This window comes from Nannocystis exedens (assembly GCF_002343915.1).
In the GTDB taxonomy this organism is placed as follows: Bacteria; Myxococcota_A; Polyangia; order Nannocystales; family Nannocystaceae; genus Nannocystis; species Nannocystis exedens.
Genome location: NZ_NETK01000001.1, coordinates 9298137 through 9413479, shown reverse-complemented (window position 1 = coordinate 9413479; position 115343 = coordinate 9298137). Strand labels below are relative to the sequence as shown.

Sequence of the window (115343 nt, the reverse complement as noted above, 5' to 3'; positions counted from 1 at the left end):
GCCCGCCACGTCCACCTCGACAAGCTGTTCGCGCTCAAGATCATCAGCGCGCGCTACCTCGACGAGCCCGAGATCGGCCGCCGCTTCCTGCTCGAGGCCCAGGCCGCGTCGAAGATCGATCACCCCAACGTGGTCGGGATCACCGACTTCGGGCCGCCCGAGGCCGGCCCGACCTTCTTCGTCATGGAGTACCTCGAGGGCGAAGACCTCGCCCGCACGCTCGCGCGCGAGGGCCCGCTGGCGTGGCCCCGCGCGCTCCACATCGTCACCCAGATCGCCCGCGCCCTCGCGGCGGCGCACCAGCGCGGCGTCGTCCACCGCGACATCAAGCCGCAGAACTGCCTCCGCGTCGGCCGCGACGGCGACCCCGACTTCATCAAGGTCCTCGACTTCGGCCTCGCCAAGATCCTCTCGGGCACCCACAAGAGCACCTGGACCGTCGGCGGCTCGCCGGGCTACATCGCCCCCGAGATCTACCGCGGCGGCCGCACCGATCACCGCGTCGACATCTTCGCCCTCGGCGTCGTGCTCCACACCCTCCTGCTCGGCCGCCTGCCGGCCCAGGCGCCGAGCGACGTCGAGCTGCCGCCGCACGCCCCGGTGCTGCACACCGCCGATCTGCCCGCCCCGCTGCGGGCCGTCATCGACCGCGCCACCGCCGAGGACCCCGAGCGCCGCCACCCCTCGGCCGACGCCCTCCTCGCCGCCCTCGCGGACGCCCGCGCCGCCCTCGAGAGTCCTTCAGTACATGCTCTCGAGGACATGCCCGATCGGCCACGCGCGCGCCCGGCCCGCCGGGGCCTGCTCCTCGCGGCCTCGCTCGGCGGCGCGCTGGCCGTCGCCGCCGCCGTCGTCAGCACCCGTGAAGCCTCCGGCGACGCCGCCGGCCCGACGCTCACCGCGACCGCCGCCGACCCGGCCCCGACGCCGGCCTCTGCCATCGCCCGGTCCGACGACCCGGCGACGACCGCCGCTCCCGCGACCCCCCTCTCGCCCGCTGGCGCCGTCCCGGAAGGCCCCGCCCCCGCGGTCCCCATCGCGCCTGCCTCGGCCGTTGCGCCGGATATCCCCGCTCCGGTCGAGTCCCTCGCACCCGGCCCGGCGGGCGATTCGGCGGCCCCAACGCCCTCCGCGACGCGAGCAGCCGGGCCCGCCGCCGGCGCCCGGGAGAGCGCGCTCACGGCACCAGGCGCAAAGGACATGTTCGAGCAGACATTGCCCAAAGCACCTGTCGCAAGTACCAGCCACCGCCCGCCGCAGCCGCTGGCGCCGTTCGACCCGGCCGCCGCGCGGGCCCAGCTCGAGCGCCGCGCCGCCGACGTCCGCGCCTGCAAGGCCGACTCGAGCTTCCGCACCATGACCGCCACCGTGAGGCTCGCCGGCACCGTCACCGTCTCGCCGCGCGGCAAGGCCACCGTCGCGCTCCCGCCCGGCTACGACGTGAGCCCCTGCCTCGAGCGTCTGGTCGCAGGCACCCGCTTCCGCCCCAGCCTCGACGGCGGCGAGTTCGCCTTCACCTTCCTGCTCTGACCCGACGCGTCCGGGTGACCTGTCCCCCAAGGACGTCCTCGCCAGACCGGACCCGCAACCTCCGGCGCAGCGAGCGAAACCCGGCCATTTATCTGTCCTCGAGGACATCATCTTCCGACTGCGGCTCCGAGCGAAGCCCGCGCCGCAGCCGCAGCCGCGGTGCATCGCCCGCACCTATCCCGGCGCCGGGCCCAGCCCCATCCGCGCGAGCTGGGCGTCGAGGCGCTCCTTCGCCACGCGCAGCCGGCTCTTGGCGGTGTTCTTCGGGATCTCGTACACCGCGGCGATCTCGGCGCTCGTCATCTCCTGCGCGTAGCGGAGCTCGAGCAAGATCTGCAGGTCGAGCGGCAGCTTGCGCAGCGCCGCCGACAGGCGCTCGAGCTTCGCGTGGGCCGAGGCCTGCCGGCTCGGCGACGGCGACAGATCTTCGAGCGACGACAGGCTCGGGTCGAACTGGGCCGCGCGCGCCTTCTTGCGGTAGTGCGCGAACAGGACGAAGCGGGCCGTCCCGTACAGGTAAGCGCGGAACGTCGCCGCGATCGGCTCGCCCGCCACCACCTCCTCGCCGGGCACGACGAAGCGGTCGCGCGCGTGCGTCAGCGCCTCCCACGTCTGCTGCGCCAGGTCGTCGACCTCGAAGTCGCGCACCTTGTCGGCGAAGAAGCGGACCACCTGCGGCCCGTAGTGGCGCACCAGGCCGTCGCCGGCGCGCGCGTCGCCGGCCCGCCAGGCCGCCAGCAGCGCCAGGTCCTCGTCGTTGCGGGCCATCGCCGCCGCGCGCGGGCCCTCGACCTGGTCTTCGGGTCTGGTGGACTTCGACATGCGGGGCGGGTCGCGAGGATCGCACGACCCGCCCCGGCCTCCAAGGGCCTCCTGGCTCAGCCGCCGGCCAGCGCCGCGCTGATCTCGCCCACCGCCGTCACGCTCCCGCTGAGCGCGCCCGAGCCGCTCTGGATGAGCGTGCCCACGGCCTCGAGCTCGGCCAGCGCGCAGGGCAGCCCGAACGAGGCCCGAGGGTCACCGGCGAGGTCTCCGGGCAACGACGCCAGCAGGTCCACCGCTGCGTCGCCCAACCCCGCCCCCGCGCCCAGCACCAGCTCGGCCCGCGCGCTCGCGGCCAGCAGGCCGGCGTAGCGCAGGCGGAAGCCCTCGACCCACGCCTTGAACTTGGCCCGCTCGAGCTCGTCGAAGCCCGCCTTCCACTGCCACAAGATCTCGAGCGACGGCGGCGTGCACTGGGCCTGCATCTTCGCCTCGGCCTCGACGCTCGCCTCGCACTCGGCCTTGGCCTTCGGCGGCACCACCTCGCCGTCGCACGAGCCGTCGCACTGGGCGCTGGCGTCGGCGGCCGCCTGGCACCGAACTTCTGCCCCGGCCTCGCACTGGCCGTCGGGCGCCTCGTACTCGCACGAGCCCTGGCAATTGCCGTCGCAATGCGCCCCGGCCTGGAGCTCGCAGGAGCCCATGCACTTGCCCATGCACTCGCCCGCGCACTGGCCGTCGGCGCCGGTCACCGAGCAGGTCCCGTCGCACTCGCCGTTGCACGTGCCGTTGCACTGCAGGTCGCCCCCGAGCTCGCAGGTGCCGGTGCAGGAGCCGCTGCACTGCAACTCCGGCGCCGTGCCCTTGCACATCACCTTGGCCGAGGCGTCGCAGCTCGCCGAGGCGCTGGCGTCGACCGTGCAGGTCCCCTTGCACTCGACCGACGCCATCCCCGGATCGATCTCCGCGTCGCACTTGGCCGACGCGTCGATCGCCACCTTCGCGTCGACCGTGCAGCGCGGCGGCGCGTACTTCACCTTCAGCCCGCCGTCGATCGCGGTCTCGAACTTGGCCGAGAGCGCCGCCCGGATGTCGGCCGCGCTGGCGCCCGCGTCGAGCGCCAGCGACACCGCGATCGCCCGCAGCTCGGCGTCGACCCCGGCCTTGACCTCGAGCGCCGCCTTGTCGAACCCGACCACGGCGGCGAAGAAGGCGTCCACGCTGGCGATCCCCGAGATCGACGCGTTGCCCTCGGCGAGGCCTTCGAGCGGGCATTCAAGGCCGCAGACATCGTTCTCACAGCCCGGAGTCGCAGCGATGAGGACGCCGAGGCCGAGGCCGAGCGCGAGCGTGGAACCACAGATATTTCGGAACATGTTCATTGTCTCCTGTCTCAAAGGACTCGTTGTCGAGGCGCACCTGCCCTGACCCCGAGGCCAGGCGATGGAGGTCGATCGCCCGGCCTGGGTCGCAGGCGCCGGTCTTGCGCGTTCGGCCCAGAGGTGTCGCGACCCGCCCGGGGGGATCGGATTTTTTTCGCGCCTCCCTCGCGAGCCCCTGCGCGGTTCCGCACACCTCCCAGCAGGCCCCGGGAGGGCCGGCGCGCCTACCTCGGCCGCATCCGCGCGCTCACGGATCGCGCGTCACCGTCGGCCGGAACGTCGGCGCCCGGCGAGCGCGCGTCTTTTGCTCGAACGCGTAGCCCATCGCCAGCAGCTCCGCCTCGCCGCGCGGCTCGCCGAGGAACGCCAGCCCGACCGGCAGCCCGTGGATGTGTCCCATCGGCACCGTCAGGCTCGGCGTCCCCGCCACCGCCGCCGCCCCGTAGCCGCCGCCGCCGCTGCTCCTGTCCCCGAGGACAGGGTCGATCGGCCAGGCCGGGCCCATCGCCGGCGCGACCACGGCGTCGAGGCGGTGCTGCGTCAGCGCCGCGCCGAGCCCCTCGTCCCACGCCAGCCGCCGCGCGGCCGCCCGCGCCGCCGTGTACGCCGGCGTGTCGAGCCCGCCCTTCGCCTGCGCCTGCTCGAGCAGCTCCTGCCCGAACCACGGCATCACCGCCCGGGCGTGCTCGCGGTTCCACGCGATCAGCCCCGCCAGCGACGACACCGGCGCCCCCGACTCGCGCAGGTAGCGGTCGAGCCCGTCCTTGAACTCGTACAGCAGCACCTCGAACTCGTGCTCGCCCCACTCCTGCCAGGTGGCGATCTCGACCGGGTCGACGACCTCCGCCCCGGCCGCGCGCAGCGACGCCAGCGCCTGCTCGGTGAGCGCGTCGAGCCGCGGGTCGCCGCCCATCGCTTGCCGCAGCACCCCGATCCGCTTGCCTCGCAGCGCCGCCGGGTCGAGCCCGGCCGTGTAGTCACCTGTCCCTTCGGTCATCCCGTTCAGCAGCAGCGCCGCGTCGCGCACTGTCCGCGCCATCGGCCCCGCCGTGTCCTGCGTCGCCGAGATCGGGATGATGCCCGCCGCGGGCACGAGGCCGACGGTCGGCTTGAGCCCGACGAGCCCCTGGATCGCCGCCGGGCAGAGGATGCTGCCGTCGGTCTCGGTGCCGACGCCGGCGGCGGCGAGGCTGGCCGCGATCGCAGCGCCGGTGCCGGAGCTCGAGCCGCACGGGTTGCGATCGAGCCCGTACGGGTTCTTCGTCTGCCCGCCGCGGCTGCTCCAGCCCGAGGTCGAGTTGGTCGAGCGGAAGTTGGCCCACTCGCTGAGGTTCGTCTTGCCGAGGATCACCGCCCCGGCCGCGCGCAGGCGCGTCACCAGCGGCGCGTCGGTCCGCGGGCGGTGCTCCGCCAGCGCCAGCGAGCCGGCCGAGTTGACCATCCCGGCGACGTCGATGTTGTCCTTGATCAGCAGCGGAATCCCGTGGAGCGGCCCGCGTACGCGGCCCTGCGCGCGCTCACGATCGAGCGCCTCGGCGTCGGCGCGCGCGTGGGGGTTGACCTCGATGACGGCCGCGAGCGCCGGGCCCGCGTCGTCGATCGCCGCGATCCGCTCGAGGTACGCCGCCGTCAACGCTGCGGACGACAGCACCCCGGTCTGCATCCGTCGCTGCGCCTCCGCGAGCTCGAGCTCAATCACGTCGATCGCCGCGGCCGTCGCGACAGACCGCGTTTTGTCGGGGTGTACACAACTCGAACACAGCAGCGCAACCACGACGGCCAGCGAGCGACGCATCGACCGCAGCTTATCCGCGGCGCGCGTGCTTGACGATGGCGCGGGCGCGGCGGACCCTGCGACGAGGGAGGTGAATCATGGCCGACCGCAAGCCGATCGAACCCCTGGCGATCTTCGACTCGATCGTCGTCATCGATGCCACCCCGCTGCTCGGCGAGCCGCAGACGACGGCCGCCGGGGCGCTCGCGGCGCTGTCCCGCGCCGGCGGGCTCGCCCGTGAGCCCGACCTCCCGCTGCCCCGCGCCGCCCCGCCGGAGCGGCTGTCGCACGCGCACCTGCTCGACATCCTGCGCCGGGTCGACGGCGTCGACATCAAGCGGCTCGACCGCGGCGACGCCCTGCGGGCCAGCGACCTGCGGCTGTCGCCGCGGCGGCCGTACATCGACGGCCGCGGCCACCTCGACTTCTACGGCGCGCGCGTCCTCGGCGGCGACTCCGACCTCGCGCACTTCACCGACGACGACCCCGAGCTGGCGCGGGTCGAGATCTGGCTCAAGGGCCTGGTGCCCGGCGGCTCGTACCTGGCCCAGCTCCGCCTGTCGGGCCCGAGCAGCGGCCGGTTCCGCGTGCGCGGCAGCGACACCGGCGGCGAGATCGAGTTCGCCGCCGGCCCCGGCCTCACCGTCCTCGCCGTCGTGCAGGACGTCCAGCACGAGCTGTCGCTGCTCGCCGTCGAGGCGCTGGAGTGCGCGAGCTGGACCTTCTACGACATCAGCTTCACGCCGCTGTGACTGTTCTTCGGGGCATGTCCCCGCGAACATGTCCTGCCCGCCATCCCGTGGCCTCGCGGCCCCAGACGCGCCGGTCCCGCTGCCGGTGGCGCCCGGGCGCGCGCTCGGCGATACTGCGGCCATGAAGGCCACCATCCGCACTCCCCTCGCGTTCTTGGTCCTCCTGCTCGCCTGCGACTCCGCGGCCGAAGGCAACGGCAAGGTCGAGGCCAAGGCCGACGCCAAGGCCGACATCCAGCTCGACACCAAGGCGGTCGCCGACGCGGCCGCCAAGGCGCGGGCCGACGCCGACGCGAAGGCAGAGCTGGCCGCCGGCGCGGCCGCGCAGGTCACCGTCCCGCCGCTCAAGGCCGTCGCCGACGTCGAGGCCGCGCTCGGCACCAAGGTCGCGCTCAAGCCCGCGGACCTCGACCTCAAGGGCGTCGTCGACCTGCTGGCGAAGGGCGAGCTCAAGACCGCCGCCGAGCTCGAGCTGTTCCTCAACGCGCCGGGCGGGGCGGCCCACCGCGTCGACTTCGACGCCGACGGCAGGCTCGACTACCTGCAGGTCGTCGAGCTCCGCGCCGGCGGCGACGTCAATTTCGAGCTGCGCGCCGTCCCCTCGAGCAAGCTCGACGCCTCGCTCGCCGTCCTGGTCGCCACCATCGGCACCGTGCGCGCCGAGGCCGAGGGCGCGCTCAAGGTCGTGGCCAGCTACTCGGCGGCGGTCGAGGGCGGCGCCGACCTCGAGTTCGAGCGCGACTTCAAGGCCGAGTTCAAGGCCGACGGCGTGGTGCTGGCCGACGCCGGCGCCGGCGCCTTCTTCGGCTGGGCGGTCGACGTCGGCCGGCCCGCGTACGTCAGCGCCCACGTCTCGCCGGTCGACATCCAGCTCGGCGCCGACGGGGCCGCGCAGTTCGCCGGCGACGTCTCGGCCTCGCTGGCCGCCGCCCGCCTCGCGGCCCTGCGCGCCGCGATCAAGGTCGAGGCGCTGGCGCTGGCCGCCGTCGACGTGCCCAAGGTCGACGTCACCCCGCCCAAGGTCGACGTCAAGGGCGCCGCCAAGGCCAAGGGCGGCATCGACATCGACCACTCGGCCAAGGCCGAGAGCTCGGTCAAGGTCGGCTCCGGCGGCGGCGTCAACGTCGGCAGCGGCGGGATCAAGGTCGGCGGCAGCGCGGGCATCTCGGTCGGCGGCAGCGCCGGCGTGTCGGTCGGCGGCGGCGGCAGCGGCAAGGGCAAGGCCGGCGCCGGCTTCAAGATCGGCAAGTGAGCGCGGCGCGGCGCGATCGTCCGGCACCGAGGGGGAGATCGGTGCCCTGGGCTCGACGAGCGGGCCCGGCGCGATGCGCCCGGCGGCAGTCGGCCGACGTCTCGCCTGCCCTTCGAGGCATGTCCCATCGCACATGCTCTTGAGAGCATGCCCCTTTGCACATGATCCGTCGAGCTAGCCCATGATCCGGCGGACCAGCAGGTCGAACAGGATGCTGAGCGCGTCGAGGGCCGACTGGCCCTTGCGGCGCGACCACTCGGTGTAGCGGATCGTCACCGGCACCTCGACGAAGCGCAGGCGCAGGCGGCGGATCTCGTGCAGGATCTCCGACGCGTGCGCCATCCGGTTCTGCGTGATCCGCAGCGCGCGCGCGGCCGCGGCCGTGAACGCGCGCAGGCCGTTGTGCGTGTCGGTGATGTCGAGTCCGGCCGCCACGCGGGTGAACGCGGTCGCCAGGCGCAGCACCAGGCGGCGGCTCTGCGGCATGCCCACCGTGCCGCCGAGGAAGCGCGAGCCGAGCGCGACGTCGGCGCGGCCCTCCGCCAGCGGGGCGACCAGGGCCGCGACGTCCTCGGCGCGGTGCTGGCCGTCGCCGTCGAAGGTGACGACGTAGCGGGCGCCGCGGGCCAGCGCCAGGTCGATGCCGGTCTGCAGCGCCGCGCCCTGGCCGAGGTTGACGGCGTGGCGCACGACCGTCGCGCCGGTGTCGCCCAGGCGCGCGGCGGTGTCGTCGCTCGAGCCGTCGTCGACCGCGATCACGTTCGGCCAGGCGCGCAGCAGCTCGGCCAGCACCTCGCGGATCACCGGCCCCTCGTTGTAGCAGGGCACGACGATCGTCACTTCCGCGGGCGAGGGCGGCGACATCGGCCGGCATTGTCGGGCCCCGGCGACCGCGAAGCAATCGCCGCGGCCTCCGGTGACCGCGGAGCCCGCGAAGCCATCGCCGCAGCGAGGCGGCAGCGGCGGCGGTGAGGGGCCTCGGCCCCGAGGCGTCGGCCGCGGCGACCGCGAACTCATCGCCGCGATGCGAGGCGGCGACGTCGGCTCGCGGCGGCACGGCGAGCACGCTCCGACCGCGGCTCCGCCCGCTGCGAGGGCTACGCCGCGAATTGACTTCCGCGGCGGCGCGGTCGATGCTCCGGCGACCGCGGGCGTCCATGGCGATCCAGTTCGTGCTCATCGGCGGCAGCCTCGTCCTCCTGTTCCACTTCTTCGTGCGAGCGCGGCGGCGGCCGGTGCAGAAGCTGGCGATGACGGTGGTGTTCGCGGCGATCATCTTTTTGGCGATCTTCCCCGACGTCTCGACCTGGTGCGCCCACCGCGTCGGCGTCGGCCGCGGCGTCGACCTCGTCTTCTATCTCAGCTCGCTGGTGCTGCTGTTTTTGTGCTTCAACCTCTACCTCGGGCAGAAGGCGCTCGAGGATCGGCTGACGATCGTCGTCCGCGAGCTCGCGCTGCAGCCTCACCGCCCGCGGCCCGACGCGCCGCCCTCGGGACACGCGGAGCCTTAGCATGGCGCGGCGCGTCCTCGCGGGGTTCGGGCTCGCGGGCCTGTACGCGGCCGTGTTCCTCGCGTTTCACCCCGCGCTCGTCAGCGGCGACGCCTTCCTCGGCTGGGACGCCGTCAACGAGCACTGGGGCGACCTGCTGGTCCCCGTGCACGCCCTGCGGGCCGGCGAGCTGCCGCTGTGGAACCCCTACGAGCGCGGCGGCTACGACTTCCTCGCCGACCCGCAGACGGGAGTGCTCTACCCGTTCAACTGGCTGGTGTGGCTCGGCGCCGCGGTGTTCGGCGAGGGCCCGTGGGTGGTCCTGTTCAAGGCGCTGCTGCACGTCGCCATCGGCGGCCTCGGCACGCACTTGCTGCTCGCGCGGCTCGGTCTCTCGCCATCCGCGAGCGCCTTCGGCGGCTTCGCCTTCGTGCTCTCGGGTCGGGTCGCCAAGGCCAAGGACTCGGCGGGCTTGTGGTCGCCGGTGTGGCTGCCGTGGCTGGTGCTCACCGGGCTCGAGCTGGTGCGTCGGCCCTCTCCGCGCAGCGGCCTGGCCTTTGGGGCAGCCACGGCCATGGCCTTCCTCGCCGGCTATCCGCCCAACTTCTTCCGCGACCTCGTCGGCCTCGCGCCGGTGCTGATCGTCGCGCTCGTGCTGGTGGTCCGCGGCCTCCCGGCCGCGCGGCGGCACCTCGCGCGGGTCGCCGGCGCCGGCGTCCTGGCCGTCGCCGTCGTCCTCGGCCTGGCCCTGCCGAACATCGTCGCCACCCTCGCGTGGCTGCCCGAGACCGTGCGCGAGCAGCTCGAGTTCGCCGAGGTCGTCTACTCGACCGCGCGCCCGCTGCACCTGTTCGACGCCCTCGCCCCCGGCACCTGGCGCGACGGCGCGCCCGTCCACTACCTCGGCGCGCTCGCCCTCCTGCTGGCGGTGTTCGCCGTGCGCCGCGACGCCCTGCGGATCACCTACGCCGCCTGCGCCCTCCTCTTCTTCCTGCTCGCGTGCGGCGACGGCTTCTTCCTCCTGCCCTTCCTCGCCCGCCACGTCCCCGGCTTCGGGCTGTGGCGGATCCCCGCCCAGTACTTCTTCGGCTTCGCCTTCTTCGCCGCCGTCCTCGCCGCCCACGGCTTCGACGACCTCGTGCGCGCCGAACCCGAGCGCCGGCGCGCGCTCGCCCGTCGCCTCGCCCTCGTGTTCGCGCCGGCCTGCCTCGGGCTGCTCGTCGCCCTCGCGTGGAGCCGCGCGCCGACGAGCACGGGCCTCGGCGCGCTGTTCGTCGCGCTCGGCGGCGCCTGCCTCGGCGGCCTCTTGAGCGCGCGCCCGTGGTTGCGCCGCGCGGCTGCGCCCGCGGCGCTCGCCGTGGGCCTGCTCGAGCTCAAGGTGCAGGCGCGACAGATCCACGCCATCGCCCAGCGGCCGCCCGATCTCGCGCGCGACGCCGCCCTCGCGCGCCTCGACGACCGCGTCGGCTGGCGCGTCGCCGACGACGAGCACTACCGCTGGCGCGTCGGCGCGCGCCTCGACGTGCGCGACATCTTCGGCCGCAACAGCACCCTCGTCACGCGCCGCTGGCGGGCCTTCGCCGCGCGCGCGCGCGAGCACGCCGGCCTGCTCGCCGCCGCCAACGTGCGCTGGTACGCCGGCGGGCGTCGGGCCGTCGTCCAGCGCAGCGCCGCCGGGCAGTCGCGCTGGATCCCCGGCCAGCCGGTCGAGCTGCTGCAGGCCGCGCCGCTGGCCTACTGGACCGCGCGGGTCGAGCTCGTCGAGCGCGAGGACGACGCCCTCGCGCGTCTGGCCGCGCTCCCGCCCGGCAGCACGGCCTTGCTCGAGGCCCCGCGGCTCGGGCCCGACGACGCCGCCGCGATCGCCGGGCTCCGGCCCGAGCACGCCCCCGTGCCCGCGCTCCTCGACGCGTTCGCCCGCAACCGCCTGGCGCTCACCGTCGACGCCCCTGCCGCCGGCGTGCTGGTGGTGAACGAGGCCTGGGGCCCCGGCTGGACCGCGCGGGTCGACGGCGACGCCGTCCCTGTCCTGCGCGCCAACTACCTGTTCCGCGGCCTGCGGGTCGGCCCGGGCCGGCACGCGGTCGAGCTCGAGTACCGCCCGCCGCGCCTGCGCGCCGCGCTGGCGGTCTACGCGGTCACGGCCCTGCTCGTGCTAAGCGGCATGGTGTGGCTGCCCCGCCGGACAGGTCCCTGAGCGCATGTCCGAGCGGCCATGCTCCTTGGAGCATGCCCTGCGCGACCTCCGCCCGCGGACGCGCCCCGAGACGCGCCGCAGCTGCGCGAGACCTGCGGTGCCCGCCAGCGAGACCGCAGGAGCGAGGGCGGCCAGGCCCGCGGGCGCGCCGCGGGCCTGACCGCTTCGACATGACCTTCAGGTCATGGAAGGCACCCCGCTCACTCGCCGGCCAGCGTCTCGAGGACCGTGCGGATCTCCGCCAGGTCGGGGTCGCCGGGCAGGGCCGCCTCGGCGATGGCGAGGGCGGCCAGCGCCGGCTCGAGCGTCACGGCCTGAGGGGCCTCGCGGTAGGCCTTGAGGCCCTCGGCGTAGGCGAACACGGCCGCGCCCTTCTTGAGCAGCGGCGACTCGGCGGCCACCGACTCCTGGATCTTCTTGACCACCTCGGTCTCGCGCTCCTCGAACGTGATCGGGTCCTTCCAGCGGACGGCGACCTTGAACTCGGCGGCCTCGTCGACCAGCGCGGGGGCGCAGGTCGAGACGGTCTGGTGGAACACCATCGCGTCGTTGGGCGCGAGGTGCTGCGGCTCGACCTCGGCGGGGTCGGCCGAGTACTCCTCGCCGCTGAACTTGACGATCGAGAAGCCCGGCGGCATGTCGAGGCGCACCCGCACGTCGCGGACGGCCACCGCCATGGTCTGGACGAAGCGCTCGCCGAACATCTTGTGGGCCTCGGCGACCGACGGGATGAACAGCGACGCGCCGCGGCCGACGTCGGTGACCGTGTCCATCAGGTCGTCGTTGTACGTGTCGGGCGTGCCGACGCCGACGCCGACCAGGTAGATGCCGTCCTGGTCCTGGCTGCCGGCGCCGCCGGCGATGATGTCGATGTCGGTCACGCCCGCGTTGGCCCCGCCGTCGCTGATCAGCACCACCCGGTTGATCCGCGCCGCGTCGAACTGCGCGTGGGCCAGCTGGTAGCCGGCCGAGAGCCCGCCGTGGAGGTCGGTGCCGCCGCCGGCCTCGAGCCCGTCGCACAGCGCGACGAGCTCGGGGTCGTTCGCCTTCGTCACCTTGTGCTTCGTCATCTTCACCGCGTTGACGGTGTCCCAGCCGACCGCGGACACGATGTCGCCGGCGCGCAGGCTGCCGGCGATCGTGCGGCACACCTCCTGCTGCAGCTCCATCGGCGTCCCGCTCATCGAGCCCGACTCGTCGAGCACCAGCGTCACGTTCATCAGCGGGCGGTCGGCGTTGCTGATCGTCTCGCTGGCGACGCCGATCTGGACCACGTACTGGTCGTCGGGGTCGTCGGCGAAGCGGGCGATCTCCGGCAGCACCGTGACCATCCCCTTCTCCGCCGCGGCGTAGCCGAACGAGTAGTAGTTGAGGAACTCCCACGTCCGGATCGGCACGTAGCTCAGCGAGCCCCACTCGGACAGCACCGCCTCGCGCACCTGTACCGGCGACGACGTCGAGTTCGAGTCGTCGGGCGACAGGTACAGCACCACCGGGGTCTGATCGTCGCACGCGGGCTCGCCGGTGCTGGTGCTGTCCTCGCCGGTGGTCGACGACGCATCCGAGGTGCTGTCCTCGCCGTCGGGCGGCGGCGCCTCGCCGGTGCCCGTGCTGCCGCCCGGGTCGCCGCCGCTGGCGCCGGTCGTGGGGGCCCAGCCGCCGGTCGTCCCCGGGTCGCCCGAGTCCCAGCCGTCGGTGCCGCCGCCGTCGGTCTCGCCGGGGTTGGCCGAACCCGAGCCCGGGCCGCTGTCGGAGCCGGGGCCGGTGAGGCCGCCCGAGCCGGAGCCGTGCTGTTCGGCGGCGCTGCTACAGGCGCCGGCGAGCGCGGCGAGGAGGGGCAAGGTGAGCGCACCGAGGGTGCGCGGACGTGACGGCTTCGTAGAGTTAGGGGTCGGCATCGGTCCTCGGCGCCGCGTATTGCAAGGACAGGGCAACTCGCAATTTCAACCACTTCCCCGGGGAGCGCGCGCTCCGCTCTGACAGGCGTGTCGCGTTCGCGCCCGGCGCGTCAGCCTCGGACGACCCGGAGGTGACGCCGCAAAATTGTCGCCGCGGCCCGGTGCTGCTCCGCTCGCGCCCAGTCGAGCGCGGTGCGTCCGGCGTGATCGCGGATCGACGGATCGGCGCCGACCTCGAGCAGCACCGCCGCCGTGTCGGCCTGGCCCGACATCGCCGCGCGCATCAGCGGCGTCTGCCCGCACGCGTTCACGGCCTCGACGTCGGCGCCCGCGAGGCACAGCGCGCGCACCACCTCCGGCACCGGCTCGGTCGCCGCCAGCGCCAGCGGTGTGTCGCCGTTCACGTCGCGCAGCTCGGTCGCCGCGTCGGCGGCCAGCAGCACGCGCACGCTCTCGCGGTGGTCCTGCCAGGCCGCCACGTGCAGCGGCGAGTGGCGGTGAAAGTCGAGCGCGTCGACCGGGGCGCCCGCGTAGCACAGCATCGCCGCCACCAGCGCGTGCTCCTGATCGACCGCGAGGTGCAGCGCCGTGCGCCCCTGCACATTGGTCGCGCGCACGTCGGCGCCGCGCGAGAGCAGCTCCTCGACCACCGCGGTGTGGCCGCGGAAGCTCGCCGCCAGCAGGGCCGTCGGCAGCCCCGGCCAGGCCGGGTGGCGCGCGTCGACCCGCACGCCCTCGTCCAGCAGGCGCCGCACCTCGGCGAGCTGACCCTCGAGCGCCGCGCGGTGCAGCGCCCACTCGCCGCGGCGCCGGTCCGCGTTCGGCAGCAGCTCGAGGAACTCCGGCGCGCGGGTCACCTCGGCCAGCGCCTCGGCCATCGCCCGCGCCGGCTCGCTCGTGCCCCCGGCCTCGATCTGCGTCTCGACGTGCCCGAGCCACGCCTCGATCTCCGCCGGATCGCCGACGCGGGCGAGCAGCGCGAAACCTGTCCCGACGGCCATCCCGCTGCCCTCCGCGTCGGCGCCGGCGATCCGCAGCGACAGCGCGCGGGCGATCAGCGCCCGCACCTGCGCCTTCGCCCCCGCGCGCATCGCCATCTCGGCGCCGGCGGAGTGCAGCCAGGCCGCGTTCTTGGTCGAGATCGACATCGCCCGCGGCGGCGGCGTCATCAGCAGCGCCACTCCCTCGGCGTCGCGGCCGAGGCGGTAGAGCGCGCGCAGGTGGTAATCGCGGGCCCACCCGAACTCGAGCGGGTCGGTGGTCTCGGCGGCCAAAAGGTCGCGCTCGAGCGCCTCCGCCAGCGGCAGGGCGTCGGCGGGCGAGCGCTCGAGCGTGGTGGCGAGCGCGAACATGCGGGTCGGGAAGTCGACGGCGGTCATGCCCGCGACATGAGCACGCCGCGTGCCACTCCCCGGGCGGCCCCGGGCCGCCGCTCGCGGCCCCGGAGGTGCATCAAAACGATCGACCAGGGTGACTTGTTTCGAACCATGCGACTCGTTTCGATACACCCCCCATCATCCGCGTCGCCGCGGCTCGTCGCTCCTTCCCGCCTCACGGCCCCGCGCTCGCCGGTCCGACGCATCGAGCCGCCGTCGCCGTTCCGCTGGGGCTGCCGCGAAGCGGCCGAGCGAGCGCGACCCGCCGCCGCCGGAGTCGATCCGCTCCACTCCTGACTCCGCCTCGCTCGAGCTCGCCGCCCCCCTGCGGCCCGGCTCGTTCGCCGCGGCGCCGCCCCGCCCGGCGATCTACACTGCCCGCGTGCCTCGTCGCTCGTCCGCGCTCCTCCTCGCCGCCGCGCTCGCCTGCCGCCCCGATGTGTCCCGAGAGACAGCCTCGCCGTCGGCCCGAGATCCCGCCGCACCGCCGACCGCCGCGTCTGCGCCCGCGCCTGCGCCCGCGTCCGCACCCGGGCCCGCGCCTGCGGCCGACCCCGAGCCGGGCCGGCTGGCCGGCATCACCGCGGCGCACAACCGCCACCGCGCCGAGCTCGGCATCGCCCCGCTGACGTGGTCGCCGGAGCTGGCCCGCTACGCGCAGAAGTGGGCCGACAAGCTGCAGCGCCGGCGCTGCGACCTCCAGCATCGCCCGCGCTCGGGCCCCGACGCCCAGCGCTACGGCGAGAACCTGTTCGCGGCCAGCGGCCAGGCGGCGACCGCCGAGCAGGTCGTCGCGGCCTGGGTCGCCGAGGTCGCGGGCTACGACGCCAGGACCGGCCGTTGCCGCGGCGTCTGCGGCCATTACACGCAGGTCGTGTGGCGCGACAGCCAGCGCGTCGGCTGCGGCGTGGCCACCTGCGGCGACGCCGAGGTCTGGGTCTGCAACTACGACCCCCCGGGCAACTTCCTCGGGCAGAAGCCCTACTGACGGCATCGTCCGCGATCGCGCGGTGCCCATGCCTCGCACACGCGCCGACAGTGGCCGCACCTCGACCTTCGGACGCGCGCGCGGGCGATGGACGGCGTCGCGTGCGCTCGGCGGCCCCACCGCCGCCGGCGGCGACTCGCTACAATCGCCGCTCCGGGGGTTACGCCTTGATGCTGTTCAAACATCGTTCGCTACGCAATTTCGTGGTCGCTGTCGGTTGCCTCGGCGCCGTCGCCGTCTCGCCGACGGCCGACGCCAAGAAGGGTGGAGAGGACGCCGGCAAGCGGCTATCCGACCGCGCCGAGATCACCGACCTCACCTACTGCTACGCCGAGGCCACCGACGCCATCGGCAATGGAGACTTCGCCAAGGGCAAGCAGACCTACAAGGAGTGCTTCACGCCGAACGCCGACATCGGGGCCTACTTCCCCGGCGCCGATCCCAACGGCCCGCCGGGGGTCGGGGCCATCGGTCCCGAGGCGTGGGCCGTCGAGGTGCAGAACGTGTTTAACGACAGCGGTTACGTCGCGACCCATCACCTCGTCAGCAACGTCCGCATCGATCTCGACGGCAACACCGCCACCATGACGTCGTACCTCAGCGCCACGCACGTCATCGATCCGGACGGCGCCATCGAGGTCGCGCACGGCACCTACTTCGACACCGTCGTGCGCACCCCGCAAGGTTGGCGGATCGCCAAGCGCAAGCTCCTCTTGATCGACTTCGTGCGCCTCGAGGCGCCCGCGCCCTGAGCGCGTGAACCGAACCGTAGTTCGCGCCGCGGCGGGCTGGACAACACGTCCAGCCCGCCGTACGGTCTCCCGCCGCGGAATCGGCGATCGCGCCCTTTCGCCCCGCCTCCTCCTCGCATGGCCACCGAAACGCAACGAGCCGCGCTCGACCGCATGACGCGAGCGCTCCACCTCTCGGGCGCCGCCGTCCTCGAGTTCGAGGACCTCGGCGCCGACGACCCGCTCGCCGCCGACGCCCCTGCCTACTACAGCGACCGCGTATGCGAGCTGCTCGGGCGCGAACGCGACGCGCCGCCGGTGGTCGGGACCTGGCTCGCCGCCGTCCACCCCGACGACCGCGACGAGGTCCGGGTCGCGCGGCGCGAGCAGCTGCTGGCCGCCGGCGCCGTCACCCTCGAGTACCGCGTGGTCATCGGCGGCGCCACGCGCTGGTGGCAGGAGCAGAGCGAGGCCACGCCGACGCGACCGGGTCGGGCGTCGGTGGTGGCCGTCGTCCGCGACATCACCGACGAGCGCGCCGAACAGGAGGAGGTGCGGCGCTCGGTCGAGCTGCTGCGCCAGACCCAGGCCGCCGGGGCGGTCGGCGGCTGGGAGGTCGACCTCACCAACCACGCGCTCTACTGGACCGAGGAGACCCACCGCCTGCACGAGGTCCCCCCGGGCTTTGTCCCCGACCTCGCCACCGCGATCAACTTCTACGCCCCCGAGCACGTGCCGATCATCTCGGCCGCCGTCGAGCGGTGCATGCAGGGCGAGCCGTACGACGTCCAGCTCGAGATCGTCACCTTCCTCGGCAACCGCCGCCACGTCCAGGCCGCCGGCGTGCCGTACTACGAGGACGGCAAGCTCACCCGCCTGTACGGCATCTTCCGCGACATCACCGAGCAGCGCCGCCGCGAGGACGAGCTGCGGGCCCAGATCGAGATCATCGCCCGCCAGGACAGCGCGATCCGCCAGCTCTCGACGCCGATCATCCAGCTCTGGGACAACATCCTGACCCTCCCGCTGCTCGGCACCATCGACGCCGCGCGGGCGGCCCACATCATGGAGCGGCTGCTGGCCGAGGTCACCCGCACCCGCGCCCGCTTCGCCATCCTCGACCTCACCGGCGTCGAGGCCCTCGACGAGACCACCGCCGACCACCTGCTCCGCCTCGTCCGCGCCGTCGACCTGCTCGGCGCTCGCGGCGTCCTGTGCGGCCTCCAGCCGGCCGTCGCCGAGTCGCTCACCTCGACCGGCGTCGAGCTGGCGGGCGTCGTCACCTACCGCAACCTGCACGAGGCGCTGCAGCGCTGCCTGCAGGTCATCTCGGCCCGCCGCCCGGCGGCTGCGCGTTCGGACATGCCGTCTCGCACATGACCCGGAGGACATGCCCTGTTGGGCATGTCCTTCGCTTCAGCCGCTCACGGCAGCACGGTGACGCGGTCGAGCGCCGGCGGCGACACCGGCGAGTGGTCGGCGAAGTAGTCCTCCAGCGCCTGCATGTCGGTCACGCCGCCGACGCGGTCGGTGCCGGTCTTGAACACGCTGAAGCCGTCGCCGCCGTCGGCCAGGTAGCTGATCGTGCCGACGCGGTACTCCTGATCGGCCACGATCGCGACCCCGTCGAGCTCGATGCTGGCGAGGTCGACCTTCGACCCGACCGGCGCGCTCGCGCTGTACGCGTACGACAAGCCCGCCGACACCTGCAGGATGTAGTCCTGCTCGCCCTCGACGAACTGCTGCTCGAGCAGCGCGTCGATCTGCGCGCCCGTGAGGGTCATGACCACCAGGTTGTTGCCGAACGGGTTGACCGCGAACGCCTCGCCGTAGGTGACGATGCCGTCGACCGGCTCGTCGCCGGAGGCGGGGTAGAGCAGGTCGGCCCGCACGCCGCCGGGGTTCATGAACGCGAGCTGGGCCCCGCCGAGGAGCGGGTCCTGGGTGGCGTCGAGGATCGCGTCGGCCACCACCAGGCCCATCGTCGACAGCCCGGGCAGGTTGCTCTTCTCGAGCGTGCCGGTGATCGTGCCGATCTGCTTGTTCGCCAGCGGCGCGGCGAGCTGCTTGTACATGGCCACGAACGCCGCGATCACCGGGTCCGCCGTCTCGCGGGTGACGACCACGTTCTCGGCCTTGGCCATGGTGACGTCGCCGGTCTTGGTGCTGATCTCGAGGTCGATGTCGGTCAGCGCGCGGCCGAACGAGGCCGCGCTGGTCACGATCTTGTCGGCGATGACGCAGTTGTAGGCCTGGTGGGTGTGGCCGCTGACGACCACGTCGACCGCGTCGTCGAGGCCCTCGACGATGTCGACGATCGGCCCCGAGATCCCCTGGCACTCGTCGTAGAGGCCGGTCTGCAGCCCGCCCTCGTGGATCAGGACCACGATCGCCTCGACGCCCATCCCGGTCAGCTCCGGCACCAGCGCGTTGACCCGCTCGACCTCGTCCGCGAACGTGAGGCCGACGATCCCGCCCGGCGAGACGATGCTGCCGGTCGCCTCGAGCGTGAGGCCGATGAAGGCGATCTGCACGCCCTCGACCGTGTGCAGCGCGTAGCTCGGGAACAGGGTCTCGACCGGGTCCTGCTGCGTCAGCACGTTGGCGGCCAGGAACTGGAACTCGGCGCCCGGGAACGGGGTGTCGTCGCCGCAGCCGTCGACCGGGTGGCAGCCGCCGTCCTGCATGCGCAGGAGCTCGGTCGCGCCGTCGTCCAGCTCGTGGTTGCCGACCGCGTTGTAGTGCAGCCCGATCGTGTTCATCGCCTCGATCGTCGGCTCGTCGTGGAACAGCGCCGACACCAGCGGCGACGCGCCGATGAGGTCGCCGGCCGAGACCACGATCGTGTTCGGGTTCTGCTCGCGCAGCGCGGCGACGTGATGGGCCAAAAAGGCCGCGCCGCCGGCGTCGACCGTGGTGTTGTCGTCGATCTTGATCTTGCCGCCGCTGCCGGCCGGCGGCTCGAGGTTGCCGTGGAAGTCGTTGAACGCGACGATCTGGACCTTCACGAAGGTCTCCTCGCCGGTCGTCTCGGTCGTCGTGTCGGTCGTCCCGAGCGTGGTCTCGCCGGCGGTCTCGGCGGCCGTGGTGTCGACGCCGGTGCTCGTCACGCCCTCGGTCGTGCTCGTGCTCGTGCTCGTGCTCGTCGTCGTGCCCTCGGTCGGGTCCGGACCGGTGGTCTCGCTCGCCGTCGTGTCCGGCGCCGTCGTGCCGGTGGGCGGCTCCGCGGTCGTCGAGGTGGTCGGCGCGACGTCGGTCGTGCTCGTGCTCGTGTCGTCGGTGGTCGTCGGCAGCGTCGCCGAGTCGCCGCCGTCCGCACCGCACCCGCCTGCCGCCAGCGCGAGCGCCCACACGGGCGCGCGCAGGGATTGCCTCCAATTCATCGCCTGCATAAGTCTTGGCTCTCCGAAGTCGGGCGTGCATACCACGAGCCTGCGCGGCGAATTGTCACGGCCGCGACAAGCTCACGTCGCTGCCGCCATTCACGGGCGCTCCCCCGGCTCGCCGTCCGGCCCGACCCGAGCCGCGCGAACCCGCGATCGATCGACGAAACCGAGGGAGTGTCTCTCGAGCCATTGTCCGATTGCGTCGACAATAGGCGGAACGATTGTGGGCACGAGGACAATCATGACACCGGCGATTCGTCGCGCCGGACTCGCTCACCGCGGGTTTGCGGCGACTCGAACCACAGGTGCCCGGCCCTCGAGTCGAGCTTGCGATCGTCGAGCTCGAGCCGATGCTGACCGTCCCGTCGACGGCCGGCGCCCAAGCCGAGCCCTGCATCGCGACCGGCGGACTGCGCCGCGTCGACCCGAACACCCTGCTCGCCGGCACCCCGCGGGGCCGGCAGGCCGAGACGCTCGGCCGGAGGCGATCGAGCCCCCGCGGAGCGAGTCTTGACCCGCGCGCCGCCGCACGCGCTCGCCGCGAGCGCGCAGATCCGCGTGTCCTGCCACAGATCGTGCGCGAACCCGAGACTTTCGCGCATGCCCCTCGCGCTCCCGACCCCCCGCAACCTCCTTCCCCTGGCCGCGCTCGCGTCCGTGCTCGCCGCCTGCCCCAAACCCGACGATCCCGAGCAGGACGACGGCTCGGGTGCGCCGGGCGACAGCGACACCACGGGCGCCTCCGCTCCGGGCGATAGCGCCGGCGTGCTCCCGACCACCAGCACCGGCAGCGAGCCCACCAGCACCGCCACGAGCGAGAATTCCACCACGGGACAGGGCCCTTCGGACAGCACCGGGGCCGCGGACACCGGCACCGGCGAGCCCGACTTCGGCCACTGCCCCTACGCTCCCGAGGGCGTCGACGTCACGCTCGTGCGCGTCGAGCAGGGGCTCGCCACCGACCTCGGCGCGCGCGAGTGCGGCGCCGCCGAACAATTTGCCGGCCTGCAGGTGATCGCCGCCGAGGTCGATCACCTCGAGGCCTCGGTGTGCGCGGACGCGACCTGCGGCGCCTGCGACCCCGCCGCCACGCTCACCCTCGCGCTCGCGCTGCCCGACGGCCTGGTCGGCCTGCCGCCGCAGCTCGGCGCCGGCGACTGCCTGCAGCTGGGCGTCGAGTGGAGCCGCCCGGGCGCCGATCCCGAGCAGTGCGCCGTCGGCGGGCTGGCCGTGGTCGGCCTCCGCCGCGGCCAGCCCGAGCCTGTCCCGAAGTTCATGTACCGATTCACCGGCGCCGTGCCGCACACCGACCCGGTCGGCCCGTTCGCGCTCACCGGCGCGCCCCACGGCCCGGGCGCGATCACGTGCCCGTGCGCCGGCGACTGCTGCCGCGAGCCGCCCGGCGCCCGCCGGCTGCGCTTCATCGCCGCGCTGTGGAACGCCGAGATCGAGAGCCCGCCCGTCGATCCTGGCGCCACGATCCCGCTGTTCGCGTTCGGCACGCCCGAGGGTGACGACCTCTACGGCGACCTCTCCCTCGCGCGAGCCGACGTCCCGGGCGACTGCGACGCCCCGCGGTACGAGTGGCTCCTGAGCGTCTCGCCCGGCTGAGCCCGCTGGATGCCCGGCCCCGGGTGGTAGCATGCGCGGCCGATGATCGTCACCAGTCCGGCGGACTTCCTGGCCGCCCTCTCCGAGCAGATCGAGGCCCGCGGCGCGTGGGGCAAGCCGACCATGTCGGCCGCCCTGGTCGTCAGCCCGATCGGCTTCCGGATCAGCCCCGAGGCGAGCGACAACCTCTACATGAAGACGGGCGAGATCGACGTCGAACGCGCCTTCGCCCAGCACCACGGCCTCGTGCGGGCCCTCGGCGACTGCGGCCTGCCCGTCCTCGTCGTCCCCGGCCGCGACGGCCTCGACGACGCCGTGTTCGTCAACAACGCCTTCGCCACCATCCCCGACCGCCTGATCGTCGGCTCGATGCGCCACCCGGTCCGCCGCGCCGAGGCCGCCCGCGACGACGTGCGCGACCTCTTCACCTGGACCTTCGGACATGCCCTCACGGACCTGTCGCAGAAGCCAGGCATCTCCGAGCTGACCGGCCCGCTCGTCATCGACCGCCGGCGCGGCCTCGGTCTGTGCGGCCTCAGCCAGCGCGCCGACGAGCTCGGGTGCGCCGCCATGCACACCGCGTTCGGCCTGCGCCTGACCTTCCGCTTCGCCCTGCAGCCGAGCGAGTACCACACCAACGTGGTCCTCGCCGTGCTGGCGGGGCGGGCCTGCCTGCTCCACCCGGGCTCGTTCGCCGACCCCGAGGTCCCGGCCGCGCTCGCCCGCGCCTACCCCGGCCGCACCCTCGAGCTCGACGACGCCGAGAAGCAGGCGTTCGCCGCCAACTGCATCGCCGTCTCGGAGCACGACCTGCTGCTCAGCGCCACCGCCTACCGCGCCCTGCGCCCGGCCTCGCGCGAGGCGCTGGAGCGCTGGGACTTCCGCCTGCGCCCGGTCGAGGTCGACGAATTCGAAAAAGCCGGCGGCAGCCTGCGCTGCCTGATCGCCGAGATCTTCTGAAACATCGCGCCCCCCGCTCCGCTTCGCGCCGGGTGTCCTTTGAGCCATGCGACGCGATTGCGTCTCGCCGGCGGGCCACTCGGGGCCGACGACGCCCGCGGCACCCGCCTGTACTTCGGGTCAGGTGGTCATGGGCCCGGCGACGACATCGGTGAGCGCCGGTCCGCAGCCGCGAAGGTCCGCGCGAGCGCGCGCCGCGATGGGCCCGCGAGCCGCTGATAGACTCGCGGCGCCATGCGGACGCTCTCGATCTCCTTGCTGCTGCTGCTCGCCTGCAACGGCGGCGCCCCCGGCGACACCGACGCCTCGACCGGCACCTCGACGACCTCGACCTCGGAGGCGAACACGAGCACGACGGCCTCGACCGACCCCGTCAGCACCAGCGTCGACGAGCCCGGCACCGGCACGGTCGCGCCCCCGACGTCCACCACCACCACCACGGGCCCCGTCGATCCGACGACCACCGGCACGACCGACGACAGCGCCACCGGCGAGCCCGTCGAGCCCCCCGGCGTCCACTACGTCGGCCGCCACGACGACAGCGATCCGTCCGCGATTCGCATGAGTTGGTCGGGCGTCGGCGCCGTCGTCCGGTTCGCCGGCACCGACCTGCACGTCAGCCTCGACGACGCCGGCCGGTACTTCACCGTCGTCGTCGACGGCGTCGTGCAGCCGCCGCTCGCGACTCAACCCGGCGCGCAGACCTACCCGCTCGCCACCGGCCTCGCGCCCGGCGAGCACACCGTCGAGCTCTACCGCCGCACCGAGGGCTCGTTCGGCGTCACCACCGTCCTCGGCTTCGACATCACCGGCGAGCTGCTGTCGCCCCCGCCGGTGACGCGGCGGATCCAGGTCATCGGCGACTCGATCTCCTGCGGCTACGGCAACGAGGGCGTCTCCCCCTGCGGCTTCTCGGCCGAGACCGAGAATCACTACCTCACCTACGGCGCCGTCGCGGCGCGGGCCGTCGGCGCCGAGCTGCACACGATCGCCTGGTCGGGCAAGGGCATGGTCAACAACTACGGCGACGACGTGTTCGAGCCGATGCCGCAGATCTACGACCGCACGATCGCCGGCGACGGCGGCACCGCCTGGGACCACGCGCGCTGGCAGCCCGACGTCGTCGTCATCAACCTCGGCACCAACGACTTCAGCACCGACAAGGACCCGGCCGAGGACGTGTTCGTCCCCGCCTACGTCGCGTTCCTGACCCACCTGCGCGCCGTCTACCCCGACGCCTTCATCCTCCCGGTCGCGCCGCTCTTGTGGGGCGACGAGGCGATCATGGTCGCCGGTTACCTGCAGAGCGCCGTCGACCAGCGCCACCAGGCGGGCGACATGGACGTCGCGTTCGCCGACATCAACGCCGAGCCGAACGGCTGGGGCTGCGACGGTCACCCGAGCGTCGCCACGCACGAGGCCATGGGCCAGAATTTGGTGAACGCGCTGGGCGAGCACCTCGGCTGGTGAGGCAGCCGGACAGGGCCGCGGAGCTCGCGGGCTCGTCGATCCGCACCGAGCGCTGCTACGACGCCGCCGACAGCCCGCGCGAGCGGATGTCTTCGACCAGCGCCGCCGGCAATTGCTTGGTGCGGGAGAACTCGCGCATGTGGCGGATCGGCAGCTCGCCGAGCTGCGCGATCGTCTGCTCGCCGATCTTCTCGACGTATTTGCGCGGCGCGAACGCGATCAGCTTGTCACCGGCCTCGGGCGCGCGGGCCAGCACCTCGAGCAGCGCGTCGAGCGAGTTCATCTTCATGAACGGGCAGGTCGCGCAGCCGCCCGCGGTCGAGCAGCCCTCGCCGCCGGCCACGCCGGGCACCAGCGGCAGGTGGACGTCGCCGGTCGCGACCACCGCCGCGTCGGCCACCGGGAACACGATCTCGACCTCGACCGGGCGCGGCAGCGACTGCAGCAGCGCCCGGAGCTGGTGGACGATCGCCGTCACCATCCCGGCCTCGGTCCCGAGCACGAATTGCAGGCGCACCGGCGACATGTCCCCGGGGACAGCTCCGACACGCTTCACCTGCGCGGTGATGTAATCGAGGATGTTCGACGTCGAGCCGACCACCCCGTGCCCGGCGCGCTGGGCCTCCAGCGCCAGCGCGAACATCTCGCCCGGCACCTCGAGGTGGGCGGTGATGTGCGCGTCGGCGTAGTGCTCCTGGACGCGGCGCACCACCTCGGCGCCGAACATGTGGTGGACGATGCACGAGCCCTGCTCGAAGTGATGGAAGCGGGGCAGCAGCGCGCGGATGCTGGCCGCGTCGTGGGCCGGGTGGAGCGCGCGCACGGCCGCGTCGTCCATCCCGGCCAGGCTCGTCAGCAGCGCCCGCAGGTTCTCGCCCATGTACGTGTCGGGGCCGAACCACACGTGGCCCTCGGGCACCTGCGCGAACGCCTGCAGGACCGTCTGGATCACGTTCGACGAGGTGCAGGTGATCGTCGGCACCAGCGATTGCGCGTACGCCTTGGTGCGCAGGCTGGTGTTGATATAGACGACGTGCAGCGAATCGGGCGTCTGCGCCGCGCGGCGCAGGTAGGCCGCGTAGGCCGGGGCCTCGGCGGCCGCGGCGAGGGAGCAGCCGATCGGCTCCTGGGCCACCCGGTACACCGGGACATGTTCGAAGCCGGCGGCGTCGAGCACCGCGCGGACGTTCTCGGACATGAAGTCGACCCCGAGCACCACGATCGCCCGCGCGCCCTCGCGGGCCATCTGCAGCGCCCGGTCGGCCATCACCAGCGAATCGGAGATGTGGATGTGCGGCCAGTCGCAGGCGAACAGCACGCCCTGCAATTCCGCGTCCATGTAGAAGTGGGCCACGATCCCCGCGCCGCTGGCCTCCAGCAGCTCGCGCAGCCGCCGCACCGTGGCTGGATCGGGGTCGAGGAACGCCGCCTGGGCCTCCGCGAAGGCCCCCTGGGCGGCCGCGCCGCCGGCGCGGAGCACGAGCGAGGGGAACGGCTGCATCGCGGGCAAAGCGTAGTGCCCGGACCCCCCTGTTTCAACCGCCGCCCGCACGCATGTTTGCGATCGGGACACCTCGGACGTCACGCCACCTCACGCGCATCGGTCCTCGCACGCCCGCGCGACTCGGCTAGCGTCCGGCCATGGAACGCCTCCGCGCCCCCGAGCTGGAGCCCGCCCGCGCCTGGCTCGGCACCACTCGCCCGCTGCGACTCCGCGAGCTCCGCGGTCACGTCGTCGTCCTCGACTTCTGGACCTCCTGCTGCGTGAATTGCATGCACGTGCTGCCGGTCCTGCGGGACCTCGAGCGGCGCTACGCCGGCAAGCCGGTGCTCGTGATCGGCGTCCACTCGGCCAAGTTCCCCGCCGAGGCCGCCCCCGAGCGGGTCGCCGACGCGATCGCTCGCCACGACGTCGCCCACCCGGTGGTCGTCGACGACGGCCTGGCGATCTGGGAGCGCTACGCGATCCGCTCGTGGCCCACCCTCGTGGTCCTGCGCCCCGACGGCACGATCGCCGCCGTCGCCCCCGGCGAGCCCGACCCTGCCGCCCTCGACACCCTCGTCCGCGGGCTTTTGGCCGAGGGCGAGGCCCACGGCACCCTCGCCCGCGAGCCCCTGACGATTCCGCGCGGCGAGCCGCCGCCGCCGCGTCCGCTGGCCTTCCCCGGCAAGGTCGCGGTCGCCGGCGACGGCCGGATCGCCGTCGCCGACGCCGGCCACCACCGCGTCCTCGTCCTCTCGCCCGCCGGAGACGTCCTCGTCAGCATCGGCTCGGGCCGCCGCGGCCACCGCGACGGCCCGTTCGCCGACGCCCGCCTCGACGACCCGCAGGGCCTCGCCTGGGCCGACGACGGGGCGCTGTGGATCTGCGACGCCCGCAACCACACCGTCGCCCGCGCCGATCTCTCCCATGCCCGCTTGGACACGGTCGCCGGGACAGGTTTCATGGGACATGTCCCGATCGCCAGCCCATCCCCGGCCCGCGCCACCGCTCTGCGCTCGCCGTGGGACCTCGTCCTCGTCGAGGACCGCGTCCTGGTGTGCCTGGCCGGCTCGCACCAGCTCGGCGTGCTCGCGCCGGCGGGGGGCGGCGGCTGGACCATCGGGATGCTGGCCGGCGACGGCCGCGAGGCGCTGGTCGACGGCCCGCCGCGGGTGGCCTGCTTCGCCCAGCCGTCCGGGTTCGCGCGGGCCGGCGACCGGGTGTGGATCGCCGACAGCGAGACCTCGGCGATCCGCGAGCTCGACCTCGCGACCGGCGACACCCGCACCCTCGTCGGCGCCGGCCTGTTCGACTGGGGCGCCGAGGACGGCCCGTTCGCCGCCGCGCGGCTGCAGCACCCGCTCGCCGTCGCCGTCACCGCAGATGGCGACCTCGTGGTCGCCGACACCTTCAACGACCGCCTGCGCCGCCTCGACCGCCGCGCCGGCCTCGTCTCGACGCTGTCTCTCGGGACAGATCGAGAATCGCTGCGCGAGCCAGGCGGCCTCGCGGTCCTGCCGGACGGCGACCTGCTCGTCGCCGACACCGGCCACCACCGCCTGGTCCGCCTCGCCGCCGACGGCCGCTTCAAGGCCGAGCTCGAGGTCCGCGGCGCGCCGCCGGTGCCCGCTCCGACCGACGAGCCGCCGCCGCCGCTCGCTGCCGCCCCGGCCACGCGCTGGTTCGACCTCGTGCTCGAGCGGGCCCCCGCGCTCGCCCCCGGGCGCGCGACCGGCCGCCTGCGCCTGGTCGCCCCCGCGGGCTGGAAGTTCAACGACGGCGCCCCGCAGCGGCTCGCGCTCGAGGTCTCGCGTCGCTCCGATCTGGTCACAACCGCCGACCGCATCACGCTTTCGGGACAGGACCGATCCGACATGTTCGTCGAGATCGACCTCGAGGTCGCCGAACTCCCGACATCGGAGGTCCGCAGCGAGCTCCTCGTGCGCGTCGACGCGGTGCTGTGCGGCGGCGACCCGGAGGTGTGCGCCCCCTCGCAGGCCTGGCTGCGGATCCCGCTGCTGCTCACGAACGCCGGCGAGGCGGCGTTCGCCGTCGATCTGGCGCTCGCGAGCCCCGTCTGAGCGATCTCGCATCTCAGGCCCGGCGCGCCGCCCGGTGCGCCCGCCGAATCACGGTGCTATGGCTTTGCGACGATGTCTCGCCGCCTGCTGCTCCTGGCCCTCACGAGCGCCGCCTGCTTCTCCGACGACCCGCCGCAGCTCACCGCGTCCGTCACCGGCGACGACACCAGCACCAGCACCACGGGCACCACCACGGTCGCGCCGACCACCACCACCACCGGCGACGAGACGACGTCCACCACGACCACCGGCACCACCGAGCCGGCCGTGCCGACCACCACCACCGGCGACACCGACACCACCGGCGACACCGAAACCACCGGCGAGCCCGTCGTCGATCCGTGCAAGGACGAGGCGCCGACCTGCCCCGCGGGCCCGAGCGGCGCCCCCGGCAGCGGCCTCGAGCCGCTCGACCGCTGCAACTTCCCGCTCACGCGCGCCCCCGAGTGGGACAACCTCGGCCCGCTCGCCGACGCCCTGGCCGAGGCCCTGCCGACCTGGACGATCGCCGACGTCCTGACCGACCTGAACAACGTCGCCCTGGCCGCGCCGAGCGTGCCGGGCGAGGTCGAGGCGCTCGAGCTGGCGTTCCGCTGGGACGACGAGGACTTCACCAAGAGCTGGTGGGTCCCGCAAGGGCTGACCGGCAGCGCCGACGCCTACGACGACGGGCGGCTCGCGGGCCGCGAGGTCGTCCTGCTCGGCTGGTGGTTCGCCAAGGAGCTCTCGCAGCTCTCGTTCGACAAGGGCGTGCGCGTCAGCCTGGTCGACCTCACCGACGCGCCCGAGATCAGCCTGCGCCACATCCTCCTGGTCGAGCCGGTGCCGGGCGACCCGGTCGACTTCAAGCCGGTCCCGATCCGCGCCGCCAGCATCGCCTGGTACGGCGACAACCTCTACCTCGCCGATCCGACCCAGGGCCTGCGGGTGTTCGACCTGTCGCGCCTGCTCGAGGTCAACCCCGACGTCGACAAGGTCGGCTACGACGCCAAGGTCAACGACTGGTACGGCGGCCTCTACGCCTACGTCGCCGTCCAGGTCGGCGCCTACAAGCACGCCTCCGGCTGCGCCCCGCGCTTCTCCACCCTGGCCCTCGACCGCAGCGTCAGCCCGCCCGAGCTGGTCGTCGGCGAGTACTGCGACGGCCTCGTCGCCTGCACCAGCCCGATCGGCGGCCGCGTCTTCACCTGGCCGATCGACCCGGTCACCGGCCGCTTGCCATCCGTCATCACCTGGGCCAGCTCGGCCGCCTACACCGGCGAGAGCCAGATCCAGGGCGTCACCCGCAGCGACGGCGCGCTCTACCTGTCAAGCAGCTCCCCGCCTGGCGACGCCGGCGCGCTCCACGTCGTCCCGCCCGCCGGCCCCGGCGTAAGCCACGGCTGGATCGACACGCCCAAGGCCGTGATGCTCGACGGCGACCGGATCTGGAGCCTGTCCGAAAAGACAGGCGCGAGGTTCGTCTTCGCCGCCGCCCGCGCCGCCTACGAGTGAGCCCCTCGCCCCGAGCTCACGGGACGCATGGACGCCGCCCATCCGCCCTCACAACGCCACTGTCGGCCGCGGCCCCCGGGAATTGCGACATGTGACAGCCCCGTCGCGCCTTCGCCCCTCCGCGCGCCAAATTGTCGCTGCACCGCCCGGCCCGCGCCCCCTAAAACCGCGATTTCTCGCTGGCATGCCTGCTGCAACCGTACGCCGCAGGTGTCCCCGGTGTTCCAGCGCCTCGTCCGTCCCGTCCTCGACGGCCTCAGCCTGCTCGTCTTCCTGTTCGCCCTCACCTGCGCCGTGCGCCACATGCTCGGCCCCGGCTGCCGCGGTTACGCCTGCCTCGACAGCGCGCGCGACGAGCTGCAACACTCGGCCGCCCTGCTCGGCCAGCAGGCGCATCTCGACCTCGACGGCCTGCAGGCCAGCCTGGCCCACGGCGACCCGCTGACCGAGCTGCGCGTCCCGGGTCGCCGCGGCCGCCTCGAGCCGCTCGACCCCTGGCAGCGCCCCCTCGTGCTCCGCCCCCTCGACGGCGAGTGGCTGCTCGAGCTGCGCTCGCGCGGCCAGGACGGCCGCCTCGACACCGACGACGACCTGTACTTCCGCATGACCCGCGCCGGCGAGGCCGTGTTCGACGCCGAGACCGCCCGTCACATGCCCTGAAGGACAGCTCGCCTCGCGCGCCCGGGCGCCCCGTCCCCGCAATCGCCCATGAATCGAGGCGGAAGATCGGGTCTCGGCCTACGGACCGATCCTCCGTCACATGCCCTGAAGGACAGCTCACCCCGAGCGCCCGGGCGCCCCGTCCCCCCGCCGCAGCGCCGCCGCGATCGCCCGCGGGTCGAGGCGGAAGATCAGGTCCGTCTCGACGTAGGGGCTGATCGCGCAGCCGTCGCCGGCCCGCGGGTGCGGCATCTCGAAGAACGCGCGGGCGAACCCGACCTCGCGCCCGTTGAGGTACTTGGCTGTCCCCGAGGTCAGGTGGCACGGCACCACCCAGCCCTCCGGCATCACCGTGGCGAAGTAGCGCCCGGCGTGGCAGGCCGCGCAGTCGTGGAACCGCGGCGCCCGCCGCAACCTGCGCAAAAAGCCAGGTGACGCCCCGATCGGCAGCCCGCGGGCGCGCAGCCGCTCCAGCCGGTCGGCCACCTCGGCCAGCACCGCCGGCGTCAGGGCCGGGTGCAGCCCGGCCGCGGCGTCGAAGCACTCCTCGTGGGCCGGCTGAAAGTACGCCCACACCCCGAGCGACCCCGCCAGCTCCGCGATCTCCTCGATCCGCGCGACGTTCCACGGCCCCACCACCGTGATCGTCGCCACCGACATCCCCAGCCCGCGCGCCTGCTCGATCGCCGCGATCACCCGCGCGTACGAACCCGGCCGCCGGCGCACCAGATCGTGGACCGGCTCCGGCCCGTCGAGCGACAGCACCACCATGTCGAGGATCCCCGACATGTCCTTCAGGACATTGCCCGTGCGCCAGCCGTTGGTGTTCATCGACGTAAAACACCCGGCCCGCTTGGCGTGGCCGACGATCCGCGGCGCGTCGCGGCGGAGCAGCGCCTCGCCGCCGGAGAAGCTGGCCCGCGCCATCCCGGCCGCCCGCAGCTCGTCGATGGCCGCGCAGAACTCGGCGTCGCTCATCTCGTCGGCGGCGCGCTCGGGGATCTCGCAGTACTCGCAGCGAAAGTTGCACCGGTGCGTGAGGATGAAGGTGACGCTGAACGGCAGCGCCCGCCCGACCGCCCGCGCCGCCCCCAGCCGCACGAGGTCGCGCGCCTTGGCCAGCGCCGTCACGACGCTCCTCCCACGACCGGCGCCCGCGACGGCGCCCCCCGTTCGCCTCGAACCGGGGACGAACCTCCCACCGCCCAGCCACCCGCATGCTCGAAGCCCGGGCTCCCGACGCAGTCCTGCGCGCCCCACGCCCCGACCTTCGCCTCGCTCGCACCGCTCGCGGACCCGTCACCCCGCACCTCCCGGCGACCGCGCGTGGACGGCTCCCCTCGTGACCTGCGCCAGCCCCCGGCGCGACAGTCCTGCGCGCCCCGACCTTCGCCTCGCTCGCACCGCTCGCGGACCCGTCACCCCGCACCTCCCGGCGACAGCGCGTAGACGGCGGCCCCCGTGACCAGCGCCAGCGCCCGGTGGCGCCGCCGCGCCGCCGCCGGATCGGCCTGGCCGATCAGCCATGCCCCGAAGACCAGCCCCGCAGCGCCGCACAGCCCGGCCCACGGCCCCAGCAGCAGCGCCGCGGCGACGGCCCCGCCAGCGCCAGCCATCGCCCGGCCGCGGCCACGCCCGCGCGACCCAGCCACTGCGCCGTCGTGTACGCCCCGGCCCGCCGATCCTCGCCCGCATCGGCCCGCTCGTGGACCAGCTGGTTTTGCAGCAGCAGCGCCGTGAACACCAGCGACATGCCCCAAAAGCCAGGTGTGCGCGGCGTCCCGACCAGCGCCAGCAGCGGCGCGAAGATGGCGACGTTCGCCAGCGTCCCGACCCCCGGCAGCCGCTTGAGCCGCGGCCCGGCGCTGTACAGCGCCCCCGTCGCCAGGCTCACCGCCGCCGCCCCCGGCCCGCCGCTGTGCCCCGCCGCGACCATCGCCGACAGCCCGCACGCCAGCGCCGGCACCATCGCCGCGGCCCCGACCTCGGCCCCGACCAGCGGGTTCTTGCCCGGCACGTCGGTGCCGCGGTCGGCGTGCGCGTTGAGCCCGTACGCGCAGGCCAGGCACAGCGCCCCGGCGAGGATGCCCCATAGGACAGGTTCTATGAGACAAGTCCCCGAGAGCATGTCCCCGAGTGGCGCCCCGGCCAGCGGCAGCGGCACGAAGTGGGCCCACTGCCGCGCCCGCAGCGCCCGCAGCCCGAGCCCGAGCTGGCGCGCGAGCCCTGCCCGCCCCCGCGGCGCCGGACGGCCGGCGCGGTCTTCCCACGGGCGCTCGGAGTACGTCACGCCCGCCGACGATACCCCGCGCCGTCCCCCGGGTCACGCCCGCGCCGTCGCGGCGAGTCCCGCGGACCGCAGCCCACACGCCGGCCGCTCGGCGCCGGGGCGGTCGCGGATTCAGAGGGACCGACCCGTCAGCGCCGGCGTCGGCGCCTCCCGAGCCCCAGCCCGGCGAGCGCGGCCAACCAGGTCCACGCCCCGCCCTCGGCGCCGAGCCGGCAGCCGACCTCCTTCTTCTCCGGCTCCTCGCCGAACGGCGTGCCGTCTTCGTACTCCAGCGGCCCCTTGCACTCCCACGCCTCGATCTCCTCGGCGGTCGGTTCGTCGGTCACCACGCGCGGCTCGCCGGCCTCCTCGCGCGACAGGCACTGCGGCGGGCCGGACGCGGATGTCCCATCGACCAGGTTGGTCACGCCGAGCACCACGCAGTACTCCGCCTGCGCCTCCGCGAACTCGACCGTCCAGTCGATCATGTCGCGCGCGGGGTACTGGAACCGCCCGTCCGGGTCCGGCTCCCCCGCGGCATCGAGGCGCTGGACCCACACCAAAGCGCTGCCCGCCTGCGCCCGCGGCAGCGGCGACGGCACGACGTACACCGCCGGGGCCTTGTCGAACGTCGTATAGTCGCACCGCGTCGTCTCGCCGCAGCTGCTGGTCAGATCCGACTCGCAGCAGATCGTGCCGCCGAATCCGACGGTGACCTCCACCGGATCGACGACCTCGGCGGCCGGCGGTTCGAGCGTCGCCACCGGCTCGGCCTCGACCGTCAGCGGGAACGTCACCTCGTCGCCGTCGAGGTCCGCCACCGTCACCTGATAGACGCCCGCCTGCAGCGGCTCGACCGGGCGCACCACCACCGCCACCGTCCACGCCGGCTCGCCCGCGCTGAGGGTCGGGTTCAACTGCACCACCTCGAGCTCCGTCGCCACCGCCTCGCCGTCCAGCGCCACCGCGACGTCCACCAGCGCCGCCGCCTCCGCGAGCTCCGTGTCGTACAGGACCCCGTACAGCGAGAAGACCCCGCCGGTGGCGGTGTAGAGCCTCTCCGGCGGGTTGTGCAGCTCCCACAGATCGAGCCCCGGCACCGGCTCGGAGGTCGAACACGCCGAGGCGCGGTCGGGCGCCGACGCGACGGCAGCGACCAAGAGACATGTCCCAAACAACCTGTTCTTGAGTATCATCATCGTCCTCCCTCGCGTGTCGCCGCGCGATCTTCATGCGTGCCGTCGCCGTCGGCGTCTCGACGACTTCCGGCACGGGCGCCGTGGGACCGCTGCAACCATCCTCACCAGGATATCACGCCGCCCTTCGCCCCGCCCCGAGGTCGGCCGACCTCGGGCCGCGCCTCCTGCTCGCTAGCACTCCTCGGCCGCGTCGCGCAGGCAGGTCGCGGTGTACGTCGCCCCGCGCACGCGCGGCCCGGCGCGGCGCAGCTTGAACTCGACGTTGGTGTCGGTGTTGTCGCAGGGCACCGACTCCTCGCCGGTCTCGGGGTCCTTGACCGTCGACATGTCGTCGCGCTTGCTCGGCGTGAGGCCGCGCGGGTCGGTGAGGACGATCGTGCACACCGAGCTGCCCTCGGGGACAGCCCAGTCCTCCTCGCCGACCGGCAGGCACGGCGGCAGGTCGACGACCTCGCCGTCGACGCGCTGCTGGATCTTGCAATCGGCGTCGAGCGCCTCGGTGCTGAGGTCGCGGTCGGCCACCATCGTCGTCCCGCACACCGGCCGGAACGCCTGCTCGATCTGCTTGGCGATGCCCTCGAGCGCCGGCGTGTAGTCGTCCTCGCAGATCGAGTAGAGGTTGCGCTCGTCGCCCGCGAACGCCTCCGCGACCGCGCGCTCGCGCACCGGCGGGACCGCCGTGCTGCCGCTGCCGTCGCTGTTGTTGACGCAGCCGGGGGCGATGCCGAAGTTCAGGTCCTGCTCCGAGCCGGCCTCGGCCTCCGCGTACACGATGTCCGCCTCGCCGCGCTCGTAGCCCGCGGGCACGCCGGCGATCAGCGACACCAGCACCTCGCGGCTCGGGTCGATGATCTGCTTGTCGGCGCGGATCTGGGCCAGCAGGTCGACGTAGCGCGAGATCGGCCGCAGCACCGCCTCGGCGTCGGCCGCCCCGGGCTCGCCGTCGATGCTGTAGTTGGCCGGCTCGCACCCGTCATAGACCGGCCCCGGCCCGCTGCACAGCACGCCGGCGTTCCAGCAGGTCGCGCTGGTCGGCGCCAGCCCGTCCGGGTCCTCCCAGAAGGTCTTGTCGCCGATGAAGATGTCCTTGAAGGCAGGCTCGAACGAGCAGTCGGCCTCGTCGGTGACGAGCACCACCGACAGCAACGCGTCGTCGCGCAAGAACCCGTAGTGGTCCTCGCTCGGCGACAGCGCCTTCTTCAGCGCCAGGTACATCGACTCGAGCGGCTGCTCGTGGCCGCAGCCGTTGATGCCCTGCGGCCCGAAGCAGGCGAACGCGTCCGCCACCTCGACCCCGGCCGGCAAGTTGCTGAGGTCGTCGATCTTCTCGATCCACGGCCGCGCCCGCCGCTCCGGGTCGAGGTCGGTGGCGGTCGGCGTGATCGCCAGCGCGTCGCCCGTCAGCCCGCACACGTCGGTGCAGGCGAACGCCGCGTCGATGTCGTTGAACTGGAACGCGCCCTCGCCGAGCCGGTCGAGGCAGCTGCGCAGCACCAGGTCGCCGCCCTCGGGCGTGGTCGCGGCCGCCTCGCAGCGCGGGTTGCCGCTGTCGGTGGTGGTCACGCCGATGCGGTAGTGCGCGCCCATCTCGTCGAGCCGGCGGGCGAACGCCTCGAAGTTGCGCGCCAGCCGGGCCTGCTCCTCGGCCATCGAGCCCGAGTTGTCGATGACGAACAGGATGTCGACGTCGCCGCCCTCGTCCAGCGGGATCGGGATCTCGTTGTTCTCGGTCTTGCAGAGCTCGACCCCGACCACCGGGTGCTCGAGGCACGCGCTGAGGGCCACGGAAACGAGGGGAAACAGGACTGCGCGGGACTTCATGGCGATGGGCTCCGTTGTTGCCGACCTCCGATTGCAAGCCGACGACCGCGTTGATCTCGTTGAGGAAATCGCTGCGGGCGCGCCACGCTCCGGCCAACTCGATTGGCCAACCCGGTTGACGCGCCAACGTCGTTGCCCATCGTGGCCAGGAACCCCCACCTCGCCACCGATGAGGGTGCTGGTCGACTATCGCCTTCCTGGCGGGAATCGAGCGAACTGAATTGCTCACCGCCAACGATGATGGCAGTCTCGGCGCCCGGTCTGCGGCGCAAAAACGAGCCTCTCACGCCGCCTCGTCGACTCTCCGGTTGCGCTCGCGCGGCGACACCGGGCCGGAAGCGTCGGCCACGACCTGCCCCAAGGGACAGCTTCCATCCTCGCCGCGGCCGCTCGGCGTCCCGAGCATCGACGACGCGCTCGCGTCGCCCCTCGGGCGCGCCGGCGTCGGCCACCTCGTCGAGCGCCCTCGATTCATGGCGCCCGACAAGCGGGCCGAGTCGCAGCCACCCAGCGACTTCATCGCAGCGCCACCGGAGCTGCGACTGCTGGCCGATGCGCCGCACAGTCCAGGCAGCCCAGGAAGCCTGCGACTCGCCGCCCGCTCCGTACCTTGCCCCGCCCGGCCGCTTCCCCGCACACGCGCGGCGCTCGGCTCGCTGGGCGAATCGCCGTCGCGAGCCGCGCCGACGCCTCGCCGCGCTCGCCGGCCGCGACCTCCTCCGGCCCGCATCGCGCCTCGCAGCCCACGCCCCCGACGGGGTCCGTCGATCTGATAGCATCGGTGCGATCGTGCGGCTTGCCTACCTCTCGCACTACTTCCCGCCCGAATCCAACGCCCCGGCCGCGCGCGTCCACGAGCTGTCGCGCGCGCTGGTGCGGGCCGGCCACGAGGTCCACGTCGTCACCGGCCAGCCCAACCACCCGCACGGCAAGATCTACCCCGGCTACCGCGCCGCCGAGTACCGGCGCGAGCGCGTCGACGGCATCGAGGTCCACCGCGTACCCACGCTCCCGGCCGCCAGTCGCGGCGTCCTTCGACGTGGCCTCGGGTACATGTCCCTTCCGACATCCCAGATCGCGCTCGGCGCGGCCCGCCTGCCGGCCGTCGATCTGGTGCTGGCGACCTCGCCGCAGATCCTCACCGGCGTCGCCGGCCTCGCGCTGGCCCGCCTGCGCCGCGTCCCGTTCGTGCTCGAGGTGCGCGACCTGTGGCCCGACGGCATCGTCGCCGTCGGCGCGCTGAAGCCCGGGCACCCGATCGTGCGCGCCCTCGAGGTCGTCGAGTCCACCCTCTATCGCGGCGCCGCCGGCGTCGTCTCGGTCACCGACAGCTTCGTCGACCACTTCGTCGCCCGCGGCGTGGCGCGCGAGCGCATCGCCGTGGTCAAGAACGGCATCGACACCGCCCTGTTCGCCGCCGATGCCGACCCGGCGCCGCTGCGGGCGCAGCTCGGGATCCCCGAAGGCGCGCTGCTGCTGCTCTACTGCGGCACGATCGGCATGGCCCAGGACGTCGGCCTGCTGGCGCGAGCCGCCGCGCTCGCCGGTCCCGACGACGACTTCCACGTCGTCGTCGTCGGCCACGGCGTCGGCCTGCCGGCGCTGGTCGACGAGATCGCGGCGCTCGGCGTCGGCCGCCGCGTCCACGTGCTGCCCTCGGTCCCGCGGCGCGACGTCCCGGGCATCATCGCCGCCGCCGACGTCAGCGCCGTCATCCTGCGCGACGAGCCGACCTTCGCCCGCTACCTGCCGTCGAAGATCTTCGAGGCCATGGCGATGCGCCAGCCGATCCTCCTCGGCGTCCGCGGCGAGGCCCAGCGCCTGGTCGAAGGGTCAGGTGCCGGCCTGGCCTTCGCGCCCGGCGACCCCGCCGACGCGCTGGCCAAGCTGCGCGCGTTCGCGGCGCTCGGTCGCGACGGCCGCGCGCGCATGGGCGAGGCCGCCCGCGCCCACGTGCTCGCGCATCACGACCGCGACCGCCAGGCCGAGGACCTCGGCCGCTTCCTCGCGCGGATCGCCAGGAGCCGGAGTTGAACCATCGCCCGCATCGCCCGCGCAGCAGCCTCGGCCGCACGCTCGAGCGGGCCTCGGGCTCCATCACCCACTGGTCGGGCAGCTCGTGGGCGTTCGCGCTGGCGGTCCTGACGATCCTCGTGTGGCTGGTGACGGGCCCGCTGTTCGGCTTCTCCGACACCTGGCAGCTCGTCATCAACACCGGCACCACCGTCGTCACCTTCCTGATGGTGTTCCTGATCCAGCGGGCCCAGAACAAGGAGTCGCTGGCGGTGCAGCTCAAGCTCAACGAGATCGTGGCGGCCCTCGAGGGCGCGTCCAACCGCCTGATCGACATCGAGAACCTGTCCGAGGCCGAGCTCGACGTCATCCACCGCCACTATCACAAGCTCGCCGAGATCGCGAAGCACGAGAGCGACATCCGCCGCTCGCACTCGATCGAGGAGGCGCGCCACCGCAGCCGTGCCGGCCACAAGTCACACCCGCGCGCCAGCCACGGCCCGGCCGAGAATGGCGCGACCTGCGAGCTCCCCCCGCGCTGACGTGCCGCGGTCGCGCGCGCCGCATGTCCCGGAGGACAGCTCCGTCTGCCGCGCACCGACCCGACGTGTCTGTACGACGAACTGCCACCGCCTCGCCACGCTTCACAGGTGCCGCGTCTCCGCAGGCGGGTGCCACCAGTTGTCGTTACGGCCGTCCATGAAGACGATCGGCGCCGCCACGAGGTCGGCGGGCTCGAGGTCGTCGAGGCAGGCGACGTTGACCGAGACGAACTCGCCGTCGTTCCACTCCGCCGCTTCGACGAAGCCGTACGGCGTGACGCCGCAGTGCTTGCAGTGCCCGCCGTGACCGCTCGCGGAGCCCGGCCGGTACTTGCTCAGCTCCTCCTCGCCGCCCAGCGCGCGGAAGTCGCCCGGCCGCACCTTGACGCTCCACCAGCGTCGCTTCCAACAGCTCGTGCAGTTGCACTTGCCCGTACCCTGCGAGAGGTCGATGTCCGCCTCGAAGCGCACCCTGCGGCACACGCAGCTCCCGTGGTAGGTCCGCTTCGAACCGTTGCCCGCTTCCTTGGTCGTGTCGCTCATCGTCCTGCCTTTCTCGCGTCCGAGACGCGCCGCCAGTGATAGCTCGGGTTGAGGACAGGATCGGTCCTCGATTATCCTGGCGTGGTGAAGGCCTCGACGCGCGTGCTGCGGCTCCTCTCCCTGCTCCAGGCCCGGCGCGAGTGGCCCGGGGACGAGCTCGCCGAGCGGCTCGAGGTGGACATCCGCACGATCCGGCGCGACGTCGACCGACTGCGCGAGCTCGGCTACGCGATCGAGGCGTCCTCGGGCCCCGGCGGCGGCTACCGCCTGGGCGCGGGCGCCAGGACGCCGCCGCTGCTGCTGGACGACGACGAGGCGCTGGCGGTGGCCGTCGCGCTCGGGGCCGCCGGCACGGTGGCCAACCTGCAGTCCGTCGCGCTGCGCGTGCTGGCCAAGCTCGACCAGCTCCTGCCGTCGCGTCTGCGCCGCCGCCTCGGCGCGCTGGCGGGAGTGACCGTGTCCTTGCTCGACAGCCGGACCGCGGCCGACCTCGGCGTGTTGACGGCGATCGCCGGTGCGTGCCGCGACGAGGTCGAGCTGCGCTTCGAGTACGGCGACCGGCAGGGCAAGTCGACGACACGCCGGGTCCAGCCGTTGCGCCTCGTGCACACCGGTCGCGTCTGGTACCTGGTCGCGTGGGACCTCGACCGCGAGAGCTTCCGGACGTTCCGCGTCGACCGCGTGGCGCCGAAGCTGACGCGCGGCGCCCGGTTCTCGCCGCGCGAGCTGCCGGAGGACGTCGCGACGTACGTGTCGCGGTCGATCGCCGTGGCGCCGTACCGCCACCAGGCGCGCGTGCTCCTGCACGGGTCTCCGGAGGAGCTCGCCGAGCGCGTCCCTTCTTGGATCGGCCTGCTGGAGTCGTCCGACGCGAGCGGCTCGGTGTTCGTCCTCGGCGCCGACTCGGCCGACGCCTTGGCCGCGCTGATCGTCCTGGCGGGCGTCGAGTTCACGCTGATCGAGCCGGCGGAGCTCGTCATGCCGCTCCAGGCGATCGCGGCCCGACTGCAGCGAGGCGCGACCGTGCAGCGCTCGTGACGCGCCGAGCCGGCGCCGATTCGTCGCTCCGCGCTCCCCGCACGCCGTGGGTGGCTGGCCACCGCTGTCGGCCGGTCGCGCCTCGAGGCCGAGCTCGTCACGATGTGGTTCGTCGCGCGGTCGACCCAACGGCATCGCCCCCGCGGCGCCTCGTTCGGAGCCTCCACGGGGGCGAGCGTCGGCGCGAGCGCCTCAGGCGGCCGACTTCGGCGCGTCCTGGATGTGCTTGATGATCTCGTCGCCGAACTCGCTGCACTTCTTCAGGGTCGCGCCCTCCATCATGCGATGGAAGTCGTAGGTCACGGTCTTCGCCGCGATCGCGCGCTCCATGCCGAGGATGATGAGGTCGGCCGCCTCGTTCCAGCCCATGTAGCGGAACATCATCTCGCCCGAGAGGATGACCGAGCCGGGGTTGACCTTGTCCTGGCCGGCGTACTTCGGCGCGGTGCCGTGGGTCGCCTCGAAGATGGCGTGGCCGCTGACGTAGTTGATGTTGCCGCCCGGCGCGATACCGATGCCGCCGACCTGGGCCGCGAGCGCGTCGGAGATGTAGTCGCCGTTGAGGTTGAGGGTGGCGACCACCGAGTACTCGTCGGGGCGGGTCAGGATCTGCTGCAGGAACGCGTCGGCGATCGCGTCCTTGATCACGAGCTTGTGATCGCCGCGCTGGATCACCTGCCACGGCCCGCCGTCGAGGTCGACCGCGCCGTACTCCTTGCGCGCGAGGGCGTAGCCCCAGTCGCGGAAGCCGCCCTCGGTGAACTTCATGATGTTGCCCTTGTGGACCAGCGTGACGCTCGGCAGCTTGTACTGCAGCGCGTGGTTGATGGCCGCGCGGACGAGGCGCTCGGTGCCCTCGATCGAGACCGGCTTGACGCCGAAGCCGGCCGTGTCGGGGAAGCGGACCTTCTTGTAGAGGGCCGGGAACGCCTCGGAGAACAGCTTCTTGAACTTCGCGTTGTCCTCGGTGCCCTGCTGGAATTCGATGCCCGCGTAGATGTCCTCGGTGTTCTCGCGGAAGATGACCATGTCGGTCGCCTCGGGCCGCTTGACCGGCGAGGGCACGCCGGCGAAGTACCGGACCGGGCGCAGGCAGGTGTAGAGGTCGAGGATCTGCCGCAGCGCGACGTTGAGGCTGCGGATGCCGCCGCCGACCGGGGTGGTCAGCGGGCCCTTGATGCCGACCAGGTAGTCGCGGAACAGGTCGAGGGTCTCCTGCGGCAGCCAGTTGCCGGTCTGCTTGAACGCCTTCTCGCCGGCCAGCACCTCGCGCCAGGCGATGCTGCGCTTGCCGCCGTAGGCCCGCGCGACCGCGGCATCGAACACGCGCACCGAGGCGGCCCAGATGTCGGGACCCGTGCCGTCACCCTCGATGAACGGGATGATCGGTTGGTCGGGGACCTGCAGGCCCTTGTCGTTCATTTTGATCGCTTCAGCCATCGCCCTGTCGCTTTCCGTGAGGTGTCCTGGCCAAAAGGCCGTTCGCGCGGTTCGCCGCGGCCCGGGGGTATACCACAGCGGCCCGCCCGTCCTGTCCGCGTCCGCGTGCGACCGTGCTCACCCGCCGGCGTCCGCCACCGCGGCCGCTGCGGCGTCTCCGGCGGCGATCCGGCCGCTCTCACGCTCGACCTTGAACGCCTTGCCGTCGAAGTGCACGGTGATTCTTTCGTAGCTCACCGGCCTGCCGAGGGTGTGGCCCTGATGTCGGACCTGCAACGACGGCCCCCCGCCGGCCGGCAACTGCACGGCGAACAGCCCGGTGACCCCGGCGTCGGCGACGTCGCCCGCCAGCGGCGCCGACGGGTCGGCGGTGAGCGCGAGGCGCACGCCGAGGTCGTCCCACACGAGGAAGGTCCAGCTCGACGCGCCGGCGAACAGCTGCAGGCGCCCGAGCTCACGGGCCACGCCGGCCTCGGGGATCTTCGCGTCGGGCGCGGCCAGCAGGCGCGCCAGCAGCACGGCCGCGTGCAGGCGGGCGAACCGTCGCGGATCGTCGGCCCCCGGGCGCCCCTCGCCGGCCGCCACTTGCCGCAAGATCCGCAGCGCCTCGTCGACCCGCCCCGCGCCCGCCGCCGCGCGCGCGAGCCGGATCGACGCCGTCGGATCGTCGGGCCGGATCGTCACCAGGTCCTCGTACTGCCGGTAGGCCCGCTCGAACCACCCGTGGCGCAGGAAGATGTCGCCGAGCAGCGCGCGGCTCTGCGGGTTGTCGGGGTCGAACTCGACGATCTCCGAGAAGATCCGCTGGGCCTCGTCGACCTGCTCGTGGGCCACGAACACCTCGCCGATCTGCTGCGCCAGCACCGGCGTCATCAGCCCCTGCTCGCGCAGCGACCGACCGCGGGCCAGCGCCTCCTCGAGCTTGCCCTGCTCGCTCAGCAGCTGGATCAGGCGCCGCTCGCCCTGCGGGTCGCCCGGGCTGCGCTGCAGCGCCGCCTGCACGAGCTGCAGCCTGCGCGTCGGCGCGTCGTCGCCGACCACCAGTTGCAGCTGCCGATCGACGTCGTTCCAGTCGACCCCCGCGCCGAACATCTCCCGCTCGACCGCGCCGATCAGCCCCTGATCGACCAGCCGGCGCAGCAGCCCGCGCGCCAGGTAGTTGCGCGCGTCGGGCTCGCCGGCGAAGTGCCCGAGCAACAGGCCGATGTCGGCCTCGGTCGCCGCCCGCTCGTGCAGCAGCTGCAGGAACACCCGCTGATCCTTCCACCCCCCGATCTCGCAGCTCCCGGCCGCCGCCTCGTAGGCGTTGAGCGCCGAGAACATGTCCGATCGGTCAGCCAGCCGCTTCTGCCACAAGATCCGGCGGTGGGCCAGGCTGCGCGCAGCCGCGTCGGAGCACGGCAGCTTGAGCCCGCGCGGCACCGGCGAGACCGCCGGCGGCGGCGTCTTGGTCGGCGGGCGCGGGGACGCGTCGGCGCCGGGGTCGCGCCGGCCCCCGGACTTCGTCAGGGTCGACATGTCCTTCGAGCCACCTCCCCTGGCCGACGCCTTCTTGGCCGCCGACATGGGCTCGCTCGCGACTTCGTCCGGCGGCGCCTCCTCCATGGGCGCCATCTTCTCGGCCTCGCCCGCGTTGGCGAGCCCGCCCACCACGCCACCCGGGGCCACCGGCGCGGCCGACGGCGGCGGCGCCGGCTCGGGGCTCGGGGTGGCCGGGGCCTGCTGCGCGTCGGCGGGCGCGCTCGCCGGCGCCGGCGCCGACGCCGGCGGGGGCCGCTGGCGACCCGCTCCTCCGCCCGCGACGCCGGGGCGGAGTCGCCGGCGCGGTTGCAGCCGAACGGCGCGGCCGCGGCGGCCGCGATCATGCCGACGATCCGGCTGCTCATCGGTTCCTGTTCCTTGAGCCAGGTCGCGTCGGCGATCAGCTGCAGCCCGCCGAGCTGACGGCGGCGGCGCTGGATGCCCTGCTGGGCGTAGGCCGCCTCGCTGTCGAGCGCGAGGAACGAGGTGAACGGGGTCATGAGCCCGTACTCGAGCCCGAGCGCGAGGATCTTGCCGCGCACCGCCTCGAGCCCGCGGCTGTCGCCGAGCAGGCGCTCGACGTACGCGGCGGCCCACAGCTTGGGCACCATGCGGTCGAGCGAGCCGCCGACGTACGCGAGCGGGTACTCCTTGCTGAACGCCGAGCCGCCGAGCCGGCCCGAGATCGTGACCTTGTCGGGCAGGTCGTGGTGCGTGCGCGCCAGCAGCACCAGCTCTTGGCCGCGCGACAGCTTGCCGCCGGCGCTGATGAACACGTCGTCGAGGCCCTCGCCGAGGCCGAGCTCGAGGTCGGTGATCGTCGGGGTCTTGAGCGCGCCCGACAGCTCGAGCGCGCGCACCACCGCCTGCTCGGGCCCCTCGACTCGCAGCGACTCGCCGCCGCCGACGCGGGCCAGGCGGCCGAGCATCGCCGCGTCGATCTCCGCGCCGACGCCCACGGTGTAGAGCCGCGCGCGCGAGCCGGTCATCGACCGCCGCAGCCGCTCGGCCAGCGCCTCGCCGCTGCGCTCGCCCGAGGTCGCCAGGCCGTCCCCGACATAGACCACCGCCGGTTGCTCGAGCCCGTGCACGCGCGCCAGCGCCTGCTCGAAGATCGCCCCGAGGTCGGTCGCGCCGCCGGCCGCGTGCGCCGCCACCCGCTCGAGCGCCGCGCTGATCGCCTCCGGCGTCGCCTCCGCGAGCCCCTCTTCCGGATAGAGCACCTTCGCCGCGACGTCGGCGCTCATCACCGCGAACTTGTCGCCGGCCGACAGGCTGCGCAGCAGCGCCTCGGCCACCGCGAGCTTGGTCTGCTGCTCGGACGGGTCGCCGGCCGCCGAGGTGTCGACCACCACCACCACGTCACCGCGCGGCGCCGGCAGCGTCGCCATGTCGAGGTCGGGCGCGAAGCGGACCATCACGTAGCTGGCCTGATCGCCGCCCGCGCCGAAGCGATTGGCGCGCAGCGGCACCCGCGTCCGGTCCGGCTTGCGCGTCAGCTCGAGCTCGAAGTCGGCGCGCGGCGTGTAGCCCGAGCGGCGCATCGTCACCTGCCGGCCGTCGGTCGACACCCGCGCCTCGCCGAGCGTCGCCAGCTCGTAGTCTTGCTCGAGCCCGCCGCGCAGCTGCACCTCGAGCGAGAACTCCTCGATGCTGGCCGCCTCGCGCCCGCGCGGGGCCGCCAGCGGGTAGCTGTAGCGGCGCTTGCCCTCGCTCTCGACCATGAGCTGCTGGTAGCGCAGCACCACCCGCCGCTCGCCCGCCGGCGGCACCGGGTAGATGCGCGCCCGCACCGTGCGCGCGTCGATCCACTCGAGCAGCGCCGGATCGTTGTCGCGCCGCACCGCCGCCTCGTAGGTCGCCGCCGCCTGCTTGCGCTCGACGATCTCGCCCTCCACCAGCTGTCCATTGGTCTCGAGGGCGAAGCTGACCAAAAGGGCATCTTCGGGGACCGTGAACCAGTACCAGCCCTCGACCGCCGCGCTCGACGGGTTGAAGAACCGCTGATCGACCAGGGTCTCGGCGATCTCGTCCTCGAGCGCCACCCGCACCGTCTGCCGCTGGATCGACAGCGGCAGCGCCGGCGTCCCCGGCGGCGCCGCGCGATCGACCGCGTACAGCGCCCCCGAGCCCGCGCCCGCGCGGATGCCCCCGCCCGCGCGATCGCCCATGCCGCCGGTCCAGTCGTCCCAGAACGCCACCGGCTCGACCGACGGCGCCCCGCCCTTCACCGTCGCCCGCTCGCCGGCCTCGACCTCGGCGCGACCGCCGGCCGCGCTGACGATCGCCAGCCCCTCGGCGACGTAGACCTGCGCCTCACCTGACTCGAAGGACAGGCTCGCCCCGCCCGCCGACAGCGACACCTCCGCGTCGCCGACGGTGTGGACCACCGCCTTCTGGCCCTCCTCGAGCGGCGGCGCCTCGACCCAGATCTGGCCCGCCTGCAGGGCCACGCCGCCGGCGATCTTCACCTTCGTGCCGTCGCGCAGGAACACCCGCGAGCCGTCGCTCAGGCGGACCAGCGCGCGGGCACCTGGCCCTGTGGACAGCTCGGCCGTCTCCGGCAGCGGCGTGCGCGACAACAGCCGCTCGCTGCCCGACGCGGTGGTCAGCAGCACCTCGCCCGCGGCCAGCTCGAGGTTGGCGCCGAGCCGCTCCGACTGCACCGGCGGCGGCTTCTTCCACGGCTTGACGATCGCGAGCGCGGTCGCCGAACCGACCGCCAGCAGGAGCACTCCGAGACCGAGCCAGCGCTTGTTGCGAGAGGATGCGAAGAAGCCCGCCACGGTGGAGCAGGATGGCACAGCGCCGCCGACCACGTCGACCGACGCCTCGCTTGCGAACAGCGTTCACCTGCCGTCGATTTTCGCGCCTCGCGGCCGGCTCGATTATCGCGCGTCGCGGCGGCTCTGCTCGATCACGCTGCGCAGCTTCGACACCACCAGGTCGAGCGCGACGCGGTTGTCCCCGCCCTCGGGGATGATGAGGTCCGCGCGGCGCTTCGACGGCTCGACGAACTGCAGGTGCATCGGTCGCACGTGGCGGTAGTACTGCTCGCGCACGGCCTCGAAGGTGCGCCCGCGCTGCTCGATGTCGCGGCGGATCCGGCGGAAGATGCGGATGTCGGGGTCGGTGTCGACGAACAGCTTGATGTCGAGCTCCGAGCGCAGGCGCTGGTCGACCAGCACCATGATGCCCTCGACGATCACCACCGGCGTCGACTCGACCCACCGCGGCTCGGGCAGCCGGCGGTGCGTCTTGAAGTCGTACGCCGGCACCGCGACGCGGCGCCCGGCCTTGAGCGCGACGATGTGCTCGACCAGCAGCTCCGTCTCGAGCGACTCGGGGTGGTCGAAGTTGATGTGACAGCGCTCCTCGTACGTGAGGTCGGCGCGGTCGCGGTAATACGCGTCGTGCTCGATGATCGTGACGCCTTCGGGTGGAAGAGAGTCGGCGATCTTGCGCGCCACGGTCGTCTTGCCCGATCCGCTGCCGCCAGCGATCCCGATGATCATCGAGCTCATGCGGCGGACCGTAGCACGCCGCGCGCCTTCGCGCATTTCGCGCGCATGCTGTCGCGCGTGCGGGACCGCCGTGAGCTAGCCTCGCGCCGACGCGTCGCGGGTGACCTTTCGGCGGCGCAGCAAATCGACCACCACGCCCGCGCGGCCGCGTCATCTCGCGGCCGCGACGCCTCGCGCGCGTGCTCGTGATCACCGCGTCGTCGCCGGACCCTGCCGGCCTCGGCCGCGCGACGCAGCGAGGCAGCCGTCGAGATCCCGGCGCGGCCGTCGCCACGAACAAGTGGACGGACACCTGCCCTCTCGAGCCTCGCACGCCAGGTCCGGCCCAGCCCTCGCGGGCTCGTGCGACCGTTCGCCGGGCGCTTGCCGGCCGCATGTCCGAGAGGACATGGCACGACGGACATGCCCGAAGGTGAAGGAAGCTCGCAGCCCTGCTGCGCCGAGGATCATCCGCGCGGCGCGCCGAGCACCGCTAGCTGCCGCGGCGCAGCCCGTACTTCTCCATCCGGTACGACAGCACGTGCCGCGGCACCCGCAGGTAGGCCGCGGCCTGCGTGATGTTGCCGCGCTTTAGCGCCAGCACGCGCTCGATCACCCGCTTCTCGAGATCGACCAGCGACAGCCCGTCCTCTGGCAGCGCCGGCAGCCACTCGTCGCCGCCGGCCGCGACCGCCGGCGCCGCGGCCGTCCGCGGCGGCAGATCCTCGAGCCGCAGCACGTCGCCCGCGCACAGGATCACCGCCCGCTCGCACGCGTTCTCGAGCTCGCGCACGTTCCCGGGCCATGTCCGAGAGGACATATCCGCCAGCACATCCTCCGGGATCTCGACGTCGCGCCCGCCGGCGAAGCGGGCCACGAAGTGCCGCACCAGCTGCGGGATGTCCTCCACGCGCTCGCGCAGCGGCGGCAGCTCGATCTCCACCACCCGCAGGCGGTACAGCAGGTCGCCGCGGAGGTCGCCCGGGTCGCGGTTGGTCGCCGCGATCACGCGCACGTCGACCGGCACCGGCACGTCGCTGCCGACGACGTCGACCACCCGCTCCTGCAGCACGCGCAGCAGCTTGGCCTGCAGCGGCGGCGGCAGCTCGGCCACCTCGTCGAGGAACAGCGTGCCGCCGTCGGCCTGGCGGAACCGGCCGGGGCGGTCGCGCAGGGCCCCGCTGAAGGCCCCGCGCACGTGGCCGAACAGCTCCGACTCGAGCAGCTCGGCCGGGATCGCCGCGCAGTTGACGGCCACGAACGGACCCGCGTGCCGCGGGCTGCGGGCGTGGATCCGGCGGGCGATCAGCTCCTTGCCGGTCCCGCTCTCGCCGGTGACGAGCACCGGCGCGGCGGCCCGGGCCACGCGATCGGCGAGGTCGAGCGCGCGCGCCATCGCCGGCGAGCGGCCGACGATCGGCCGCTCGACCCCGGCGACCTGGCGCTGCAGGTGGAGCAGCTCGGCCCGCATGCGCCCGCGCTCGAGCGCCTTGGCCACCGTCAACAGCAGGTGCTCGCGGTGAAACGGCTTGCCGATGAAGTCGAACGCGCCCGCCTTCATCGCCGCGACCGCCAGGTCGACGTCGCCGTAGGCCGTGATCACCAGCACCGGCGTCTCCGGCGAGCGCGCCCGGATCTCCCGCAGCACCTCGAGCCCGCCGACGTTCGGCATCTTGACGTCGGTGATGACCACCGCGTGCCGCTCGGGGTCGAACCGCCGCAGCCCCTCGGCGCCGTCGCGCGCCCCGTCGACCGCGTAGCCGGCCTTGCGCAGGTTGAACAGCCCGAGCTCGCGACCCGAGTCGTCGTCCTCGATGAAGAGCAGCGCCTCTCCCGCCATGTCGCCCGCAGCCTAGCCGACCGCGCGGAGGCCCGCTCGCCCTCGCGCGGCCGCTCACGCGCCGCGAGGTCCTGGCCCGCTCGCCGGCCGACCGCTGGGCCCGCCTGCTCGCCGTCACCCCGCCGGATATTGACTTCCCCGCCCGGGCCGGGGACACCGGGGAGGCGTGACCGCCCCGTCCACCTCTCGCGCCGCCGGTCGGCCCGCCGGCGCGCGCGAGCCATCGGACATGCCCGATCGGTCCGGTCCTGCAGAACATGTTTTGAGCGACATTCCCGAAGAGCCATCCATGTTCTCGCCGCGCGCCTTCGTCCGCGTATGGCTGCCGATCGCCGCGTTCACCGCCCTGCACTACGGCACCGGCATGGAGCACGACTGGGCCCACGACGTGCTGCGGCGCATGTACTACTTGCCGATCGTGCTGGCCGCCTTCGATCACGGCCTGCGTGGCGGTCTGCTCGCGGCCGCCGTGTCCTCGCTGGTCTACCTGCCGCACGCCTTCTCGCTGTCGCCCGGGCACCACCACGATCCCGGCGGCGGCGTCGACAAGGCGCTCGAGGTGCTGCTCTACAACCTCGTCGGCGCGACCGCCGGCCTCCTCGCCGACCGCGAGCGCAGCCGCCGGCGCGAGCTCCAGCGGGCCCTGGCCGATCAGCAGCGGCTCACCCGCGAGCTCGTGCGCGCCGGTCGTCTCTCGGCCCTCGGCGAGGTCGTCGCCGGCCTCGCCCACGAGATCAAGAACCCGCTGCACGCGCTCGCCGGCACCGCCGAGGTCGTCGGCCCGCTCATCCCGCCCGACGCCGACGAGCGGCGCATGTGGGACATCCACGTCGCCGAGCTCGGCCGGCTGTCGCGCCTCGCCGAGCGCTACCTGTCGTTCGCCCGCCCGAGCCCGAGCGAGCTCGTCGCCCTCGATCTCCGCCGCGTCGCCGAGCAGGTCGCCGAGCTGTGCGTCGCCGAGGCCCGGGGCAAGCGCGTCGAGGTCGAGCTCGACCTGCCCGACACCCCCGTCGACATCCGCGGCGACCGCGACCAACTGGCCAGCCTCGGCCTCCACATCGCCGTCAACGCCCTGCGCGCCATCGCCTCGACCGGACGCCCCGGGCGCCTGCGGATCGCCGCCCGCATCGACGGCGACCACGCGCTCCTCGTCCTCGACAACGACGGCCCGCCGCTGACCGAGACCGAGCGCAAGCAGCTGTTCACGCCCTTCTACAGCGGCGACGCCCAGGGCACCGGCCTCGGCCTGGCGATCGCCGCCCGCGTCGCCGACCAGCACGGCGGCAGCATCGACGCCGAAAACGCCGGCCTCGGCGTGCGCTTCACCTTGCGCCTGCCGCGGCTCGCGTGAGCGCCGGGACAGCGGGGGCTCTGCCTCGCGGCGACGTCCTGGCCGACCGAGACATGGTCCGAACACCATGTCCCTGAATGCTGCAGGCGCCCGCGATCGGGGGCCTGATTTCGCGAACATGGCGCCCGGGACATGCCCCGAGCGCCATGTCCGTTCAGCCAGCGCGACTACATCTTCTTGACGTAGGCGGCGACCGCGTCGATCTCTTCCTTCGACAGCTTGTCCTTGAACGCCTTCATCTTGGTGCCGTCGACGCCGTCGGTGATCGCCTTGACCACCGCGGCCTTGCTGTGCTTGCTCTGCCAGTCCTTCGCGGACATGTCGGGGATGTTGTTCTTCTTCTGCGCCTCGGCGCCCTTGCCGTCGGCCGCGTGGCAGACCTTGCACTTCGCGTCGTAGAGCGCCTTGGCGTCGATCTTCGCCGAGGCGTCCTCGGTCTTCTTCGGCTCGGTCTTCTTCGGCTCGGTCTTCTTCGCATCGGTCGCCGGGGCCTTCGCGTCGCCCTCGGGCGCCTTCGCGTCACCCTCCGGCGCCTTCGCGTCGCCCTCCGGCGCCTTCGCGTCACCCTCGGCCGCCTTCGCGTCCGCCGCCGCCTTCGCGTCCTCGGCCGCCTTCGCGTCCGCCGCCGCCTTCGCGTCCGCTGCCGCCTTCGCGTCCGCCGCCGCCTTCGCGTCCGCCGCCGCCTTCGCGTCGTCGGCCTTGGCCTCGACCTTCTTCTCCTCGACCTTCTTCTCCTCGGTCTTTTGGCCGCTGTCGCAGGCGACCAGCGCCACGGCGGCGCACAGGCCGACGTTGCGGGTGATTCTCAGGACGGTCTTCAGGGTCATGTTCGCTCTCCTTATCGGCCCGCGGAGCTGTCCCGGAGGGGGCCAGGGCCGCGAATCGTACCGAAGCGTGGCCAACGCGACAAGTTGCCGCGCGAGCGCGCGAACGCGCCGCCGCCGCGACACACGAGATTCGCCCTGCGCGTCGCTGCCCTCGGCATCGTGGGCGAAGACCTCGCAGCGAGGTCGAAGCTCGCGTGTCGTCGCGACGGCGACCGTCGGCCGCCGCGTCACCGCCCTGCGACGAGCCGCCTTCCGCGAGCGCCGCGAGCGGCCGCCACCGCGTCATGCTGCTGGGAACGAGCGGCCTTTCCGAGCGCCGCTCGCATCGTCCGCGTCACGACCTGCGACGAGCAGCTTCAACGATCTCACCCGCATCGCGTCCGCAGCGACGACTCGCTTCACCCGCTCGGCCGCACCGTTTGGCTCCGCGAGCCCGAAACGGCGAAGGCCGCCGCGAGCGAGCTCGGGGCGGCCTTCTCCTTCGCGCCGGCCGATAGCCGGCACGCGCGGATCACTGCACGAGGATCGTGAACTCGATGCGGCGGTTCTTGGCGCGACCGGCCGCGGTCTTGTTGGTGTCGACCGGCTCATCCATGCCCGCGCCGCGCGACTCGATGCGGGCGCTGTCGATGCCGTGCTCGACCAGGTAGTCCTTGACGGCCGCGGCGCGCTTGCCCGAGAGCACCTTGTTGTACTCCGGCGAGCCGGTGCTGTCGGTGTGACCCGAGATCTCGATGCGGATCGACGGGAACTCCTTGAGCACCGCGACCGCGCGGTCGAGGACCGGCCGCGACTTCGGCTTGATCGTCGCCTTGTCGAGGTCGAAGTAGATGCCCTTGATCGTGCCGGTGAACTTGGCGAGGGCCGTCGGGATCTCGTCGGGGCAACCGTCCTCGTCCTGGTAACCGTTGCGCGTCTCGGGCTGGGTCGGGCACTTGTCGTCGGGATCGAGGATGCCGTCGCCGTCGGTGTCCGGGATCGGGCAGCCGTCGGGCTCGACGCCCGGATCGTCGGGGCACTTGTCGACGATGTCGAGGAAGCCGTCGCCGTCGCGGTCCTTGAGCGGGCAGCCGTCAGGCGCGACGCCGGGGACATCCGGGCAGGCGTCCTGGCTGTCCATGAAGCCGTCGCCGTCACGGTCGCGCTCGGGGCAGCCGTCGGGCGCGATGCCCGGCTCGAACGGACAGGAGTCGGCGTTGTCGAGGAAGCCGTCGCCGTCGCTGTCCTTCTCGGCCGCCGGCGCCTTCTTCTTGCGGTTCAGCGTCAGCGACAGGCCGAGCAGCACCTCGGGGTAGATGACCGCGCCGTTGTCGACGCGGAGGCGGGCCGCGACGACGTTGCGGACGTCGAGGCGCAGCATCGCGTAATGCGAGATGTAGTACTTGACGCCGCCGCCGTAGTGCGTCGACTCGTCGATGTCGTTGCCGAGCGCGCCGGTGGTCCCGATCGCGCCGCCGCCGACCAGGATGAACGGAGTGATGCGCCAGAACGGGATCTGGCCGATCAGGTGGGCGCGGAAGTTGAACAGGATCGCCCGCGTGTCCGACGAGCTGGTGTTGGTGATGTGGGTCGGCATCACGCCGCCCTCGATCTCACCGCCGAGGAAGCTGAGCGGGTAGTACGCGAAGCGGGCCCCGATCTCGGGCGCGACCTTGCGGTACGGCTTCCAGAACTCCTCGCCGCCCGACTGCAGCGACTGCAGCTGGCGCACCGGGTCGAACAGCTCGTGGGCCGAGCCTCCCGGCATGAAGATACCGCCGAAGATGCCCAGCTCGAACATGTTGCGCTCGGGCCGACAGCGCCTGATCCACTTGACGCTGGTGTCGTTCTGACACTTGTCGCCCGACTTCTTCGCCTTCTTCCCGCTCGACCCGCCGCTCGCCTTCGCATCGGTCTTCACACCCGAGGTGTCGGCCGAGATCGAAGCGCCTGCCGAGGGCCCTTCGGGCGCCGGGGTCGCTGCGGCCGGGGCGGGCTCGGCCGCAGGCGCCGCGGCGTCACCGGCCGGCTGAGCCGCGAGCGCGGGCGTCGCTACGAGCCCAGCGACCAGGGCAGCTCCGAGTCGGATTGAAAAGCGATTCATCTGTCGTCTCTCCTCGAGGGAAAACCGGAACACGCCGCGCGACCCGGGCGCGTGCTCGGAGTGGGGGGACCGCAAGGTGGTGGGTCGAGTGCTGTGCGTCGAGTCGCTCACGCGATGGGGAACTGGGGGGTCGGGCAACTCACCACGAGGGCTTCGCCCTCGGCTCTGTCGTTTATGGCACACCGAGGCCCCGGGTGTGAACCCACCCTGCGGGCGTTGCAACACCCAACCGGGCGGTCAGGTTGTCGCACACAATCGAGGAACACGCGAAAAGGCGGTGAAATCCTGGGCATCGCGACCCCGTCCCGGCCGAGCCTGCACGCCGCTTGCCAGTGGCCGTCTGGGGGCCCCGGGACCCGGGTAGACGCGGTTCCTTCGCGGTTCGCACCAGCTCTGCGCGGCGGAGCGGACGGAGACCAGCGGGGACAATCCCCGACCTGAAACTACCAACCGCGATCCGCGCCAGACCTTTCGGACAGCTCAGAAATCCGCGGCGAAGATCGCCCGAGTCGCGGCGCGCCAACCCACGGATAGCAACCGTAAATTGCCCCGGCCAGCCCGCGGGACAGCGGCCCACGCGAGTGTCCAACCGATGGGCCATGTCCCGAGGGGCATGACCTCAAGTGCTCGCAACTCTTGCGAGCGAGCGCGGCACGAGGACCGCAAGGACGAGCGGCATGGCAAGCCAACGCTCTACCGCAACTCCCCTCGTCGTCCACGAACACCGCGTCACCCTGCAGAAGGCCATCGACAGCATCGTCCAGCGCTTCGGCAAGGGCGCCATCATGGCCCTGGGCGGCGACCCCGGCGACCGTCAGTCCTTCGACGTCGTGTCGACCGGCTCGCTCAACCTCGACCGCGCCCTCGGCGTCGGCGGCCTGCCGCGCGGGCGGATCGTCGAGATCTACGGCCCCGAGTCGTCGGGCAAGACGACCCTCATGCTGCACGCGATCGCCGAGGCCCAGCGGCAGAAGCTCGCGTGCGCCTTCATCGACGCCGAGCACGCGCTCGACGTCAAGTACGCCCAGCGCCTCGGCGTGCGCCTGGAGGACCTGCTCATCTCCCAGCCCGACTGCGGCGAACAGGCGCTCGACATCGTCGACACCCTCGCGCGCACCGGCGGCATGGGCCTCATCGTCATCGACTCGGTCGCCGCTCTGATCCCGCGCGCCGAGCTCGAGGGCGACATGGGCGACCAGCACCTCGGCCTGCAGGCCCGCCTCATGAGCCAGGCGATGAGAAAGATCGCCGGCATCGCTTTCACCACCAACACCCTCGTCGTCTTCATCAACCAGCTGCGCCACAAGATCGGCGTCACCTTCGGCTCGCCCGAGACCACCACCGGCGGCAACGCCCTCAAGTACTTCGCCAGCGTCCGCCTCGACATCCGCCGGATCGCCACCGTGCGCGACGGCGAGGACGCGGTCGCCAACCGCTGCCGCGTCAAGGTCGTCAAGAACAAGTGCGCGCCGCCGTTCACCGAGGCGCAGTTCGAGATCGCCTTCGGCACCGGCATCGACCGCGACGCCGAGATCCTCGACTGGGCGCTGGCCCGCAGCGTCATCACCAAGGCGGGCAGCTGGTTCTCGCTCGGCGACACCCGCGTCGGCCAGGGCCGCGCCGCCGCGCTCGAGTGGCTGCGCACGCACCCCGCCGAGCGCGACAACCTGCTGGCCCGGGCCATGACCGACCTCGCCATGCCCAGCTCGGGCGAGTCGTCCGAGGAGGAGGAAGCCCGCGCGGCCTGAGGCAACGCAACCCGCGGGCGAAGGTCAGCGCCGGGCAGACCTTGGCCCGCGGCGGGCGACCGCGCCGACGCGAGCCCGCTGTCCGGGGCGTCGCCTGCCGAGCAGAGGTCAGCCCCGCTTTCAAAACATGAGCGGGCGGAGCTCTCCGCGACCCGCCCGGGCGGCCGCGCCGACGCGAACGAGCCCGCCGCCTGACGCATCTCCTGAAAAACATGAGCGAGCGGAGCTCTCCGCGACCCGCCCAGGCGGCCGCGTCGACGCGAACGGGCTCCGCCCGACGCATGGCCTGAAACACATGAGCGAGCGGAGCTCTCGCGACCCGCCCAGGCGGCCGCGCCGACGCGAACGAGCTCGCCGCCCCCGAGGCATGGCCTGAAACACATGAGCGGGCGGAGCTCTCGCGACCCGCCCAGGCGGCCGCGCCGACGCGAACGAGCCCGCCGCCCGACGAGTGGCCTGACCGGACCGCGCCGGCGACCGCGCCGACGCGCGAGCCGGCGCCCGGGACATCACCTGCCGAGCGAAGGGCTCCGCTCTCGCGCGCAAAAAACAAGAGCGGGTGGAGGCATCGCCTCCGCCCGCTCACCCTCGCGGCTCATTCACGCCACCTGCAGCTCGCGCTCGAGCAAGAACTTCCACAGCGGCTTGTTGCTCTTGCGCGCGTTGCACGGCCGGCAGCACGGCACCAGGTTGTCCGGCTCGTTGCCCCCGCCGCGCGAGCGCGGGATCACGTGGTCCCGGGTCACGCTGCGCCGGGTCAACCGCGCGTTGCAGTACGCGCAGAAGATCAGCACGTTCCACTCGTAGAAGCGGAACTCTCGCGTGAAGCACGGGTCCAGCCGGCCTCGAATCACGTCGGCGACGGACGCCTTGACGAACTTGCTCATGTCCCGGAACCGGCCCAGACGCCCGTCACCCTTGCGCAGCGCCTTCCGACGGAGATGCCGCGCCAGATAGAAATCGGGGCCCCGCTCCGGGCGGGTACACAAGGTGTCGTAGTGGTTTTTGATCAGCGACTGCATGGCTCTCCTCCCCCTCTCACGGCTCGCGTGTCACCGGCGTGGATCTCAATCGACGTAGGTGAGCGTGCTCCACGTCGGCACGGCCACCGCCCCGCTCGCGCGGAACTCGACCATCGCCTCGACCTCCATGTCCTCGCCCGCGAGGCGGACGCGGTCGCCCGCGCGGATGCACAGCTCGCCGAGCCGATGCACGGTCAAGGGGATCCGGATGCAATGATCCAGAGTCCGGTCGTTCAAGTTGGCCTCGATCGTACGCATACTCTCCTCCTCAGTGGACAAGGCGGGGTTCGAACCCGCGACCTCCGCGCTGCCAGCGCGGCGCTCTCCCGGCTGAGCTACAAGCCCGGAACGAACACAATCTCTCGATGGAGAAGGTCGGACTCGAACCGACGACCTCCTGCGTGCGAAGCAGGCGCTCTCCCAACTGAGCTACGACCCCGTTGTCCGGCGCGTCCCCGCACCGTCGCGCACTCACCGTCGAACGACCGACGCCGACCTACGGTCCGTCGATTCGTGCCGTGCGACGATTCGCCCGATCGCATTGGCGACATGCCCGAACAGACATGTCATGGCAATCGTCGCGTCACCCGAAATCGGGCGACCCGTCGAACGCTTCGAGCATCCCGGCCGCGACGTCGGATCGCGGTCGACACACCGACCGATGCCTCGGGCTCGGGCTACCGCGCAGCGGCGGCGCTTCAGGCCGGATACGCGAGCAAGCGCTGGAAACTACGTCCAGACCATCCCGCGCGATCGGCCAGCCGATCGGCTGCATGACCCGCCGAGAGCTCCACCGCCGGCATCATCGGTTCGGCTGTGGGATTCTGGGGGATCGTGCAGGGAAGGATGTCGTGGACGGGACGCATGGCGCTTACCTCATGAATGCCCGCAACACTACCAGCCGCGCGACGACCCTGTCAAGCACAGTGCAATAAAAAAGTCTGGCGACACATCGCAATCATCACAGCTCCGCGTCGACCCCCGCCGACCTGGCGGCCCGCCGGTTCAATCACCGCAGGTCGGCGCGCGCCCCCGCGCCCGCAGGGCGGGCCTGTCACTCCATGACCCCTCGCCGAAGCACCGCAGCTCCGGCCCAACGCCGCCCATTTCCGGCCCGAGCGATGGAAGGCCCGGCGCCGAGGCACCAGCCTCACCCCCCGCCGCGCGCCGAGCATGACCCCGCTCGCCGAGGTCGAACCGATGACCATGCATGTCGACCTCGTTCGGTTCGCCCATCGTTTCAGGAGGAGCCCAGCCGCCGAGGTACCGGTCTGCCCCTCGCGCCCCGCACCGAGCACGAACCAAGATCGCCGAGGTCGAGACGCGACGCGGTGCATCTCGACCTCGGCCGGTTCCCCCAACGGTTCAAGACCGTGCCGCGGATCGGCGATGACGTGTCGGACTCGACTTCCGCGAGTCCGACGTTCACCCGGCCGACGCCACGGCCTCAGTACCGCCCCGGTGGGTCGCTGGCCGGGAACGACTCGTCGGACTCGAAGTCGACGCGGTCCTGGAACGACGCGCGGCGCTCCTCGTCGACGCGCTGGCGCGACTGGGCGAGCGCGGGCTCCCGCTGCCACTCGCCCGGCGCATCGGCGACACTCTCCTGCTCGCTCGCACGCTCGGTGCGCCACTCGAGGATCTGCTTGAGCCGGGCGAGGTCGCGGCACAGCGCGTGCTGCGGGTCGCGACCGATGAGTCGCGCGACCCAGGCCCCGAGTTCGCCGGCCACGGGCTCCTGATACAGCCGCACCCACACCTCGGTCCCGCCCGAGGACGTCGCGTGGAACTCGACGCAGCCCTCGAACGGCCGGGCCGCCCCCTCGCGTGAGCGCCACGCGACCCGCTGGCGCTCGATGTCCTGCGTCACCTCGACCTCGACCTCGACCGGTCGCCCGAACGGCCCCTCGGCCAGCCAGGTCCAGCCGCCGCGGTCGAGCCGCGACACGCGGATCACGTCGGCCATGAATTGCGGCAGGTTTTGAAAGCGGCGCCAGAACGCGTACACCTCGCCGGCGGGCCGATCGATCGTCACCGCGGCCTCGGCCACTAGGGCGCGGCCGGGATCGACGCCGGGGTACGGCGCGCCGGGGCGCTCGGTGTCGATCTGCATCGCCCTGTAGAACACGCTCTGTCCGGTCACGCCGCGGCGCATCAGCGAGCCTCCGGCCAGCGCGACCACCAGGGAGAGCGGCCACCGGCGCGCCCGCACCAGTCCCCACGCGACCATCCAGGCCCCCGCCAGCAGCGACGCAGCACGCTCGCGCTGACCGACATTCTGCGCGCAGACCGTGTCTGCGCCTCGCATGCATGAGCTCGAATTCTCCATCGCGGGCCTCCGCCGAGTACATGGACGCCATCGCCCCGTCGCGCCAGCGGTCGCGGCGTTTTCCTCGCCCTCGCGCGCCCTCACGGTCGAGCTCGCCCGGCAGCCGCCGAGTCACCCGTCGCCTCGTCGCACGCCTCGCCGCGACCTCGCAGCCAGACGCAGCACCGCCCGCCGCGAGCGCCGTCGCCGGCTGTCCGTCCGGTCAGGTCACGCTCGCGCCCGCACGACCGCCACCGACGAGTCTGCGCCGCGTCGCAGCCGAGCCCCTCGGAACCCTCGCCGGCGCGAGCCTCGCGAGAGCTCCCCCGAGTTCCCCCGCAAGCGCCCCCGCGAGCCGAGACCAGGCGATCGTGCGGCGGCGCGCACCGCTCGTCACCCCGAGCCCTCGAAGCGCGCGCTCGAGCTCGTACCAGTCCCACGCGGACCGAGCCCACGTGTCATTTACCCATATGTCCCTCAGGACATGTCCATAAGACAACCCTCGTGTGACACCCAAAGGCTCGGCCGCATCAGCAGACCTCGGCCGCCCCGCCGCGAGCTCGGGCATGGCCTCAGCGTCGCCTGCGCAACGCAACCTCTCTCGACGGCTGCGCTGGAGCGAACGCCCCGACGGGCCCACGCCGGGACCGCCTCATGCCCCCAGCGCGAGCCCGCGCCCTCGCGGACAAGCCCCCGCGTGACCCGTGCGGAGCGCAGATTGTTCGCATCGGCGCGAGCGCCCAGCGATCGCCGTCGCGGGCGCGCGCGCCACCTCCCGCGTACAATGTGGGCAGTCGGACATGGCGATCACGCTCGACCTCTCGCACGTGCCGCTCGCGCTCACCCGTTTCGACGGCGACCAGAGCCTGGACGAGGTCGAGCAGTACATCGAGCACATGAGCGAGATCCACGCCCGGCGGCAGCCCTACGTGGGCATCGTCTGGATGCGCCGCTACGCCCGCAACACCGCGCACAACGAGCGGATCGGCCGGTGGATCAAAGATACCGAGGAGTCGACTCGCCGGTACTGCCTCGGCGTCGCCATGATCAGCCAGTCGACCGGCTTTCGCTTCGCTCTGGCGGCGATCTTCCTGATCCGGCCGATGCCGTGTCCTTACCTGGTCTGCGGGACATGGTCGGAGGCGATCGCCTACGCGCGGGCGCAGGCCGGCCGGGGCGGCATCCAGCTGCCCGAGCTCGCCAGCCCGTGGCCCGAGCTGGCCTGAGGTCGGGCGAGGCCGCGGGACCTCACTCCGCACGGCGGTGCGCGCGCTGTACCATGCCGAGAATGCGTCGTCCTGCCCTCGCCTTGCCCGCCCTCCTCGCGCTCGCCGCCTGCGGCGACGACACCGGCACCTCCACCGCGGCATCGGCCACCGACACCAGCACCTCGACCGCCGGGCCGACCACCTCTTCGACTGTCTCTTCGGACAGCCAGAGCGACACCGCGGCCCCGCCGACCACCGGCGGCGGCAGCGACAGCGACAGCGCCTCGACGGGCACCACCGCCTCGCCCACCGGCGGCGACACCACCACCGGCGGCGAGGTCACGTGCGACCAGTCGCCGCACTATCGCGTGGGCACGGCGATCCGCGACATCACCGGCCCGTCCGCCGAGCTGGTGATGATGGGCTACTCGATGCCGGAGCAGAAGGCCGAGGGCATCAGCACGCGGCTGTGGGCGCGCGCCTTCGTCGTCGAGCACCCGTGCAGCGGCACCCGGATCGCCTTCGTCAGCGCCGACCTCGGCCAGGTGTTCCAGAGCGTCCACCTCGAGGTCGTCAAGCGGCTCAAGGAGAAGCTCGGCGCCGACCGCTACGACTTCGACAACATCGCCCTCTCGGCCACGCACACTCACTCGGGCCTCGGCGGCTTCTCCCACTACACCATGTTCAACCTGGCCGTCGGCGGCTACGACCCCGACAACTTCGAGGTCATCGTCGCCGGCATCGTCGACGCGATCGTCGCCGCCGACGCCGGCCTCGATCACGGCGTCGTCAAGATCGCCCAGGGCCCGCTGCAGGACGCCAACTGGAACCGCAGCCCGCAGGCCTACGCCGAGAACCCCGACCCCGAGCGGGCCGCCCACGAGGCGGAGATGATGCGCGACACCAACACGGCGATGACCGTGCTGCGATTCGAGCGCACCGGCGAGGGCGAGCTCGACGGCCAGCCGATCGGCATGCTCACCTGGTTCTCGAGCCACGCCACCAGCGTCTCGAACCAGAACCGCCTCGTCAGCGGCGACCACAAGGGCCTCGCCTCCTACCTCATGGAGAAGCACTTCGGCGCCGACTACACCGCGCCGGACCCGTTCGTCGCCGGCTTCGCGCAGAGCGACGCCGGCGACGTCTCGCCGAGCGAGGTCGTCGTCGGCGAGCCGAAGAACACCGTCGTGCGCCCGTGCGACGACGACCCCGACCCCGACTGCGACGACCTCGAGAACGCCGTCGTCCACGGCACCTGGCAGTACGAGCGCGCGCTCGAGCTGTTCGACGAGGCCAGCGAGCACCTGCGCGGACCGGCCGCCGGGCGGCTCGCCTTCGTCGACATGGAGAACGTCACCGTCGGCCCCGAGTTCACCGGCGAGGACGAGCACACCACCTGCCACGCCGCGATCGGCTTCTCGATCGCCGCCGGCGCCGAGGACGGCGTCGCCGTCGCCTTCATCGAGGAGGGCATCGTCTACGGCGACCTGCCCAAGGTCACGCTCGTGCCCGAGGACCAGGCGTGTCACGAGGAGAAGACGATTTTGCTGCCGGTCGGGCGCATGCTCCCGTATCCCTGGTCACCGACGATCTTGCCGGCGCAGGTGCTGCGCCTCGGCGGCCTCGCCATCATCCCGGCCCCGTTCGAGATCACCACGATCTCCGGCCGGCGCCTGCGCAGCTCCGTCCTGGCCGCGCTCGCCGGCACCGGCGTCACGCGGGCCGTGATCGCCGGCCTGTCGAACGGCTACTCCAGCTACGTCACCACCCGCGAGGAGTACGCCATCCAGCACTACGAGGGCGCGTTCACGCAGTTCGGCCCGTGGACCCTCGCCGCCTGGCAGCAGGAGTTCTCCGCGGTCGCCGAGGCGCTGCGCGACGGCGTCGTCGCGCCGCACAAGGCGACCCCGCTCGACCTCAGCGACGACCAGATCGTCAACGTCCCCGGCGTCGTCGCCGACTCGCCGTGCGCCCTCCTCGACGCCGTCCTGTGCCCGTTCGAGAAGTTCGGCGACGTCGTCGCCGCCCCGCCGGCGAGCGCGGGCCCCGGCGAGCTCGTCAAGGTGACCTTCCGCGGCGCGCACCCCCGCAACAACCTCCGCACCGGCACCGGCTACCTCGAGATCCAGCGCGACGACGGCGGCACCTGGACGACCGTCGCGCACGACTGGGACCCCGAGACGCGGTTCCGCTGGCGGCGCACCGGCGGCCCGCTGAGCCCGACCTCCGAGGTCGACGTCGAGTGGAAGATCCCCGAAGACGTCGTCCCCGGCACCTACCGCGTCGTCTACCACGGCGACGCCAAGTCGCTGCTCGGCGCCTTCACGCCGATCTCGGGCACCTCGCCGACCTTCACGGTGCAGTGAGGCGTTTCGGGACATGTCCCTGGCGACATGTCCCGCGCGGCCTTCCCTTCAGGGCATGCCCTTCAAGCCAGGTCGACCGGGTGGAAGTGCGAGAACGGGCGGCCGAGCTCGGGCAGCTCCGCCGGCGCGATCCACTGGCACACGGCCTCGAACTGCTGCCACAGCTGCTTCACCACCGGGTTCTCGTGGGCGCGGCGGACCGCGTCCTCCGAGGCCCACTCGAACACCTCGAGGATCGAGCCGTCGTTTGCCCGCATCACGATCGGCTCGCGGTCGGTGGCGAGGTCCTGGGCGCGCAGCGCGGGCACGTGGCCGCGCACCAGCTCGAGCAGCTCCTCGGCGCGCCCGGGGAGGGGACGGTAGCAGGCGATGACGATGACTCCCATTTCAGAGCCGTAGCGCCCAAGCGGAGCGCGGTCAAGGCCGCGAGGGCGTGAGCCTAACGCGGTGGCGAGCGCGACACGCTGGCCGCGTAGATCGCCGCCAGCGACAGCGCCGTGCCGGCGGCCTCGACCGCGCCGAACGGCTCGGCGAACACGAGCACGCCCCACAGCGTCGCGAGCACCGGCTGCAGGAGAAGCAACAACGAGCCGCTCGCGGCCGGCACGTGCGGCATGCCGCGCGAGATGAGCGCCCACCCGCCCACGTGCGCGCCGATCCCGAGCAGCAGCAGCAGCCCGAAGTCGCCGGCGCTCGCCACCGCCAGCGACTCGCCCGTCGCCAGCGCCGCCAGCACCAGCAGCGCCGCCGCCGTCGCGCTCGACACCAGCAGCGCCGCCGCGACGCCGAGCGGCCGCTCCCCCCGCTGAGCTGTCCGCAAGGACAGGTAATAGCCGGCGTAGAACACCCCGGTCAGCAGGCCCAGCAGCACGCCCTGCAGGTGGACCGGGCTGCGCTCGATGCCCGGCAGCGCCAGCATCACCGTGCCGACCAGGGCCAGCAGCGCGCACACCCCGAGCCGCCGCGTCAGCCGCTCGCCGAGCAGCAGCGCCGAGAACAGCGCGACCCAGAACACCTGCGTGTTGGCCAGCAGCGTCGCCAGACCTGTCCCCGAGTACAGGATGCTCTTGTGCCACACGAACAGGTCGCCGGCGAAGCAGGCGCCCGCCAGGGCCGCCCACGCGACGGCCGAGCCGCGGCGCTTCACCTGCCTGTTCGGACCTGTCCATAAGGCCAGCCCCGCGATCGGCAGCAGGGCGGCCGCCCCCAGCCCGCAGCGGTAGGCGCCGATCGCCGCCGGGCCGAGCGCGATCCACTTGACGAACAGCGCCGTCACGCTGATCACGGCCGCGCCGAGGGCGACCAGCAGCAAAGGCGCGCGCGGGGGGGAGAAGTCGGCCGTCACCGGAGTCAACCGTATCGCCGAGGTCCACCCGCGGCGTCGCGGGCGCAGGGACGGCGCGCGTCCGCGTCGGCGCGGGCGACACTAGCCCGCCGCCCGGATGGGCACAAGGCGGCTAGGCACCGCGGCGAGGGTGGCGTAAGGTCAAAAGCTGCCGATGCTCGTCCTCAGCCCCGCCACCGCCCACGACCTGCCCGCGCTGCAGGAGATCGAGCGCTCGGCGACCGACCTCTATTACGAGGCCGGCTTCTCGCCGGCGGCGATCCTCCCCCGCGGCGACGCCGACATGCGCGCCCTGCTCGGCCAGACCACCACGTTGCTGGCGCGCGACGGCGACGACGCGATCGGCTACGTCAGCTACTACCCGCGCGGCCCCTACATGCACCTCGAGGAGATCGCCGTCCGCCGCGACCGCCAGCGCCGCGGCAGCGGGCGCCTGCTCGCCGACCAGGTGCTCGCGGCCGCCCGCGACGACCCGCAGTGCAGCCACCTGTCGCTGGTGGCGTTCTGCCGCGCCGGCTGGGCCCTCCGCCTGTACGACCGCCTCGGCTTCCGCCCCCTCGCCGCCCTGCCCGGCCCCCTGCCCCACGCCGAGCTGCTGGCCGAGCTGCTGCCGGACCCCGGCGCGGGCGAGCCGCGCCAGGTCATGGTAATGCCGATCGCACCGTGATCCGCCGCGACCTCCACCAGCAGAATCGCCTCGCCTGGGACGCCGCCACCCCCGCGCACAGCAGCCACAAGCGCGACGAGGCCGGCTTCCTCCGCGCCGGCGGCACCACCCTGTTCGACGACGAGGTCCACCTGCTCCTCGGTACAGGTCCTGAGGGGCATGTCCTCGAGGACATTCGCCAGTCGGGCGCCCGCCCGCTCGCCGGCCTGCGCCTGCTGCACGCCCCGTGCAACGCCGGCCAGGACACGCTCTCGCTGGCCCAGCTCGGCGCCGAGGTCACCGGCGTCGACATCAGCCCGACGGCGATCGCCGCCGCCCAGACGCTCGCCGAGGCCGCCGGGATCGCCGCGAGCTTCGCCGTCGCCGACCTCTACGACTGGTTGCCGGCGCAGGAGCCCGGCTTCGACCTGGTGTTCATGTCGTACGGCGCGCTGATCTGGATGTCCGACCTCGACGCGCTGTTCGCCGCGGTCGCGCGGGTGCTGAAGCCCGGCGGCCGCTTCGTCGGCCTCGAGTTCCACCCGCTGGCGCAGATGTACGACGAGCAGGGCCGCCTCGCCTATCCCTACGGCGGCGGCGCCCACGTCGTCGGCGCGACCGGCGTCGGCGACTACGTGGCGGACTCCGGCGCCGCGCTGGCGCCGTCGGGCTTCGTCGAGGGCCGGGTCGGCTTCACCAACCCGCACGCCACCCACGAGTTCTCGTGGGGCGTCGCCGACATCCTCGGCGCCCAGCTGCGGGCCGGCCTCGCGCTCGAGGTGGTGCGCGAGTACACCTACGCCAACGGTTGCAAGATCTGGCCCGACCTGGTCGAACAGCCAGGTCGGCGCTACGCCCCCGCCGGCGGCCCCGTCCCGCCGCTCATGCTCGGCTGGTCGTCGCGCCGGCCCGAGTGACGGCGCGCCGGGCTGCGCGCCGACCCGCCCGCGCGCACCCGTCCTTTCGATCAGGCAGCGACGGCCGCCGACGGCGCAGACGAAGGAGCGCACCTGGCCGAAGGGCCAGGTGCGCTCCTGCGTCCCACGCGCCTCAGTTGAGCAGCGCCTCGGGCTTGGCCGGCGTCGGCGGCGTCTCCGGCTCGGGCGGGTCGAAGCGGAACGCCAGCTTGTCGTCCGCGCCGACGTCGACGGTCACGTGGCCGCCGTGCTCGAGCTTGCCGAACAGCAGCTCGTCGACCAGCTTCGCCTTGATCTCCTCGTCGAGGAGGCGGGCCATCGGCCGCGCGCCGTAGAGCTTGTCGTAGCCCTTGCGCGCGACCCACGCGCGGGCCGCCTCGGCGAAGCTGAACGTGACCTTGCGGTCGGCGAGCTGCAGCTGCAGCTCGCGCAGCATCTTGTCGGCGACCTGCAGGATGACCTCCGGCGGCAGCGACTTGAACACGACGATGCGGTCGAGCCGGTTGCGGAACTCGGGGCTGAAGGTGCGCTCGAGCGCCGCCTTGGGGTCGCCGACCTTGGTGTCCTCGCGCTCGGCGAAGCCGACCTGGCGGGTCGTCATGTCGGTCGCGCCGGCGTTGCTCGTCATGATGAGGATGACGTTGCGGAAGTCGGTCTTGCGGCCGTTGTTGTCGGTCAGCGTCGCGTGGTCCATCACCTGCAGCAGGATGGCGAACAGGTCCGGGTGGGCCTTCTCGATCTCGTCGAGGATCACCACGCTGTGCGGGTTCTTGCTGACCGCGTCGGTGAGCAGCCCGCCCTGGTCGAAGCCGACGTAGCCGGGCGGCGCGCCGATCAGGCGGCTGACGCTGTGCTTCTCCATGTACTCGCTCATGTCGAAGCGCAGCAGCGGGACCGCCAGCTGGGCCGCGAGCTGCTTGGCGAGCTCGGTCTTGCCGACGCCGGTGGGCCCGGCGAACAGGAAGCTGCCGATCGGCTTGTCGACGCGGCCGAGGCCGGCGCGCGAGCGCTTGATCGCGGCGGTGACGGTGGCCACCGCCTCGTCTTGCCCGAAGACCAGGTTGCGCAGGCCGGCCTCGAGCGTCTGCAGCACCTCGCGGTCGGAGGTCGACACCGACTTGGGGGGGATCCGCGCCATCCGGGCGATGACCGCCTCGACGTCGCTGGCGCCGACCGCGATCTTCGGCGGCGACGGGGCGGGGCGGCCCGGGTTGAACGTGACCTGCAGCGCCTTCGCCGACGGCGGCGGCGGCGGCGGCGCGCCGAGGCGCACCGCGGCGCCGGTCTCGTCCATCACGTCGATCGCCGAGTCGGGCAGGTGGCGGTCGCGCAGGTACTTGTGCGCCAGGCGGGCGCACAGGTCGAGCGCCTCGTCGCTGTAGGACACCGCGTGGTGCTCCTCGTACGCCGGGCGGAGGCCCTTGAGGATGTCGATCGTGTCCTCGACGCTCGGCTCCAGGATCTCGACCTTCTGGAACCGCCGCGCCAGCGCCGCGTCGCGCTCGAACGACTGCTTGAAGTCCTTGTAGGTGGTCGCGCCGATGCAGCGCAGCTCGCCCGACGCCAGCGCCGGCTTGAGCATGTTGCTGGCGTCCATCGTCCCGCCGGACGTCGCGCCGGCGCCGACGATCGTGTGGATCTCGTCGATGAAGAGGATCGCGCCGGGGTCCTTCTGCAGGGCGGCAATCACCGCCTTGAGGCGCTCCTCGAACTGGCCGCGGAACTTGGTGCCGGCGAGGACGGCGCCCATGTCGAGCGCGTACAGCTTGGCCCCGAGCAGCGCGGCCGGCACCTTGCCCTCGTGGACGCGCAGCGCCAGGCCCTCGACCACCGCCGTCTTGCCGACGCCGGGCTCGCCGACCAGCACCGGGTTGTTCTTGCGCCGGCGGCACAGCACCTGGACCACGCGCTGGATCTCCTGCGTGCGGCCGATCAGCAGCTCGATCTTCCCCGCCGCCGCCTTGGCGCTGAGGTCGACGCAGTAGGCGCCGAGCGGGTCGCCCGCCACGCGCTCGTCGTCGTCCTCCTCGCCGCCGACCGGGTTCGGCGCCGGGCGGCCCTGCGGGGCGCGCTCGCTGCTGCCCTTGCCGATCCCGTGCGACAGGAACAGGGTCGCGTCGCGGCGGGTGACGCCGTGCTCGCGCAGGACGTAGGCGGCGAAGCTCTCGCTCTCGGCGAAGATGGCGATCAGGAGGTTGGCGCCGGTGACCTCGGTGCGGCCGGAGCCCTGCACATGGAGGATCGCGCGCTGCAGGACGCGGCCGACGCCGATGGTCTGGTGGACCGTCGCCTCGGCCTCGTCGGGCAGGCGCTCGACGTTCTGCTCGATGAAGCCCTCGAGCTCGCCGCGCATCTTGTCGACGTCGGCGCTACAGGCCTGGAGCACCTTGCGGGCGCTGGCGTCGTCGAGCAGCGCGAGCAGCAGGTGCTCGAGCGTGATGTACTCGTGGCGCCGCCGCTGGGTGTCGGCGATCGCGTGGTTTATCGTCTGCTTGAGTTCATTGCTCAGCATCGGGGTCTTCCTCGGGCTCCATCGACGCCATCAAGGGGCACTCTTGCTGGCGCGCGAGCATGTGTACCTGGGCGACCTTCGTCTCGGCGATCTCGTGGGTGTAGACGCCGGCGACGCCGATGCCGTGGTTATGCACGTGCAGCATGATCGCCGTCGCTTCGGCTTCGCCCTTGTGGAACACGGTCTGTAACAGGCGGACGACGAACTCCATGGGGGTGTAGTCGTCGTTGTGGAGCAGGACGCGATACATCCGTGGGCGCTGCGTCTTGCGCTCCGTGCGACTCTTCAGCGCAACACTGCCCTTGGGGCTGGCTTTCTCACGGCTGGACATGCTGCTGGCACTCTAGTGTAGCCCTCGCGGCGGGGCTTTCCACCCCGCCCGCAGGCGGACCTGTGCTAGCGTACACGAGTCACGTGCCGGATCTGACGACCCGCAGCGTCACAAGCCTGGCGAGCGTCGACGCCGCGTCTTGGGACGCGCTCGCTCACGAGGGCTGCCCCTTTCTAAAGCATGGGTTTTTGCGGGCGCTCGAGTTGTCGGGGTCGATCGGCGACGAGGCGGGTTGGCGGCCGGTGTACGTGCTGGTGGAGCAGCGCGGCGCCGGTGGCGCAGGGTCGGCCCCGCGCCTGGTCGGTGCGGCGCCCACGTACGTCAAGCGCCACAGCTACGGCGAGTTCATCTTCGACTGGGCCTGGGCGCGGGCGGCCGTGCAGGGCGGCCTGCGCTACTACCCCAAGCTGGTGATCGCCGCGCCGATGACCCCGGCCACCGGTCCCCGCATGCTGATCGCCCCCGACGTCGCGCGCGACGAGATCGTGCGCCGCCTCGTCGCCGGCGTGCGCGACGTCGCGGAGGCCGAGCGCTGCTGGTCGATCCACTGGCTGTTCACCACGGCCCGCGAGCACGACGAGCTGGCCGCGCACGGCTTCATGCGCCGCGCCAGCTACCAGTATCACTGGCACAACGAGGGCTACGCCGACTTCGACGCCTTCCTCGCCACCTTGACCTCGCGCCGGCGCAAACAGCTCCGCAAGGAGCGCGCCCGGGCCCGCGAGGGCATCGACGACCTGGAGTGGGTCCGCGGCCCCGACCTCGGCCCCGCCGACCTCGCCGACATCGACCGCTACTACCGCAGCACCGTGCGCGCCTACGGCGGCCTCGACTACCTTCAGACAGGTTTTTTCGAGCATGTCCACAAGGCCATGCCGGAGCAGATGCTGTGGGCCCGCGCCCGCCGCGGCGGCCGGACCATCGCCGGCACCCTCTACTTCGAGACCGACGAGGCGCTGTTCGGCCGCTACTGGGGCTGCGACGAGAACGTGCCGTTCCTCCACTTCGAGGCCGCCTACTACGCGGCGATCGAGCGCTGCATCGCCCGCAAGACCGCGCGCTTCGAGGCCGGCGCGCAGGGCGAACACAAGCTGCTGCGGGGCTTCGCGCCGTCCCGCACCTACAGCAACCACTGGTTCCGCCACCCCGGCCTCGCCTCCGCGGTCGACCGCTACCTCGCCGAGGAGACGATCGCCGCCCACGAGCAGATGCGCGAGCTCGAGGACTACCTGCCCTACCGCGAAGGCTCGTCCGACCCCGAGACCGAGTGAGCCGCGCCCCGCGCGTGACGCCTGCGAGCCCCCGCGCGAGCCCGGTCCGCGAGCGCTGCCCGGCGCGCGCGCCGATCGGGTCGGCGCGCGCCCGCTCGACGGTTACGCGCCGCGCGACGACGCGTTCGGGTCGAGGTCCTCGAGGTGGCCGCGCACGAACCGGCGGTACGTCATCCGCGTGCCGCGCCGGTGGTCGACGACGACGTCGCCCTGGACCTGGATCGTCCGGATCTTGTCGCCGCGCATGCCGCTACCGGCCTGAGCCTTGCGCGCGGCGCAGCGGTCCGCCCGCGCCGCCTCGCGCCGCTCGGCCGATAGCCGCGCGCGCAGCAGCTCGAGCGCGGTCTCACGGTTGATGCTCTGGCTGCGACCGCCGTCGACGCGCACGTGGTGGCCGCTCGGCTTGTGGCGCAGGTGCACCGCCGTCGCCGTCTTGTTGCGGTGCTGCCCGCCCTTGCCGCTGCCGCGGCAGAAGTCCTCCTCGAGGTCCTCCGGGCGGATCTCCACCTCCACCGCCGACGCCGGCTCGAGCACCACCACCGTCACCGTGCTCGAGTGGACCCGGCCGCGCTTCTCGGTCGGCGGCACCCGCTGCCAGCGGTGACCGCCCGCCTCGCCGGCGAACCACCGCGGCGCCGCGGCGCCGGTCGCCTTGAAACAGAGGAACCCCGGGCGCGCGTCGATCACTTCCAGGTCAAAGGTGCTCCCGCACCGCCAGCTTCTGGTACACCGCGAACTGCTCGTGCACGAGCAACTTGGCGTCGTCACCGCCCTCGGCGGCTCTGATCTCGATGATGAGCGTGGTCTTCATGGCTGCCTGTCCGGCCGCGCCGTCGCGAACGCAGCGCGCCACCCGGGCCGGCGCGGCCTCGATCGGGTCGACCGTGCGAGGTCGAAGATCGGCTGCACCCGGATGGCGCGAAGGACAGGTGATGTTCAAGCGCGACCGACGAGCACGCCGCCGCGCACCCGGAGGGCGCGGACGGAGCGCGGGCGGACCTGGTCGCGCATGACGGGCAGACCATACTCGCGGGCGGCCGGCGAGGCAAGCCGCGCTAGCCGGGATCGATGGGCGCGCACTTGAACTCGACCTCGATCTCGGCCTCCTTGTCGTTCTGGACCGCGAGGCAGGTCTCGGGGCACAGCACGACCTTGCCGTCGTCGAGGTAGAACGACTTCGGCGCGCACCAGCCGGCGCCTTCGACCTGCTGGAACACCTCCGGCTCGACCGCGTCCATCGGCGTGAACTTGACCAGGATCGAGTCCTCGTCGAGCTCCTTGCCCTCGGGCGGCGGCGGGATGGCGAAGTCGCACGCGATGGTCGCGTCGGCGATCACCCCGCCGGCGAGCGCCTGGAACAGCGCGTCGTAGGAGGTCGTGTCGCACAGCGGGAAGCGCAGCGCACCGGTGGCCACCGACAGGCTCTGGTGGCCGATCCCGCCGTTGACCCCGCTCGGGCACTTGGTGGTCACGATCGGGTCCTCCGCCGCATAGGGCTGGTCGGGCGGGTCGTTGAACGACATCCCGACGATGCTGTAATAGCTGTAGTTGCGGGTCTCGGGCGTCGGTCCGAAGTGCAGCGGCGACAGCTCGCGCAGCTTGGCGTCGAACTTCTCGGCCGCGTTGGCCCCGCCGGCGATCGTGTTGTTGTCGTTGTAGTGATCGTTGCCGTGCGAGCAGACCACCCGGTCGTCCGACACCTCGATCACGATCTTGAACGCCTCCGGGCGCAGCCACGCCTGCCAGCCCTTCGGGGCGAACTTGAACAGGTCTTGCTGCACCCCGTTGAACGTGTCGAGCATGCGGCACCACGAGTCGGTGCTGTCGATCTCCACGCTGTAATGATAGAACTTGCCCGGGTTGTTGATCGGCTGGCTCGGCGGGTTGGTGCAGCCGCCCTTGGGGATGCCGGACAGCGGCGCCTCGATGCACACCTGCGTCGAGGTGTACTTGCCGTAGCGCGAGAGGAGGATGACGCGGTAGTCGAGCCCGCTCTCGCCGATGATCTCGGCGAAGTTCTCGTTGATGTTGTCCTGCACGCCCTTGATCTCGGCCGCCATGCTGCCCGAGTTGTCGATCACGATGATGATGTCGACCGGGCGCGGCACCAGCACCGGCTCCGCCGACTGCGTCCCGCACGCCGACGGCGCGATCTGGCAGGTCTCCGAGCAGCCGCTCTCGGGCCCGTTGAGCCAGCCGAAGTCGCACTCCTCGCCGGGGCCGGGCAGCCCGTCGCCGCACACCTCGAGCACGCAGCCCGCGCCGCAGCCGATCCCGAGCCCGTTGTTGTCGCCCTCGTCGCACGCCTCACCCGGGTCGACGTGACCGTCGCCGCAGAACGGCGCCGCCGACTCCGTCGTGCTCGAGGTTCCGGTCTCGCTTCCGGTCGTGCCGGGCTCGACGGTCTCGCTGTCCGAATCGTCGCCCTCCGACGCCGTCCCGGTCCCGGTCGACTGCGATGATTCCATCCCCGTCGTCGTCGTCGTCGACGCCGGCGGTGATTGGCTCGTCTCGGTCGCGACGCCGAAGCCGCTGTCGCTCGCCGACACCTCGGCGCGGTCGCCGTTGCACGCCGCGAGGAGCGCGACGGTCGTCCCCACTTCGAACATTCTACGCATTCGCATACGAGGCCCCCTCCCGCGGCCGTACGAACATCCCGTTCGTCGGCGCGGCCATTCGCGCGGACAGCCGCGCGATCAGAAGGTGGGTCGAGGTCGGCTCGCGCGCCATCAAGAACCCGTCAGCATCCGCGCCCGCCTCGGCGCGATCGTTCGCCCGCGAACCTCCGCTGTGACGCGAGTGCACCGCGTTCCGCGGCCGAACCCGACGCACCGTCGAGGCGCACGAGCGACCCGCCGCTGTGACGGTCACCACCGGAGATCGGAGCGCAGGCCGGCATCAACGCCGCATTGACGACATTCCCGATCGGACATGCCCGCAAAGACATGCGCCGCGACGGCGACGACTGCGCCGGCGCGGCCCGGGGCGGTCCGGCCGCCGCTGCCCGGCCGCGCAGCTCCGCGCCAGGCGGCGCTGCGACCTCGCCCCGCTGGTGCGCGCCGCGATCGCCCGCATAACCACTTGAGATGTCCGAGCCGACGATCTGGGACCTCCTCGAGCGCGACCACGAAGCCCTCGGCGCGCTGCTCGCCGACATCCAGGCGGCCCCGGAAGCCGCGGCGCGCGGGCTGTTGCCGCGGTTCGTGTGCGAGTTGACCGCCCACGCGCGGGCCAAGGGGTCCGTCCTCTACGGCCACCTCTTGCACGACGAGCGGGCCCGGGCCCAGGTCGTCGAGGGCCTCGAGGAGCTCGAGCGGATCCGGGCCGCGCACGCGGACCTCGAGCTGCTGCCGGCCGGCGACGAGAAGTGGTCCGTCCGGCTCGCCGCGCTGGCCGACGCCGTCCGGACCCACTTCCGGGTCGAGAAGACCGAGCTGCTGGCGCTCGCCCGGCAGGCGCTGAGCGAGGTCCAGGCCACCGAGCTGGGAGCGCGCTACCTCGCCGAGCGCGCGCGGATCAAGGGCGACCTCTCCTGTTTCGCCGACTCGCGCTGATGTTATCGTCGGCGCATGGCCAGGAGCTCCCTGTTCGCCGTCACCGTCGCCCTCCTCGGCGCCTGCACTGACTCCGCATCGGCGCCCGCGCTCCCCGGCGTGCGCGAGACCTGCGACGATCCCCCGCCGGCCACGCGCCGCCAGGACCTCGTCGAGACGATCCACGACACCCCCGTCGCCGACCCGTACCGCTGGCTCGAGGTCGAGGGCGATCCGGAGGTGAAGGCGTGGATGACCGCGCAGGACGACTACGCGCGCGAGCGGCTGCAGGCGCTGCCGCGGCGCGACGCCATCGCCGCGCGGCTCGGCGAGCTGCTCGACATCGACGCCATGTCCGCGCCCTATCACCGCGGCGGCATTTACTTCTACACCCGCCGGCACAAGGGCGTGCAGAAGCCGATCTACTACCTCCGCCGCGGCGAGCACGGCCGCGAGGAGGTGCTGCTCGACCCGAACAAGCTCAGCCCCGACGGCAGCGTCGCGGTCCACGGCATCTTCCCCGACTTCGCCGGGCGCCTGGTCGCCTACAAGCTCAGCCGCAACAACGCCGACGCCTCGACGCTCTACCTGCGCGACCTCGCGAGCGGCCACGACCTGCCCGACGTCATCGAGGGCGCCCGCTACGCCTCGCCGGCGTGGACCCCCGACGGCAGCGGCTTCTACTACGTGTGGCTGCCGACCGACCCGAGCATCCCGCCGTCCGAGCTGCCCGGCCACGCCGAGGTCCGGTTCCACCGCGTCGGCGAACCTGCCGCGAAGGACAGCATCGTCGCGCCCGCCACCGGCGACCCCTCGCGGTTCGTCGGCGTCGGCCTGTCGCGCGACGGGCGGTGGCTGTTCCTCCACCATCAACACGGCTGGACCAGCAGCGACGTCTACCTGCGCGACCTCCACGCCGGCGACACCGCGTGGAAGCCGCTCGTCGTCGGCCGGCGCGCCATCTACGACGTCACCGCCTGGCGCGACCGCTTCTACGTCCACACCAACGACGGCGCCCCGCGCTACCGCGTGTTCGAGGTCGACCCGAGGAACCCCGCGCGCGAGGACTGGAAGCTGCTCGTGCCCGAGACCGACGCCACCCTCGAGGGCCTGCAGGTCGTCGGCGAGCGGCTCGTGCTCGCCTACTTGCGGGACGCTCACAGCGCCGTCGTCGTGCGCGGGCTCGACGGCAGCTTCGTCCGCGAGCTGCCGCTCCCCGGCCTCGGCAGCGCCGGCGGCCTCGTCGGCAACCCCGACGAGGATCGGGCCTACTTCAGCTTCTCGTCCTTCACCGAGCCGAGCCAGATCTTCGAGACCTCGATCGCCACCGGCGCCACGCGGCTGTGGCAGCGCATCGATCTCCCGGTCGACACCAGCCGCTTCGTCGTCGAGCAGGTCCGCTACCCCTCGAAGGACGGCACCCCGATCTCCATGTTCGTCGTGCGGCGTCGCGACCTCCCGCTGTCGGCCGACGCCCCCGCCCTCCTCACCGGCTACGGCGGCTTCTCCGTCAGCATGACCCCCGCGTTCTCGGCTCGCGCCGTCGTCTGGCTCGAGCACGGCGGCGTGTTCGCCGTGCCCAACCTGCGCGGCGGCGGCGAGTACGGCGAGGACTGGCACCGCGCCGGCATGCGCGAGCACAAGCAGAACGTGTTCGACGACTTCGCCGCGGCCGCCCGGGCGCTCGTCGAACGCGGGTACACCCGGCACGAGCGCCTGGCCATCATGGGCGGCAGCAACGGCGGACTCCTCGTCGGCGCCACCATGGTCCAGCACCCCGAGCTGGCGCGTGCGGCCGCCTGCGCGGTGCCCCTGCTCGACATGGTCAGGTACACCCAATTCGGCGCCGGCAAGACGTGGATCCCCGAATACGGCGACCCCGAAGATCCGCGCGATTTCGCCTACATCTATCCGTACTCGCCATATCATCATGTGACGGCGGGAACGCGATACCCCGCGATGCTGATGCTCGCCGCCGACAGCGACGATCGCGTGGACCCCATGCACGCACGCAAGTTCACCGCCCAGATCCAGCACGCCAGCAAGCGCCCGGCGTGGCTGCGCATCGAGTCGAACGCCGGTCACGGCGGCGCCGACCTGCTGCACCAGACCATCGCCCGCGAGGCCGACACGCTGGCCTTCCTCCTGCATCACGTCGCCCCCTGAGATCGCAGACTGCGGGCAATCCCGCGCTCCGCGGCCTCGCGTGGACGAGCGCGAGGCCGCTGACATAACCTGCGATCATGGTCGACTGTCGGATCGCGGGCCTGCTCGCGCTCGTCGCCGGCGCGAGCGCGTGCTTCGTGCCGAACCCGCTGTTCTTGGCCGGCGACAGCGACGACGCGACCTCGGGCGCGAGCCTCGACCCCGCGACCACCGGCGACCACGGCACCAGCACGAGTCCTCCGGCCAGCAGCGGCCCCATCGACACCGGCGGATCGCCGGGCACCACCGACGACGGCCCTGTCTGCGGCAACGGCGAGCAAGAGCTCGGCGAGCAGTGCGACGACGGCAACCAGATCGCCGGCGACGACTGCGAGGCCAACTGCCGCCGGCTGTTCCGGCCGTGGGACAAGCCCGTCGACGGCAGCGAGGGCGCCACCGCGTTCGCCGTCGGCGACCTCGACGGCGACGGCGACGACGACCTCGCGCTCGGCTTCGGGACCTGCTCGATGGGTCCGGCCTGCGTCCGCGTCTGGCACAACCAGGGCGACGCCGAATTCGTCGAGGGCACGCCCCTGCCGATCGCCGAGGCGCCCGCGCGCCTGTTCGTCGCCGACTGGGACCACGACCAGATCCCCGACCTCCTCGCCGCCCACGCCGGCGGCTTCGTCAGCCTCGCGCTGCTCGGCTCGCTCGAGCCGCCGCTCGAGATCCCCCAGCTCGGCGACCTGGCCGCCGCGATCGTCGCGCCCATCGACGGCGACGACCTGCCCGACCTCGTCATCCCCGACGAGGCCAACCAGCGGATCTACTACCTCCTCGCCAACGGCTTCGGCTTCACCCAGCCCAACACGGTCAACCCCGGCTATCCGCCGCGCCACGTCGCCGCCGCCGACGTCGACGCCGACGATGAGGTCGACCTCCTCTACTCGATCAACCTCGGCCCGACGACCGGCTTCTCCGTCAAGCTCGGCTTCGAGGGCGCCGACCTCGGCCCGTTCACCAGCAACGCCAGCCACGCCGGCGCCATCGCCCTCGGCGAGTTCGGCGCCCCGCCCTGGCCCAACGTCGTCTACAGCGACCCGATCGGCAACACCCTGCAGGTGTTCGACAACAAGGGCGGCGGCCAGTTCGAGAAGTCGAGCGACACCATCGACGCCGAGCCCGGCATGCTGCGACTCCTGGGCGCGCGCATCAACACCGACGACGTCGACAACATCGTCGCCCTCGCCCCCGCGGCCCTGCAGATCTTCACCTACAGCGACGGCAAGATCGTCTCCGGCCCCTCGCGCAACTTCGCCGGCACCGGCATCGACGTGCAGGTCGGCCAGCTCGGCGGCGACGGCCGCGTCGACCTCGCCGTCCTGACCACCGCCGGCGTCTACACCCTCATCAATCAAGCCGGCGAGTGAGCGAGCGGCGGCGGCCTCGCCCACGGCGACGGCTCCGACCTCGGCTCCGACGCGCGAGGGAGCCGGTCCGCCGCCCGCGCCGCGATCGGCCCGCGTGACACCGGACATCGCCGACCCCTGTTCCTGAGCCGCTCGAGTCGCGTCGATCACCGCGCCGCGGCCGCGATCCAGAGCGACCGCCATGCCCGCGTCCCTGTTCGCGCTCCGCCGCCGTCTGCTCGTCGCGCTCGGCCTCGGCGCCTCCGCCAGTTGCAGCAGCCCCTCGACCGCGACCGACCTGCCGGATCGCGCGCGCGAGCTCGCGGTCGCCTCCGTCCGCGGGGTCTGCGATCCCTCGTTCACCTTCGACGCCTGCTCGCCCGAGGACCTCGCCAGCCCGCTGAGCGAGCCGCGCTGTCAGGTCGACGCCGACTGCGACGAGGGCGCCTACGGTCGCTGCGTGGCCCACGACACCGGCTTCGGCTCGAGCTGTGCCTGCGACTACAGCTGCCGCACCGACGCCGACTGCCGCAGCGACGAGGCCTGCGTCTGCGACCACGCCTTCGCCGACGACCACTCGCGCTGCGTCCCCGCCCTCTGCCGCGTCGACGCCGACTGCCCCGAAGGCGGCTGCGTGTTCTCCTCGTGGTTCGACGGCTGCAGGCTCGAGTCCTTCCTCGCCTGCCGCAGCCCTGCCGACACCTGCCGGCGCGACGGCGACTGCGACGTCGACCAGACCTGCGCCTACGACCCCGACGTCGGCCACTGGCGCTGCCGCGCCGAGGCCTGCGCCATCGGCCGCCCGCTCGTCGTCGCCGGCGCCGCCCGCACGGCCCCGGCCGTCGCGCGCGCCGACTGGCTGACCGACATCGACCTCCCCGACGACCTCCCCTCCGCCGTGCAAGCCGCGATCGCCGGTCACTGGGCCGCCGTCGCCGCGCTCGAGCACGCCTCGGTCGCCAGCTTCTCCGCCTTCACCCTCGACCTGATGGCGCTCGGCGCCCCGCCCGAGCTGCTCGCCGAGGCCCAGCGCGCCGCGCTCGACGAGATCGAGCACGCCCGGGTCGCCTGGTCGCTCGCCAGCCTTTGGTCCGGCCGTCCGCTCGGCCCCGGCCCGCTCGCGCTCGACGGCTTTCCCTCGGGACATGTCCTCGAGGACATCGTCGAGGCCCTCGTGCGCGACGGCTGCGTCGGCGAGACGCTCGGCGCCGCCGAGGCCCAGCTGTGCGCCGAGCTCGCGGCCCACCCGGTCCTCGCCGCGCGGCTCGCCGACATCGCCGCCGACGAGACCCGCCACGCCGCGTTCGCCTGGCGCACCCTCCGCTGGTTGCTCGCCGGCCACGGCCCCGCCGTCCGCCTCGTCGCCCTCGCCACCGTCGCCGAGCTGCGCGCCGAGCTCGCCGCCGACCTCCCGCCCGATGATGCGCACCCTGCCGCCCCGGGCTGGGGGCTCCTGCGGCCCAGGACCCGCCGCGCGCACCACCGCGAGGCCTTCGCCGCCGTCATCGACCCCGTCCTCCGCACCCTCCTCGGCCCGACCGCCCTCGCCTGAGGGTACCCAGGACATGTCCCCAGGGACATCTCGTGATCAGCCGCGACCGGCCCACCTGACCTGTCCCTGCGGACAGCTCAGGTCTGCCGCCGGCGCCGCCCGGGCGAGCACCAACAGCCCGAGCGGCGCCCCGCCGAGCAGCCCCTCGCCGGGCGCGAGGTCGCAGCGCCCGCAGCCGGCGCGCGACTGCGGCACGACCAGCGCCGGCGTCTGCGGCTCGCCGCTCGACCCGTCGCCCCCCGTAACACACCCGGGTCGAACGTCTCCTCCACGCTGGCGGTCGCCGCCGCGGCCACGCGCACCAGCCCGCCGAATCACCGCTCGCGTCGCCCGACCCACCGCCCACGCGCGGCTCCCCCGGCAGCGCCGGGATGGAGAGCCTCTTCACCTCGAGGTCCGCGCATCGACGCGCTACCCGGCACGAACGCCAGGTCGCGCGCCGCCAGGGCCGCGGCTCGCTTCGTTCGGCGGGCCGCCCCGGCTCGCGCGCCGCGGGTGCTGACCGCAGCTCGGCCCTTCGGAAGGGTGGCAGAGGATGGCACGAGCCTGTGTCGATCCACCCCGCGATCGTCGCCTGCTCTCGCCGTGCAGCGCGAAGAACCCGGGGAAGTTGCCGCGGGTCGCGTCGGCCACCTCGAGGTTGGTCGGGATCGGCACGATGAGATCGTTGGCCGCCTCGTCGCGGGTGTTGCGGGCCAGCACATGGACGATGAGGTCTTGCTCGACCCTGGCGTCGAGCAGCCCCAGCCGCACCGGCAGCGCGAACGGGTCGCTGTCGTGGTGGGACCGCGCCGCTCCCACGCGCGCTCGCGCCCTCACATGTCCCGAAGGCCAGCCGGTGTGCAGCCGCCTGCACCGATCGCAGGCCCCGGTCCGCGCTCGCGAGCGGCGGGGGGTCCGCGACGTGTGAGATTCGCCAGGGGGTCCGTGGACCCGCCCCGCTTGCGGCGGCGCGCCGCGATTTGCCACCATGCGCGCGGAGCTCGGCCAGTCCCCTCATGACAGCATCCCACGGCCCAGTCGGCCCCCACACCACCCCGGGCCGCAAGGTCCTCGTCACCGGCGCCGGCGGACAGGTCGGCCTCGATCTCCTGCAGGCGCTGCGGGCCCGCGGCGACCAGGTGTTCGCCAGCGACCTCGCCCCGCCGAGCGGCGACGCCGGCCTCGGCCTGCCCTGGTCGAGCCTCGACGTCACCAGGGCCACCCAGGTCGACGCGCTGTTCGCCGAGCTGCGCCCCGACGTCGTCTACCACCTGGCCGCGATCCTCAGCGCCACCGGCGAGCGCGACCCGCTGCGCACCTACGCCGTCAACCAGGACGGCACCCTGCACGTCCTCGAGGCCGCGCGCAAGTTCGGCGTGCGCCAGGTGATCTTCACCAGCACGATCGCCGTGTTCGGGCCCGGGCTCCCGCCGCTCGTCGGCGACGACGTCCCGCTGCGCCCGACCACCATGTACGGCGTCACCAAGGTCGCCGGCGAGCTGCTCGGCGAGTACTACAGCCGGCGCCACGGCCTCGACTTCCGCGGCGTCCGCTTCCCCGGCCTGCTGTCGGCGGTGCTGCCGGGCGGCGGCACCAGCGACTACGCCCCGCTGATGTACTACGAGTCGCTGCGCACCGGCGGCTACGAGGCGTTCTGCCGCCCCGACAGCCAGATCCCGCTGATGTACATGCCCGACGCCCTGCGCGCCCTGGTCGAGCTGTCGCTGGCCCCGCGCGAGCGCCTCGGCCGCTGCATCTACAACATCGCCGCCTTCTCGCCGACGGCGCAGGAGATCGCGGACGAGGTCGCTCGCGTCGTCCCCGGCGCCCGGATCACCTTCAAGCCCGACCCGGCGCGCCAGGCGATCCTCGACTCGTGGCCGCGCGCGCTCGACGACACCTGCGCCCGCCGCGACTGGGACTGGCGCCCGGCCTGGGACCTGGCCAGGATGAGCGACGACCTCACCCCGAAGCTCGCCGCGCTGGCCGCCCGCGCCGGCGAGTGAACCCTCTTTCCGCCTGCCCCGAAGGACCTGTCCTCATGTACAGCAAAGCCCGCGACCACTACGCCGCCATCCTCGCCGAGATCGACGCCGCCGGCCTGACGAAGCACGAGCGCGTGATCGCCTCGCCGCAGGGCGCCGAAATCACGGTGAACGGGCGCACGGTCCTCAACTTCTGCGCCAACAACTACCTCGGCCTGTCGAGCCACCCGGCCGTGATCGCCGCCGCCCGCGACGCCCTCGACGAGCGCGGCTACGGCATGTCTTCGGTCCGCTTCATCTGCGGCACCCAGGACCGCCACAAGGAGCTCGAGCGGCGCCTCTCCGAGTTCGTCGGCACCGAGGACGCGATCCTCTACTCCTCGTGCTTCGACGCCAACGGCGGCCTGTTCGAGACCCTGCTCGGGCCCGAGGACGCGATCATCTCCGACGCCCTCAACCACGCCTCGATCATCGACGGCATCCGCCTGTGCAAGGCGCAGCGCCATCGCTACGCCAACGACAACCTCGAGGAGCTCGAGACGATCCTCAAGGACACCCAGTCGGCCCGCCTGCGCATGATCGCCACCGACGGCGTGTTCAGCATGGACGGCAACATCGCCCGCGTGAACCAGATCTGCGACCTCGCCGAGAAGTACGGCGCCATGGTCATGGTCGACGACAGCCACGCCACCGGCTTCGTCGGCCCCACGGGGCGCGGCAGCCACGAGCACAGCGGCGCGTTCGGCCGCGTCGACATCATCACCAGCACCCTCGGCAAGGCCCTCGGCGGCGCCTCGGGCGGGTTCGTCGCGGCCAGCAAGGAGATCGTGGCCCTCCTGCGCAACCGCTCGCGGCCGTACCTGTTCAGCAACTCGCTCGCGCCGTCGATCGTCGCCGCCTCGCTCGCGGTCATGGACCTCTTGACCGGCAGCTCCGAGCTGCGCGACCGCCTCGGCGCCAACACCCGTCGCTTCCGCGCCGGCATGACCGCCGCCGGCTTCGCCATCAAGCCCGGCGTCCACCCGATCGTCCCCGTCATGCTCGGCGACGCCCGCCTGGCCGGCGAATTCGCGGCCCAGATGCTCGAAGAGGGCATCTACGTGATCGGCTTCTCCTACCCGGTCGTGCCCAAGGACCAGGCCCGGATCCGCGTCCAGCTGTCGGCCGGCCACCAGCCGGAGCACGTCGAGCGCGCGATCGCGGCCTTCTCGGCCGTCGGCAAGCGCCTGGGCGTCCTGCCCGCTTGAACATGTCTCGAAGCGCCTGTCCCTAGGGACACTTGAGGACGGGCGCCCCCGCTCGCGGAGCGATCTCCCGCCGCTCGCTGCAAGGTCGCAGTCGGGCCAGCGGGTTCGCGCGTCCTGCGCGGTCCTCAGCGGCTCTTCACGTTGGCGATCATCATCAACACGAGGCACGCGAGGACCGGGATCACATAGGGCACGACCTTGAGCCCCCCGAGCTCGAAGTTCTGCCAGCCGAGCAGGAACTCGCCGCCCGCGATCGATGCGGCCACCAGGAGCGCCCCCAGGCGCTCCGGCCAATCGGTCTCGATCTTCAGCCCGATATAGAAGATGAGCAGCCCGACCGCGCCCGTGATCGCGGGGAAGGCCCACGCCGGCAGCCCGGCGATGGCGTCGATCCCTTGGGTCGCCAGCTCCGGGTTGCTCAGCGCCAGGTTGGCGAGGACAGCCACCAACACCAGTCCAGTGGCGAAGATCAGGTAGGTCCAGATGCGCCCCTTGTGGGCCCGGTGGCTGTGATCGTGCGCGTGACCTGTTGCCATGCTTCCTCCGCCGGCACTGTACCGCGTCCGGCCGGTCACACCCTGACCCCATTGCGACGCGGAACACAGTCAACCAACACGCGCGGTCTCGGTCGCCGGCCGGCGGGCCATCCCTCGCAATTCCGACGTCCCCCCTTGCCGAGTCTGACAGTGTCGGGCACGATGAAATCGTTCGGCTTCGGATCCATCGACGCACTTACTGTTCTTTTTTCGTCACGGTACTCCCATGCAACGCAACGCTCTCCGCTGGCTTCGTAACCTCCCGCTCCTCTCACTGATCGTCACGCCGCTCGTCATCCCCGCGTGTGGCATCTCGAAGCTCGATATCGACGGCTACGAGGACGGCGACGAAAAGGGTGAAGGCGGCGAAGAAGGCGGCCAGGGCGAGGAAGAGGGCGGCCTCCCCGGTGAAGAGGGCGGCGTCGAGGAAGGCGGCCACCACGAAGAGGGCGGCGTCCCCGACCCCGGCACCGGCGGCTGGGAGGAAGGCGGCGAGGGCGGCGAGCAGGGCGAGAGCGGCCCGCCCGACCCCGGCGAGGAGGGCGGCGAGGAAGGCCAGGCCGAGTGGGGCGGCGAGGAAGAGGGCGGCGGCGAAGGCCCCAACCCCGGTGAAGAGGGCGGCGAGGAAGGCCAGGCCGAATGGGGCGGCGAGGAAGGCGGCGAAGGCCCGTTCCCCGGCGAGGAAGGCGGCGAGGAGGGCCAGGCCGAGTGGGGCGGTGAGGAAGGCGGCGAGGGCCCGTTCCCCGGCGAGGAAGGCGGCGAGGAAGGCCAGGCCGAGTGGGGCGGTGAAGAAGGCGGCGGCGAAGGTCCCCTGCCCGGCGAGGAAGGAGGCCAGGAGGGCAACGCCGAATGGGGCGGCGAGGACGGCGGCGGCGAAGGTCCCCTGCCCGGCGAGGAAGGCGGCCAGGAGGGCAACGCCGAATGGGGCGGCGAGGACGGCGGCGGCGAGATCGGCGGCGAGACCGGCGACCTCCCCGGCGAGGAAGGCGGCGAGTGGGGCGGCGAAGGCGGCGACCCCAACCAGGGCGCCCACAAGCCGGCCAGCAAGCCCATCGTGCTGATCGAGAAGCAGTTCAATCAATGCCTCGACTCGGGCAACGCCTACAACCACTGTGTCGGCCAGCTCGACCTCGCGTTGAAGAAGCTCTGAGCCTGCACGCGTCCGCGTGAACGCAGCGCCGAGGTCCCCGCGACCTCGGCGTTTTGCTTGGTTCCTTCGTCACGCGCCCGAACTTGCGCGGACCGCCGATGCGCCGGACACTTCGCGCGGACCGATGCAGATCACCAGCAACTTCGACGGCGGCAACATCCTCGTCCGCGACATCGCCGACCCCGGCGACGCTCACCTCGAGATCCGCCGCGACAACAACTCCGACTTCTACCAGTGGTTCTACTTCCGCGCCTCCGGCGTGCGTGACACCCCGCTCGCGCTGCACATCGACAACGCCGGCAGCAGCAGCTACCCGCCGGGCTGGAAGGACTACCGCGCCGTCGCCTCCTACGATCGCGAGCTCTGGTTCCGCGTGCCGACCGACTACGACGGCAAGCGCCTCACGATCCGCCACACCCCCGAGCACGACAGCGTCTGGTACGCCTACTTCGCGCCTTACTCGCACGAGCGCCACCAGGACCTCGTCGCCGCCTGTCAGACGTCCCCGCGGTGCCGCCACGAGCTGCTCGGCGCCACCCTCGACGGCCGCGACCTCGACCTCCTCGTCATCGGCGAGCCGGCGGCGGACAAGCGCGTGTGCTGGATCGTCGCCCGCCAGCACCCCGGCGAGACCATGGCCGAGTGGCTCATGGAGGGCCTGCTCGAGCGCCTGCTCGACGACGAGGATCCGGTCGCGCGCCAGCTGCTCGCCAGGGCCGTCTTCTACTGCGTCCCCAACATGAACCCCGACGGCGCGTTCCGCGGCAACCTGCGCACCAACGCCGCCGGCGCCAACCTCAACCGCGAGTGGCAGGAGCCCACGCGCGAGCGCAGCCCCGAGGTCTACTACGTCCGCAAGCGGATGGAGCAGACCGGCGTCGACTTCTGCCTCGACGTCCACGGCGACGAGGCCCTGCCCTACAACTTCATCGCCGGCCCCGACGGCGTCGCCTCCGTCACGAGGCGCGTGCTCGACCTGCAGGACGAGTACGAGCGCCTGCTGATGCGCAGCAGCCCCGACTTCCAGCTCGAGCACGGCTACGACGCGGTGGCCCCGGGCGCCGCCAACATGACGATGTGCACCACCTTCGTCGCCGACCGCTTCGGCTGCCTGTCGATGACGCTCGAGCAGCCGTTCAAGGACACCGCCGACTCGCCGCACGAGTTGGTCGGCTGGTCGCCCGAGCGCTGCCGCAAGCTCGGCCGCGCCAACCTCGACGCGCTCTACGGCGTCCTCGACCGCCTGCGCTGACGCCGGGCGCGGGCGCGACGCCCGGGCTGCGATCGCGTCGCCGGCGCCGCCTCCCTGCCCCCTCGCGCCGGCCAGACGCCGGCCGCACCTAGCCCTCGAGACACGCGACCGCGCCCTCGCGATCGCCTGTCCTTTCGAGCAGGCCCGACCTCGCGCCCGCGTCTAGTGCTTGCCTGTCCCTTCAGACATGCGCATCACGAACGCGAACTCGATCTTGCGCCGCTGCACGCTGCTGTCGATCACCTCGACCACCACTCGGTCGCCGACCGTCAGGGTGAAGCCGGTGCGCTGGCCGACCAGCTTGACCCCGGTCGTGTCGAGCTGGAACACCTCGCCGCGGTCGCGCTCGAGGTTGCCGAGGCGCACCAGGCCGTCGACGAACGGCCGGTCGACCTGCACGAACACCCCGGGCGAGCCGATGCCCGAGACCGTGGCCTCGAACCGGTCGCCGACGCGGTCGCGCATGTAGAGCGCCGCGAACAACGACTTGCTGTCGCGCTCGGCGTCGGCGACCGCCCGCTCGCGCAGGCTGCTGCGGGCCGCCTGTTCCGCCGTCTGCTCGCGCTGCGGCATCGCCGGCACCGGCTCCGGCCCGGGCAGCCCGCCGATCTTCGCCAGGTGCGCCTTGAGCACGCGGTGGACGATCAGGTCCGGGTAGCGCCGGATCGGCGACGTGAAGTGCGCGTAGGCGTCGCTGGCGAGCGCGAAGTGGCCCACGTTGTCGACGCTGTACTGCGCCTGGGCCATCGCCCGCAGCATGAACATGTGCAGCGCGGCGCGGCGCGGGTGGTGCTGCGTGCGGCTCAGGAACTTCTGCGCCCCGCGCGGCGTGGTCAGCTTCTCCGGGTCGGCCTTGGCGCCCAGCGCCTCGGCCACCGTCGCCAGCTGCTCGAGCCGCACCGGGTCGGGCGGCGCGTGGATCCGGTAGACCAGCGGCAGCTTGGCCGACACGGCGACGCGCGCGACCGCCTCGTTGGCGGCCAGCATCAGCTCCTCGATCAGGTTGTAGGCTCGCGCCAGCTCGGAGCTGGCGCGCGTCGGCACGATGTCGCGGATCCGCTCCGGATCGTCCTGGTCGAGCAGCACCTTGATCTCGGGCACGCTGAGCTCGATCGCCCCGCGCCGCAGCCGCCGCGCGCGCAGCCGGTCGGCCGCCGCTCGCAGCGCCGCGATCCGCGAGCGGACCTCCGGCGGCTGGGTCGGCTGGCTACCGGTCTCATCGGACAGCACGGCCGCGACCTCCTCGTAGGTCAGGCGCTTGCGGCTGTGGATGACCGCCGCGCGGAGCACCAGCTCGTCGATCTCGCCGTCGGCCTCGAGGCGGAAGCTCGCCACCATCGCCAGGCGGTCCTGCTCCGGCACCAGCGAGCACATGTGCGACGACAGCGCCCGCGGCAGCATCGGGATCGACCTGTTGGGCAGGTAGCACGAGAAGCAGCGCCAGGCCGCCTCGCGATCGATCGCCGTGCCCTCGCGGACGTAGTGCGACACGTCGGCCACGGCCACGTGGACGCGCACCGCCCCGTGCGGCCCCTCGCCGGCGATCTCCTCGACGCACACGGCGTCGTCGAAGTCGCGGGCGTCGACCGGATCGATCGTCATGAACTCGAGCCCGCGCAGGTCGGCGCGGTTCGCCAGGTCCTCCGGCTGCACCGTCTCCGGCACCGCCTCGGCCTCGGCCAGCACGTCCGCCGCGAACTCGGGGTCGATGTTGTACTCGAGCAGGATCTTCGCCTGCTCGGTCGCCAGCGTGTTCGGCGGCCCCAGCAGTCGCTCGATCCGGACCACCCCGCCGTCGCGGGCGTCGTTCGGGTAGCGCGTGATCGCGGCGACCACCACGATGTCCTCGGGGACAGGCGTGTCGTCCTCGACGTCCGGCCGCAGCAGCACGCGCGGATCGTCGCACTCGAGCACGCGGACGCGGCCGATCCGGCGCACCTGCCCGGTCAGACGCGTGCGACCGCGGCGCACGATCCGCACGATCTCTCCCTCGAAGCCCTTCTCGGACGGCCAGCTGTGGACCTCCACCTCGTCGCCGTCCAGCGCGGCGCCCAGGCGGCCGCGGGGAATGAAAACAGTACCTTCACCATCGAGGCGCTCGGCGAAGCCGAAGCCTCCGGGGTTGACGACCAGCTTCGCGGCCGCAGCCCCCTTTTTCTCTTCTTTACTCACGCGCGAGAAGATGCCGACGCCAAACCCCCCGCGCAACCCGCGACGACGCGCGGCAAACGCACGCGCGCGCAAGCACGCCCGAAGAGCGCTTCGCCGCTAACGAAAGGCCCGGAGGTGACCGTCATCGCAGCCGACGACGAGCGTGCCGTCGTCCGTGATCGCGACCGACGAGTCGATGTCGGCGCCGAGCTCGAGCGTCCACAGCACCTTGCCGCGCGGCGACACCGCGTAGAGCCGCTCGTCCTGGCTGCCGAAGAAGATGTTGCCGGCGGCGTCGACCACCGGCGTCGCGTGGATCTTGCCGCCGGTCGGCAGCACCCACTTCACGTCGCCGCCCGGGGACAGCGCGTAAAGGTTGCCGTCGAACGACGTCGCGTAGACCGCCCCGCCCTCGCCGAGGGCGACCGCCGAGCGGATGTCCTTCTGCGCCACGAAGCTCCAGCGCAGGCTGCCGTCGGTGCGCAGCGCGTGCACGCGGCCGTCGTCGGCGCCGACGTAGATCGCCCCGTTTTCGCCGAGCGCCGGCCCGCCGTCGACGTCGGCCCGGATCGAGTACGTCCACTGCATCGCGCCGTCTGCGCTGAGGGACATGAACAATCCGTCCTGTCCTCCGACGTAGATCGTGCCGTCGCCCGCCACCAGCGGGGCCGCGAACACGTGCTTGGCCTGGATCGACGCGTCGGCCGGGTAGTGCCAGCGAATCTGTCCTTCGGGACTGATGCGATAGACCCCGTCGGCGCCGAGGATGAGGTCGCCGTCGGGCGCGATCGTCGGGCCGCCGTCGGCGTCGCAGCGGGCGCCTTCGGGGCCCGGCACGCGCGCGCCGTCGCAGTTGCCGAGCTTGAGGGTCCACGCGATCGCCTGCTTGTCGAGGTCGATCGCGTAGAGCGTGTCGTCGTCGGCGCCGACGAACGCGCGATGACCAGCGACCGCGGCCGTGGCCCACACCATCCCGCCGAGCGTCACGTCGAGCACGATCTCGCCGGCGCGCGGACCGCCGAGCGCCACCCCGACGAAGCGGCCCGCGTGCGTCCCGACCAGCGCCGCGGCCTCACCGCCGACCTTGCCGAGCGCCGGTGAGGCGAACACCACCGCGCCGAGATCGCGGTCCCACAGCTCCTTCGGCTCCTCCGTGGGCCCCTTTCCCTTCGTCGGCCCGGCGTGGCCGGGGCCGCCGCGGGCCCACTTGCCGGTCGCCGGCGCCGGCGCGCGCGACGTTGCAGATACAGCCGCCTCGGGCGGTCTGGGGGCCACGCAGGCCCCTTTTTCGCAGATTCGGTCGCCTTTGCAGTCGGTGTCCTTGGTGCAACCCGCGTCCTGGGTGGCCGGCGCCTCGGTCGCCTCGGTCCACTGGCACCCGGCCGCACCGAGCACTCCGGCGACCGTCAGCGCAAGCCCTAGAACATCGTTACTTCGACTTCTGCGCGACACTCCAGGAGTCCTTTGCCGGGCGCGACCAAGTGAGCGAAAACTCTTGCCTTTGCGGCAATCTACCTTCGGCTCGGCTTTGACATCAACATTTTGGGGTGGTACCTGTATCCCGATATTCGCGGGAAAAAACGCCCCCCAGCGCGACTTCCCGCGCGGGACCGGGCGTCGCCCGCTGCCCCCGGGCAGCCCCTTTTTCCTGCAGGCGCGCCTTCGACGCACCACCCCGAACCCGCCCTGTGTTCCCCTCGATTCACCCTCTGAGCAGCCCCCGAACGACGTTCTGTCGCATTCTGGGTCTGGCTCGGATTTCTGGCCCTCTGGGCCTTCTTTGCGCCTGAGGAGCACGCATGTCCAGCCAGCCAGCCGCCCAGATCTCTTCCGGGACCGACGAGCCGGTCGAAGAGATCTACTACCGCAAGGGCGACATCGACTTCTGTTTCCTGCTGAACCGTCGGCACCACAACCTCCGCGTGTTCGACTACCGCGTCGGCAACTACCAGCAGAAGCGCGACTTCTTCGACCGGATCGCGCGCGCCGAGGGTCTGCGCAAGGTCTTCACGGTGGTCGAGAAGCAAGACTCGAAGAGCTGGCGCAGCGTCGGCTTCTCGCGCGAGGGTGCGATCCCGGGTTATTTCCGCACCGCCGACGCCTATATCATGAGTCGCGTCTACACCGAGGACGGTGAGCCGATTCAGGGCGGGGCGCCGAAGATGGGCGCGCCGCTGGCGTTGCCGGGCAAGGAAGGCAAGGACAAGGACCTCAAGTCCGTGCCCAAGCCGCGCGGCCTCACCGTCGACTTCATCCGCGACCCCGTGCTGCTGCAGGACATCGTCCGCGGCGTCGGCCAGGACGCGCTGTACGCCCCGTTCCGCCGCGGCGTGTTCAACCCCGACCTGGCGATCCACGCCAAGACCGGCAAAAAGGAGTACTGGGTCGGCGCCGAGACCGACAGCTCGTTCGGCCACGCCAAGGTCGACATGCTGACGCCGCCGGTGAAGGACATCGAGCTGCCGGTGCTCGAGTACTGCGTGAAGGCGCTGCTCGACGAGCTGCACAAGCAGGAGACCGCCAGCGTGTTCGCGCTGTGCGCCGCGGACTGGACGCTGAGCAATCAGGTCTACAGCGAGCTCGGCTTCAAGGTCACCGCGCGGCTCACCGATCACATCACGCGCGCCGACGAATTCGTGGGCGCGCAGCTGTGGCACCGCCGCCTGGCCAACGTCGCCGCGCCGAAGCTGAGCAGCCTGATCGGCTGATCGGCGGATCGATCGCCGTCGACGACGCGTCGCGCGTGCGCCCCTCGGCGCGCACGCGCGACGAATCATTGGTTCGACGCCCGCCGCGACCGAGCGCGCCGCCCGAACACCCGCCGCGAACCTCGCCGGCGCCACTTGACGCACCTGGGGGTGGGTTTACCTTCACGCCCGACGCCGCCCGGTGGCGCCCGCGTGCTGAAGTCCGCTGGCGCGCGTGCCGGCGGCCCGCGACAACCCTCCGATTCGTTTTGCCGAAGGTGCCCCGTGACCACTAGCCGCGAAGAGAAGCACGAGTTCAAGGCCGAAGTCAGCGCGCTGCTCCGCCTCGTCACCAACTCGCTGTACACCAACCGCGAGATCTTCCTCCGCGAACTCGTCTCGAACGCCTCCGACGCGCTCGACAAGGCGCGCTTCCAGGGCCTCACCGACACCAACCTGCGCGACCGCCACGAGAAGCCGCAGATCAAGGTCATCGCCGATCATGGCCGCGGCGTCCTCACGATCGAGGACACCGGCGTCGGCATGACACGCGACGAGATCGCGCTGAACCTCGGCACGATCGCGCACTCGGGCACCCTGAAGTTCTTGGAGCAGGCGCGCGCCCAGCAGGAGAGCGGCCAGAAGCCCGACCTCAACCTCATCGGCCAGTTCGGCGTCGGCTTCTACAGCGCCTTCATGGTCGCCGACCGCATCGACGTCACCAGCCTCAGCGCCAGCGAGGGCGCCGAGCCGGTGCACTGGAGCAGCACGGGCGACGGCACCTTCAGCGTCGGCCCGGGCCAGCGGACCACCCGCGGCACCACCATCGAGCTGCACCTCAAGCCCGACGCCAAGGAGTTCCTCGATCGCTGGAAGATCGAGGGCATCATCAAGCGCTACAGCAACTACGTCGTCCACCCGATCCTGCTGAAGGTCGTCGACGACAAGGGCAACACCGAGGTCGACGGCAAGCAGGTCAACGACGCCACCGCGTTCTGGATGCGTCCGGCCCGCGAGCTCACCGACACCGACTACAACGAGTTCTACAAGCACGTCATGGGCGGCTTCGTGCTGCCCGGCGACGAGCCGCTCGGGCACCTGCACCTCCACGCCGACGCGCCGATCCAGTTCGTCGCTCTGCTCTACATCCCGGGCAAGCCGCCGGCCGACCTGTTCCAGGAGGACCGCAAGGCCCTGCAGCTGTACGCCCGCCGCGTCGTCGTGATGGAGAGCTGCGACAAGCTGCTGCCCGGCTACCTCCGCTTCGTCCGCGGCCTCGTCGACTCCGAGGACCTGCCGCTCAACGTCTCGCGCGAGATGCTGCAGGAGCACAGCTCCCTCACCTCGATCCGCCGCCAGCTGACCCGCAAGGTGCTCAAGCTGCTCGAGGGCATCGCCAAGGACAAGCCCGAGACCTACGAGAAGATCTGGGACAACTATGGCGCCGTCCTGAAGGAGGGCATCCACACCGACAGCACGCACCACGACGACCTCGTCGAGCTCCTGCGCTACCGCACCTCGGCCGACGACAAGCTGGTCTCGCTGGCGCAGTACGTCGAGTCGATGCCCGAGGGTCAGCCGGCGATCTACTACATCACCGGCGAGTCGCTGGCCGCGGTGGCCCGCAGCCCGCACCTCGAGGCCTGCCGCGCGCGCGGCTACCAGGTCCTCTACATGGCCGACCCGATCGACGAGTGGGTCGTGCAGGACCTGTCCGAGTACAAGGGCAAGAAGCTCGTCAGCGTCACCCAGGGCGACCTCGACATCCCCGAGGACGAGCAGCACAAGCACGACGCCGGGGCGATCGCCGCGGCCGTGGACAAGTCGAAGCAGCTGCTGACCGACAAGGTCAAGGACGTACGCGTGTCGAAGCGCCTGCGCGAGAGCGCCGCGTGCCTCGTCGACGACAGCGGCGGCCTGTCGCGCAACATGGAGCGGATCCTCAAGATGGCGCGCCAGGACGTGCCGACGCGCCAGCGGATCCTCGAGCTCAACCCCGAGCACCCGTTCGTCCAGGCCGTCGACAAGCTGGCCCGCGAGGCCCCGAGCGACGAGCGCCTCGGCACCTACGTCGAGCTGCTCTACGATCAGGCCGCCCTCGCCGAGGGTCAGGTCCCCGACCCGGCCGGCCTGCTCAAGCGCTTCAACTCGGTGCTCAGCGGCACCATCAAGATCTGAGCCGCCCGCCGGACCTGCAGAGCTCCGCGACGCCCGTCGCGGAGCTCTTCGCGCTTTCTCGGGGCATGTCTGATCGGACATGACCGATGAGACATGACCGATGGGACATATCCTGACGGACTGATCAGGAAAGGTACGGCGCGCGCTCAGCCGAACACGTCGGCGAAGCTCACGTCCGGGCGCACGTCCCCGGGCGTCGCCACCCAGCGCAGGCCGCTCAGCATCAGCGCCTCGTGCACGACCCCGCGCCCGCCGAGGATGGGGTTGGGTGAGAACAACAGCACTCGCCCCTTGCCGAACTGCGACGCCGTGATCGCCGGCGTGCCCGGCATCTCCCCGGGGCCTGTCCCCTTGGACAGGTTGTAGATCTCGCCGACGAACGTCGCCAGCGGCACGTAGGGCGCGAGCCCCTCGACGGCCACCGGCGTGAAGATCGGCCCGTTGGCGTAGAACAGCTTGAATGGCTCGCGCCCCGGGGCCGACACCTCGAGCCCCTCGATCCCGCGCTGCCAGAAGTCCCCGGTGAGGTTGCGGCCCGCGACAATCCGCAGCTTGTGGAACTGGTCCTCGCCCTGCAGCGCCATGTACGCCCCGGCGCACACGCCCACGTAGCCGCCGCCGCGGGCCACGAAGTCCTTCACCTGCTGCTTGCCGACGTCGCCGAGGTTGCGCCCCTGGGCCGTACCGCTGCCGCCCATGAACACGACGACGTCCTCGTCGGCGAGCGACCCGCCGCGGATGTCCCCGGGGACAGTCACGCGCAGGCGAAAGCCCTCGCGCCCCTCGAGCAGCGCTTTGGCCGCGGCGAAGGCCACCGGATGCACCCCGCCGGCCTTGTACAGCGCCACCCGCACCGGCTTTGCGCCCGCGCGCGCCCGCCCCGGCAACATCGCGGCGATCGCCGCCCCGATCGTCGCCCCCAGGAAATCGCGTCGCCGCAGCATTCCTCGAGGGTGCCACAACTCGCCGCGCCGCGCCGCTCCGCGGCCTGGAGACACCGCATGGCGCCCTCGCGTCGAGCTCGAGCGGGTCGCGGGCCGGCCGCTCAGCGCATGTACTTGCCTTTGAGGATCTCGTCGATCTCTTGCAACATCCCGAGCATCTGATCGACGCGCTCCTGCAGGCCGCGCACGTCCTGCAGGTTGCCCGTGGCCGCGCGCACCAGCGGCACCAGCGTCCGCTCGACGATGGCGACCTGCTGAGCGAGCAGTTCCTGCACCCCCGGCGGCGGCTCGTTGTGGACGTCGACCTTGAGCGTGGCCTGGTTGAGGTTCTCGAGCGCGCTGGCGATCCGCGCGACGATCGGCCGGGCCCAGTCGAGTCCTCCGGTCGTCGGCGGCGCCAGGCTCGGCATCGGCAAGGTGCTCAGCTTCTTCTCCGGCTCCGGCGGCTTCTGCTGCGCATGCGCCTGCGCCATCAGCTCGACCAGGCGCGCCTGCTGGGCCAGCTGCGCCTGCTGCAGCTCCTTGCCGTTCGCCGCCTCGCGCTCGGCCACCACCAGCAGCGAGTCCTTGACCTGCTCGACGCGCTCGGCGAGCACCGACAGCTGCCCGGCCACGCGCACGGCCGGGTCGTCGGCCGCGCCGCCGAGGCTGCGCACGCGCTGGAACTCGCGCTTGATCGTCGCCCAGCGCTCGGCTCGCTCGCCGCTCAGGCGGCCGCGCATCTCCGCCAGCTTGAGCAGGTTCTGCTCGGCCGCCACGGTGAGCGTCTGGGCCTCGCCGGCGTAGTGGTCGTCGACCAGGCGATCGACCTCGTCGGCCGTCATCGCCGCCGCGACCTTCTCGGCCAGCTTGTTCATGTTGCGGTAGCTGCCCTGCAGCTTGAACGCCGGCTCGGTGCGGAACTTGTCGTCCATCGCCGCCGACGCGATGTACTCCTTGTTCACGCGCAGCAGCACCTCCTGCACGCGGAACAGGTGCTTGATGACGCCGACGATCTCCTGCACCTCGGCGCCGGAGTAGCCGTACGAGAAGTCGGTGGTCGCGACCTCCTCGCCGCGGGCCATCTTGATGAAGCGGTACACGTCGGCCTGCTCGCGGGTGGCCAGCGGCGCCAGCGTGCGGTTGGAGGTCAGCGTGTTCTCGATGTAGCTGAGCGAGAAGGCCTCGAGGTTGCCGCCGAGGATGTCGCCGAGGTTGTAGGTGTCGGCGCGGTTGGCCAGCATGTCGGGGATCTTGAACGCCGCGCCCGACTCCGTGTACGGGTTGCCCGCCATCACCACGCAGAACTTCTTGCCGCGCAGGTCGTAGGTGCGCGAGCGCCCGCGCCACACGCCCTCAATCCGCCGCTGCGCGTCGCACAGCGAGATGAACTTCTGCAGGAACTCGGGGTTGGTGTGCTGGATGTCGTCGAGGTAGAGCATCACGTTGTTGCCCATCTCGAGCGCCAGGTTGACCTTCTCGACCTCTTGCGCCGCGGTCGCGTTGGGCGCCTCGGCCGGGTCGATCGACACCACCTCGTGGCCGAGCGCCGGCCCGTTGATCTTCATGAACACCAGGCCGAGGCGGTTGGCGACGTACTCCATCAGCGTCGTCTTGCCGTAGCCGGGCGGCGAGATGAGCAGCAGCATGCCCATCCGGTCGGTGCGCTTCTGGTCGCCGGCCGCGCCGAGCTGCTTGGCCATGTTCGCGCCGACCAGCGGCAGGTAGACCTCGCTGACCAGCTTGTTGCGCACGAACGAGGTCAGCACCTTCGGCATGAACTCGTCGAGCCGCAGCCGCTTGCGCTCGCGGTCGATGAGCTGCTGGCGCAGGCGGCGGAACTCGCGGAAGCCCGGCACGCGCACGCGGACGAACTCGCCGAGGCGGCCGAGGAACTCGTCGAGCCGCAGCTCGAGCGTGCGCTCGCGGATCCGTGGGTGCTGCCCCAAAAGACCGGTGACCTGGGTGCTCTCGATCGCGGTCTGGACCTCGCGGTCGAGCTTGCGGTCGGTCAGCGCCAGCGCGGCCGCCTCGACCAGCGCCGTCGCCCCCTTGGCCTGCTCCGGCAGCGCCGCGACGAACGCCTCGAGCCACGCCTTGACCAGCTCGAAGCGCTCGCGCAGGCGGCCCTCGAGCGCGCGCAGGTCGTCGTCGAGCGCGCGCCGCTTGCCGCCGGCCTCGAGCGCGTTCAGCAGCTCCTGCCACAGCGTCTGCGCCGCCGCGCTGGTGACGAAGCGCGGCCGCTCGTCGGCCAGCTCCTCGACCAGGTAGGCCCCGGCGGGGTGGATATCACCTGGCCCGAAGGACAGCCCCGTCTGCTGCGCCCACTCGCCGATCGCCTTCGCCAGCTCGCCGGCCAGCGCCTCCGCCGCGGCCCCGTGCCCGAACACCGCGCGCAGCCGACCCGCGCTCTGGGCCCGGCGGTGCCACACCGCCTTGAGCTCGTTGCGGTCGAACCACGCCCAGAACAGGCAGGCCAGCGCGCGCGGCCCCGGCGACACGCGCAGCAGCCCCGCCGTCGCGTACATCGTCAGCAGCTTGTCGAGGATCAGCGCCGCGTCGGCGTCGTGCAGGCCGCGCTCGTAGCCCTCGTCGTAGCGCTCGGCCGCGAACTTGCGGACCACGTCGACCAGCCCGCCGGCCTCGCGCCCGGCCGCGTGCAGCTTCTCAATCGTCAGCCCCTGCTCGCCGCGCTCGGCCGCGAACAGCACCGCGGCCGCCAGGTACTCGCCGCGGTAGACCCGCTCGGTCTCCGAGACCAACTGCTGCGACCAGAAGTCCTTCGTCTTGGCGAACTCGGGGTCCTCGACCGTCTCGTAAAAATCGGTGCCGCCGAGGTGGATCGCCATGGTGTCGCCGCGCGGCACCAGCGTCAGGTCGAGCACCTGCGTGTTGACGGTGAAGCGGAACGTGCCGAACTTGACGACCTGCGCGCCCTCCTCGAACAGCTCGAGGCGGTCTCGCAGGGCCCGCAGCGCGTCCTGGCGGGCCGACGTGATCTTGGTGGCGATCTCGTCGGCCTTGACGGACGCGCCGAGCCCCATCAGTCGCTCGACCAGCTCCTTGGCCTTGAGCACCATCGCGTCGGCCGCGAAGTAGGCGTTGAGCTCGTCGGCGGTCTTGAAGGTCTGCGCGCGCCGGCCGACGCCCTCGAGGATCCGGTCGGCCGCGGCGACGAGGTTCTGCACCCGCGCCTGCCGCTCGTCGAGCAGCGTCTGCTTGCGGGCCTGGAACGCGTCGTGGACCTCCTCCCGCTTGCCGGCGATCTCGCCGAGGAACTCGTCGAACTCGGAGAACCGCCCGGCCAGCTCCTCGAGCTGCACCAGCAGCTTGGCCAGCTGCTCGTCGCACTTCTCCGGCGTGTCGCACAGCGCCAGGCCCGACTGCACCGTCTGGGCGAACAGCTTGAATTGGGCCGCGAACTCGGCCTTGCCCTCGGCCGTGAGCAGCTGCTTGCGGACGCTCTGGAACGTCGCCCGCACCCGGCCTTGGTGGGCGAACACCGTCGAGATGTCCTCGAGGATCTTCGTCCGCGCCACCGCGTCGCCGACCTGCAGGCCGCTGACCACCTCGGCCAGCACGTTGAGGCCGTCGCCGATCGCCTGGATGTCCTGCTCGATCGGCTGCAGCTGGGCCGCGTTGTCGACCTTCTCGAGCTTCGCGAGGACCTCGTCGAGCCGCTTGCCGACCGGGATCAGCGCCTCGCCCTTGACCAGGAACTCGACGCAAGCCTTGCTGATCCGGTCGAACTCCTCGACGAGCTGCTTCTCGAGCACGTCGAGCGCCGGCAGGTCGATCGACCGCACCTCGCGGAGGGTGATGACCGCCCCCCGCTGGTTGCGCAGGGCCGTCAGCGCCTGCATGTACTGCTCGACGCTCTTCCAGTCGCCCGGCCGCAGCGTCTTGACCAGCGCGGTCTGCTTGGTCTGCGCGTCCTGCAGCGCCTCGCGGGCGCGCTTGCGGATCGCCACGACCTTCTCGAACTCGTCGATGATGAGCTCGCCGGTCTGGCGGATCGTCTTGACGTCGCTGGCGAGGTCGCCGACCTCGGCGTTGCCGAGCCAATAGTAGTTGTCGAGCAGCCGCTGCGCCTGCGCGATCAGGTCCTCGTAGGTCTCGCGGCGCGGGTCGCTGTTCTCGATCAGCCGGCTGATGCTGAACGCCTCGCTGATCCCGCGCACCAGCTCGGCGTTGCCGACCTTCGCCAGGTACGACCCGTCGGTCGGGGCCGCGGCCGCGAACTCCGCCGTCATGAACGGAGTCTGCCAGACCTGCATCGGGTGCAGCTGCGCCTGCTCCTCGCCCTGGGCGCGGAACACCACCAGCCTGCCGTCGCGGAACAGGCTGTACCCGTTGCACTGGATCGGGTTCGCCATCTCCTTGCGGATCAGGTTGTACGGGAACAGCACGTAGCGGCCCTGATCGCGGCGGTAGAACACGTAGAGCACGTCTTCGCCGTTGGGCGCGTCGATCCGGCGCTCGAACTCGAAGGCCCCGGTGTCGCCGCCGAACTGCTTGGTGTCGCCCGTCGTCAGGTAGTACCCGCCGGGGAACACCACGCCGTGGCCCTCGGGCAGCTGCATGCAGCTCTGGCCGATCGCGTCGATGCGGGCGACCGACTTGAGCCGCGTGTTGTAGACGAAGAAGCGGGCCTTCTGCTCGCGGTACGGCAGGATCTTCAGCAGCACCAGCGGGCCGACGAGCGCGTAAAAGAACTTGGCGTCGTCCAGCGCCTGGTTGGCGTCCTCGACCGGCTCGCGGTAGATGCCGAGGCCGTCCTTGGTGTTGTTCTCGACCTTGATCGTCAGGTCGCCGCCGACGGTCTCGACGAACACCAGGTCCTTGATCGACACGTGCGGGTGCGGGCCCGACACCTGGTCCTCGCGCGTCGTCGCCGTCCACTCGAAGTCGTGCGAGGCCGGCTTCGGCAGCTCGCGGTCGCCGCGGGTGTCGACGTAGCGGACCCCGCCGCGCGGCAGCACGTTCCAGTGCAGCACCTTGACGTCGGTGGCCGCCGCGCCGATCTGGAAGATCGCGAACAGCTTGGTGTCCGTCGCCTTGAGCCGCTGGAGGCGCGTGTCCTTGTAGTACTTGTAGATGTCGGTGAAGTCCTTGACGAACTGCTCGCCGTCGAGGAGCCCCGGCACCTTGTCGGGCGTGGCGGGCTGCATCGCCTGGCCCTCGGGCGCGCTGCCGTCGAAGGTCTGGATCGAGAACACGTCCTCGACCGCGACCTCCTTCTTCATGCCGAAGAACACGTTGTAGCCGAGCAGCAGGTGGCCGCCGGTCTGCACGATGTCGGCCGGGACGCAGGCGTGCTCGGTGCGCACGCGCTCGTTGGCGACCACCTGCAGCTCGCTGCCGCCGAACGCCTGCTTGCGCCGCTCGTTGAGCGCGGTGGTCTTCTCGGCCAGCGCCTTGCCCTGCGCGACCAAGCGGGCGCGAATGACCTCGTAACCGCCGCTCTCGAGCGCCTCGCCGCCGTCCCGCGGCTTGTCCTTCGCCTCTGCCATGACGGCTCCGGCTTACTGGATCCCGAGGTCCCTGGCCTTCTCCGCCAGCGCCTGGATCTTCTTCTTCGTCGGGCCGTCGGCGCTGCGCAGCAGATCGGCCAGGAAGGCCGACAGCGTCAACTTCTGCAGGTCGTCGGCCGACACGCCGGACAGCACCTGCTTGAGGTCCTCGGGCAGGCTCTTCTTGCCGTCGAGGTAGTCGCCGAGCAGCTTCTTGAGCGTCTCGCTGTGGTCGAGGGTGCCGTCGATCGACTGCGCCGTGCCGACCGCGCGCACGAACTTGTCGAAGAACTGGCCGTCGCCGCCGACGATGTTGATCTTGGCGTGCTCGAGCGCGGTCGCCAGCACGCGGGCCTGGGCCTCGGCGATGGTCTTCTGGGCCGCGATCTGGGCCAGCTGGACGTCGCGGTCGCGCTCGAGCTGGAGGCGGAACTCCTCGTGCGCGCGCGGCTCGCCGGCGAAGTTTTGCATCGCCTTGCCCTTCTCGGCCAGGCCGGCCGCCTCGGCCAGCAGCTTCTCGCGGATCGCCGTCGCCTGGGCCACGCCCTGGCGCTCCTGCGCGACCGCCTGGGCCGCGCCCTGCTTCTCGATCGCCGCCGCGTCGGCCTCCTTGACCCGGACCTGCGCCAGGCCCTTCTGCTCCTCGCCGCTGGCCTCGACCGCGAAGCGCTCGCGCGCGACCGTGTTCTCGGCCATGCCGCGCTTCTCGATCGCGCCGGCCTCGGCCTCCTGCACGCGGACCTTGGCCATCCCGAGCTTCTCGGTGGCGACCGCGTCGGCCTCCTTGACGCGCACGTTGGCCAGGCCCTGCGCGGCCTCCTGGGCCTGCAGGCCCTCGGCCTCGCGGATCTTCGCCTTCGCCTGCTTGTCGGCCGACTCGAGCGCGGCCTCGGCGAGGATCAGCTGCTTCTTGGCCTCGTGCTTGGCCACCTCTTCCATCGCCTGGGCGTTCTTCACGTCCTTGACCAGGCGCTCCTGGGCCTCGCCCTCGGCCTTGATGACGCGCGACTCCTTGACGCGGTTGGCGTCGGCGAGCACGCGCACGTCCTTGGTGCGCTCCTCCTCCTCGGCCACGCCCTTCTCCACCGACACGCGCTCGCGGACGACGTCGGCGATCGCCTTGCGCTCGATCTCCAGCGCCTTCTCCTTCTCGATGCGCAGCAGCTCGACCGCCCGCTCGCGCGCGATCGCCTCGGTCGCGCGGGCCTTCTCGACCCGCTCCGTCTCGACCTGGACCTCGCGCTCCTTGGCCTTCTCGGCGATGAGGATCGCGCGCTGCTTGTCCTGCTCGGACTTGCCGATCTCGGCCTCGTTGGCCTGCTGGACCAGCATCGTCTTCTTGTGCTCCTCGCTGGCGACCCGCATCGCCTCGTTCTGCTCGCGGGCCTGCGACATCGCGATCTCCTTGTGCTTCTTCGCCTCGGCGTCGGCGCGCTGCTGCTCGTAGCGGAACACCGCCTCGTCGGAGGCGAGGTTCTGCGAGCCGACGTCCATGCGCTCCTTCTGCCGCAGCTCGTTGGTGCGCACGTTCTGGGCCGCGGTGATCTCGGTGATCTTGCGGATGCCCTGGGCGTCGAGGATGTTGTGCGGGTCGAGCGACGACATCGGCGTCTGCTCGAGGAAGTCGATCGCCGCGTCGTCGAGGATGTAGCCGTTGAGGTCGCGGCCGATGACCTCGATCAGCTCGTCCTTGAACTGCTCGCGCTTGGTGTAGAGCTCCTCGAACATCAGCCGCTTGCCGACGGTCTTGAGCGCCTCGGAGAACTTGGCGGAGAACAGCTCGTCGAGGGTCGACTGGTCGGACGCGCGGGCGCAGCCGATCGACTGCGCCACCTTCAAGACGTCTTCGGGGGTCTTGTTGACGCGGACGAAGAACGTGACCTTGATGTCGGCGCGGATGTTGTCGGCGCAGATGAGGCCCTCCTTGCCGCGGCGGTCGATGTCGATCGTCTTGACCGAGATGTCCATCATCTCGGCGCGGTTGATGATCGGATAGACGACCACGCCGGAGAACGCGACCTGGGCGCCCTTGCCCCACGTATTGATGATGATCGCCTTGCCCTGGTCGACCTGGCGGAGGAATCGCGTGACGACGAACGCGATGATGAGACCGAAAAGGAGGATCGCGCCGGCGACGATGGCGATCAGGATCAGAGTCGGATTCATGCGATTAGCGTCCCTCTCTCACGCGCGCCGCGTCACGGGCGGGCGATACTGTCCTTCGATTCGAACGGCTCGACCATGTAATAGTGGGCCTCGGCGTCGTAGCTCACCAGCACCACGCGGGTGTGCCTGACCAGCGCGTTGGGGGTGGCGCAGCGGACGTCGACGATCAGGTTGGCGCCGTCTTCGTGGAGGTTGGCCTGGCCGAACCGCTCGTCGACCCGTCCGGTGGTGATCGTCGCCAGCTTGCCGACCAGCTCGCCGCGACCGATCGGTCGGTGGCGCTTGAACGCGTTGCCGAGCGCGCTGGCGATGAGCCCCGTCAGCATGCCGGCGACCACCACCGCGCCGAAGGCGATGCCGACGTGGACGCCCATCGCCATGACCCCGTAGTCCCGGAGCATCAGCGTGGCGAATGTCGACAGCGCCCACGCGAACAGGACGAGCATGCTGATGACCACCGTCGCCGGCGCCTTGCCGAAGCCGAGCGCGGCGAGCAGGCTGAGGCCCCCCGCGGCGCCCTCGACCTTGCCCCCGACCGCCTCGAGCTTGCCGGTCGCGCCCTCGAGCTTGCCGGCCACCGCGTCGACCTTGCCGGCCATCGCGTCGACCGCCCCGTCGACCTTGCCGGCCATCGCATCGACGGCGCCGTCGATCTTGCCGGCCGCCGCGTCGAGCATGTCGCTGCCGATCCCGCCGATCAGCGCCAGCACCCAATACCCTCCGACGACCAACAAGGCGACCGTGAACACCACGGTGGGGAAGCTGACGATCGCGGCGATGAACTCGTCCATTGGGCCAGCCGGGCGGGCTGTGAATGGTGCCACACGGCCCGTCGCTCTGCCAAGCCGCCCGACCGGGTTCGGATCCGCCCGACGCCGGCGCGCGATCTGTCCATGAAGACAGGTGTGCGCCGCTCGTCGGCGCGCCAGCTTTACGGCGATTCGGTCGACCGCGGGCCGCGTGCCAGCGACAGCAACGAACGGGCGATCTGGAGCGCCCCGCGCGCCTTCTTGCCGATCCCGGCGCCGTAGATCGCCCGCACCGCGCCCGTCACCAGCTCGAGCGTCGCCGGCCGTACGGGGTACAGCGCCATGCCCTGCCGCACCGGGACGCGATCGGTGACGATCGCCTTCTCGTTGCAGCAGGCGCGCAGGCCCTCGCGGCCGTTGATCCGCCCGAACCCCGAGATCTTGAGGCCGCCGAACGGCAGCGACTGGATCATGTAGGCGAGGCCGAAGTCGTTGACCGTGGTCATGCCGGCCGCGATCGCGCGGGCCAGCCGCTCGCCGCGGGCCGGATCGCGCGTGAACACCGACGAGCCGAGACCGTACGGGCAATCGTTGGCCAGCCGCACCGCCTCGGCCTCGGAGTCGACCTTCATGATCACCATGACGGGGCCGAACTGCTCCTCGCGGGTGATCCGCATGGTGTGATCGACGTCGACCAGCACGGTCGGCGGATAGTAGTTGCCCGGCAGGTCGGTCCGCGGCTTGCCGCCGCACAGCACCCGCGCCCCCTTGGCGACCGCGTCGTCGACCAGCTCCTGCACGATCTGGAGCTGGCGCGGCATCGTCATCGCGCCGACGTCGACCTCGCCCTGCAGCGGCGGACCCTGGCGCAGCGCCTTCGCCCGCGCCACCACCTCGCGCACGAACGCGTCGTAGATGCCGGCGAACACGTAAAGCCGCTCGGCGCCGACGCACATCTGGCCGCAGGCGTTGAACACCCCGAACGTGGCGGTGCTGACCGCCTGCTCGAGATCGGCGTCGTCGCAGATGATCATCGGGTCCTTGCCGCCGAGCTCGAGGACCACCGGCGTGAGCGTCTCCGCGGCCGCCGCCATCACCTTGCGGCCGTTCTGGGGCGAGCCGGTGAAGAAGATCTTGTCGACGCCCGAGGTCACGAGCGCCGAGCCGGTCTCGCCGTAGCCGGTGACGATCTGCACGAGGTCGGGGCTGTGGCCGCGACGCCGCAGCACCTCGGCGAAGATCTCGACGTAGCGCAGCGACGACCAGGTCGCCAGCTCGCTGACCTTGACCACCACCGCGTTGCCGGCGAAGAGCGCCGGGATCGTCGGGCAGAAGAAGTTGTGAAACGGGAAGTTCCACGGCGCGATCACGCCGATGACCCCGAGCGGCAGGTACTCGACGCGCGCGGCCTTGTGCGGCAGGAGCCCCGACGGCCGCCGCTCGGCGCGGAGGTCGGCCTCGCCGTGCGCGATCGTGTAGCGGAGCTTCTCGCAGACCGGGAAGATCTCCCCCATCGCCGCGTCGACCATCGTCTTCCCGGAATCGCGCACCGCGAGGCGACAGATCTCCTCCTGGTGCTGGACCACGTAGCGCAAGATGTCCGAAAGGACAGCTCGGCGCTCGGCCCAGGACGTCGCGGCCCACGCCGCCTGGGCCGCGCGGGCGCGCTGGACCACGGCCACGACCGCGGCCCGGTCCATCACCGTCGCCTCGCCGAAGCGTTGGCCGGTGGCCGGGTCGCTGCACGGCAGGACGGAGGGCGGCGGAGGGGGTTCGGGGGGGACGGTGCGCAGCGTGGTCGCCATGGCGCGGCACCTTAGCGGCTTTGGCGGCGCACCGGCTTGAGCCGGATCACGTCGTCTGCAAACATCGACGGTCGTCGGTCCTCGCATGCTCCTGGCCGTTTGCCGCGCAGATCATCGTCGCCGCGCCCGACCTGCCCGCGCCGCGCGGGCCCGGGTCTGTCCCGACGCTCGTCGCCTCCCCCTCCGCGCGCGAGCTCACGGTCCGTGGCGCCTCGCCGGGCGGCGCTCGCCAGGTCCTGCCCCGTCGGCGGCGCCGCATCCCATGGCCTTCAGGACAGGTCCACATTAACTTTAGGACATCCCTCATGCCTCACCTCGTCGTCGCCGCCCTGTCGCTCGCGCTCCTTCAACCGGCTGCGTCCGCGCCGACGCCGACCCCGCCTGTCGCGGCCCAGCCCGCACCTGCGACGTCGGGCCCGGTCGCAGCGCCGGCGGATGCCGCCGCGTCCCCGGCCCCGCCTGACGCGCCCGCGCCCGCGCAGCCGGACCCGCCGTCGCAGTCGGTCCAGCCCTATCCGCCGGCCGCCGCTCCGCTGGATCCGGCCCCCCTACCCGCGAGCACGACCCCGGCCCCGCCCGCCGCCGAGGGGCCCGCGAACGCGCCCGAGTCGGTCACGCACCGCAAGCTCGTATTCGCCAACCTCTACACCCTCGGCTTCAACATCATGTCGCCGGTCCCGTCCGGCGACTTCACGTTCTTCCTCGGCACCAACCTGCGCCCGCGCAGGAATCGGGCCCGCACCTTCGACTGGAACACCGCGCTCGGCTATCAGCTCACGCTCTCGGTCGGGCGCGCGGACGAGCAGACCTTCGATCTGTCGCCCATCGACTACCGCGGCCTCTTCGTCCATCGCCACCACCTCACGGCCATGGGCCAGGGCGGTCCCAAGCAGCGGTTGTTCTACTCGATGGGCGGCGGCGTCATGTTCGCGCTGACCACGATCGGCGGCGTCGAAGGCGAGGGCCGCCTCGGCTACGTGTTCACCAACCCCGAGAAGCGGGTCAAGGGCGTGGTCGGCGGCCAGGCCCGCCTCACGGCCGCGTTCGGCGGCGTCCCGCTGCTGCAGCTCGGCCCGTTCCTCGGCTTCACGGTCTTCTGACCGCTCGGGCATGCCCTCCAGGACATGCCCGAGGGAGCATGTCCCAGAAAACATGCTCCAAAGAACGGCGCCTTCTGCGCGTCCGCGGGCTGCGACGGGAGCCGCCGCCAGGCCATGGCGCGCTGGCGCGGTCGAAGTCGTCGAGCGTTGCGCGGCGCGACGGTCCGCCTCAGCGGTGGAAGCGGACGTGGAAGTGGTCGCGGTGGCCCTTCCAGTGACGGATGATGCCGTAGCCGCGGCCCTTGCCCCGCGGGTACTGGAACAGCTCGTCGAGCTTGGACTCGGGCACGCCCTTCTTCTTGGCGTGCTCGTAGAGGATCTTCTGCAGCCCGTAGTCGAGGAAGATCGCGCGGACCTCCTTGGTGTCGACGAAGGACTTGATCAGCGCCCAGGTGCGCGCGACATCGAGGTTGTCCGCGTTGCCCGAGAGGAAGCGGACCTCGCTCGCGTCCGCGCCCTTGAGCACCAGGCCGACGTCGACGTCGACCCCCTTCTGGTGCGACTTGTGGCCCTTGAGCGGCCCGCCGCCGCGCGCGCTGATGTCGCCGACGTGCACCGGGGGCCCGCCCTTGATGCCCTTGAGCATCGCGTACTTGGAGATCGCGGCCTTAATCGCCTTGATCGTCGCGCCTGTCCCGAAGGCCAGGTGAGGGCGCTTGATGTAATAGTGCTTGCCTGGATCCAGCGGGATGCCGACGCGGAGCACGCCGCGGTCCTCGTCGTGGGTCGGCGCGAACGCGGCGACGATGCCGCGGTCGATCATGATCGTCAGCTCGTCGCCGGGCCGCAGGTCGCTCTTGTTGGCGTCGAGCCGCTTGCGCAGCGAGCCCTTCTGCAGCGCGATCAGCTCGGCGACCTTCATGTGGTGCTTCTCGGCGATCTCGCTCAGCGAGTCGCCCTTCTTCACCGTGTAGCTGCCCTCCTCTTCGAGGTGCGGCGGCACCTCGGGGTCGGGGCAGACCAGCACGATCTGGCCGATCGACAGCTTGTCCGGGTTCTTCTTCAGCTTCGCGTTGAGCTTCGTAATGTCGCTCATCCGCACGCCGTACTGGCCGGCGATGCGCCCGAGGTTGTCGCCGGCCTTGACCCTGTGCTCCCAGATCGGCGTCTTGCCGCCGCAGCGCGGGTCGCCCTTGGGCTTCTTGGCCGAACTGGACTTCGTCGGCTTCTTGCCGGGCTTGGCCTGCTTCGACTTGGCCGCGACCGGCGGCTCCGGCTCGGGCGCCGGCTCGGGCGCGATGACCGCTGGGGCGTCTTCCTCTTCCTCCTCCTCGGGGGTGCCCGCCTCGGGCGGGTCGAGCAGGACCGGGGAGGCCGCCGCGGTGGGGACCGTCACGAGCCCGATCCACAGGGCCAGGGCGGTCAGCGCCCGCGGCAGACGCCCGTGAGGAAGAAGTTGGCTGGTTCGCATTCAGCGCTCCTGTGCTCGAACAGGCCCGGGGGCCCGCGCCGGCGGCCTTAGACCGCGGCGGGGGCGCCAGATTCACCCTCCAGGGCCCTTCCCGGACAAAAGTCTCACGCGGGGCGCCGGAGCGCCATAAACTTGCGAGGTCCTCGCGGGGCCGGCCCGACGCCTGATATACCGGCACGCACGATGGAGAGCGTCGTCATCCAGGGCGTCGAACTGCGCCTCACTCCGCCCGACGAGATGCGCTGGCAGTGGGTCGGGCGGCAAGAGTTGAAGCGCCAGCTGCTGGCCGCGTGGGCCGTGTTGGACGAACAAGATCACGCGCTGTCGCCACGTTTAGTCGGCAAGCCCGGCGTTGGCAAGACGACTTTGGCGTCGGCCGCCGCGCGCGCCCTCGACGTCCCGCTCTATGTGTTCCAGGCGACCATGGACACGCGGCCCGAGGACCTGCTCGTCACGCCGGTCATCACCGACGGCCAGAAGCTGCGCTACACCGCCAGCCCGCTGGTCAGCGCGATGATCAAGGGTGGCGTGTGCGTGCTCGACGAGGGCAACCGCATGAGCGAGCGCAGCTGGGCCTCGCTCGCGCCGCTGCTCGATCGCCGGCGCTACGTCGAGTCGGTGGTCGCCGGCGTCAAGATCCACGCGCACCGCAACTTCCGCTTCTGCGCGACGATGAACGACGACGCCAGCACGTTCGACATCCCCGAGTACATCCAGAGCCGGCTGCAGCCGCAGATCGTCATCGACTTCCCCGAGCGCGACGAGGAGACCGCGATCCTGCAGGCCAACCTGCCGTTCGCCAGCCCGCGGATCCTCCACTACCTCGCGGTGTTCCTCCAGCGCGCGCACGAGGACGACCAGCCGTTCACGGTCCGCGACGGCATCAACATCGCCCGCTACGCGCTCAAGCTCGGCGCCAGCGACCGCGGCGGCCTCGACGTGAAGAAGCACGTGCGCCAGGCCACCGCCATGATCCTCGGCGACGACGCGCTCGACTACCTCCCCGGCGAGGTCCCGCTCGAGCAGCCTTGACCTGAACTTTCGGCCATGTTCGACGACGCCGCCGCGACCTACCGCCCGGCCTGGCCGGACCCGCTCAGCCTCTCGCGCGACGAGCTGGCCGAGCTCGACATGATCCTGCCCGGCGTCGTCGTCCTGCCGGTGCTGCACGGCCGGCTCGAGTGCGCGCAGATGGTCCGCCGCGCGATCGAGAAGTTCAGCCCGGCCGCGATCGCCGTCGAGCTGCCGGCCGGGATCGGCGCGCCGCTGGCCCGCGCGATCGCCCGCCTGCCGCTGCTGAGCGCGCTCGAGATCCCGAACGAGGCCCAGCACGGGCGGCCGCAGTACCTGGTGGTCGAGCCGGCCGATCCGCTGATCGAGGCGGTGCGCCGCGCGACCGAGCTCGGGATCCCGTTCCACCTGGTCGACCGCGAGGTCGCCGACTATCCGTCGGCGCGCGATCACCTGCCCGACGTCGCCAGCGCCGAGACCGTCGGCGCCGCCGCCTGGCTGCGCGCCGCCCTCGCCGCCGCGTCGATCAGCCCGCGCGCCGCCGCCGACGACCCGCGCGAGGACTTCATGGCCGGCTCGATCGCCGCCCTCGCGCTGCGCCAAAACCTGCCCGACGCCGCCGTCCTGGTCGTCTGCGGCCTGCATCACGCGCGCGGCCTGGTCGCGCGCCTCGGCCCGCTGCTGGCCGAAGGCGCCTCGCCGCCGGCGCCGCTGCGCCGCCTCACCAGGCGCGAAGGACATGTCCTTTGGCACCTGTCCGAACAGTCCAGCGCCGAGGTGCTCGGCGAGCCGGCCTTCATCCAGGCGGCCTACGAGCGCAGCCGTGGTAGCGCTCCGCCCTCGGCGCTGAGCCCGGCCAGCGCCGGCGCGGTGCTCGACCTGTTCACGCGGGCGCGCCAGGCCCCGATCCAGGACCCGTTCCGCACGCCCTCGCCGCCCGACCCGTTCGACGAGCGGCCGCGGGTCACCGGGCGCACCGGCCTGTTGCTGGCGATCTGCCAGCAGGCGCGCACGCGCTACCGCGAGCGCACCGGCGGCGATCTCCGGCCCGGCGCGATCCTCCGCCTGCTGCGCTACGCCCACGCGTACGCGCTCGAGGAAGGCGCGATCGCGCCCGACCTCTACCAGCTCGTCATCGCCGCGCGCGGCTTCGTCGACGACACCTACGCGCAAGAGGTCTGGGAGGTCGCGACGGCCTATCCATGGCAGGCCGTACGGCCGGAGTTGCCGCCGCTCGACCTCTCGCTGCGCGACCTCCACGACCGCGTGCGGACGATCCACTTCCACCCGAAGCTGATGCAGCGGCGGCGTCGGCTGATGAAGATCGTGCGGCCGCGGGAGAAGGAGCGGCGCAAGGGCGAGTGGGCCGAACGTTTCACCGGCGACAGCATCTGCTCGTACCCGCCGGAGGACCTCGCGCTCGAGCACTACGGCGCGTTACTGCGCAAGCGCACGGAGCGCGTGCTGTCCGACGCGCACACCCAGGTCGCGCCGTTCTCGACCAGCCTGTTCGACGGCGTCGACGTGCGGGAGACCGTGCGGAACTGGCACCAGGGCAAGATCTACGTCCGCATCGAGCAGCTCGTGCGCGGCAAGCCGGGCGCGGTCGTGGTGATCTTCGACGACGAGCCGCTGGTGCCCGAGGACGACGAGGCCGAGCCGAAGTTCGGCTGGCACATGACCTGGCAGGGCGAGCACGAGGACGAGGGCGACATGGCGCTCTACGCCAGCGACCCGTTCGCGCAGCTCGTCGGCCCCGGCATCGGCCGCGCGCTCTACGGCGGGTTTCTCCTCAACCGCCCGCCCGGGCAGATGTTCGGGGTGTGGGAAGACCCGCACTTCGGCGAGGCCCGCACCAAGGCCGAGGTGCTGCTGCGGGCCGCGCTCGACTACTCGGCCGAGCGCCTGGTCGTCTACGTGGCGGCCGCCCCGCCGCGTCCGGCGCTGCGCCAGCTCGCGCAGCGCATGGACAAGAAGATCGTCTACGTCCCGCTGGGGCAGCTGTCCCCGGTCGCCCTCAAGCGCCTCCGGGTGTTTCACGTTTTGAGCGACCGCAACGTGCGGGCGGTCGCGCACCGCTACATCCGCGACTAGGCGCACGCCTGCCCGCCTGCCCGCCTGCCCGCCGCGAGCGCGGACGGATTTGTTGTCACGCGGCCGCGGGCCGGTACCATGCCGCGGGTGGGGCGAGCCGGCCGTGAACACAGGTCGGTCGGCCGGCGTCCCTGGGCCACGCTCGTACCCTGAGAACCTTCCCATGCGCACTCGTCTCCTCGTCAGCACCCTCGCCTTCACCGCCCTCGTCGCAGCGCCCGCCTGTGGGGGCGACGACCCGCCCGGCTCTCTCATCGTCCCGTTCAAGATCGGCGCGAACGTCGACTGCAGCATCCTCGGCGTCACCGACGTCACCGTGGAGCTCTACAAGTACTCCGCCAGCGGCGCCGCCGGCGACGTGATCGACCAGGAGGTCGTCGCCTGCGAGGACGGCCAGGCCCAGTTCATGGGCCTCACCGCCGGTCGCTACAACGTCAGGGTCAGCGGCGTCGACGCCGAGAAGGTCATCGTGACCGACAACTTCGACAACGACCCGGCCGACATCGCCGAGGTCACGTCGGGCGCCGAGAACACCGCCGACGTCGTGACGATGTCGCCGACCCCGGCCAAGATCCTGGTGCGCTGGCTGCTCAACGGCGGCTTCGGCATGTGCAGCGACGTGCCGGTCACCAACTTCCGCGTCTCGACCTACGAGAAGGAAGGCCTGAACGAGCTGCTCACCTACGACTTCGACTGCGATCCCGAGGAGCCGGCGATCATGGGCTACAACGCCATCCTCGACCCCGACCGCCAGATCGCCGGCGACGACCTCGACCGCGTCTACATCGACGCGCTCGACGAGAAGGGCACCAGCCTCGTCACCGCGCCGCTCGAGTTCGTGATGGAGCCGCCGGGTCACGGCCGCACCGTCAAGCTCACCGCGGTCGTCGACTGCACCGGCGACCCCTGCACGATCGGCTGCGCCGACGGCAAGGGCGCCGATCCGATGGAGCCGACGCTCTGCCTGGCCGACTGACGGCTCCGCACGCGCCTGTCCCAACGGTCATCTTCGCTCGCCAGCGCGAGCACGAGCAAGAGCCGCCCGGCGATCGCCGCGGCGGCTCTTGTGCCACCCTCGGGGTCCCCCGCCGCAATCATGACCCCCGAGCACGCGTGGATCGTGGCGAGCTCCGTGGCCGCCGCATCGACCTCGCCGTCTGCCGTCGCCGGCCCGTCGGCGCAGGTCGTCCTCGCCCTCGGGCCGCCGCGGCTCGGTGGCGAGTCCTGAAGAGCATGTCGCAACGGGCATGCTCGAACGAGCTGGTCCGTCACGACATGCCCTTTCGGACATGTTCCTGCGCTGGATCGCCGCGGTCAGCGGAGAGTGAGGCGGAGGCGCGCCTGAGGGGCGTCTCGCCCGCGCTGCGCTCATGCAGCGGGGCGCGCGCGCTACAGCCCGCGGGCCCACTCGGGCCGCAGCGTCACCTCGCCCGCGATCGCGCTGTCGATCGTCGCCAGGATGGCGGCGCGGTCGCGCGGCAGGCGGCCGCCGATGGCCAGGTAGTTCGACGCGTGGTTGGTGCGGAACAGGGCGTCGGTCGGGCGGGCCTCGTCGACGATGGTCCGCAGCTCGCGGAGCATGTCGACCACCGAGGGCAGCGCGAAGCGGCCGCGGGTCTGCAGCGTGTGCAGCGGCGTCTTGGGCACCACCGTGGTCGTCAGCGCCGACGCGAACGCCGGGTCCATCGCCGTGATCAAGCGGGCGGTCGCCGACGCGTGCTCGCGGGCGCGTTCGATCCCGGCGATCCCGAGCAGCACGATCACGCTGAGCTCGATCCCCGCCGCGCGCGCCCGCTCGGCCGCGGCCACGTGCTCGGCGAAGGTCGAGCCCTTGGCGATCCGCTTGAGCGTCGCGTCGTCGCCCGACTCGGGGCCGATGTACAGGCGCGACAGCCCGGCCTCGCGCAGCGCCGCCAGCTCGTCGGGCGTCTTCTTGAGGATGTTGAGCGCGGTCGCGTAGCACGACACCCGGCGCAGGCGCGGGAACCCGGCGCTCGCGGCCTTGAGGATCGCCAGCCAGCGATCGGTCGGCATCCCGAGCGCGTCGCCGTCGCCGACGAACACCTTGTCGACGCGGTTGCGAGCGATCGCCGCGGCGGTGCGCAGGTCCTCGAGGCACGCGTCGGTCTCGCGCTCGCGGTAGACCTTGTCGCTGTACATGTCACAGTAGGTGCAGCGGTTCCACGAGCACCCGATCGTCGCCTGCAGGATGTACGCATCGGCCTCGGACGGCGGGCGGTAGATCTTGCCTTCGTAGCGCATGCAGCGTTTGTCTCTGGGGCGAACGATAGCCACACCGGCGGCGTCGGGTTTCGCGCCGCCGGCACGAGCGTCCTCACGCGCACCTGTCCGCGGCGTCGTGGCGGTGCGGGCGCTTTTGCGCTCCGGCGTGCGACGCGTCGGGCTCCGCGGCCGGCGGCCGTGTATGCTCTCCCGGCCCTCGCATGACGATCGCCGACACGCAAGCGCACCTCGAAGCCCTGCAGCACCACCTGGCCGACCTCCTGCGCGAGGTCCAGACCGTCATCGTCGGCCAGGACGACGTGCTCCGCGGCATCGTCACCTGCCTCCTCGCCGGCGGACACGGCCTGCTCGAGGGCGTCCCGGGGCTGGGCAAGACGCTGATGATCCGGACCCTCGCGGCCGCGGTCGACCTGTCCTTCGCCCGCATCCAGTTCACCCCGGATCTCATGCCGGCCGACATCGTCGGCACCTCGGTGCTGGTCGACCGGCCGGGCGGCGGCCGCGAGCTGGCGTTCCAGCCGGGGCCGATCTTCAACCATATCGTCCTCGCCGACGAGATCAACCGCGCCACGCCCAAGACGCAGTCGGCGCTGCTCGAGGCGATGGCCGAGGGCCAGGTCACCGCGGCCGGCAAGACCCGCGCCCTGCCCGAACCATTCCTCGTCCTCGCCACCCAGAACCCGCTCGAGATGGAGGGCACCTATCCGCTGCCCGAGGCCCAGCTCGACCGCTTCCTCTTCAAGATCGACGTCCCTTTCCCCGGCGAGCGCGAGCTGCTGGCGATCCTCGATCGCACCACCGGCACCAGGAGCGCCGCGGCGCGGCCGGTGCTCGACGCTCCCACCCTGCTCGAGATGCGCCGGTTCGTCCGCGCCGTCCCGGTCGTCCCCAGCGTCGCCGAGTACGTCGTGCGCGTGCTGCGGGCCACCCACCCCGACGACGTCCGCGCCACCGACCTCGTCAAGCGCTACGTCCGCTTCGGCGGCAGCCCGCGCGGCGCCCAGGCCGTGCTCCTGGCCGCGCGCATCCGCTGCGTCATGGACGGCCGCAAGTCGCCGTCGATCGACGACGTGCGGGCCGTCGCGCCCTCGGCCCTGCGCCACCGCGTGATCCTCAACTTCGAGGGCGAGGCCGAGGGCATCGCCATCGACAAGGTCATCGCCCAGGTGCTCACCAGCGTCCCCGCCGACGCCGACCGGTCGCGGAGCTGATCGCTTGGCCTTTTGGAAGCGCAGCGAGAGCCCCCAGCCCGAGCGGCCCGCGCCCGCCGCCGCCGACGATCTGTTCGGCGAGGCCTTCCTGGCCAAGCTCGAGCTGCTGCAGGTGATCGCGCGCCGGCTGTTCCGCGGCAAGCAGCGCGCCGAACGCAAGACGCGCAAGGTCGGCAACGGCCTCGAGTTCGCCGACCACCGCGAGTACAGCCCCGGCGACGACATCCGCAACCTCGACTGGGGCGTGCTGATGCGCCTCGAGCAGACCCTGGTCCGCCTCTACGAGGAGGACGAGGACCTGCCGATCCGGATCGCCGTCGACATCAGCGACTCGATGTCGACCTCGGGCGGCAGCAAGCTGCGCTACGCCCAGCAGGTCGCGGCCGCGCTGGCCTACGTCGGCCTCGCCAACCTCGACCGCGTCGGCCTCACGTGCATGAGCCGCAAGCTGCACACCACCTTGCCGGCGGTGCGCGGCAAGGGCCGGATCTTCCGCGTGTTCGACTTCCTGCGCACCGCCCCGCGCGGCGGCCCGACCGACATGCGGGCCGCGTGCGGGCGGCTCGCCGCCGAGAGCGCCCAGCCCGGCCTCACCGTCGTCCTCAGCGACTTCTACGACCTCCAGGGCGCGTTCGACGGCCTCAACCTGCTGCGCTTCCGCAAGCACGAGCCGGTGGCGATCCAGGTCATCGACCCGCGCGAGGCTCACCCCGAGCTCAGCGGCCTGCGCGGCGACGTCACCCTCGTCGACGTCGAGGGCGGCGACGCCCGCGAGGTCACCCTCAGCCCCGCGGCCCTGCGCGCCTACGCCGACGCCCACGAGAAGTTCTGCCAGGCCCTGGCCGCCAGCTGCCGCAGCCGCGGGATCCCCTACTTCCGCGCCGAGACCAGCGTCCCGTTCGACGAGCTCGTGCTGCGCATGTTCCGGGTCGGAGGCCTGCTCCGATGACCCTGTCCGGATGGACATGGCCCGAAATACTCCCCGTGTTCGCCGCCGGGGCCGCCGCGATCACGGCGCTGTACCTCTTGCGCATGCGCCGGCGCCAGGTCGTGGTCCCGTTCGCCGCGCTGTGGCAGCAGGTCACGCGCGAGAGCGACACGCGGAGGCTGTGGAAGAAGCTGCGGCGGCTGCTCAGCTGGCTGCTGCAGCTCGTCCTGCTCGCGCTGCTGTGCGCCGCGCTCGGCGACCCGCGGCCCGACAGCTGGCTGCGCGACCCGCAGACCGTGGCGATCGTGGTCGACCGCTCGGCCAGCGTCGCCGGCCCGGCCGCCGGTGAACCCGGCCTCACGCGACTCGACGTCCTGCTCCGCCGCGCCCGCGCCGAGCTCGCCGGGCTCGGGCCCACCGATCGCGCGCTCGTCATCGCCGCCGGCGCCGAGGTCGAGGTCCCGGGCCCGCTCGGCCGCGACGCCGCCCCGCTGCTGCGCGCCCTCGACGGCATCGTCCCCGGCCCCGGCGAGGCCGACCTCGGCCGCGCCCTCGCGCTCGCCCGCGCCGCCCTGGCCGGGCAGGCCGGCGGCCGGATCCTCGTCCTCACCGACGGCGCCCTCGACGAGGCCGCCGGCGACGCCCTCGCCACCTGCATCTCGGGACATGTCTCATCCGACAGCCCCGACGCGGCCGCGATCCCGTGCCAGGTCGCGCGCGCCGGCGGGCCGGCCGACAACCTCGCGCTGGTCGCCTTCGCCGCCCGCAGGTACCCCGGCGACCGCGAACGCATCGAGGTCCTGGCCGAGGTCCACAACCTCGGCGACGGCCCGGCCAGCGCCGTGCTCGAGGTCCAGGCCGACGGCCTCGTGGTCGGGCGCCAGGCCGTGCAGCTCGGCCCCGGCGAGCGGCGGCGCGAGGTCCTGCGCGAGCTCGACGCCGCGCGCACCCGCCTCGTCGCCAACCTGTCCCTCGAGCCAGGCGCCGATCCGCAGCAGCTCGGCCCGCCCGACGACGACCGGGCCTACGCCGTGGTCCCCCCGCTGCCGCCGTTCAAGGTCGTGCTCGTCACCGACGGCAGTGACCTGTTCCTCGAGGCGGCCCTGCTCACCTTGCAGGAGCACATCCAGCTCACCGGCGTAGGCCCGGCCGACGCCGCGTCGCACCCGTCGCTGGCCGAGGCCGACCTCGTCATCATCGACGTCGGCGATCGCCCGCTGCCCGACCCGCTCCCCCCCGGGGACCTCGTGATCTTCGACCCCGCGCGGGTCGCCCCCGACGCCGCGCCGATCCGCGGCGCCGGCGAGCTCGTCCGCCCGTTCCTCACCGAGCAGCACCGCGAGCACCCGCTGCTCGACGGCGTCGTCCTCAAGGACGTGAACCTCCGCCGCGGCACGCGGCTCGCCACCGAGCCGGGCGACACCGTGCTGGTGCGCAGCCTCGGCGAGCCGCTGGTGGTCCTGCGCCACGAGCTCGGCGGCGACGGTCGCCGCCCGCGGGCCGTGCTGGCGCTCGGCTTCGATCCGCGCCAGACCGACCTGCCCCTTCGGACAGCCTTCCCGATCCTCGTCGCCAACATCATCGGCTACTTCGAGCAGGCCCGCCCCGGCTTCGTCGCCAGCGTGCCGGTCGGTCCCAGCCGTCCGGTCGCCGCCGCCGAGATCGGCCTCGGCGCGCAGGATCTGACTCAGGTCGAGGTCCGCGGCCCCGAGCCGGCCGACAGCCCATCGACCGTACCCGTCGACGCCACCGGCGTGTTCCGCCTGCGCGCCATGCAGCCCGGCATCTACCGCGTGCGCGCCGTCGACGGCGCGGCCGCCGGGGCCGAGGTGCTGGTGGCGGTCAACCAGGCCAGCGTCGCCGCCTCCGACCTGCACGACCGCCTCGGCGAGCTGCCGCCCGCCGCCCTCGCCGGCGAGGCCGCCGCGCCGGTGCCGGTGCGCGACGAGCCGCTGTGGGCCCTGCTGCTGCTCGCCGCGGCCCTGCTGATCGCCATCGAGTGGGCGACCTACCACCGCCGCGTCACGGTCTGATCCGTCCCAGCAGTCGAACCCGGCGCCGGCGAAGCGCTGGAATGCCTGGCGCTTCTCGGCCGACCCCACGCCGCCGGCCGAGGCCACGAGGTCGACCGCCCCGGCGCACTCGGGCCCGCCCTCACGCCTCCGGGTGCGCGAGCTTCTTGCCGAAGTCGGTGTCGCGGGCGAAGCGGAGCTGGTTGAGGAAGAAGTCCTCGACCCCCGGCGCCGCGATGCCGGTACCCGCCAGCGCCGCCCGCGTGTGCGAGGTGTCGAACCACAGCTGCAGCGACAGGTACGGCGTGTAGACCCGCCCGGTGGTCAAGATCCGGCGCAGCTTGCCGAACGTGAACCGGTCGATGAACGGCCGCGCGCGCACGAACAGGTCCGGCTTCACGAACACCGCCGGCTTGCAGCCGAAGAACCGGCTGGCCGCAGTGCTGAGCTGCTCGAGCGTGGCCGCGTGCTCGCGGCCCGCGCACAGGTGATACGCCTGTCCCGAAGGACCTGTCTGTTTGCGCAGGTGGCAGATCGCCTGGACCACGAAGTCGGAGGGCACCACGTCCATCACCGCGTCGGGGCGGCCGGGCGCCCAGCGGAAGCCGCGCGAGAAGATCTTCAGCGGCCAGTAGAGCACCTTGAAGCTCGACGTCCGGCCGGTGCGCGAGTCGCCGACGATGATGCTCGGGCGATAGATGGTCACCCGCTGCTCGCCGGCGCGCGCGCGCACCAGCTTCTCCGACTCGAGCTTGGTCTGCTCGTAGGTGTTGTGGAACCGCTGGCCGACGTCGAGCTCCGTCTCGAGCGCGGTGCCGCTGCGGTCGCCGGCGACGTAGGCGGTGCCGATGTAGTCGAACGGGCACTCGGCCGCGTTGGCCAGGTCGAGCACGCGCCGCGTGCCCTCGACGTTGATCGCCCGCGCCTGCTCGAGCGGCAGCGAGAAGCTGACGGACGCGGCCCCGTGGATCACCCCCGTCGCGCGACCGGCGAGCCCGGCGTAGGTCGCGTTGTCGAGCCCGAGGTTGTCGCGCTCGAGGTCGGCCCGCACGATCTCGACCCGCCGCTCGGCCGCGGCCAGCGCCTCGCCGGACAGTCGGTCGCGCAGCACCTCGGCCCCGCGCGCCCGCGCCTGCGCCTCGTCGCGACCGCGCACGAGCAGCGCCAGGCGCGTCGTCGGCTCCGCGGCGAGCAGGTGATGCACGAGCTCACGCCCGAGGAAGCCGGTGGCGCCGGTGACGACGAGGACGGGATCCGACATGACGCGCACGATCGCCCTCGACGCCGCGGCGGGTCAAGCGGCGCTCGCGCGCGCGGCCGCCCCGGGCCGCGAGAGCGCCCGCCTCGTGCCGTGTGGCCGCGGTTGGGAAATCGGCGTGTGTGCCGCGGCGCGCCGTGCAGGTCCTCTTCCGCCGGCGCGAACTGGGGTCTACGGCCCTTGAAAGGCCGCCCCGCGCGGGCCGGTTCGGGCATACTCGGACCGCAGGAGATCCGTGAACGACGCCGACGATCCCCTCGCGCTCAACGACGAGATCGCCGCCCTTCGCTACTACGTCGGGGAGTTCACCGAGCGCGAGGAGACCCCCGCCGCGCTCGCGGCCCTCGAGCGGGTCGAGGCGCGGCTCCACGCCGCCTTGCGCACGCGCACCGCGATCCTCTCCGACCTCGGGCACGAGCTGCGCACCCCGCTGAACGCCATCCTCGGCTTCTCGCACCTGCTCCGCGAGGACGTGCTGCTGAGCGCCGAGCAGCGGGCGCACATCGAGGTCATCCACCGCAGCGGCGAGCAGCTGCTCGCGCTGATCGACGAGCTCACCGGCGGCAACGACGAGGGCGCGGGCCAGGTCGGCTTCGACCTGCACTACTTGTTGGATGACCTCGCGGACATGTTGTGCCTGCGAGCCGCCGGCGCCGAGGTCGCCCTGCGCATCGATCGCGCGGCCGACCTGCCGCGGCGCGTCCGCACCGACCAGGTCCGGCTGCGTCACTTGCTCCTGCTCCTGCTCGGCAACGTGCTCGAGGTCCCGCGCCGCGACCTCATCGTCGTCCGCGTGCGCATGGAGCCGGGCTCCGCGCCGGGCGCCGGCGTGCTGCGCTTCGACATCCGCGCCCCCGGCATCGACCTCGCCGACCTGCGCCTGCGCTCGTTCGTCCGCACCGACGCCGGCCTGCACACCGACGAGCCCGGCCGCGGCCCCGAGCTGGCGATCGCCATCGCCAACCAGCTCGGCGGCGAGTACCACGTCGCGCCCGATCAGCTCACCCTCACCCTGCCGGTCGGCCTCGGCCGCGGCGCCGACGACCCGCGGCGGTCCGCGCGCAAGATCCTCGGCCTCGCCGCCGGCCAGGAGCCACGCCGGATCCTCGTCGCCGAGGATCGCTGGCAGAGCCGGCAATTGCTGGTGCAGGCGCTCTCGCGGGTCGGATTCGAGGTCCGCGAGGCCGCCGACGGCCGCGAGGCCGTTCACTTGTGCGAGACTTGGCGTCCCCACCTCGTGTGGATGGACATGCGCATGCCCGGAGTCAGCGGCATCGAGGCCACGCAGCAGATCAAGCAGAGCCCGTGGGGCGCCGAGACGGTGGTCATCGCCCTCACGGCCAGCGCCTTCGAGGCCGACGAGGCGACCGCGCGCGCGGCCGGCTGCGACGACTTCCTGCGCAAGCCGTTGCAGCTGCACCAAGTGTTCGACAAGCTGGCCGAGCGGCTCGGGGTCACCTATCTCTACGACGACGCCCCGCCGCTCGCCCGCGTCGACGCGGCCGCGCTGCACGGGCTGCCGTCGCCGTGGCTGTCGGCGCTCGAGCAGGCGTGCCTGCAGGCCGACGTGTTCACCATCGCGCGCATGATCGACTTCGTCCGCGCCCAGGCGCCGCAGGCCGCCACTGTCCTTTCGGACATGCTCGAACAGTACAACTACGCCGCGATTATCGACCTGACCCGGCACGCGTTACAAGCCGCCGGAGGTGGCCCATGAGCGAGAAGTCCTATCAGCCCGTGCGCGGCGACATCCTGGTCGTCGACGACACCCTCGTCAACCTCCGGATCTTGACCGAGATGCTGGCCGCCCAGGGCTACAAGGTGCGGCCGGTGACCTCGGGCCCGCAGGCGCTGCAGGCCGCGGCCGCGGCCGCGCCGGACCTCGTGCTCCTCGATATCAACATGCCCGGAATGACCGGCTACGAGGTCTGCCAGCAGCTCAAGGCCCAGTCCGACACGCGCGACGTCCCCGTCATCTTCATGAGCGCCCGCGACGAGGTGCTCGACAAGATCCGCGCCTTCGAGGTCGGCGGCGTCGACTACGTCACCAAGCCGTTCCACCTCGAGGAGCTGCTCGCCCGCGTCGCCACTCACGTCTCGCTGCGCGCGCTGCAGCGCCAGCTCGAGGACGCGCGGCTCCTGGCCGAGAGCGCCGCCGCGGCGCTGGCCG

The 115343-nt window shown here is 72.3% G+C and carries 87 protein-coding genes and 2 tRNA genes (2 of these 89 cut by a window edge); 43 read left to right on the top strand and 46 right to left on the bottom strand.

What is annotated here, in order from left to right; all coding sequences use genetic code 11:
* Positions 1-1530, top strand: the 3' portion of a protein-coding gene (locus NAEX_RS36800) for a serine/threonine-protein kinase (RefSeq protein ID WP_096332146.1). The gene continues 147 nt to the left of window position 1, outside the view; 1530 of the gene's 1677 nt are visible here — the last part of the coding sequence; the start codon falls outside the window, past its left edge; it ends in the stop codon at positions 1528-1530.
* A gap of 174 nt (positions 1531-1704) precedes the next feature.
* On the opposite strand, the gene NAEX_RS36795 is transcribed toward NAEX_RS36800, so the two are convergent.
* From NAEX_RS36795 to NAEX_RS36785, 3 genes are all read right to left on the bottom strand, one after another.
* Positions 1705-2352 carry an RNA polymerase sigma factor gene (locus NAEX_RS36795; RefSeq protein ID WP_096332145.1) on the bottom strand — a complete coding sequence of 216 codons (648 nt, stop codon included), beginning with the start codon at positions 2350-2352 and terminating at the stop codon, positions 1705-1707.
* A 56-nt stretch (positions 2353-2408) separates the two neighbouring features.
* The gene (locus tag NAEX_RS36790) at positions 2409-3668 is read right to left on the bottom strand and encodes a hypothetical protein (RefSeq protein WP_143140757.1); all 1260 of its coding nucleotides are present in this window, start codon (positions 3666-3668) and stop codon (positions 2409-2411) included.
* 253 nt (positions 3669-3921) lie between these two features.
* Positions 3922-5469 (bottom strand): amidase, encoded by a 1548-nt coding sequence (locus NAEX_RS36785; protein WP_096332143.1) that lies wholly within the window; start codon positions 5467-5469, stop codon positions 3922-3924.
* Between the two features lie 77 nt (positions 5470-5546).
* Here NAEX_RS36785 and NAEX_RS36780 point away from each other — a divergent pair, with 77 nt between their 5' ends.
* Complete coding sequence (locus tag NAEX_RS36780; protein ID WP_096332142.1) at positions 5547-6200, top strand: hypothetical protein; 654 nt, start codon at positions 5547-5549, stop codon at positions 6198-6200.
* Positions 6201-6321: 121 nt separating this feature from the next.
* The gene (locus NAEX_RS36775; RefSeq protein ID WP_096332141.1) at positions 6322-7452 is read left to right on the top strand and encodes a hypothetical protein; all 1131 of its coding nucleotides are present in this window, start codon (positions 6322-6324) and stop codon (positions 7450-7452) included.
* Positions 7453-7626: 174 nt separating this feature from the next.
* Here the strand turns inward: NAEX_RS36775 and NAEX_RS36770 are convergent, their stop codons facing one another.
* Positions 7627-8316, bottom strand: a complete 690-nt coding sequence (locus NAEX_RS36770) for a glycosyltransferase family 2 protein (protein ID WP_096332140.1) — start codon at positions 8314-8316, stop codon at positions 7627-7629.
* A 293-nt stretch (positions 8317-8609) separates the two neighbouring features.
* Between NAEX_RS36770 and NAEX_RS36765 the strand changes: the two genes are divergently transcribed.
* Both NAEX_RS36765 and NAEX_RS36760 read left to right on the top strand, forming a co-directional pair.
* Positions 8610-8963 (top strand): DUF2304 domain-containing protein, encoded by a 354-nt coding sequence (locus NAEX_RS36765; RefSeq protein WP_170136312.1) that lies wholly within the window; start codon positions 8610-8612, stop codon positions 8961-8963.
* 1 nt (position 8964) lies between these two features.
* Positions 8965-11139, top strand: coding sequence for a YfhO family protein (locus tag NAEX_RS36760; RefSeq protein ID WP_096332138.1), 2175 nt, complete (start codon positions 8965-8967; stop codon positions 11137-11139).
* A 200-nt stretch (positions 11140-11339) separates the two neighbouring features.
* On the opposite strand, the gene NAEX_RS36755 is transcribed toward NAEX_RS36760, so the two are convergent.
* Together NAEX_RS36755 and NAEX_RS36750 are read right to left on the bottom strand one after the other, a co-directional pair.
* A complete protein-coding gene (locus NAEX_RS36755; RefSeq protein ID WP_170136311.1) occupies positions 11340-12980 on the bottom strand; it encodes a vWA domain-containing protein in 1641 nt (546 codons plus the stop codon).
* 167 nt (positions 12981-13147) lie between these two features.
* Positions 13148-14416, bottom strand: coding sequence for an ankyrin repeat domain-containing protein (locus NAEX_RS36750; RefSeq protein ID WP_096332136.1), 1269 nt, complete (start codon positions 14414-14416; stop codon positions 13148-13150).
* 379 nt (positions 14417-14795) lie between these two features.
* On the opposite strand from NAEX_RS36750, the gene NAEX_RS36745 reads away from it, so the two are divergent.
* The 3 genes from NAEX_RS36745 (at position 14796) to NAEX_RS36735 (ending at position 17512) form a co-directional block, all read left to right on the top strand.
* A complete protein-coding gene (locus NAEX_RS36745; protein WP_245913883.1) occupies positions 14796-15401 on the top strand; it encodes a CAP domain-containing protein in 606 nt (201 codons plus the stop codon).
* A gap of 203 nt (positions 15402-15604) precedes the next feature.
* Positions 15605-16153, top strand: a complete 549-nt coding sequence (locus NAEX_RS36740; RefSeq protein ID WP_170136310.1) for a nuclear transport factor 2 family protein — start codon at positions 15605-15607, stop codon at positions 16151-16153.
* Between the two features lie 117 nt (positions 16154-16270).
* Complete coding sequence (locus NAEX_RS36735; protein WP_096332134.1) at positions 16271-17512, top strand: STAS domain-containing protein; 1242 nt, start codon at positions 16271-16273, stop codon at positions 17510-17512.
* 44 nt (positions 17513-17556) lie between these two features.
* Here the strand turns inward: NAEX_RS36735 and NAEX_RS36730 are convergent, their stop codons facing one another.
* Together NAEX_RS36730 and NAEX_RS36720 are read right to left on the bottom strand one after the other, a co-directional pair.
* Positions 17557-19515 (bottom strand): bifunctional metallophosphatase/5'-nucleotidase, encoded by a 1959-nt coding sequence (locus tag NAEX_RS36730; RefSeq protein WP_245913882.1) that lies wholly within the window; start codon positions 19513-19515, stop codon positions 17557-17559.
* A gap of 242 nt (positions 19516-19757) precedes the next feature.
* The gene (locus tag NAEX_RS36720; protein ID WP_143140755.1) at positions 19758-20120 is read right to left on the bottom strand and encodes a hypothetical protein; all 363 of its coding nucleotides are present in this window, start codon (positions 20118-20120) and stop codon (positions 19758-19760) included.
* Here NAEX_RS36720 and NAEX_RS36715 point away from each other — a divergent pair.
* From NAEX_RS36715 to NAEX_RS36705, 3 genes are all read left to right on the top strand, one after another.
* Entirely contained in the window at positions 20119-21129 is a 1011-nt protein-coding gene (locus tag NAEX_RS36715) for a hypothetical protein (RefSeq protein WP_096332130.1), read from the top strand. The two genes, NAEX_RS36720 and NAEX_RS36715, sit on opposite strands and share 2 nt — an antisense overlap.
* Before the next feature lie 42 nt (positions 21130-21171).
* Positions 21172-22089 carry an arginine deiminase-related protein gene (locus tag NAEX_RS36710; protein WP_096332129.1) on the top strand — a complete coding sequence of 306 codons (918 nt, stop codon included), beginning with the start codon at positions 21172-21174 and terminating at the stop codon, positions 22087-22089.
* A gap of 234 nt (positions 22090-22323) precedes the next feature.
* A complete protein-coding gene (locus NAEX_RS36705) occupies positions 22324-23559 on the top strand; it encodes an SGNH/GDSL hydrolase family protein (RefSeq protein WP_096332128.1) in 1236 nt (411 codons plus the stop codon).
* Between the two features lie 55 nt (positions 23560-23614).
* On the opposite strand, the gene nadA is transcribed toward NAEX_RS36705, so the two are convergent.
* On the bottom strand, positions 23615-25060 hold the full coding sequence (nadA, locus tag NAEX_RS36700) for a quinolinate synthase NadA (RefSeq protein ID WP_096332127.1): 1446 nt from the start codon (positions 25058-25060) through the stop codon (positions 23615-23617).
* A 140-nt stretch (positions 25061-25200) separates the two neighbouring features.
* Between nadA and NAEX_RS36695 the strand changes: the two genes are divergently transcribed.
* From NAEX_RS36695 to NAEX_RS36685, 3 genes are all read left to right on the top strand, one after another.
* Positions 25201-27123 (top strand): thioredoxin-like domain-containing protein, encoded by a 1923-nt coding sequence (locus NAEX_RS36695; protein WP_096332126.1) that lies wholly within the window; start codon positions 25201-25203, stop codon positions 27121-27123.
* Positions 27124-27195: 72 nt separating this feature from the next.
* Positions 27196-28617 (top strand): hypothetical protein, encoded by a 1422-nt coding sequence (locus NAEX_RS36690; RefSeq protein ID WP_096332125.1) that lies wholly within the window; start codon positions 27196-27198, stop codon positions 28615-28617.
* 210 nt (positions 28618-28827) lie between these two features.
* Entirely contained in the window at positions 28828-29277 is a 450-nt protein-coding gene (locus NAEX_RS36685; protein WP_096332124.1) for a hypothetical protein, read from the top strand.
* A 117-nt stretch (positions 29278-29394) separates the two neighbouring features.
* Here the strand turns inward: NAEX_RS36685 and NAEX_RS36680 are convergent, their stop codons facing one another.
* From NAEX_RS36680 to NAEX_RS36665, 4 genes are all read right to left on the bottom strand, one after another.
* Entirely contained in the window at positions 29395-30408 is a 1014-nt protein-coding gene (locus NAEX_RS36680; protein WP_170136309.1) for a radical SAM protein, read from the bottom strand.
* A 388-nt stretch (positions 30409-30796) separates the two neighbouring features.
* Complete coding sequence (locus NAEX_RS36675; protein ID WP_096332122.1) at positions 30797-31567, bottom strand: UbiA family prenyltransferase; 771 nt, start codon at positions 31565-31567, stop codon at positions 30797-30799.
* Positions 31568-31695: 128 nt separating this feature from the next.
* Entirely contained in the window at positions 31696-32742 is a 1047-nt protein-coding gene (locus NAEX_RS36670; RefSeq protein WP_143140754.1) for a hypothetical protein, read from the bottom strand.
* A 174-nt stretch (positions 32743-32916) separates the two neighbouring features.
* Positions 32917-34566 carry a vWA domain-containing protein gene (locus tag NAEX_RS36665; protein WP_143140753.1) on the bottom strand — a complete coding sequence of 550 codons (1650 nt, stop codon included), beginning with the start codon at positions 34564-34566 and terminating at the stop codon, positions 32917-32919.
* Positions 34567-35355: 789 nt separating this feature from the next.
* Here NAEX_RS36665 and NAEX_RS36660 point away from each other — a divergent pair.
* Both NAEX_RS36660 and NAEX_RS36655 read left to right on the top strand, forming a co-directional pair.
* On the top strand, positions 35356-36600 hold the full coding sequence (locus NAEX_RS36660) for a glycosyltransferase family 4 protein (RefSeq protein WP_170136308.1): 1245 nt from the start codon (positions 35356-35358) through the stop codon (positions 36598-36600).
* Positions 36597-37121 (top strand): low affinity iron permease family protein, encoded by a 525-nt coding sequence (locus NAEX_RS36655; RefSeq protein WP_096332118.1) that lies wholly within the window; start codon positions 36597-36599, stop codon positions 37119-37121. Before NAEX_RS36660 ends, NAEX_RS36655 begins: the two co-directional genes overlap by 4 nt.
* A gap of 102 nt (positions 37122-37223) precedes the next feature.
* Here NAEX_RS36655 and NAEX_RS36650 read toward each other — a convergent pair whose 3' ends face one another.
* Positions 37224-37664, bottom strand: coding sequence for a GFA family protein (locus NAEX_RS36650; protein WP_096332117.1), 441 nt, complete (start codon positions 37662-37664; stop codon positions 37224-37226).
* Positions 37665-37745: 81 nt separating this feature from the next.
* On the opposite strand from NAEX_RS36650, the gene NAEX_RS36645 reads away from it, so the two are divergent.
* On the top strand, positions 37746-38702 hold the full coding sequence (locus tag NAEX_RS36645; RefSeq protein WP_096332116.1) for a helix-turn-helix transcriptional regulator: 957 nt from the start codon (positions 37746-37748) through the stop codon (positions 38700-38702).
* Positions 38703-38894: 192 nt separating this feature from the next.
* Here NAEX_RS36645 and icd read toward each other — a convergent pair whose 3' ends face one another.
* From icd to NAEX_RS36625, 5 genes are all read right to left on the bottom strand, one after another.
* Positions 38895-40142 (bottom strand): NADP-dependent isocitrate dehydrogenase, encoded by a 1248-nt coding sequence (gene icd / locus NAEX_RS36640; protein ID WP_096332115.1) that lies wholly within the window; start codon positions 40140-40142, stop codon positions 38895-38897.
* Positions 40143-40259: 117 nt separating this feature from the next.
* Positions 40260-41660 carry a tetratricopeptide repeat protein gene (locus NAEX_RS48835; protein WP_143825700.1) on the bottom strand — a complete coding sequence of 467 codons (1401 nt, stop codon included), beginning with the start codon at positions 41658-41660 and terminating at the stop codon, positions 40260-40262.
* On the bottom strand, positions 41648-44449 hold the full coding sequence (locus NAEX_RS36635; RefSeq protein WP_096332114.1) for a VIT domain-containing protein: 2802 nt from the start codon (positions 44447-44449) through the stop codon (positions 41648-41650). The genes NAEX_RS48835 and NAEX_RS36635 overlap by 13 nt, the downstream gene beginning before the upstream one ends.
* A gap of 102 nt (positions 44450-44551) precedes the next feature.
* Positions 44552-45187: a uridine kinase gene (udk, locus tag NAEX_RS36630; protein WP_211302535.1), complete on the bottom strand. Its 636-nt coding sequence runs from the start codon at positions 45185-45187 to the stop codon at positions 44552-44554.
* A 472-nt stretch (positions 45188-45659) separates the two neighbouring features.
* Positions 45660-47006: a sigma-54-dependent transcriptional regulator gene (locus tag NAEX_RS36625; RefSeq protein ID WP_096332113.1), complete on the bottom strand. Its 1347-nt coding sequence runs from the start codon at positions 47004-47006 to the stop codon at positions 45660-45662.
* Between the two features lie 289 nt (positions 47007-47295).
* Here NAEX_RS36625 and NAEX_RS36620 point away from each other — a divergent pair, with 289 nt between their 5' ends.
* Complete coding sequence (locus tag NAEX_RS36620) at positions 47296-48357, top strand: sensor histidine kinase (RefSeq protein WP_096332112.1); 1062 nt, start codon at positions 47296-47298, stop codon at positions 48355-48357.
* Between the two features lie 167 nt (positions 48358-48524).
* On the opposite strand, the gene NAEX_RS36615 is transcribed toward NAEX_RS36620, so the two are convergent.
* Together NAEX_RS36615 and NAEX_RS36610 are read right to left on the bottom strand one after the other, a co-directional pair.
* Positions 48525-49184, bottom strand: coding sequence for a c-type cytochrome (locus NAEX_RS36615; RefSeq protein WP_096332111.1), 660 nt, complete (start codon positions 49182-49184; stop codon positions 48525-48527).
* A 511-nt stretch (positions 49185-49695) separates the two neighbouring features.
* Positions 49696-51084, bottom strand: a complete 1389-nt coding sequence (locus NAEX_RS36610) for an OmpA family protein (RefSeq protein ID WP_143825698.1) — start codon at positions 51082-51084, stop codon at positions 49696-49698.
* 860 nt (positions 51085-51944) lie between these two features.
* On the opposite strand from NAEX_RS36610, the gene recA reads away from it, so the two are divergent.
* Positions 51945-53015 (top strand): recombinase RecA, encoded by a 1071-nt coding sequence (gene recA, locus NAEX_RS36605; RefSeq protein WP_096332109.1) that lies wholly within the window; start codon positions 51945-51947, stop codon positions 53013-53015.
* Between the two features lie 599 nt (positions 53016-53614).
* Here the strand turns inward: recA and NAEX_RS36600 are convergent.
* The 5 genes from NAEX_RS36600 to NAEX_RS36580 form a co-directional block, all read right to left on the bottom strand.
* A complete protein-coding gene (locus NAEX_RS36600; protein WP_096332108.1) occupies positions 53615-54037 on the bottom strand; it encodes an HNH endonuclease in 423 nt (140 codons plus the stop codon).
* A gap of 45 nt (positions 54038-54082) precedes the next feature.
* On the bottom strand, positions 54083-54295 hold the full coding sequence (locus NAEX_RS36595) for a hypothetical protein (RefSeq protein ID WP_096332107.1): 213 nt from the start codon (positions 54293-54295) through the stop codon (positions 54083-54085).
* Between the two features lie 14 nt (positions 54296-54309).
* A tRNA-Ala gene (locus tag NAEX_RS36590) sits at positions 54310-54382 on the bottom strand.
* Positions 54383-54403: 21 nt separating this feature from the next.
* Positions 54404-54476, bottom strand: a tRNA-Ala gene (locus NAEX_RS36585).
* 1008 nt (positions 54477-55484) lie between these two features.
* The gene (locus tag NAEX_RS36580; protein WP_170136307.1) at positions 55485-56345 is read right to left on the bottom strand and encodes an SRPBCC family protein; all 861 of its coding nucleotides are present in this window, start codon (positions 56343-56345) and stop codon (positions 55485-55487) included.
* Positions 56346-57145: 800 nt separating this feature from the next.
* Here NAEX_RS36580 and NAEX_RS51310 point away from each other — a divergent pair.
* Together NAEX_RS51310 and NAEX_RS51305 are read left to right on the top strand one after the other, a co-directional pair.
* Positions 57146-57571: a hypothetical protein gene (locus NAEX_RS51310; RefSeq protein ID WP_170136306.1), complete on the top strand. Its 426-nt coding sequence runs from the start codon at positions 57146-57148 to the stop codon at positions 57569-57571.
* Between the two features lie 62 nt (positions 57572-57633).
* Positions 57634-59919, top strand: coding sequence for a neutral/alkaline ceramidase (locus tag NAEX_RS51305; RefSeq protein WP_170136305.1), 2286 nt, complete (start codon positions 57634-57636; stop codon positions 59917-59919).
* A 62-nt stretch (positions 59920-59981) separates the two neighbouring features.
* On the opposite strand, the gene NAEX_RS36570 is transcribed toward NAEX_RS51305, so the two are convergent.
* Positions 59982-60305 (bottom strand): putative quinol monooxygenase, encoded by a 324-nt coding sequence (locus tag NAEX_RS36570; protein ID WP_096332105.1) that lies wholly within the window; start codon positions 60303-60305, stop codon positions 59982-59984.
* A gap of 53 nt (positions 60306-60358) precedes the next feature.
* Positions 60359-61264 (bottom strand): DMT family transporter, encoded by a 906-nt coding sequence (locus tag NAEX_RS36565; RefSeq protein WP_143140750.1) that lies wholly within the window; start codon positions 61262-61264, stop codon positions 60359-60361.
* A gap of 154 nt (positions 61265-61418) precedes the next feature.
* Between NAEX_RS36565 and NAEX_RS36560 the strand changes: the two genes are divergently transcribed.
* Together NAEX_RS36560 and NAEX_RS36555 are read left to right on the top strand one after the other, a co-directional pair.
* The gene (locus tag NAEX_RS36560; RefSeq protein ID WP_096332103.1) at positions 61419-61931 is read left to right on the top strand and encodes a GNAT family N-acetyltransferase; all 513 of its coding nucleotides are present in this window, start codon (positions 61419-61421) and stop codon (positions 61929-61931) included.
* The gene (locus tag NAEX_RS36555; RefSeq protein WP_096333845.1) at positions 61931-62827 is read left to right on the top strand and encodes a class I SAM-dependent methyltransferase; all 897 of its coding nucleotides are present in this window, start codon (positions 61931-61933) and stop codon (positions 62825-62827) included. Before NAEX_RS36560 ends, NAEX_RS36555 begins: the two co-directional genes overlap by 1 nt.
* Positions 62828-62960: 133 nt before the next feature.
* On the opposite strand, the gene clpA is transcribed toward NAEX_RS36555, so the two are convergent.
* Positions 62961-65339, bottom strand: a complete 2379-nt coding sequence (gene clpA, locus NAEX_RS36550) for an ATP-dependent Clp protease ATP-binding subunit ClpA (protein ID WP_096332102.1) — start codon at positions 65337-65339, stop codon at positions 62961-62963.
* Positions 65326-65670, bottom strand: a complete 345-nt coding sequence (gene clpS, locus NAEX_RS36545) for an ATP-dependent Clp protease adapter ClpS (RefSeq protein WP_096333844.1) — start codon at positions 65668-65670, stop codon at positions 65326-65328. Before clpS ends, clpA begins: the two co-directional genes overlap by 14 nt.
* Positions 65671-65732: 62 nt before the next feature.
* Here clpS and NAEX_RS36540 point away from each other — a divergent pair, with 62 nt between their 5' ends.
* Complete coding sequence (locus tag NAEX_RS36540; protein ID WP_420814140.1) at positions 65733-66941, top strand: GNAT family N-acetyltransferase; 1209 nt, start codon at positions 65733-65735, stop codon at positions 66939-66941.
* Positions 66942-67043: 102 nt separating this feature from the next.
* On the opposite strand, the gene NAEX_RS36535 is transcribed toward NAEX_RS36540, so the two are convergent.
* The 3 genes from NAEX_RS36535 to NAEX_RS36530 all read right to left on the bottom strand — a co-directional run bounded on the left by NAEX_RS36535 (position 67044) and on the right by NAEX_RS36530 (position 69541).
* Entirely contained in the window at positions 67044-67628 is a 585-nt protein-coding gene (locus NAEX_RS36535; protein WP_170136303.1) for a peptide chain release factor-like protein, read from the bottom strand.
* A gap of 7 nt (positions 67629-67635) precedes the next feature.
* Positions 67636-67881 (bottom strand): hypothetical protein, encoded by a 246-nt coding sequence (locus tag NAEX_RS48830; RefSeq protein WP_143140749.1) that lies wholly within the window; start codon positions 67879-67881, stop codon positions 67636-67638.
* A gap of 115 nt (positions 67882-67996) precedes the next feature.
* On the bottom strand, positions 67997-69541 hold the full coding sequence (locus tag NAEX_RS36530; protein WP_143140748.1) for a hypothetical protein: 1545 nt from the start codon (positions 69539-69541) through the stop codon (positions 67997-67999).
* Positions 69542-70027: 486 nt separating this feature from the next.
* Between NAEX_RS36530 and NAEX_RS36520 the strand changes: the two genes are divergently transcribed.
* The 4 genes from NAEX_RS36520 (at position 70028) to NAEX_RS36505 (ending at position 75580) form a co-directional block, all read left to right on the top strand.
* Positions 70028-70495, top strand: a complete 468-nt coding sequence (locus tag NAEX_RS36520) for a hemerythrin domain-containing protein (RefSeq protein ID WP_096332097.1) — start codon at positions 70028-70030, stop codon at positions 70493-70495.
* A gap of 15 nt (positions 70496-70510) precedes the next feature.
* Entirely contained in the window at positions 70511-72640 is a 2130-nt protein-coding gene (locus NAEX_RS36515; protein WP_096332096.1) for a prolyl oligopeptidase family serine peptidase, read from the top strand.
* Positions 72641-72717: 77 nt separating this feature from the next.
* Complete coding sequence (locus NAEX_RS36510; RefSeq protein ID WP_096332095.1) at positions 72718-74049, top strand: FG-GAP-like repeat-containing protein; 1332 nt, start codon at positions 72718-72720, stop codon at positions 74047-74049.
* 181 nt (positions 74050-74230) lie between these two features.
* The gene (locus NAEX_RS36505) at positions 74231-75580 is read left to right on the top strand and encodes a ferritin-like domain-containing protein (RefSeq protein WP_096332094.1); all 1350 of its coding nucleotides are present in this window, start codon (positions 74231-74233) and stop codon (positions 75578-75580) included.
* A gap of 36 nt (positions 75581-75616) precedes the next feature.
* Here the strand turns inward: NAEX_RS36505 and NAEX_RS51300 are convergent, their stop codons facing one another.
* The gene (locus NAEX_RS51300; RefSeq protein ID WP_170136302.1) at positions 75617-75775 is read right to left on the bottom strand and encodes a hypothetical protein; all 159 of its coding nucleotides are present in this window, start codon (positions 75773-75775) and stop codon (positions 75617-75619) included.
* Positions 75776-75991: 216 nt separating this feature from the next.
* Positions 75992-76381 carry a DUF2330 domain-containing protein gene (locus tag NAEX_RS36500; RefSeq protein ID WP_096332093.1) on the bottom strand — a complete coding sequence of 130 codons (390 nt, stop codon included), beginning with the start codon at positions 76379-76381 and terminating at the stop codon, positions 75992-75994.
* A gap of 197 nt (positions 76382-76578) precedes the next feature.
* Here NAEX_RS36500 and NAEX_RS36495 point away from each other — a divergent pair, with 197 nt between their 5' ends.
* Both NAEX_RS36495 and kbl read left to right on the top strand, forming a co-directional pair.
* Positions 76579-77568 carry an NAD-dependent epimerase/dehydratase family protein gene (locus tag NAEX_RS36495; RefSeq protein ID WP_096332092.1) on the top strand — a complete coding sequence of 330 codons (990 nt, stop codon included), beginning with the start codon at positions 76579-76581 and terminating at the stop codon, positions 77566-77568.
* 35 nt (positions 77569-77603) lie between these two features.
* Positions 77604-78794, top strand: a complete 1191-nt coding sequence (gene kbl, locus NAEX_RS36490; protein WP_096332091.1) for a glycine C-acetyltransferase — start codon at positions 77604-77606, stop codon at positions 78792-78794.
* 125 nt (positions 78795-78919) lie between these two features.
* Here the strand turns inward: kbl and NAEX_RS36485 are convergent, their stop codons facing one another.
* Entirely contained in the window at positions 78920-79330 is a 411-nt protein-coding gene (locus NAEX_RS36485) for a hypothetical protein (RefSeq protein ID WP_143140746.1), read from the bottom strand.
* Positions 79331-79556: 226 nt separating this feature from the next.
* Here NAEX_RS36485 and NAEX_RS48825 point away from each other — a divergent pair, with 226 nt between their 5' ends.
* A complete protein-coding gene (locus tag NAEX_RS48825) occupies positions 79557-80480 on the top strand; it encodes a hypothetical protein (protein WP_143140745.1) in 924 nt (307 codons plus the stop codon).
* Positions 80481-80604: 124 nt separating this feature from the next.
* Positions 80605-81732 (top strand): M14 family metallopeptidase, encoded by a 1128-nt coding sequence (locus NAEX_RS36475; protein ID WP_096332089.1) that lies wholly within the window; start codon positions 80605-80607, stop codon positions 81730-81732.
* A 162-nt stretch (positions 81733-81894) separates the two neighbouring features.
* Here NAEX_RS36475 and NAEX_RS36470 read toward each other — a convergent pair whose 3' ends face one another.
* Positions 81895-83904, bottom strand: a complete 2010-nt coding sequence (locus tag NAEX_RS36470) for a ribonuclease R family protein (RefSeq protein WP_170136301.1) — start codon at positions 83902-83904, stop codon at positions 81895-81897.
* A gap of 96 nt (positions 83905-84000) precedes the next feature.
* A complete protein-coding gene (locus NAEX_RS36465) occupies positions 84001-85158 on the bottom strand; it encodes an outer membrane protein assembly factor BamB family protein (RefSeq protein ID WP_170136300.1) in 1158 nt (385 codons plus the stop codon).
* Between the two features lie 524 nt (positions 85159-85682).
* Here NAEX_RS36465 and NAEX_RS36460 point away from each other — a divergent pair.
* Together NAEX_RS36460 and htpG are read left to right on the top strand one after the other, a co-directional pair.
* A complete protein-coding gene (locus tag NAEX_RS36460) occupies positions 85683-86591 on the top strand; it encodes a hypothetical protein (protein WP_096332086.1) in 909 nt (302 codons plus the stop codon).
* Between the two features lie 264 nt (positions 86592-86855).
* Positions 86856-88748 (top strand): molecular chaperone HtpG, encoded by a 1893-nt coding sequence (gene htpG, locus NAEX_RS36455; protein WP_170136299.1) that lies wholly within the window; start codon positions 86856-86858, stop codon positions 88746-88748.
* 146 nt (positions 88749-88894) lie between these two features.
* Here the strand turns inward: htpG and NAEX_RS36450 are convergent, their stop codons facing one another.
* The 5 genes from NAEX_RS36450 to NAEX_RS36430 all read right to left on the bottom strand — a co-directional run bounded on the left by NAEX_RS36450 (position 88895) and on the right by NAEX_RS36430 (position 99904).
* The gene (locus NAEX_RS36450; RefSeq protein WP_096332084.1) at positions 88895-89692 is read right to left on the bottom strand and encodes a BPL-N domain-containing protein; all 798 of its coding nucleotides are present in this window, start codon (positions 89690-89692) and stop codon (positions 88895-88897) included.
* A 101-nt stretch (positions 89693-89793) separates the two neighbouring features.
* Positions 89794-95184, bottom strand: coding sequence for a DNA repair ATPase (locus tag NAEX_RS36445; protein ID WP_096332083.1), 5391 nt, complete (start codon positions 95182-95184; stop codon positions 89794-89796).
* 12 nt (positions 95185-95196) lie between these two features.
* Positions 95197-97350 (bottom strand): flotillin family protein, encoded by a 2154-nt coding sequence (locus NAEX_RS36440; RefSeq protein WP_096332082.1) that lies wholly within the window; start codon positions 97348-97350, stop codon positions 95197-95199.
* Positions 97351-97382: 32 nt separating this feature from the next.
* A complete protein-coding gene (locus tag NAEX_RS36435) occupies positions 97383-98141 on the bottom strand; it encodes a hypothetical protein (RefSeq protein WP_096332081.1) in 759 nt (252 codons plus the stop codon).
* A gap of 140 nt (positions 98142-98281) precedes the next feature.
* Entirely contained in the window at positions 98282-99904 is a 1623-nt protein-coding gene (locus NAEX_RS36430; RefSeq protein WP_170136298.1) for an aldehyde dehydrogenase family protein, read from the bottom strand.
* A 305-nt stretch (positions 99905-100209) separates the two neighbouring features.
* Here NAEX_RS36430 and NAEX_RS36425 point away from each other — a divergent pair, with 305 nt between their 5' ends.
* The gene (locus NAEX_RS36425; RefSeq protein WP_096332079.1) at positions 100210-101004 is read left to right on the top strand and encodes a hypothetical protein; all 795 of its coding nucleotides are present in this window, start codon (positions 100210-100212) and stop codon (positions 101002-101004) included.
* A 169-nt stretch (positions 101005-101173) separates the two neighbouring features.
* On the opposite strand, the gene NAEX_RS36420 is transcribed toward NAEX_RS36425, so the two are convergent.
* On the bottom strand, positions 101174-102415 hold the full coding sequence (locus tag NAEX_RS36420; protein WP_096332078.1) for a penicillin-insensitive murein endopeptidase: 1242 nt from the start codon (positions 102413-102415) through the stop codon (positions 101174-101176).
* Between the two features lie 183 nt (positions 102416-102598).
* Here NAEX_RS36420 and NAEX_RS36415 point away from each other — a divergent pair, with 183 nt between their 5' ends.
* The 3 genes from NAEX_RS36415 to NAEX_RS36405 all read left to right on the top strand — a co-directional run bounded on the left by NAEX_RS36415 (position 102599) and on the right by NAEX_RS36405 (position 106496).
* A complete protein-coding gene (locus NAEX_RS36415) occupies positions 102599-103447 on the top strand; it encodes an AAA family ATPase (RefSeq protein WP_096332077.1) in 849 nt (282 codons plus the stop codon).
* A gap of 15 nt (positions 103448-103462) precedes the next feature.
* Positions 103463-105520, top strand: coding sequence for a hypothetical protein (locus NAEX_RS36410; RefSeq protein ID WP_096332076.1), 2058 nt, complete (start codon positions 103463-103465; stop codon positions 105518-105520).
* A gap of 163 nt (positions 105521-105683) precedes the next feature.
* Positions 105684-106496 carry a hypothetical protein gene (locus NAEX_RS36405; RefSeq protein ID WP_096332075.1) on the top strand — a complete coding sequence of 271 codons (813 nt, stop codon included), beginning with the start codon at positions 105684-105686 and terminating at the stop codon, positions 106494-106496.
* Positions 106497-106909: 413 nt separating this feature from the next.
* Here NAEX_RS36405 and NAEX_RS36400 read toward each other — a convergent pair whose 3' ends face one another.
* Positions 106910-107782 carry a radical SAM protein gene (locus NAEX_RS36400; protein ID WP_096332074.1) on the bottom strand — a complete coding sequence of 291 codons (873 nt, stop codon included), beginning with the start codon at positions 107780-107782 and terminating at the stop codon, positions 106910-106912.
* A gap of 182 nt (positions 107783-107964) precedes the next feature.
* On the opposite strand from NAEX_RS36400, the gene NAEX_RS36395 reads away from it, so the two are divergent.
* The 3 genes from NAEX_RS36395 to NAEX_RS36385 are packed head-to-tail and all read left to right on the top strand — an operon-like array spanning position 107965 to position 111936.
* Positions 107965-108975 (top strand): AAA family ATPase, encoded by a 1011-nt coding sequence (locus NAEX_RS36395; RefSeq protein WP_096332073.1) that lies wholly within the window; start codon positions 107965-107967, stop codon positions 108973-108975.
* A 4-nt stretch (positions 108976-108979) separates the two neighbouring features.
* On the top strand, positions 108980-109924 hold the full coding sequence (locus NAEX_RS36390; RefSeq protein WP_096332072.1) for a DUF58 domain-containing protein: 945 nt from the start codon (positions 108980-108982) through the stop codon (positions 109922-109924).
* Positions 109921-111936, top strand: coding sequence for a vWA domain-containing protein (locus NAEX_RS36385; protein ID WP_096332071.1), 2016 nt, complete (start codon positions 109921-109923; stop codon positions 111934-111936). Before NAEX_RS36390 ends, NAEX_RS36385 begins: the two co-directional genes overlap by 4 nt.
* Before the next feature lie 121 nt (positions 111937-112057).
* Here the strand turns inward: NAEX_RS36385 and NAEX_RS36380 are convergent, their stop codons facing one another.
* A complete protein-coding gene (locus NAEX_RS36380) occupies positions 112058-113176 on the bottom strand; it encodes an SDR family oxidoreductase (RefSeq protein ID WP_096332070.1) in 1119 nt (372 codons plus the stop codon).
* A gap of 232 nt (positions 113177-113408) precedes the next feature.
* Here NAEX_RS36380 and NAEX_RS36375 point away from each other — a divergent pair, with 232 nt between their 5' ends.
* Both NAEX_RS36375 and NAEX_RS36370 read left to right on the top strand, forming a co-directional pair.
* Positions 113409-114890, top strand: coding sequence for a response regulator (locus tag NAEX_RS36375; protein WP_096332069.1), 1482 nt, complete (start codon positions 113409-113411; stop codon positions 114888-114890).
* A protein-coding gene (locus NAEX_RS36370; RefSeq protein WP_096332068.1) for an adenylate/guanylate cyclase domain-containing protein crosses the window boundary here: on the top strand, positions 114887-115343 show its beginning. It continues 635 nt past the right edge of the window; only the first 457 of its 1092 coding nucleotides appear in the window; its start codon is at positions 114887-114889; its stop codon lies off the right edge, out of view. The genes NAEX_RS36375 and NAEX_RS36370 overlap by 4 nt, the downstream gene beginning before the upstream one ends.

Bases quoted from the DNA above. Each gene is read 5' to 3' on its own strand.
- NAEX_RS36795 (WP_096332145.1), bottom strand. From the start codon at position 2,352: ATGTCGAAGTCCACCAGACCCGAAGACCAGGTCGAGGGCCCGCGCGCG.
- NAEX_RS36790 (WP_143140757.1), bottom strand. From the start codon at position 3,668: ATGTTCCGAAATATCTGTGGTTCCACGCTCGCGCTCGGCCTCGGCCTC.
- NAEX_RS36785 (WP_096332143.1), bottom strand. From the start codon at position 5,469: ATGCGTCGCTCGCTGGCCGTCGTGGTTGCGCTGCTGTGTTCGAGTTGT.
- NAEX_RS36780 (WP_096332142.1), top strand. From the start codon at position 5,547: ATGGCCGACCGCAAGCCGATCGAACCCCTGGCGATCTTCGACTCGATC.
- NAEX_RS36775 (WP_096332141.1), top strand. From the start codon at position 6,322: ATGAAGGCCACCATCCGCACTCCCCTCGCGTTCTTGGTCCTCCTGCTC.
- NAEX_RS36770 (WP_096332140.1), bottom strand. From the start codon at position 8,316: ATGTCGCCGCCCTCGCCCGCGGAAGTGACGATCGTCGTGCCCTGCTAC.
- NAEX_RS36765 (WP_170136312.1), top strand. From the start codon at position 8,610: ATGGCGATCCAGTTCGTGCTCATCGGCGGCAGCCTCGTCCTCCTGTTC.
- NAEX_RS36760 (WP_096332138.1), top strand. From the start codon at position 8,965: ATGGCGCGGCGCGTCCTCGCGGGGTTCGGGCTCGCGGGCCTGTACGCG.
- NAEX_RS36750 (WP_096332136.1), bottom strand. From the start codon at position 14,416: ATGACCGCCGTCGACTTCCCGACCCGCATGTTCGCGCTCGCCACCACG.
- NAEX_RS36735 (WP_096332134.1), top strand. From the start codon at position 16,271: ATGGCCACCGAAACGCAACGAGCCGCGCTCGACCGCATGACGCGAGCG.
- NAEX_RS36730 (WP_245913882.1), bottom strand. From the start codon at position 19,515: ATGAATTGGAGGCAATCCCTGCGCGCGCCCGTGTGGGCGCTCGCGCTG.
- NAEX_RS36715 (WP_096332130.1), top strand. From the start codon at position 20,119: ATGCCCCTCGCGCTCCCGACCCCCCGCAACCTCCTTCCCCTGGCCGCG.
- NAEX_RS36720 (WP_143140755.1), bottom strand. From the start codon at position 20,120: ATGCGCGAAAGTCTCGGGTTCGCGCACGATCTGTGGCAGGACACGCGG.
- NAEX_RS36710 (WP_096332129.1), top strand. From the start codon at position 21,172: ATGATCGTCACCAGTCCGGCGGACTTCCTGGCCGCCCTCTCCGAGCAG.
- NAEX_RS36705 (WP_096332128.1), top strand. From the start codon at position 22,324: ATGCGGACGCTCTCGATCTCCTTGCTGCTGCTGCTCGCCTGCAACGGC.
- nadA (WP_096332127.1), bottom strand. From the start codon at position 25,060: ATGCAGCCGTTCCCCTCGCTCGTGCTCCGCGCCGGCGGCGCGGCCGCC.
- NAEX_RS36695 (WP_096332126.1), top strand. From the start codon at position 25,201: ATGGAACGCCTCCGCGCCCCCGAGCTGGAGCCCGCCCGCGCCTGGCTC.
- NAEX_RS36690 (WP_096332125.1), top strand. From the start codon at position 27,196: ATGTCTCGCCGCCTGCTGCTCCTGGCCCTCACGAGCGCCGCCTGCTTC.
- NAEX_RS36670 (WP_143140754.1), bottom strand. From the start codon at position 32,742: ATGATACTCAAGAACAGGTTGTTTGGGACATGTCTCTTGGTCGCTGCC.
- NAEX_RS36665 (WP_143140753.1), bottom strand. From the start codon at position 34,566: ATGAAGTCCCGCGCAGTCCTGTTTCCCCTCGTTTCCGTGGCCCTCAGC.
- NAEX_RS36650 (WP_096332117.1), bottom strand. From the start codon at position 37,664: ATGAGCGACACGACCAAGGAAGCGGGCAACGGTTCGAAGCGGACCTAC.
- icd (WP_096332115.1), bottom strand. From the start codon at position 40,142: ATGGCTGAAGCGATCAAAATGAACGACAAGGGCCTGCAGGTCCCCGAC.
- NAEX_RS48835 (WP_143825700.1), bottom strand. From the start codon at position 41,660: ATGTCGACCCTGACGAAGTCCGGGGGCCGGCGCGACCCCGGCGCCGAC.
- udk (WP_211302535.1), bottom strand. From the start codon at position 45,187: ATGAGCTCGATGATCATCGGGATCGCTGGCGGCAGCGGATCGGGCAAG.
- NAEX_RS36625 (WP_096332113.1), bottom strand. From the start codon at position 47,006: ATGGCGGGAGAGGCGCTGCTCTTCATCGAGGACGACGACTCGGGTCGC.
- NAEX_RS36620 (WP_096332112.1), top strand. From the start codon at position 47,296: ATGTTCTCGCCGCGCGCCTTCGTCCGCGTATGGCTGCCGATCGCCGCG.
- NAEX_RS36615 (WP_096332111.1), bottom strand. From the start codon at position 49,184: ATGACCCTGAAGACCGTCCTGAGAATCACCCGCAACGTCGGCCTGTGC.
- recA (WP_096332109.1), top strand. From the start codon at position 51,945: ATGGCAAGCCAACGCTCTACCGCAACTCCCCTCGTCGTCCACGAACAC.
- NAEX_RS36600 (WP_096332108.1), bottom strand. From the start codon at position 54,037: ATGCAGTCGCTGATCAAAAACCACTACGACACCTTGTGTACCCGCCCG.
- NAEX_RS36595 (WP_096332107.1), bottom strand. From the start codon at position 54,295: ATGCGTACGATCGAGGCCAACTTGAACGACCGGACTCTGGATCATTGC.
- NAEX_RS36580 (WP_170136307.1), bottom strand. From the start codon at position 56,345: ATGCGAGGCGCAGACACGGTCTGCGCGCAGAATGTCGGTCAGCGCGAG.
- NAEX_RS51310 (WP_170136306.1), top strand. From the start codon at position 57,146: ATGGCGATCACGCTCGACCTCTCGCACGTGCCGCTCGCGCTCACCCGT.
- NAEX_RS51305 (WP_170136305.1), top strand. From the start codon at position 57,634: ATGCGTCGTCCTGCCCTCGCCTTGCCCGCCCTCCTCGCGCTCGCCGCC.
- NAEX_RS36570 (WP_096332105.1), bottom strand. From the start codon at position 60,305: ATGGGAGTCATCGTCATCGCCTGCTACCGTCCCCTCCCCGGGCGCGCC.
- NAEX_RS36560 (WP_096332103.1), top strand. From the start codon at position 61,419: ATGCTCGTCCTCAGCCCCGCCACCGCCCACGACCTGCCCGCGCTGCAG.
- clpA (WP_096332102.1), bottom strand. From the start codon at position 65,339: ATGCTGAGCAATGAACTCAAGCAGACGATAAACCACGCGATCGCCGAC.
- clpS (WP_096333844.1), bottom strand. From the start codon at position 65,670: ATGTCCAGCCGTGAGAAAGCCAGCCCCAAGGGCAGTGTTGCGCTGAAG.
- NAEX_RS36520 (WP_096332097.1), top strand. From the start codon at position 70,028: ATGTCCGAGCCGACGATCTGGGACCTCCTCGAGCGCGACCACGAAGCC.
- NAEX_RS36515 (WP_096332096.1), top strand. From the start codon at position 70,511: ATGGCCAGGAGCTCCCTGTTCGCCGTCACCGTCGCCCTCCTCGGCGCC.
- NAEX_RS36510 (WP_096332095.1), top strand. From the start codon at position 72,718: ATGGTCGACTGTCGGATCGCGGGCCTGCTCGCGCTCGTCGCCGGCGCG.
- NAEX_RS36505 (WP_096332094.1), top strand. From the start codon at position 74,231: ATGCCCGCGTCCCTGTTCGCGCTCCGCCGCCGTCTGCTCGTCGCGCTC.
- NAEX_RS36495 (WP_096332092.1), top strand. From the start codon at position 76,579: ATGACAGCATCCCACGGCCCAGTCGGCCCCCACACCACCCCGGGCCGC.
- kbl (WP_096332091.1), top strand. From the start codon at position 77,604: ATGTACAGCAAAGCCCGCGACCACTACGCCGCCATCCTCGCCGAGATC.
- NAEX_RS36485 (WP_143140746.1), bottom strand. From the start codon at position 79,330: ATGGCAACAGGTCACGCGCACGATCACAGCCACCGGGCCCACAAGGGG.
- NAEX_RS48825 (WP_143140745.1), top strand. From the start codon at position 79,557: ATGCAACGCAACGCTCTCCGCTGGCTTCGTAACCTCCCGCTCCTCTCA.
- NAEX_RS36475 (WP_096332089.1), top strand. From the start codon at position 80,605: ATGCAGATCACCAGCAACTTCGACGGCGGCAACATCCTCGTCCGCGAC.
- NAEX_RS36460 (WP_096332086.1), top strand. From the start codon at position 85,683: ATGTCCAGCCAGCCAGCCGCCCAGATCTCTTCCGGGACCGACGAGCCG.
- NAEX_RS36450 (WP_096332084.1), bottom strand. From the start codon at position 89,692: ATGCTGCGGCGACGCGATTTCCTGGGGGCGACGATCGGGGCGGCGATC.
- NAEX_RS36445 (WP_096332083.1), bottom strand. From the start codon at position 95,184: ATGGCAGAGGCGAAGGACAAGCCGCGGGACGGCGGCGAGGCGCTCGAG.
- NAEX_RS36440 (WP_096332082.1), bottom strand. From the start codon at position 97,350: ATGAATCCGACTCTGATCCTGATCGCCATCGTCGCCGGCGCGATCCTC.
- NAEX_RS36435 (WP_096332081.1), bottom strand. From the start codon at position 98,141: ATGGACGAGTTCATCGCCGCGATCGTCAGCTTCCCCACCGTGGTGTTC.
- NAEX_RS36430 (WP_170136298.1), bottom strand. From the start codon at position 99,904: ATGGCGACCACGCTGCGCACCGTCCCCCCCGAACCCCCTCCGCCGCCC.
- NAEX_RS36425 (WP_096332079.1), top strand. From the start codon at position 100,210: ATGCCTCACCTCGTCGTCGCCGCCCTGTCGCTCGCGCTCCTTCAACCG.
- NAEX_RS36420 (WP_096332078.1), bottom strand. From the start codon at position 102,415: ATGCGAACCAGCCAACTTCTTCCTCACGGGCGTCTGCCGCGGGCGCTG.
- NAEX_RS36415 (WP_096332077.1), top strand. From the start codon at position 102,599: ATGGAGAGCGTCGTCATCCAGGGCGTCGAACTGCGCCTCACTCCGCCC.
- NAEX_RS36410 (WP_096332076.1), top strand. From the start codon at position 103,463: ATGTTCGACGACGCCGCCGCGACCTACCGCCCGGCCTGGCCGGACCCG.
- NAEX_RS36405 (WP_096332075.1), top strand. From the start codon at position 105,684: ATGCGCACTCGTCTCCTCGTCAGCACCCTCGCCTTCACCGCCCTCGTC.
- NAEX_RS36400 (WP_096332074.1), bottom strand. From the start codon at position 107,782: ATGCGCTACGAAGGCAAGATCTACCGCCCGCCGTCCGAGGCCGATGCG.
- NAEX_RS36395 (WP_096332073.1), top strand. From the start codon at position 107,965: ATGACGATCGCCGACACGCAAGCGCACCTCGAAGCCCTGCAGCACCAC.
- NAEX_RS36385 (WP_096332071.1), top strand. From the start codon at position 109,921: ATGACCCTGTCCGGATGGACATGGCCCGAAATACTCCCCGTGTTCGCC.
- NAEX_RS36380 (WP_096332070.1), bottom strand. From the start codon at position 113,176: ATGTCGGATCCCGTCCTCGTCGTCACCGGCGCCACCGGCTTCCTCGGG.